The organism is Nonomuraea sp. NPDC048881 (genome assembly GCF_040649795.1).
Lineage (GTDB): Bacteria > Actinomycetota > Actinomycetes > Streptosporangiales > Streptosporangiaceae > Nonomuraea.
This window is the reverse complement of sequence record NZ_JBEZGC010000001.1, coordinates 166,349-277,445: the sequence shown is the minus strand read 5'-3', so window position 1 is coordinate 277,445 and position 111,097 is coordinate 166,349. Positions and strand designations below refer to the sequence as shown.

Below are 111,097 nucleotides of genomic sequence, written 5' to 3'. Positions count from 1 at the left end.
TGCGCTCGTTAACCTTCTTGAGGTGCTCGACGGCCCGCTTGTCCCCGCGGTACAGCCGGTAGAAGGGCACCCGTCCGGCCCAGTCCACGTCGCGGTCGGTGCGCGAGTCGTGGTCCATCGACTCGACCACGTTGGCCTGCGCCCAGTTCAGCGTCTCGCCGTACGCATGGACCGGGCGGCCCATCTCGCCGAGCTTCCTGGCCAGCTCGCGCACGCTGGCGTGCAGGGTCTGGAGCTGCTTCTGCGTCTCGACGGCGGCCGGGCCCGTGTAGTTCTTGGCCAGCTCGGCCGCCTTGGCCTTCAGTTCACCGGCGAAGCCGTTCAGCAGCGTCTCGGCCCGCGTGTAGTAGAGGCCGGCGAGCTTGATCGACTCCGGGTCGGTGTCGTCGATCCACTTCATGACCTTTTCGAGCGTGTCGCTGAACATGCTCCCCATGAACGACACCTCCGGGGTGGAGGTGTCGACCGGGCCGGTGTTGTAGACGAGCTTGAACGTCTGCTTCTTGGGCTCGGCCATGGGTGTCAGGCCTCCCGCCGCGCGGCGGCTTCCTCGGTCGCCTGCTCGGCGCCGTCGGAGGCCTTGGAGATGTCGAGCAGCGCCTCCACCGTGCTGTCGCCCTGCCCGACCATGGCGGCGTACAGGCCGCTGGTGGAGCCCGGCTCGCCGATCAGCTGGGAGTAGGCCGAGTTGACCGCCAGCCCGAAGTGCATGGCGGCGGGCCACTCGCCCATCTGGTTCTGGCTGAGCGCGCAGTAGCGCTGGAGATCGGGCAGCGAGCCGGCGCCCTCGGGCAGCTTCGGCCCGGGGGCCTTCTGCCCCGGCGCGGTCAGGAACTGCGTCACCGGCGGGAGCGTGGGTGTCTTCAGCTTCTTGAGCAGCTCGCTCAGCTCGCCGGCGATGCGCTTGATCTCCGTGCGGTTGGTGTAGTTGTCCTTGTCCCCGTCGAGACCGGGCCAGTTGGGGTCCAGTTCGAGTGCCATGGCCGCCTCCTTAGCCGATCACCGGTGAGATGGAGCCCTCGTGGTGGCTCCACACGTCGTTGTCCTCCTTCAGGAGGGTCGAGGTCTCGACCTGTCCCTCCTCGGGGGCCGGTCCGCCGCTGCCGCCGAACGGCATGAACGGCATGCCGGCGCCGCCCATCGCGCCCGTCCTGGCCGCCGCCGCGGGCGCGCTCCCCTGGACGTACGACCCCGGGCCGCCGATCACCGCGGGCGTCCCCGCGGACGGCGAGGGGTAGGCGGGCTGGGTCACGAACGGCTGGTTCGGGGTGCCGGGGTACCCGGGGGTGGTGGTCGGGTGGTAACCGGCGGTCTCGGTGGCGCGCGGGTCGCGGACGTCCACGTCCTGCGACTGGGTGGCGCGGTCACCGGTGGTGTTGTTGTCGAGCACGGGAGGCGTGGTGCCGTCGCCGGTGGTGGCCGAGCCGCCGGTCCCTGATCCGGTGCCCTGGCCGCCCGGCTGGTCGGAGCCGGGGGTGTCCGTCCCGGGGGTGTCCGGCCGGTCGGTGCCCGGGTTGTCGCCGCCGGGGGTCTGGTCCCCGGGGCGGGGGTCGGTGCCGGTGCCGCCGTCGTGGCCGCCGGTGCCGCCGCCGCCCGAACCGCCCGAACCGCCCGATCCCCCGGAGCCGCCGTGCGTGCCGGAGCCGGTCGAGCCGCCCGTGCCGCCACTGTCATGGCCGCCGCCGGTCCAGTACGAGCCCTTCCCGTACGGCGAGTGGTCGGTGAGCGGCATGTCCCGTTCGGGAGCCGGCGCCTCGGCGGGCTTCACCTCGGGCAGCTCGACGACGACGCTCTCCGGGATCCGGAAGTCGTACAGGTCGACGATGTGGTTGTTGAGCTTCTCCAGCGCCCGCCGGGCCACGTCGGCCTGCATCTCCGTGGGCGACTTGGTGAGCCCCGGCTTGGGCTCCGGCACGTTGTGCGAGGTCACGGGCCCGAGCACCGGCGGCGTATACGACGGCGACGGCGTCGCGGACGGCGGCTTCGGCGGCGCGCCCGGCGAGGGCGCCGGGACCGCCGTCTTCTGGTTCTTGGCGGCCTCGACCTCCTCGATCGCCTTGGGCAGGTAGTCGCGCCCGTACAGGATCAGCGCCTCGGACATCTTGTCCATGGCCTCGGCGATCTCGCGCCCGGAGGCGTGGAGCAGCTGGAGCGCCCGCTGCGCCTGGGCGGAGGTGTCCGACCGCCAGGCGCCGGACAGATCCTTGCCGATCTGCGGCAGCGCGTCGGCCACCCCGCGGACGACCTTGGCCACCTGCTTGTAGGACAGGCCCCGGTCGTGCACCTCCATGGCGGAGGTGGCCTTGAGCCATCCCTCGATCTGCTCCCGCGACGCGGTGACCGGCTCGCTCTTCGGCCGCCGGGAATTGTCACGGATGTCGACCTTGCGCTCAGCCAACGCTGCTCACTCTCGGCCCGGGTTCGTCTTGGCGTAACTGTCGGCGCTGTCCCTGATGGCCTTGACCAGTTTCTGGCAGCACTCGACGTAGTCCTGGTACAGGGCGGTCAGCAGCGCTCCGCGGCCCTCCATCGACACCTGGCCGCCGGGGTCCGCGCCGGTGCTGCCCACGCTGTGCGCCAGGGCGCTGGCCGCCGGCCACCGCCCGATGTGCTCCTCGCCCAGCGCGAAGTACCTCGTGAGGGTCTCGACCGAGCCGGTGACGCCGTCCCTGTTGCCGCCGGCGCCCTGCGTGAGCGCCAGGGCGATCTCCAGGTCGTCGGCGATGGCCCGCATCTTGCCCACGTTGTAGTAGAGCTCGGCGTCGGTGTCGTCGAGCCCCGGCCACGGTTCGGGTTCGAGCCCGGCCATGATCCTCCCATCACCAGGCTCGGCCACCGCGCGGGTGGCCGAGCAGAAGACGTCAGCCGTCGTACCAGATGGACTTGTTGCGGTTCTCGGCCGCGCGGTAGTTCTCGTTCGCGATCTGGACGGCCTTCTGCAGCTCGTCCAGCTGCCCGCGCATCTGGGCGGCCGCGGCCTGCCACTTCTGCTCGTGCTGCCGGAAGAACGTCTCGGCGCCGTCCGGGCCCTCCCAATGGCCGGCCAGGTCGTTCTTCAGCCGGGCCATCAGGTCGTCGGTGGCCTTCTCGAAGGAGCCGAGGATCTTGATGAAGTCGCCCTGGGCGAGCTCCATGTGCCCAAAGTTGACTTTGGTGAAGTCGAGCTCAGCGGACACCGCGGTCCCCCTCCTACTTGATGTCGACGTTGATCAGGGACTCGACGCGGCCCATACCGGCCTGGACGTCCTGGTCGGCCGCGGAGTAGACGACCGCGTTGACGCCCATCTTGTCGGCGATCCCCTCCAGGTCGGTCCGTACGTTCCGCATGGAGTTGTCCCAGTTGGTCATGGCGTTCTTGAACCGGGCCGCCGCCGGGCCGAGCCAGCCGGTCGCGAGAAGACCGTTGGCTGTCGTCTCCACCGCCGTCCTCAGACCCTCGATGTACTGGGCGGTGTCCACCACGTGGCCAGAGGCCACCTTGATCTGGCTCGGGCTTGCCCCAAAGAATTCGGACACTCGTCACCTCCGTAACGATCATTTCGGTCGCTAAACCATATAAGCACCAAACTGCCCATGAGTAACAGCAGACCCAATGGCCAAGATGTAACAACTTCTCGACATGTCAGCAAACGCCCTGGTCAATCACAGGTCCAGTTCGCGGCGGATTCTGTCGAGTTCTCCCATTACGTCCTCAAACGCCCGCTCGTAGCTGGCCTCGGCCTTGCGGACCTCGCGCAGCGCCCGGTCGGGGTTCTCCAGCATGCGCATCGGGTTGCCGTGCACGCCGAAGATCTCGGTCAGCAGCTCGTCGGCCTGGCGTTGCAGGTCGGCGGTCGCCGCCGCGATGGCCTCCTTGATCCGCTCCGACAGCTCGGCCGCGCTCAGCCGCATCGCCTTCGGGTGGATGTCCAGGGTGCGCAGGCCCTCCTGGGCGTACTCGACGACGACCAAGTGCCCTTCGTCCTCTCCCCTGCCCACCAGGGCGGACATGGCCTTCTGCAGCTCCTCGGACTTGCTCAGCTGCTCGTCCATGCTGTTCAGGAGCCGGTCCATGTCGATGTTGCCGAAGTCCCCGAAATCCGTCACCGACACCATCCCTCCCATAGGGCACATCGGTGCGAGTTAACCACAATCAGGGCTTCGTGATGTTCACTTCGGGGACGAGCCGGCTAACCGGCCAGGCCGCGTACCCAGGCGTAGACCTCCAGCACCCCGAGCGCCAGCGGCACCAGCGCGACGATCAGCGCCCATTCGAGGATGTCGGCGGCCCTCCCCCAGAACGGCGAGGGCCTGCCGCCGGGCAGCCACACGCCCATGCCGACGACCACCATGGCCGCCCACAGCAGCCCGAGCACCACGGCCACCGAGGCCACGCCGCCCACGCCGACCCCGACGGACACGGCCACCGCGCCGAGCGCGGCCAGCCCGACCAGCAGCAGCCAGAGCCGCTGCCCGACGCCCTGGAACACCCGGGCCCGCATGATCTGCGTGAACGCCAGCACCACGGACATCGCCACCGAGATCCACCGGCCGTCCGCGACGAACAGCGCGTGCGCCCCGGCCCCGACCAGCGCGACGCCCACGACCATGCCGGTGGCGTACCGCCGCGCCGCGCCGGTGCGCTCCAGCACCGAGGCGCTGTCGAGCCGCTGGTTGTCGCCGCGCAGTTCCTCGGCGTTGGTGGGCATCACCGGCAGCGGCACGCGGGCCAGCCGGAACGACAACACGGGCACCAGCGGGCTGAGCGCCATCACGACGGCCGCGCCCACGGCCGCCACGCCCGCGGGTGACGCCCCCGTCACCATGACGACGGCCGCGCAGACCGCGCCGGTCATCGAGGCGATGGCCGTGCCGAGGAAGCCCGGCACGCCGTCCGCGATCGCGGTGCCGCCGAGCGTGGCCACCAGCGCGGTGCAGGCCAGGGCCCCGAGCAGTTGCGGCGAGCCGACGGTCATCAGCCCGCCGCCCGCCGCCGGGGCCAGCAGCCCGGCCAGGAACGCGTACGGGAGGGCGGCGTACCCGATCAGCGCGCCGGAGCCGGAGTCGCCGACCGCGCGCGAGATGGCCATCCCCACGCCGACGATCAGCAGCGCGAGCGCCGCGGCCACGATCGCGGTCACCATGGGGGTCAGGCCGCCGAAGGCCAGCGCCACGGCGCCGGCGACGAGCAGCCCGCAGGCCGCCCCGCCGCCGAGCCCGCGGGTCAGGTCGGGTGACCACTTGCCCTTGCCCTCGCGCACGCCGGTGGCGACCACGTCGGCGACGTCGTCGAACCTGGTCGGCGGCAGCGACACCGCGCGCGGGCGCAGGTAGAGGATCTCGCCGTCCAGCACGCCCAGCGCGCCGAGGCTCTGTCCCAGGTCGAAGGGCGGGCCGCCGAGCCGCTGAAGCGTCCAGCCGGGCGCGGTGGCGATGTCGCCGCCCAGCTCGCCCATGGCTCTGAGCAGCCCCGGCAGGACGTGCGGCAGCGGGATGTCGGCGGGCAGTGCCAGGTCGGCCTTCCTGCGCGGCCCTACCACCGTCACGTGGCACAGCGGCGGGAGCGGAGCGGGCACCTGGTGCAACGCGCCCTGCTGTGGAGGGGGGATTTCGGCCAGCGATGTCACAAACACAACATAGCGAGACAGAGTTAACTCAGACCTCAACTCGGACGTTAGGCACATCTGGTAAGAAGGTTCTTCCGAGCACCAGAAGGGCCTGTCACAAGGGTGAGCATCGTCGTAGTACGGCGCCCGGAGCGCCGCCCCAGCCCGAAGCCGCCGCGCGGTGAGATCCTGCTGGAGTCCCCACCGGAGATCCCAGAGGTCCAGTCGCAGGGCATGATGGCGGTGCTGACGTACCTGCCGATGGTGGCGGGCGCGGCGGCGATGGGCCTGATGTTCACCGCCGGGGGCACCAACGCCAACCCCATCATGTACGTCGCCAGCGGCCTGTTCGCGTTCTCGATGGTCGGCATGACGGTCGGCCAGATGGGCCGCCAGGCCGGCGAGCGCAAGGCCCGGCTCAACGGCGCCCGCCGCGACTACTTCCGCTACCTGGCGCAGATCCGCAAGAAGGTGCGCAAGGCGGCCATCCAGCAGCGCGAGGCCCTGGAGTGGAGCGGCCCGGCCCCCGACACCCTGTGGTGGACCGCGATGGGCCCGCGCCTGTGGGAGCGCCGCCCCCGCGACGAGGACTTCAGCACCGTACGCCTCGGCACCGGCATCCAGAAGCTGGCCGTCCAGCTCATCCCGCCGGACTCCAAGCCGGTCGAGGACCTGGACGCCCTGTCGGCCGGCGCGCTGCGCCGCTTCATCCGCACCCACTCGACCGTCGAACGCCTCCCGGTCGCCGTCGCGCTGCACTCCTTCTCCCGCATCAAGCTGGACGGCGACCCCGCCCTGGTCCGCGACCTGGTCCGGGCCATGATCGCGCAGATGGCCGTCTTCCACTCCCCCGACGACATGCGGATCATGGTGTGCGCGAGCAAGGAGTGGATGAGCCACTGGGACTGGGTCAAGTGGCTGCCGCACGCGCTGCACCCGGAGGAGACCGACGGCGCCGGCCAGGTCAGGCTCATGGCCGAGAACCTGGCCCAGCTCGACCGCCTGGTGGGCGCGGAGCTGAAGGAGCGGGCCCGCTTCAAGCCGGGCGCCTCGCCGGACGCGCTGCCGTACCACGTGCTCATCCTGGACGGCGGGCACGTGCCGCAGGACTCCCAGCTCGGCGCGGACGCCATCGACGGCGTCACCGTGATCGACCTGTCGAACTCGGCCGGGACCGTCGAGGAGCGCAGCACGCTGCGGCTGCGCATCGACGCCGCCGGCTTCCACATGGTCAAGCTGGACCACGCGGGCCGCGAGAACACCAACCGGCTCGGCGACCCCGACGCGCTGGACTACCTGCGCGCCGAGGGGCTGGCGCGCCAGCTCGCGCCGCTGCGCGCCTCCTCGGCCAAGGGCGGCGACGCCCAGGACGTGCTGGCGGTGAACACGACGCTGACCGAGCTGCTCGGCGTCGGCGACCCGACCCGGCTGGAGCCGTCGGTGACCTGGCGGCCCCGCGCCGGCCGGAACCGGCTGCGGGTGCCGATCGGCCTCGGCGCCGACGGCCGGCTGGTCGAGCTGGACATCAAGGAGTCCGCCCAGGGCGGCATGGGCCCGCACGGCCTGGTCATCGGCGCGACCGGCTCGGGCAAGAGCGAGCTGCTGCGCACGCTGGTGCTCGGCCTGGCGGTCACGCACTCCTCGGAGATCCTCAACTTCGTGCTCGTGGACTTCAAGGGCGGCGCGACCTTCCTCGGCCTGGACGGCCTCTCCCACGTCTCCGCGGTCATCACGAACCTGGAGGACGAGCTGCCGCTCGTGGACCGCATGCACGACGCCCTGCACGGCGAGATGGTGCGCCGCCAGGAGCTGCTGCGCGCGGCCGGCAACTACGCCTCCCTGCGCGACTACGAGAGGGCCCGCGAGCAGGGCGCCAACCTGCGTCCGCTGCCCACGCTGTTCGTCATCCTGGACGAGTTCAGCGAGCTGCTGACGGCCAAGCCGGAGTTCATCGACCTGTTCGTGATGATCGGCCGGCTCGGGCGCTCGCTCGGCGTGCACCTGCTGCTGGCCTCGCAGCGGCTGGAGGAGGGACGGCTGCGCGGGCTCGACACGCACCTTTCGTACCGGATCGGTCTGCGCACGTTCTCGGCCATGGAGAGCCGGGTCGTGCTGGGGGTGGCCGACGCCTACGAGCTGCCGTCCGCGCCGGGCAACGGGTACCTGAAGTTCGACACGTCCGGCATGACCCGGTTCAAGGCCGCGTACGTGTCCGGTCCCCACCAGGTCGACCCGCGGCACGTCGCCACCACCGACGGCTCGGTGACGGTCCGGGAGATCGTCGAGTACGGCCCCGACTTCGTGCCCGTCCCGATGGTCGAGGAGCCGCCCGAGGACCCCGCCGCGCAGGAGGAGAGCAACAAGGCGCAGCAGAGCCTCCTGGACATCGTCGTCGGCCGCCTGGTGGGCCAGGGGCCGCCCGCGCACCGCATTTGGCTGCCGCCGCTGGCCGAGCCGCCCACGCTGGCGCACCTGCTGCCCCCGCTGTCGGTCACGCCCGAGCTGGGGCTGTCCACGGCCGGGTGGACCGGCCGCGGGCGGTTGCAGGCCGTGGTGGGGATCATCGACCGGCCGTTCGAACAGCGGCGGGACCCGTACTGGCTGGACCTGTCCGGCGCGGCCGGGCACGTGGGCGTGGCCGGCGGCCCGCAGAGCGGCAAGAGCACGGTGCTGCGCACGCTGATCACCAGCATGGCGCTCACGCACACCCCCCGCGAGGTGCAGTTCTACTGCCTGGACTTCGGCGGCGGCGCGCTGGCCTCGCTGGAGGGGCTGCCGCACGTCGGCGGCGTGGCCTCCAGGCTGGACGCCGACCGGGTGCGCCGCACGGTGGCCGAGATCGCCTCGATCCTGCGCGACCGGGAGCGGGAGTTCACCGAGAACGGCGTCGACTCCATGAGCACCTACCGCAGGCGGGTCGCCGACGGCTCGCTCCAGGGCGACGGCTGGGGCGACATCTTCCTCGTCGTGGACGGCTGGCTGACGATCCGGCAGGATTTCGAGGCCCTGGAGCCGGTCATCACCGACCTGGCGGCGCGCGGCCTCGGCTACGGCATCCACGTGGTGGCGGCCACCGGCAAGTGGTCGGAGTTCCGGCCCGGCATCCGGGACCTGTTCGGCACGCGGGTGGAGCTCAAGCTCGGCGACGCGTACGAGTCCGAGATCAACAGGAAGAAGTCGCTGGCCGTGCCGGAAGGCGTGCCCGGACGCGGCCTGACCAAGGACGGCCTGCACTTCCTCGGCGCGCTGCCCAGGATCGACGGCGTGCAGGACTCCGACGACCTGGCCGCCGGCCTCCAGGGCCTGGTGCAGGCGATCGGGGACTCCTGGCAGGGCCCGCCCGCCAAGCAGGTCAGGCTGCTGCCGTCGGTGCTGCCCGCCGCGTCGCTGCCGGGCGTGGAGGAGACCGGCAAATCCCGGATCGCGATCGGCGTGGACGAGGCCGCGCTCGCGCCCGTGCTGATCGACTTCGACGCCGACCCGCACTTCGTCGTGGTCGGCGACACCGAGAGCGGCAAGTCCAACATGCTCAAGGTGATCGCCGAGAACGTCGTCGCCCGGCACACGCCGCGCGAGGCCATGATGATCGTGATCGACTACCGCCGGTCGCTGCTGGACACGGCGGTCAGCGAGAACCGCATCGGCTACGCCGCCTCCAGCGCCGCCGCGCTCGAACTGGTCAACGACGCCCGCAACGCCCTGCTCAAGCGCCTGCCGCCGGCCAACCTCACGCCCGAGCAGCTGCGCGCCCGCGACTGGTGGAAGGGCTCCGACCTGTACATCGTGGTCGACGACTACGACCTGGTGGCCACGTCCAACAACCCGCTGCTGCCGCTGGTCGAGCTGCTGCCGCAGGCCCGTGACATCGGACTGCACCTGATCATGTCGCGGGCCATGGGCGGCCTGGGCCGGGCCATGTTCGACCCGGTGATCCAGCGCATCAAGGACATGGCCAGCCCCGCGGTGATCCTGTCCGGCAGCAGGGACGAGGGCTTCCTGTTCGGCAACGTACGCGCCCAGCCGCAGCCTCCGGGACGCGGCTTCGTGGTGGACAGAAGGTTCGGCTCGCGGCTGGCGCAGACGGCGTTCTGGCCGCCGGCGGAGGAGGAGTGATGGCAGGACTGGACATCCACTTCGAGGCCCTGGACGACTGCCGCATCGCGGCCAAGACCGTGGCGGGCAAGTTCGGCGACCTGGCGGAGAGCTTCCCCGCCGGCGCCGCCGACTCCTCGATCTTCGGCAAGCTGGCCGACTCCGCGGCCCTCGCGACCGCCGTGGACCAGGTGGAGAGCGTCGCCGACCGCGAGTTCGGCAAGGCCAAGAGCCTCGTCCAGAGCGTCGAACGGGCCCTGGACCTGGTGGAGAGCAACGTGCGGAAGGCGAACTCCCCGGCATGAGCGCACCGGAGGCGATCAACGCCCTGCCCGGCGGCCCCACGCTGGCCGCGCTGGCCGGGCAGGTGAGCGGCGACCCGGGCGCGATCCGCGGCATCGCCAAGCGCTGGCGCACGGCCGCGGGCAAGGTGCTCGCCGACTCCGGCCAGCTCGGCAGCGCCGTCACCACCGTGGACCTGGCCTGGGAGGGCGACTCGGCGGACGCGTTCGTCCGTTACATGGGGGACTACGGCAGGGCCGGGCAGGGCCTGCACGACGCGCTCAACTCCTGCGCCGACGCGCTCGACGCCGCCGCCGGCGTGCTGGAGAGCTCCCAGCGGCAGGTGGACGGCATCTGCGACCGCCTGCTCACCCGCGTCCAGAACCACCGGACGGCCAACCCCGACGCCAAGCAGGAGGACCTGGACGCCGAGATCGGCCGCCTGGTCCGCGAGGAGACCGAGAACGCCAGGAAACCGGTCAAGGACGCCAAGGACGCCGTCACCGACGCCAAGAACGCCATCGGCACGGCGCTGGGCGAGCGCACGACGACCTTCGCCAAGATCAAGGCGGCCGGCGACCAGGAGTTCGTGCCGGACGCCGGGCACCGGTTCGACTGGCGGCGTACCCAGAGCTATACCTCGCCCTATTCGGGCACCGGCGGCAGCCCCATCATCGGCGGCTACGGCTCCAGCGGCCCGCCCCCTCCCGCGGGCGGCGGACCGGCGCCCACGGGCAAGGTGAAGCAGTGGATCGAGGAGGCCGTCGCCATCCTCAAGGAGCACGGCTACCCGGTCGGGAAGATGAACGTCGACGACATCTGGATGATCATCCAGCACGAGTCCGGCGGGAACCCGCACGCGATCAACCTGTGGGACTCCAACGCCGCCGCCGGGCACCCCTCCAAGGGGCTCATGCAGACGATCGACCCGACCTTCAACGCCCACGCCCTGGACGGCCACCGGGACATCTACAACCCGGTGGACAACATCATCGCGGGCGTGCGCTACTCGATCGAGCGCTACGGCAGTGTGTCCGCGGTGCCGGGGGTCGTCGGCATGAAGACCGGGTCCGGCTACCGCGGATACTGAGACCTGGCGCCTGTGCGGAGTTCGGGTCTCCCGGCCGCCGGAGGCTTCGGATCCATGAGGCGTCCGGCAGGTCACGCCATGCCCGATGGCCCACCAGGGCCACCGGGCATGTAGCAGGAGATCCTTCCGGCCTCGACTCGGTATCGGGCCTAGCCGCAGTTCCCCCAGTCCGCACTGGTGTTGCCGGAGCCCGCGCTGCCCGCGTAACGCACGCACTTGCCCTTGGCGGGGAGCTTGACCGGGCCGGCGTAGTACTCGTAGTTGCCGCTGTCGGTGCTGCTCGGGCCGCCCTGCACCTCCAAGGTCGCGCTCATCGGGGTCGCCTTGCCGACGTCGGGGCCGGACTTGAGGGTGACCACGCAGTTCTGACCCGTGCTGCTGCTGTAGAGCTGGTACGTCGTGCCGCCGGCGAACGGGGTCGACCGCTGGACCACGAAGCCGGATCCGCACACCTGCGTCGGCGTGTAGGGGTTCGGCGTCGGCCTGGTCGCCGGCGGTGCGGTGGTCTTGGCAGGCTCCGGCGCCTGGGTGGGCCTCTGGGGGTTGGGCTCCGGCGCCTTCGTGGGCGTCTGGGTCGGCGCAGCCTGGATGGGCTTCTCGGTCGGCTTCTCCGTGGGCTTCTGCGTCGGCTCCCCGGTCGGCTTCTCGGTCGGCTTCTCGGTCGGCTTCTCGGTCGGCTTCTCGGTCGGCTTCTCGGTCGGCTTCTCGGTCGGCTTCTCGGTCGGCTTCTCCGTGGGCTTCTGCGTCGGCTCCCCGGTCGGCTTCTGGGTGGGCGTCTCGGTCGGCTGCTGCGTCTGCGTCTGCGTCGCGGAGGGAGTCGGGGTGACCGTCCTGGTGACCGTGGCCGTCGGCTCCGGCTCCTTGGTGGTCTTCCGCTCCTGCACGGTCGGCTGGATCGTCGGGACCGTCAGCTGCTGGGTCGCCGTCGGCGTCGGCACCGTGGTCAGCACCGGCACCTGCGGGGTGTCGGCGGAGGTGTCGTCGTCCGGCAGCACCAGCGGGCCCACGCCGTCGTCGTCAGGGGACGGCGTGGTCGCCCAGGGGGCGGTGACCTCGGGCTGGGGCTGCGTGGGCACGGTGGTGACCGCCTTCTGGGCCGCCGCCGCCGCGCCCGAGCTGGGCGACGCGGAGCCCGCCGCGGCGGCGGGCTCGAAGGTGACGCTGGAGGAGTAGCGGCTCGCGCCCCACAGGCCGATCGCCGACAGCAGCATGACCGCGACCACACCGGCGACCAGGCCGATGGGGAACGGCTTGCGCGCCGGTCCGGTGCTGCCCGCACCGGCCATCGCGGGCTGCGCCGGCTCAACGGGCGGGTTCTGCGGTCCGGACGGCGGCCCCCAGGCGGCCTGCACGGGCACCGGCGGGTACTGCACCGGGACGCCCTGCACCGGCTCATCGTTCACGGGAAGGTGCTGCATCGGGCCGGGCTGCATGGGGCCGGGCTGCATGGGGCCGGGCTGCATGGGGCCGGGCTGCATGGGGCCGGGCTGCATGGGGCCGGGCTGCATGGGCTCATGCCCCATCGGGCCCTGCGGCGGCACACCGGGCACGAACGGGCCGGGCTGCATCGGGTCGTGCGCCATCGGACCGTTCGGGATGGGGCCGTTCAGCATCGGGCCGTTGGGGATCGGGCCGTTCGCCATCGGGCCCGGCTGCATCGGGCCGTTGGGGATCGGGGCGCCCTCGATGGCCAGGGGCAGCACCGGGGGCTGGCCCGGGACCGGAGGCTGGCCCGGCACGGGCGGCTGGCCGTCGATCAGGGTGACGAGCTCCGCCGGGTCGGACGGCGCCATCGGCGACGGCGGCATCTGCACCGCCACGCCGTCGATCGGCGCCTGGACCGGCACGCCCTCGATCGGCGCCGCCGGCATGGGGGCCTTGTCGTCCCCCAGCAGGCGCAGCAGCGCCGTGTACGTCGTGGGCCGCCCGGACACGTCCTTGGACAGCGCCGCGAGGACCGTCTGGCGCAGCGGATCGGGCAGCCCGTCCACCTTGGGCTCGTCCGTGAGCACGGCGTGCGCGTCCTGGCCGAACGGCGCGGAGCCGGTGGCGGCGAACACCACGGTCGCCGCCCAGGCGAAGACGTCGGCGTAGGGCCCGTACTGCAGGCCGTTGAGCTGCTCGGGGGCGCGGTAGCCGACCTCGCCGGCCGGGTCGCCGATCTCGATGTCGGTGACGCGCAGCCCCTCACCGGTGAGGATCACGTTGTCGGGGGTGAGCCCACGGTGCGCGAATCCGGCCAGGTGCACCGCGGTCAGCGCGGTGAGCATGCCGACCGCCACGCGTTCGAGCGCGTCGCCGGTCAGCGGGCCGTCGGCGGCGACGGTCTCGGCCAGCGAACGTCCCTCGACGTGCTCACGTACGACGTAGAGCAGGCCGTCCTGGACGCCGGCGTCGAGCGTGCGGGCCACGTACGAGCTGGACACCCGGCTGACGTCCTTGAGCCGGGTCACGAAGTCCGGGTCGGCCGCGGGGTCCACGGTCAGCGTCTTGATGGCGACCGGATCGGCGTCCTCGGACTCCTTGCCCAGATGAACGGCGCCACGCGGGCCCTGTCCCAACAGGCTCACGATCTCGTGATCGCCGATCCGCTCCGGTACTGCTGCCTGGGGGGAGTCCTTCTCCACCATGACCGTCCTTTCAGGAGTCCGTCATGATCAGAGACATTTAACCAAATAAGCCCCATAAGCATCAGCAGTTTCGGGCGGCCACTCTTACAGTTAACCGTCAATTCTCCCGATATCCGGCGGCGAGCCGGGCCGCCAGCGCCGTCTGCGTCCCATGGGCACGAACACCCAGGCCGCCAACGCCACCCCGACCAGCGAGAACCCGCCCGCCGCGACCATCGTCGCGACCTCCATCGACCGCTGGTCCGGCGGCACGGCCTTGCGCACGACGGTCGCGGGCAGCGGCGGCGGCACCGGCGGCGCCACGGCCACCTGCTCCGACGGCAGCACCGCGGTCACCGCGAGCAGCGGGTTCACCATCCCGGCGCCGGTGCCCGTCCCGGACGCGCCGTCGGCGGTCAGCGTGATGCGCCTGCGCACCTGGAGCTGCGTCAGCCCGGGATGCCGCGCGCGGACGAGCGCGACCACGCCCGTCACGTACGGGGCGGCGTAACTGGTGCCCTTCAGGGCGGACTGGTACCCCTTGAGCGGCCAGGTCGAGCTGACGCCCTCCCCCGGGCCGAGCACGGCGACCGCGTTGGGGTTGGAGAACGTCGAGCGCCCGCCGTCCGGGGTCGCCGAGCCCACCGACAGCACCCCGTCGTACGCGGCGGGGTAGGAAGGGGTCGAGGTGCCGTCGTCGTTCGACAGGTTGCCGGCGGCGGCGACGATCACCACGTCCCGCTCCAGCGCGTAGTCGACGGCCGCCTTCAGGTCGGGGGTGTTGGAGGCCTCGACGGAGACGTTGATCACGTCGGCGTGCTCGTCCACGGCCGTCTTGATGGCCTTGGACAGCAGGCCCACGTCGCCCCTGTCGCCGGTGACGTACTTGATCGACAGCAGGCTCACGCCGGGGGCGACGCCGTGGAAGGGGATGTCCTTGCGCGGCTGGCCGGCGATGAGCCCGGCGACCGCCGTGCCGTGGCCGACGCAGTCGCGAAAGCCGGTGTTGGTGAGGTCGGCCTTGCCGCCCAGCCGGATCTGGGGGTGGGTCTCGTCCACGCCGCTGTCGATGACGGCGACCGTGACGCCCCGGCCCGTGGTCAGCGGCCACACCTTCTCCGCGTTGACCCGCCGCTGCGCCCAGGTCTCGGCGATCGCCATGGTGGCCTTCTTGGGCGTGCACCGCACGGGCGCGGCCTGCGCCGGCGCCGCCGCGAACTGCAGGGCGAGCACGCTCGCCGCCAAGGCGCGACCAATCATGGAGAAAGAGCGTAGCCTGCCCGATCCGGGAGGAAAGCTCCCCTCACGACGGAAGAAGCCCCGGCGGCGGGCCAGGGCCCCTGTCCGTGCTCACTGCGTGGCGGACTCGATGTTCCGCTGGTACGTGCCGATGACCCGGGAAGCCTCCTGCAACTCCTCGGTCATGCGCTGGAAGGCCGTGCGGTAGTTCTGCCAGGCCTGATTGAAACGCTGGGCTCCGGGGCCCGTCCACGCGGTGCCGACCTTGGCCGCCTCGCGGTCGAGCGCGGTCATGATGGTGCGGAGCGCCTCTGACTGCTGCGTGAACTGGCTGGCCATCTGCTGCATTTCCGCGGGGTTGCCGCCGAGCATACTCTGGCTCATGCATACCTCCTGGAACTGGTGAAAGCGCCCTCACCATAAAGCGGGCCACCGCCCGTCGCCCCCGTTATGCCGAGCGGCTATGGTCGTCCAGAGGATTATTCGGATCTAAAGGAGTGATCCACTCATGCGCGAGGTCGTGGTGACGGGTGGCGGCACCGGCATCGGTTACGCGATCGCCGAGGCGTTCGCCGCCCTCGGCGACCGCGTCACGATCACCGGCCGGCGCGAGCACGTGCTGAAGGAGGCCGCCGCGCGGCTGGGGGCGGCGTACGTGCCGTTCGACGCCGCGAGCCCGGCCGCCGTCCAGGGCGCGCTCGACAGCCTGCCCGCCCACGTGGACGTCCTGGTCAACAACGCCGGGGGCAACACGAACCTGGACCGCGACCAGTCCGGCGACCTGGCGGACGTCGCCGGGGCGTGGTGGGCCAACCTCAACGCCAACCTGCTGTCCGCCGTGCTGGTCACGACCGCGCTCGCGCCGCGCATGGGCGAGGGCGGCCGGATCGTCTCCATCGGCTCGATCGCCGCGCGCGGCACCGGGTCCGGCTCGTACGGCGCCGCCAAGGCCGCCGTCGAGTCCTGGACCGCCGACCTGGCCGCCGAGCTGGGCCCCCGGGGCATCACCGCCAACGTCGTGGCTCCCGGCCTGGTGATGGAGACCGAGTTCTTCCGCGGCAGGCTCACGGAGGAGGGCATCAGGGCCCGCGTGCGGAACACGCGTAACGGCCGCCCTGGCACCCCCTCCGACGTGGCCGATACCGTTCTCTTCCTGGCATCCGCGGGAGCCGGGCACATGACGGGGCAGGTGCTGCATCTGAACGGCGGCGCGTACCTCGGCCGCTGAGCACTCACGAGGACCACGAGGACCACGAGGAAGGGACGAAGGTCGGTGCGGAAGGTTCTGATCGCCAATCGCGGCGAGATCGCCGTACGGGTGGCCCGCGCGTGCACGGACGCGGGGATCGGCAGCGTGGCCGTCTACGCCGACCAAGACATCGACGCCCTGCACGTCAGGGTGGCCGACGAGGCGTACGCGCTGGGCGGGCAGTCCCCCGCCGAGACCTACCTCGACATCGCCAAGCTGCTCGACGTCGCCGCGCGCTCCGGCGCCGACGCCGTCCATCCCGGCTACGGCTTCCTGGCCGAGAACGCCTCGTTCGCCGAGGCCGTCATCGAGGCCGGCCTCACCTGGATCGGGCCGCCCCCGGCCGCCATCGCCGCGCTGGGCGACAAGGTGCAGGCCAGGCACATCGCGCAGAAGGTCGGCGCGCCGCTGGTGGCCGGCACCAAGGACCCGGTCTCCGGCGCCGAGGAGGTCGTGGCCTTCGCCGAGAAGCACGGGCTGCCGATCGCGATCAAGGCCGCGTACGGCGGCGGCGGCCGCGGCATCAAGGTCGCGCGCAGGCTGGAGGAGGTCGCCGAGCTGTACGAGTCGGCCGTGCGCGAGGCCGTGGCCGCCTTCGGCAGGGGCGAGTGCTTCGTCGAGCGTTACCTCGACCGTCCCCGGCACGTCGAGACCCAGTGCCTGGCCGACCACGCGGGCAACGTGGTCGTGGTCAGCACCCGCGACTGCTCGCTCCAGCGCCGCCACCAGAAGCTGGTGGAGGAGGCGCCCGCGCCGTTCCTGTCGCCGGAGCAGATCGACATCCTCTACACCAGCTCCAAGGCCATCCTGAAGGAGGCCGGCTACGTCGGCGCCGGCACCTGCGAGTTCCTCGTCGGCCAGGACGGCACGATCTCCTTCCTGGAGGTCAACACCCGCCTGCAGGTCGAGCACCCGGTGAGCGAGGAGGTCGCGGGCGTCGACCTGGTGCGCGAGATGTTCCGGATCGCCGACGGCGAGCTCCTGGGCTACGACGACCCGGCCCTGCGCGGCCACTCGATCGAGTTCCGGATCAACGCCGAGGACGCCGGCCGCAACTTCCTGCCCGCCCCCGGCACGCTGACCGCCATGCGCGCCCCGGCCGGGCCCGGCGTCCGCCTCGACTCGGGCTACGAGGCCGGGATGACGGTGCCGCAGACGTTCGACTCGCTGGTGGCCAAGCTGATCGTGACCGGGCGCACCCGTCACGAGGCCCTCGACCGGGCCCGGCGGGCGCTGGCCGAGTTCGAGATCGACGGCATGCCGACCGTGCTGCCCTTCCACCGGGCGGTCGTGACGGACCCGGCGTTCACGTCCGAGCCGTTCGCCGTGCACACGCGGTGGATCGAGACCGAATGGGACAACCCGGTCGAACCGTACGCGGGCGAGGTGGCCGCGGCTCCGGCCGCCCCGGCGGTGCGCGAGACGGTGACGGTCGAGGTCGGCGGCAAGCGCCTTGAGGTGGTGCTCCCGGCCGGGCTCGGCATGGCCGGGCCCGCGCCCGCCGCGGCCAAGGCGCCGCGCCGCGCCGGCGGCGCGCGGAAGCACGCGACGGCCGGCGGCGACGCGCTGGTCAGCCCGATGCAGGGCACGATCGTCAAGGTCGTCGCGAACGACGGCGACGTGGTGAGCGAGGGCGACACGGTCGTGGTGCTGGAGGCCATGAAGATGGAGCAGCCGCTGACGGCCCACAAGTCGGGCACCGTCACGGGCCTGTCGGCCGCCGTCGGCCAGACCGTCACGTCGGGCGCCACGATCTGCGAGATCAAGGACGCCTGAGCCCGCTCCCCTGTGCCTGCGCGCCGTCGCGGGCAGGTAACGTGCCCAGTGAGGAACTTTGCCGACCGCCCGTTCGTCCTCATGGGCGAAGGAGGCTTGCTGCCAATGACCCATTCGCTGCGCCGAGCAGGGGCCGCGATCGCGGCTCTGATCGCCGGGCTGTTCGTCGTTCTCACGCTGTCCCCTGCCGCCGACGCGGCGGCGGCGCCACCTGACGCACAGACTGTGGTGCAAAACTGGAAGAAGGCCCCGCTCTACGTGGTGTCGGGCTCCCCCTTGAGCTCCAGCCAGCAGAGTGACATCAACGACGCGCTGAAGGACGCCGACAGCAAGATCTACGCTGTCGCGCTGCCCGACGGCACCTTTGACAACTCCACCGTCGGGCCGTACCTGTCGTCGCTGGGCAAGGCGCTGGTCGAGGCCGGTCGCCCCCGGGTGACGGTGGTGGTGTTCGACGGCGAGACGATGTTCGCCGGGTCCAACGCCCTGCGGAACAACCTCGCCGGCCAGCTGGTCAAGCTCTCGGTGGACGCCAACTCGGGCGACATCGTGGCGGGCGTGAAGGACTTCGCGAACCGGGTCGACGCGGCGGGCAAGAACGACCGCAGCGGCGCCCTCAGCCCCAGCAGCCAGGCCAACCCCGGCGCCGGCGGCCAGTTCGCGCTGGTGGCCCTGCTCGGCCTGCTGGTGGTCGGCGGTGGCGGCTACTTCCTCTACTCCAAGAACAAGAAGAAGAAGCGCGCCATCCAGGAGGCCAAGGACCTCGCCGCGGTCAAGCAGACCGTGGAGGAGGACGTCACCAAGCTGGGTGAGGAGATCACCGAGCTCGACACCGACGTCACCCTCGCCGGCCAGGGCGGCGGGCACATCACCGAGTGGCAGCAGGCGCTCGACTCCTACGAGAAGGCCAAGGTCCAGCTCAACGCGGTCCAGCGGCCCGACCAGGTCCGCGAGGTCACCCAGACCCTTGAGGACGGCCGTTACGCACTGGCCGTGGTGAAGGCCAAGGTCAACAACCAGCCGATCCCCGAGCGGCGCGCCCCCTGCTTCTTCAACCCGCAGCACGGCCCGTCGGCCCGTGACGTGCGCTGGGCCCCGCCCGGCGGCGCGGTGCGCGACGTGCCGGCCTGCGCGATGGACGCCGAGGCCGTCGAGCGCGGCTTCGACCCGCAGATGCGCGAGGTCATGGTCGACGGTCACCGTCGCCCCTACTACGACGCGGGCCCGGCCTACCAGCCGTACGCCTACGGCTACTACGGCGGCTTCGGCGACATCATGACCGGCATGTTCATCGGCACGATGATGGGCAGCATGTTCCACGGCGGCTGGGGCGGCGGCGGCTACGGCGCCGGCTACGCCGAGGGCTACCAGGACGGCGGCGGCGGCGACCTCGGCGGCGGTGACTTCGGCGGCGGAGGCGACTTCGGCGGCGGAGGCGGCGGCTGGGGCGACTTCGGCGGCGGCGGCGACTTCGGCGGCGGTGACTTCGGCGGCGGCGACTGGTAAACCCCTGCGCCGACCCTGACGGGCGCGCCCTCCCTTTCCGGGGGGCGCGCCTTTTTCGCGTTCCGGTGTCAACCTTCCCGGCCCGCTTCCGCGTTGAGGCCATGTGAGTGATCCATCCGACGACGCCTCCTACGCCGCCTTCGTGGCGGCGGCCTGGGACAGGCACATGGCCGTCGCCGTCCTGCTCGCCGGCGACCGGCACCGGGGCGAGGAGCTGCTGCAGGACTGCCTGGTGCGGCTGTACGTCCATTGGCGACGGGTGCGGTCCGCCGACCCGCACGCCTACCTGCGGCGCATGCTCGCCAACGGCAACGTCAGCCGGTGGCGGCGGCGACGGCGGGAGGTGCCGACCGCCAGTCCGCCCGAGCACACCGATCCCCGCCAGCAGCTCCCCGAGCCGCACGAGGACCTGCGCCGCGCCCTGCTCTCCCTGTCGCCCAGGCAACGGGCGGTGGTGGTGCTGCGGCACTACGAGGACCTGACCGAGAAGGCGGTCGCGGCCGTCCTCGGCTGCTCGGTCGGCGCCGTCAAGAGCCAGCACTCCAGAGCGATGGCGCGCCTGCGCACGGCTCTGCGCGAAGATCAGGAGGCAGCACGATGAAGGACGACCAGGATCTCCTGGCGCGGGCACTGCGTGATCTCGCCCGACGCGAGGGGCCCGCGCCCACGCCCCCGCCGGTGCCCGCGCTGGTACGACGAGGGCGCCGGGCCAGGCGGATCCGCACCGCGACGCGGGCCGCCGCGGGCGCGCTGCTCGCCTCGGCGGCCGCCTTCGTGATCCTCGGCGGCACCGGGATCGGCACTGGGGTCGGCACTGGGATCGCCCCCGCGGGCGCGCCGCCGAGCGCCGCTCCGGCCGGTACGCCGGCGTCCTCGGAAGGAGCGCGCCGGGCGCTGGACGCGCGGTCCGTGCTGCTGGCCGCGGCCGAGTCCGCCGGGCACGGGCCCGCCGCCGCCGGCCGGTACTGGCACGTCCGCGCGCGCACCACCCAGCCGGTACGCCACAATCCGACGTTCTCGGCCAGGGTGGCGCACACCCAGGACACCTGGTACGCGGCCCGCCGGGGTGCGCCCAGCCGGACCGTGACCGGCCAGGACCCGAAGATCACCTTCGCCTCCCCCCAGGACGAGGCTCGATGGAGGCGGCTCGGCTCCCCCGACCTGAGCGGCGGAAAGCCGTCGAGCAATGACTACGCCATGCAACTCCGCTTCCTGATCGGCAACCACCGCTACACGCTCCGCCAGCTGCTGGCCCTCCCGGCCGACGAGGAGAGGCTGGCGGGCCTGCTGCGGCGGCTGTTCGACGAGGAGAAGCCCGGCGACTGGTGGCCCGGCAAGCCCACGTTCACCTCCTATGTGTGGACGACGGCGCAGGACCTGCTCGCCGGTCCCCTCAGTCCGGGAACCCGGTCCGCCCTGTATCGGCTGCTCGCCGGGCAGCCCGCGATCAGGTCGCTGGGCGAGGTCACCGACCCGCTGGGCCGCACCGGCGTCGCCCTGACGCTGACCACGCCGGGCAGCGGTGCGGGGGCGGGCGAGTCGCGCCTGGTCGTGGACGTCGCGACGGGGCGCCTGCTCGCCTACGAGTTGCGCCCGCCGGGACGGTCCGAGCCGCTGATCCAGACCACGTACGAGGAGATGGGCTGGGTGGACCGCCTGGGCGCGCGTCCGTAACGGCCTGTTGTCAGGGGGTCCGGCCTGGTTCGTCCACCACGCCCGCCGCCAGGTCGGCGCTCGCGTAGAACGTGCCCTTGCGGGCCAGCACCTCGCCACCGACCACCTCGTCCTGGAGGGTGTCCACGCGCCTGCCGAGGAAGCGGTAGGTCGCGGAGTCCAGCACCAGGTACGACCGCGAGACGATCCGGCCCTGCGCGTCCCGCGTCGACCCGCCGGGGACGGAGCCGGGGGGCTCGTAGGCGATGCCGATCCCCGCCCGGCCCGCCGCGTCCCGTACGCCGAGGTCCACCCGCACCCCGGGCAGCTCGGCCAGCGCACGGAAGATGGCGGCCTCGACCTTCGGCGGCATGGGGACGCCCGCGTCGAGGTAGACCGACAGCACGCGGAACGCCCGCGCGTCCGGATGTTCGGGCTCCGCGCCCTTCGGCAGGGTCGACCAGTGCCGGTCTCCCCTGACGTGATCCAGCAGCGCGGCGGGGTCGGTGGGGAGGTCGGCGAGCTTGGCCGCGTACTGCCGGGGTGTCAGGTCGTCGTCGCCCGGGTGGGGGGTGATGTCCTGGAATCCCAGGGGGCCGCCGTTCTGGCGGAGGGCCTGGCGGGTGCCGTCGTACCGGGTCCAGTATTCCTGGACCGTGCCTCGCTCCTCGCCGGGCTGCTTGACCAGGTCCTTCCGGTACAACCACTGGTCGGGGCGCGGCTCTTGGTGCTTGCGGCGTCCCTCGGCCACCAGGGCGGCTTGGCGCAGCACCGTCTCGGCGCGTACCGGCATGGTGGTCATGGCGTTCGGCGGGGGCGGGGCCGGGGTGCGGGAACCGTTCACCGCCACGAGCACGGCGGCGGCGGCCGTCGCGGCGGCCAGCAACGACGGCACCGCCCAGAACCGGCGCCTCTTCCGCGCCGGGACCGGAGCCGGGGTTGACGCCGAGGCGAGGGCTCGGGCGCGCACGGCGCGCAGGCGGTCGGCGTCGGGCGCGGGGGCGTCCGCGCGCAGCTCGCGCAGGAGCGTGAGGTCATCGTCCACAGCCGGGGTCCTCCTCGTCGGTGTCGTGGCTGGCTGAGCGCGCGGCGTCGCGGACGCCCGGAGGCGCGGCGTCACGGACGGCTGGGGGCACGGGGTCGTGGCGGGCTGGCGGGGCGGGGTCGTGGAGGGCTGACGGGTCGATGCCGCCCAGGGCCGCCCGGGTCTTCCTCCTGGCGCGGTGCAGGCGCGACCGCACGGTCCCGATCGGGACGCCGAGCGCGCGGGCGACCTCCTCGTAACTGAGGTCCGCCCAGGCGATCATCAGCAGCACTTCGCGGTCCGGCGGCGACAGCGTCGCGAGCGCCCCCGCCAGCTCGCGGTGCACCGCCCCGGCCGACACGCGGGCCGCCACCCGGTCGGCGTAGCTCTCGGCCACCGCGTCGAGGCCCGTCCTGGCCAGGGCGCGGTAGGCCCTGGTCTCGGTACGGCGGTGCTTGCCGATCAGGTTGGCGGCGATGCCGTACAGCCAGGGCCGGGCGTCGCGGTGGGCGGTGTCGTAGCGGGCGAGACGGCGGAAGGCGTCCAGGAACGTCTCGGCCACGATGTCGTCGGCCAGCGAATCGCCCAGGCGGCGGGTGACATATCTGTGGAGCGCGGGGGCGTGCCGGTCGTACAACGCCGAGAAGGCGGCGGGGTCGCTACGGGCACGTCTGATCACCTCCGCGTCGTCCACCTCGGTGTCCTGCGTCAAACTCTCGACTCCGTTCTTCGGACTGAACACCCCCTTTCACCCGACAGGACGGATCCGGTTCTCGTGCGGGCCTCGCAAGAGCTTTGCACCTCTCGGGGACACGATTCGCCTGCCGAGCCGAAGACGAAACGCAAGGCGAAGGTAGTGCGCTCGCTCATGTAACCCTCGCCCCAACATTGGGGATAAGTCCCTTGAACGAGGAGGCTGTGTGGACATCGTCACGGTGGCCAACCAGGTCATGCCCTACATCACGGCGGCCATCGGCGCGTACGGAGCCGCGGTACTCACCAAGACACAGGATCTCGCGGCCGATGAGTCGGTGAATCTGGGCCGCAGGCTGCTGCAACGTTTCCTGGGACGGGAGGAGAGCCGCGACCGCATCGAGGCCGCCGTACAAGAGGTCGTGGAAACGCCCGACGACGAGGACAGCCGCGCCGCCCTGCGGGGACAGCTCAAGAAGGCGCTCACCGCCGATCCGAGACTGGCCGAAGACGTGGTCGCGTTGCTGCGTGCCATCCCGGAGTCCGCGATCGCGGCGAACAACGGCAGTCAGATCGTCTCGGGCAGCTCGATCTCCGGCGACAACATCCAGATCGGTTCGGCACGGGACGTCGACATTCATCGGCGCTGAGAGGCGGTGCGAAACGATCAGCACCTCATGACGCCCCGGCAGCACGTCCGCAAGTCGTGGGCGTGGCACGCCCTGCTGTGTCTCGTCTGCCTGGTGGTTCTCGCGCCGTCGCCATCGAGGCCGGCGAGATCTCCGGAGGCGAACGCGGGGCCGCCCGTTCCCCCGGGTGTGCTTTCCGAGGCGTGGCGGCAGACCGACCACGGCGGTGCGGGCGTCCTCGTGCTCGACGACATGCTGATCATGACGCCTGGAGACAAGATCGAGGGCAGGGACGTCGCCACCGGGCGCGTGTCATGGACCTTCGACGCGTCGGACTTCAGGGACTACACCCCGCCGGAGGAGCAGTTGGGGGCTACTGGCGACTACGTCGTCGCGGCCGCCCCGAACAGCGACGCGGAAGGGGACGACCCTAGTGGCGACAGTCTGCTGATCTTCAACGGCCGTACGGGCACGGTCCTCTGGCAACTCGCCTCCGGGCCGTATGGTGCGGAGCTGCCGACGCCCTTCCTCCGATATCTGGGTGTGGGGCTTGGACGGGTGTTCATTCGCCTGCCCGCCGTCGGCGTGGTCCGAGCGCTCGACGTCCTGGACGGGCGTCAGAAGTGGGCAGTCGCCATGCCTGCGGGCTGCGCCTATGAGGCCGGCGACGCGGACGAGTGGGCGGTCGCGCTGCTGATGAGGTGTGGTCGCCACAGCCGCCTGCGTGTCCTGGAGCCTCTCACCGGGCGCCTGCTGTGGGATCGGGAGGTCTTCCCCCTGGGGAATGCGCTGATCAATCTCACCGGCGGTGCGATCGGCTTGGAAAGCGACAACGCTTTCACCGTCTACGACGTCAACGGTGAGCAACTCTACGCACGCACCGGTGACCTCATGTGCACGTGCATGCTCGCGGCCACAGGCATGGGGCTGCTGGTCGTGCGGCAGTCCAACCGCAGTGACACCGAGACCATGGTGACGGATGTGGTGAATCGCCGCACCGGCCGAATCATCGTCGTCAGCGGCCAGGCGGGCGACCTCGCGTCGGCTGAGGCGATCGAGGGGCGACTGTACGGGTGGCGACGGCTTGGCGAGGACCTCCGGGCCTTCATCGTCGTGATGATCGATCCGGCGACGGGGAGACAGACGCCTGTCGCCACGTATCCAGGCCAGCTGGGCCTGTTCCACCTCGGCCGACATGAACTGCTGTTCAACGCTCCCGCCCCGGACGAGGACACCAGCGTCATGGTCGTCCATCGGCTGACTCCGTCGCGCGACCTCGGTGCCGTCTCCCGAGGCGGCGTCGAGCGCGGCAGGTGGCCCGATGCGTGCGCCCTTCTTCCGCCGTCCGTGCTGGCCGCCGAGTTTCCCGGGGCCGGCTACACGTCACGCCCTCGCCCGGCGCCACCGGAGCTCGGACTGGACACACCCGCCGGTTGCGACCTGATGCCCGACGACGACGAGCACCCCGTTCTCACGCTTTCCATCCTGTGGGTCGGCAGGACCTCGAACGAGGCGGAGGCCGTGCTCGAAGCCGTGACGGGGAGTTTGGATGCGACGCCGGACCAGCTCATCCGTCACAAGCCCGACGTCCGACTGTACGTCGACAAGTACCTGGGCACAGTCGTGGCGCGTGCCGGTGACACAGTGATGCGCCTGGACGGCGTCGACGATCGGGAGGCCGCCGTGCGGCTCGCCCTCCGGATGGCCCGTTCTCGGGAGACGGCGGAATGACCAGCTTGCCAGATGCGGAGTCCCGCGAACCCGCCGCCGCGCAAGTGCTGAGCAACTCGATCGTGGGTGGCGACAACGTCCAGATCGGGTCAGCCCGGGATGTGATCATCAGCCCTCGGCCGTCCGCGAGAAGACATTCGCTGGTGCGGTGGCTCGCCGTCGGCGTCATCCTGGCCACCGCCGTGGCGGTGGCGCAATCATGGCCCGCCCTCGTGGACGCGCTCCGGGACGCTTCCGGCCCGCCCCCGCTGGTCGGCACGGCATCGGCGAGGATAAATGTGGGCGACTCTCTGGCGATGGCGGACGCGTTCTCCACTGACGAGCACGCCCAACTGTTACGCGACCCGACCAACGCGGATCTCATCAGAATTCTGACGCGGCACGGTGCGGCACGCGTGTCGACCATGAACGTGGTGCTGATTCTGGAGGGAGAGCGCAACAGCGCGATCAGGATCATTGACGTCCGGCCGCGGATCCTCAGGTCAGGACCCCCGCCGACGGGCACCTGCCTCACCCTTCCCGCGCAGGGCGGCGCGGAGGAGTACAAAATCGTGGCGGACCTCGACCGGCAAAGGCCCGAAGGCGGCGGCTCGCGCTTCCTGCCCAAGAGCATCGACCTGGCTTACGGCGAGCGGACCACGGTCGAGTTCACCGCGACGGCCAAGCGTCGCTGGTACGAATGGGACATCGAAGTGGTCTACTCCTACAAGGCCGACAGCAAACCTCAGAGCACCTTCTTCAGGGATCCAGATGGACAACCGTTCAGGGTCACCGCAGAGGCCCGGAGGTACTCCACCGTGTGGAACGACCCCAGCGCCTTGAGCCTGGGCTTCCGGGTGACAGGCAGGAACAAGTCGTGCAGAGGACGTTGAGGCTGCTGCTGCCGGCAGTCCTGCTCATGGCGATGCTCTCGGTGCCGGCGAGTGCACCGGCCATGGCCTGGCCGAGCACGCAACTGCGACTGCTCTGGCAGGCCGACGTGTCGATCCCCCTTGACGGCTACGAACACGCTCTCACCGCTCGCGACCTTCTCGTACGCACTTCTCAGGGTGTGCTGGCGCTCGGAACAGGCGACGGGCGCAGAAGCTGGCAGCACCGGCTCACCACGGCGTCCGCGACAGGCTGGGACGTCACCGCCGCTGCCGTCGTCATCGACTACCAGCAGCCGTCGGTGCGGTCGAGCGACCGGCATGAGCTCATCGCCGTGGCCAGTGCCACAGGAAGGCGGCTCTGGCGCAGGCCCGGGTGGTCCCTCCCTCCCGGGTGGCAACGATCTGCCGCCGTCCAGGGCCGGGCGCCGGTGTTCTTCGCATGGCATGCCCAGCGGAGCACCCTGGCAGGCGTTGCCGCCGAAACAGGCCGAGACCTGTGGTCCTTCCACGTACCTGCCGGATGCACGCTTTCCGGCACGGCGGCGCGTGCCGCGGACGCTGTGGTCCTCCTCGCCTGTGGACGATCTTCGCGCATCCTTCGACTGGACCCTGCCACGGGCCGCACACTTACCTCGATTCCCCTCACCGAAAGCGAAACTCGGACATTCCATGCGGCCGATGGTGTGATCGCGGTCCCCGACGGAGAGGGGATCAGCTATTACGACGACCAGGGCCGTGCGGTCGTCCGCCACCGGGAATGCTGGCTTCGGTGCGTCATGGCCCGGAACCGAAACCTGCTGCTGACGACGTACCACAGCGGCGAGGACGACGTCCTCGCCGCGACGTCCTGGCCGGACGGCGCGCCAGTGTGGCAGGTACGACCGGCGCCCAGGTACGCGAACCTGCTGGACGGCGGTGTCGCGGTCCGGGATCTCGGCCAGGGCGGTTTCCCCGTCATCGACATGATCGATCCCAGCGGCGGCGCGGTGACCTCGTACAGCATTCCCCTGCCCGCCGTGCCGTTGGTGGCGGACGGACAGCGGATATACGTGGGAGGCGTCATGTCCGGGGCCGGGCAGACGCGCAGCGTACGTTTCGCCGCCCTGCGCCGAGTCCCGGACGTCAGCGGTCCGCCATGGCTCGGGGGCGCCGATCCGGGACGCTGGCCAGACGCCTGTGGGCTTCGGCCGGACGCGTCGTTCACTCCTGCACCGGTCCAAACGGCACTGTCCGGCTACACGATGCCCAAGCCGATCGCCTGCCGCCATACCCGGCCCGACGGCACGGAACTGGTCGTGAGAGTGCTCTGGGTGGCCGACGACGACCCGGACGACGCCGCCCGCATGATCGACACGCTGGGTGACACGTACGCCTTCCGTCCGGTCGACGGCGTCGGAGACCAGGCTGTGGCCGACGCCGCCCTGCCCAGCACCGTCTACTTCCGGAGCGGTCCGGTGGTGGCGAGCATGACATCGGGCCATCTGCCGCTACGCCACCGACTACTGGAGCTCGCCGGATTCGTCGCCGCGCGGCTCCGGGGCGTGGACGACGACAGCCGGAGGGGAACCGCCCCACCCGGCGCCCCATCCCGGCGGCTGACGCTGGTTCACCTGCCCGGGACGCGCGTGACACTGGCCCAACCCGCTGTCGGCCCCTCTCCGGTTGCGGCGTACCTGCTCGACGGCCACCCGTACGTCCGAGAGCGGCAGACGTTCACCAGGCTCGATCCGACCATGGACGCCCTCTCACCCAACGGCGCCTGGGGAGCCCGGGTGACCGACGCCTACCCCTCGCACGGCCGTGACCCGGTCACGATCCTGGATACCGCGACCCGCTCCACCCGGAAGGTTCCCACCGTGGAAGCGCCCATGGGCGTGGATTACCCTGTCTGGTCTCCAGATGGACGAAACCTGCTGCTGACCGCCAAGGACGCCGGCACGATCACCGGCTTCGTCGTCATCGACCTGGCCGCCATGAGATCCCGGTTCGTCCGGATCCGGCACGGCGGGCGATACGCGGGCTCGTTCCGCTGGGGAGCGGATTCCAGCACTGTGGCTGTGCAGTCAGGGCAGGAGGACGACATCGAGGAGGACCAGCTCGACGTCACGTTCTTCACTCTCGGCGGCACCGTCGAACACCGTTACAAGGATGTGGGGAAACTCCTGGACCGGCAGAACTGGACCTCCCCTTCCGGCCGGATCTTCACCACCCGTTGTGTCAGGCCCGCGGGTCAGATCTGTGCCTGGCGTGTGGAGGACGGTGCCCTGCTCGCCCAGATCCCGGCCAACCCCGACAGCTTCGTCGCCTGGTACGACGAGAGCCATATTCTCGGCTGGACCTCGCTCTCCTCTCGGGACCAGGACGAGGCCATCACCATCCTGAGTTTCCTCGGTGCACCGGGTGGGACGCTGGCCCGAGCCCGTGGACACGATGGACTGCAACTAATCTTCGCCCGGCCGACCTGACTGTGAGCTTGTGCACGGACGTCGACGTCGGGCCCGTCCTCGCTGCCGCCGGGCGTGCGCGCAAAGCCTGCACTCGCCATCCCGTTCTCTTCAGCCTGAAGCTTCACCCTCAGCCCCCTTCAAGCAGGGCTTCGGCGGGATATCGGTCCCCGCACCCCTTATTGATCGCGACCTCGACACACTGGCCGTTGTCACCGCTGGCGCTGGATTACGCCATTCCGCTCCGCCGAGGTCTACTGGGTCCATTTTTTGATCGCATCCTCAATCGCCCGGGGTGTGACGTTCTTCGGCTGTGCGTCCGCTCTGATGGTGTCATACCGCTGCTTGAGGCTCATGACCGCTTCGTGATCTCCAGTGACCTGACCGGAGAGGACCGAGTCGGCGGAGACCACCTCCGAGCCGTCACGCAGCCGCGCCAGCGCGAACGCGCTCATGGTGCCGGCCACACAACCGGCGGCGACGGGCACCAGTTGAATGGTGATGTTCGGATGGCAGGTGAGTTCCAGCAGGTGGCGGAGCTGCTCCGCCAGGATCTCCGGCCCTCCGACCGGGCGGTGCAGCGCTCCTTCGTCGATGAGCGCGAGAAAGGCCGGAGGGCTGTCGCTGTCGAAGATCCTCATGCGCCGCATGCGGGCTTGGACCCGCTCTTCGACACGATCCCGCGGGACGGCGGTGGAGAAGATGGCGCGGGCGTAGCCGGCGGTCTGCAGGATGCCGGGGATCAACAGCGGATCCCAGGATTGCAGGATGACGGCTTGCGGTTCGATCTCCTCGACCCACCGCGCGAACCAGCCCAGAGCGGACAACCGGGAGATCCGCTCATGGAGGCCGGCGAAATGGCCGTCGGTTCCGAACGCCTTGTCCACCTCGCGCGCGAATTCCAGCGTGGGAACCCGCCGGCCTTTCTCGACATGACTGACGAGTGATTCGTGGCAGTGAATGCGTGAAGCAAGCGCGAACTGCGTCAGACGAGCCGCTTTACGGCGTTCCGCGAGGTCGCGAGCGAAACGCGCTCTGGGCGACAAATGGTCGCTGACATCGGAAGTCATAGCGTCTCCGCAGGTCAAGGGCATGGGATTGCCGTCCAGGTGCGCGCGCCGCGCTACCGTTCATGCCGGATCCGGGCGACAGCGCTTTGTCGCAGGAAACGCCCCGCCGCTTGACGGGAGTTCATGTCACTTCTCCATGCCGTCTCCCTTCGGAAAGGCATGACGCCGGGGCGCGGCGATCGAGCTCCCGGACAAAGCCGGCAGGCGATTCGGCGGGGGCTGTACGACGTGAGCCTGGTGGCCGCGCTGTCAGTCGGGAGCGACGCGCACCTTGCCGGACCGCACGGCCACCGTGTCGTATGAGCCGGCCTGGAAGTCTCGCTAGCGGACCACCCGGTACGTCAGGTGCGTGACCAAATCGGTGCCCGTGGGCGGGGCCGCGGGGCTGAGGGTGATGTCGCCGGCGTCGGCCAGGAGGCGTTCGCCGCGGCCGAGGATCACCGGCGCGACGTGCAGCCGGAGCTCGTCGATGAGGCCGGCGGCCAGGTACTGGTTGACGGTGGCGGCGCCGCCGGCGATGGCGATGTCGCGGTCCCCCGCCGCCTCCTGCGCCATGGCGAAGGCGGCCTCGATGCCGTCCGTGACGAAGTGGAACGTCGTGCCGCCCTTCATGGGCAGCGGCTCGCGCGGGTGGTGGGTGAGGACGAACACCGGCGCGTGGTACGGCGGCTCCTCCCCCCACCAGCCGGTCCAGTCCGGGTCGAAGGCGCCGCGGCCGGGGTCGAACATGTTGCGGCCCATGATGAACGCCCCGGCCGCCGTGATGGCCTCGATGACCTCGGCGTGCTTCTCGGGCTCCGCGAACATCCACTCGTGCAGCCGGTCGCCCACGCCGTCGCCGAACGGCTGCTCCAGGCTCTGGTTCGGCCCCGCCACGTAGCCGTCGACGGACATCCCCATGTCGCACGTGACCTTGCTCATCCTGGTTCGTCTCCTGTTGTCCGTGGCGCCCGTCCGGCGCCTTCACCAGGGAGTCGGAGCCGGCGCCGGGCTCTCTACACGGTGAGCGGAAATTTTCTGGAACGGGGTGGGAGGAGTCGAATCGGAGGAGGTCGGGTAGGTTCGGCGGTTAGGAAAGTTTCCTAATTGAGGAGTTGCCCATGAGACTCGCCGTGATCGGGGGCGGTTCGACCTACACCCCCGAGCTCATCGACGGCTTCGCCAGGCTGCGCGACGAGCTGCCGCTCACCGAGATCGCGCTGATCGACCCGGACGCCACGCGGCTCGACCTGGTGGCGGGCGTGTCCCGCAGGATGTTGCGCAGGGCCGGGCACCCGGCGAAGGTGATCGCCACCGCCGACGTGGCCGAGGGCGTCGCGGGCGCGGACGCCGTGCTCTTCCAGCTCAGGGTGGGCGGCCAGACCGCGCGGAACGTGGACGAGACGCTGCCGCTGGAGTGCGGCTGCGTCGGCCAGGAGACGACGGGCGCGGGCGGTCTCGCCAAGGCCCTGCGCACGGTCCCGGTCGTGCTGGAACTGGCCGAGCAGGTCCGCGCCCACGCCCCCGACGCCTGGATCGTCGACTTCACCAACCCGGTCGGCATCGTCACCAGGGCGCTGCTGGACGCCGGGCACCGCGCGATCGGCCTGTGCAACGTGGCCATCGGGTTCCAGCGCCGCTTCGCCCGGCACCTCGGCGTGCCGCCTGAGCGGGTCGCGCTCGGGCACGTCGGGCTCAACCACCTGACGTGGGAGCGGTCGGTCGTGGTCGACGGCGTGGACGTGCTGCCGCGGCTGCTCGCCGAGCACGGGCAGGAGCTGGCCGACGACATCGGTCTGCCGGTCGGGCTGCTGCGCAGGCTCCAGGTGGTCCCGTCCTACTACCTGCGCTACTTCTACGCCCACGACCTGGTGGTGAGCGAGCAGCGGGCCAAGCCGTCGCGCGCGGCCGAGGTCGCAGCGATGGAGCAGCAGCTGCTGGAGCTGTACGCGGACCCGGCCGTGGACACCAAGCCGGAGCTGCTGGACAAGCGGGGCGGCGCCTACTACTCCGAGGCCGCCGTCGCGCTGATCGCCTCGCTGCTCGGCGACCGGGGCGACGTCCAGGTGGTCAACACCCGCAACGACGGGACGCTGCCGTTCCTGCGCGACGAGACGGTCATCGAGGTCCCGGCCAGGGTCTCGGCGTCCGGGGCCGCGCCGCTGCCGGTCGATCCGGTGGAGCCGCTGTACGCGGGCCTGATCGCGAACGTCTCCGCGTACGAGGAGCTGGCGCTCGACGCGGCGCTGCACGGCGGCGCGGACCGGGTGCGCAACGCCTTGCTGGCCCATCCGCTGATCGGCCAGGAGGCCGTCGCGGACGAGCTGACCGGCCTGCTGCTGGCGGCGAACGAGCGGTACCTGCCATGGTGATCATCGCCGTGGACGCGGGCAACAGCAAGACGCACGTCGTCGTGCTCTCGGGCGACGGCACGATCCTGGCCCAGGGCGACGGCGGGCCGTTCGAGCCGCAGACCGTCGGCGTGCCGGCGGCCGTGGACGTCGTGGAGGAGGCCGTGCGGCGGGCGCTCGGACCGGCGGCCGCTCCCCCGTACGCCGACCAGCTCTACGCCTACCTGGCCGGGGCCGACCTGCCGGTGGAGGAGGAGGCCCTGGCGGCCGAGTTCCGCGGCCGCGGGATGGCGGCCGACGTCGTCGTGGGCAACGACAGCTTCGCGCTGCTGCGGTCGGGGGCGTCCGGGCCGAGCGGCGTCGCGGTGGTGTGCGGCGCGGGCATCAACGCGGTCGGCGTCTCGCCCACGGGCGGGGTGGCCCGCTTCCCCGCGCTCGGCCGGATCAGCGGCGACTGGGGCGGTGGCGGCGGCCTGGCCGAGGAGGCGTTGTGGCACGCCATCCGCGCCGAGGACGGCAGGGGCGCGCCCACCGCGCTCGCCGGCCTGATCAAGGAGCACTTCGGCACGCGGACGGTCGAGGAGGTGGTGCTCGGGGTGCATTTCGGACAGATCGAGCGGCATCACCTGACCGCGCTCGCCCCCAAGGTGTTCGAGGCCGCCGCGTCGGCTGACGCGATCGCGCTGGAGCTGGTCACCCGGCTGGCCGACGAGATCGTGGTGATGGCCGAGGTGTGCCTGCGCCGCCTGGACCTGCTGGAGACGCCGACGGAGGTCGTGCTGGGCGGAGGCGTGCTGCACGCGCGCATCCCGCTGCTGGTCGCGATGCTGGAGGAGCGGTTCGCCGTACGGGCTCCGCTGGCCAAGCAGGTGATCCCGGACCAGCCGCCGATCGTCGGGGCCGCGCTGAACGGCCTGGACCGCATCGGGGCCTCCGAGGACGCCAAGGCTCGCCTTCGAGCCCAGTTCCAGAAGGTCCAGGCAGGGTCCTGAGAATCCGAGCGCTGTTCTAGAGAGGTATTGACGCACGTGGAGCGGTAAGTCTAGAGTCGGCCGCCAACCGTCTGGAAAGTATCCGGACGGTTGGCGGTCAAGGAGGCCACCCATGTCCACCAACCCCAGCCGACGTGAGGTTCTTCGACGTATCGGACTCACCGCCCTGACGGCGGGCCCGGGCGCAGGGCTGCTCGCCGCGTGCGCCACGGGCCGCTCCGCCGCTCCCGTCGCCTCCACCTCGGCCGCGCCCACCTCGGCCGCCAACCCCCTCGGCGTGGACGCCGCCAGGCAACTGGAAGTCGTGATCTTCAGCGGCGGCAACGGCGACGGCTACGCGACCGACCTGCACGAGGCCCTCTACAGCAAGGCGTACAAGACCGCCAAGATCAAGCACGTGCCCACCCAGAAGGTCGGCACGCAGCTGCGCCCCCGCTTCATCAGCGGCGACGCGCCCGACGTGGTCAACAACTCCGGCCCCGACGCCCTCGACCTGCAGTCGCTCGTCGCCGAAGGGCACCTCGCCGACCTGACGCCGCTGTTCGACGCCCCCTCCCTGGCCGACCCGGCCAAGAAGGTGCGCGACACCCTGGTCGGCGGCGTCTACGAGAACTCGCTGATCGACGGCGTGCCCCGGGTGCTGCAGTACACGGTCGCCCACCGCGCCCTGTGGTACAACGCCAAGCTGTTCGACCAGCGCGGCTGGCAGGCGCCGAAGACGTGGGCGGAGTTCAACGCCCTCGGCGAGGAGGCCAAGAAGGCGGGCATCGCGCTGTTCGCCTACCCGGGCCAGGTCGGCCCGTTCTACCAGCTCTGGAACCTGGTCTACAGCGCCGCCAAGATCGGCGGCAACAAGGTGATCGTCGACATCGACAACCTCGCCGACGGCGCCTGGCAGGCCGAGCCCGTACGGCAGGCCGTCGCGGCGTGGGCGCAGGTGCAGCGCGACTTCGGCGACAAGGCGTACTTCGGGCTCGACCACACCCAGACGCAGGTCAAGCACCTGCAGGACAAGGTGCTGTTCTACCCCTGCGGCTCCTGGCTGGAGAACGAGATGGCCAAGGACCGGCCGGCCTCGTTCGAGTACGCGATCGCCCCGGTGCCCAGCATCACCGCCGCCGACGCGATGCCGTACGAGGCGATCATGATCGGGGTGAGCGAGGCGTTCTTCGTGGCGGCCAAGGGCAAGAACCCGCAGGGCGGCCTGGAGTACCTGCGCCTGATGTTGTCGCGAGAGGGCGCGCGCGGCTACACCGAGCTGACCAAGAACCTCACCGTCGTCAACGGCGTGGTGGACGGCCTCGACCTGACCTCGGCCGTGCGCAGCGCGGCCAAGGCCCAGGAGGCGGCCGGGACGAACATCATCACCGACGCCCGCTTCGAGGGCTGGTACAAGGAGCTGTTCGACCACGGGCAGGTCCAGACCAACTCGGTGATGTCCGGACGCATCACGCCCGAGCAGTTCTGCGCGAACATGCAGAAGAAGGCCGACGAGCTCAAGGCGGACTCCGCGATCGCCAAGCAGACCAGGAGCGTCTGAGCGATGAGGCGGCACGGCTTCGTCGCGGGCTTCCTCGCCCTGCCCGTGGTCCTCTACGCGGTCTTCGTGATCAGCCCGTACGTCCAGGCGTTCCAGATCGCGCTGACCGACTGGCGCGGGGTGTCGGCGAACCTGAACTTCGTCGGCCTGGACAACTTCCGGCGGATGCTCGGCAACGACACGTTCTGGCAGGCGGTCCGCAACCACGCGGTCCTGCTGGTCACGCTGCCGTTGGCGACCATCGCGCTCGCGCTGGTCTTCGCGTACCTGCTCGGCGACTCGGCGGGCACGCCGGGGGCCCGCTTCTACCGGGTGATCTTCTTCCTGCCGCAGGTGCTGGCGGTCGCGGTGGTCGGGGTGCTGTTCAAGGCCGTCTACCGGCCGGACGCGAGCGGCGTGCTGAACGGCGCGCTGGCGAAGCTGGGCGTCGAGCCGGTCGGCTGGCTGACCGACCAGAACCTGGCGCTGTGGTCGATCATCGCGGTGATGGTGTGGCAGGCGGTCGGCTTCTACGTCGTGCTGTTCTCGGCCGGGATGGCGGCCATTCCGAAGGACGTGTTCGAGGCGGCCGCCCTCGACGGCGCCGGGCGGCTGCGCACGTTCTTCTCCATCACGCTGCCCCTGGTGTGGGACACCGTCCAGGTGGCCTGGGTCTATCTGGGGATCGCCGCGTTCGACGGGTTCGCGCTGGTCAACGTCCTGTCGGTGGAGCAGGGCGGGCCGGACGGCGCGACCACCGTGCTGGCCACGGAGATCTACAAGAACGCCTTCTCCTACTCCCGGTTCGGCTACGCCTCGGCCATGGGCGTGGCGCTGTTCTTCCTGACCCTCACCTTCGCCGCGCTGACGTTGCGCGTGACCCGCCGCCAGAAGGTCGTCTACTGAAATGTTCCGAAAAATCAGCATCCAGGCTGTTCTGGGCCTCTGGGCGTTGCTCATCATCGCCCCGCTGCTGTGGACCCTGCTGGCCTCGTTCAAGAGCAACGCCGAGATCTTCGGCGACGCCCTGCAACTGCCCGGCGAGCTGCGCTGGGACAACTGGGCGCGAGCCTGGGAGCGGGCCAACATCGGTCGCTACCTGCTCAACACGGTCATCGTGGTCTTCTTCGGCGTGGCCGGGACGATGCTGCTCAGCTCGATGGCAGCGTACGTGCTGGCCCGCTACCGCTTCCCGGGCAACCGGCTGGTCTACTTCCTGTTCGTCTCCGGCATGGCCTTCCCGGTCTTCCTGGCGCTCGTGCCGCTGTTCTTCGTGGTGGACGGGCTCGGGCTGCTCAACAGCCACGTCGGCCTGGTCCTGGTCTACGTCGCCTACTCGCTGCCGTTCACGGTGTTCTTCCTGACGTCCTTCTTCAGGGCGCTGCCGGACGCGGTGGCCGAGGCGGCGATGATCGACGGGGCCTCGCACACCCGCACGTTCTTCCAGGTCATGCTGCCCATGGCCCGCCCGGCGCTGGTCAGCCTGACCATCTTCAACGTGCTCGGCCAGTGGAACCAGTACCTCATCCCGCTGGTCCTGCTGCCCGGCGACAAGAGCCTGTGGGTCATCACCCAGGGCGTGGCCGACATCTCCACCATCGCCGGGTACGAGGCCGACTGGCCCGGACTGTTCGCCGCGCTCAGCATGACGGTGCTTCCCGTCGTGCTGATCTATATCGTCTTCCAGCGACATATCCAGTCCGGGCTGACCTCAGGAGCGCTGAAGTAGGAATGTCTTCAGGAAACCCCACCGTCTTCCGCACGCTCAACGAGCGCGCCGCGCTCACCCTGCTCCTTGAGCACGGCGGCCTCACCCGCGCCGAGCTGGAACTGCACACGGGCCTGTCCAAGGCGTCGGCGGCCGAGGTGCTGCGCAGGCTGGAGAACAGCGGGCTGGCCAGGAAGGCCGGCCTCAAGCCGGGCAACGCCGGGCCGGCCGCGCAGATGTGGCAGCTCGACGGCTCGGCCGCGCGCGTCGCGGGGGTCGATCTCACCACGAGCTCGATCGAGGTGTCGGTCGCCGACCTGACCGGCCGGGTGCTCGGCACCCATCGCACCGAGGCGACCGGCGACGCCCGGCGGCTGCTGGCCGAGACGGTCCGCGCGGCCGGCTTCGAGCTGGACGAGCTCGATCAGGTCGTGGTGGGCGTGCCGGGCGTGGTGGAGGCCGACGGGCGGCGGCTGCGGCAGGCCGTGCAGCTGGCGGGCTGGTCCGGCCTGGACGACCTGCCGGGCAACGTGCGCCTGGAGAACGACGTCAACCTGGTCGCCATCCGCGAGCTCCAGGAGCACGACGACAGCAGTTTCGTGCTGTTCTGGGTGGGCGGCGGGGTCGGCGCGGGGGTCGTGCTCGACGGCGCGCTCTGGCGGGGCGTCACCGGACGCGGCGGCGAGGTCGGCTCGGTCATCGTCCCCGACCCGGTGACCACCGGCCGCCGCTACGGGCAGGACGGCGGGCCGCTCGGCGCGCTGCTCGGCGCCGAGCCGCTGGCCGCGCTGGCGCAGGCGCACGGCCTGCCCGGCGACCCCACGCTCACCGCCGTGAGCCGCACGCTGGCCGAGGCTCCCCAGGGCTTCCTGGACGACGCCGCCGCGCGGGTGGCGCTCGGCGTGACGGCCGCGATCGGGGTGCTGGACCCGGGCCTGGTCGTGCTGGCCGGGCCGCTGTGCGTCGCGGGAGGCGAGCCGCTCAGGGCGCGGGTCGCCGACCGTCTGGCCTCGACGCCGCTGGTGCCGGTGACCGTCGCCCTCAGCGCCGTGTGCGGCAACGCCGTGCTCGGCGGCGCTCTCAGCTACGCCCTGGACCTGACCCGCGAGCGGGTCTTCCAAGCCGGTACGGCCGGTCGTACCGGTGAATCCAACCCCTAAGGACGCACATGTTGAGAACCCTCGTGATCGCCGCTCATCCCGACGAGCCCGAGATCTACGCGGGCGGCACGGCCGCGCTGCTGGCACAGGCCGGCCACGCGGTGAAGTTTTTGACCCTCACCAACGGCGACGCCGGGCACCACGAGCTGGAGCGCGGCCCGCTGACGCGCCGCCGCGCCGAGGAGGCGTGGCGCGCGGCCGACGCGCTGGGCGTGGTGGACTACGAGATCTTCGACGTGCACGACGGCATGCTGGAACCCACCGTCGAGCTGCGGTTGCGGGTGCTGGCGCAGATCCGCGCCTGGCGGCCCGACCTGGTGATCGCCCTGCACGCCGACGGCGGCGGCCACCCCGACAACCGGGCCGCCGGGCAACTGGCCGCGCACGCGGTCGAGTTCGCGATGACACGCAACCTGGAGGTGGGCAAGCCGGCCCTCCAGCGCATGCCGGTGTGCCTGCTCATGACGGACTACGCCTCCGCCCCCGTCCACCGGCCCGACGTGGTGGTGGACGTGTCCTCGGTGCTGACGGCCAAGCTGGACGCGTGCCTGGCCCACGCCTCCCAGTTCCTGGAGTTCGCGCCGTGGCAGCGAGGCTTCCTGGACCAGGCTCCCCCGCCCGGTGACGTGGCCGCCGGACGGGCGTTCGTGCTCGAACACTGGGCGGAGTTCCTGAAGGAGGAGACCTTCCAGTTCGCCGACTACGGCAGGAAGGCCGACCGGGAAGAGGTCGGCCGCCTGCTCGCCGGGACCGCCGTCCCGGTCGCGTAGCCGCCCGGCGTCAGCCGGTGTAGTTCTTGCCGGGGGGCCTGCCGGGGATCGGCTTGGCAATGACGGCGACGGGGATGAAGAAGCAGATCTGGCTGATCGCCAGGACGAGCGTCCACAGGGCCTTGTCGTCGTAGTGGGCCGCTGCCCTGGCGTACAGCTCGTCTGGGACGCGTTCCCCGGCCGGGTTCGCGGTGAGGACGGCCTCCACCAGCTCCAGCGCCACCCGTTCGGCGCCCGAGAAGTAGGGGGCGTCCCGCCACGACGCCACGGCGGCCAGGCGCTCGTCCGGCTCCCCCGCCCGGCGCAGCAGGTCGGCCTGCCGGACCGTGTGGTACGTGCTGCCGACGATCTGCCCGGCGCGCAGCTGCACCAGGCCGACGGTGCTCCCCGGGATCGCGCCGTTGCGGGTGGCCTTGGTCATGGCCACCGCGATCTCCCCCAACTCGGGGAAGAACCTGGAGGGATCGGGCAGACGCGACTGGAGGTTCCCCTGCTCGGTCGTCGTGGACATCGGCTTCCCTTCTTCTGCGAATCCTGTCTCGGCGGTCCGACGACGCAGCGTCCGGGAATGTGAGGGTCAGGCCGCCGTCCAGGGGTGCAGCTTGTCGGGGTTGCGCACCGCCCACAGCCGCTTGATCCGGCCCTCCGCCACGTCGAACGCCACGACCATCACGGTGACGCCGTCGCGCTGGGCCACCAGGCCGGGGCGACCGTTGACGGTGCGCTCCAGCAGCGTCATGGCCGGCGCCCTGGTGGCGATCTCGACGGCGTAGCGGGCCACCCGTCCGGCGCCCTCGATCGGCCGCAGCACGGCGTTGACCACGCCGCCGCCGTCGGCGACGCCGACCACGCCGGGGTCGAGCAGGGCGATGAGGGCGTCGATGTCCTTGGCCTCCCACGCCTGCTTGAACTCGCGGACGATGCCGGCCTGCCGGGCCGCCGGCGTCACCGAGGTCCGCGCGGCGTCGATGCGGTGCCGGGCGGAGGAGGCCAGCTTGCGGCAGGCGGCCGGGGTGCGGCCGACGATCGCCGCCACCTCGGCGAAGGGGTAGCGGAAGACGTCGTGCAGGACGAACGCGACCCGCTCGGCCGGCGTCATCGACTCCAGCACGACGAGGAAGGCCATGTTGACCGACTCGTCCAGGGTGACCCGGTCGGCGGGGTCGTCGCCGGCCCATTCCGTGCGGTCGGGCAGCGGCTCGGGGATCCATTCGCCCACGTAACGCTCGCGGCGGGCGCGGGCCGAGCCGAGCACGTCCAGGCAGATGCGGCCGGCGACCCTGGTCAGCCAGGCGCCCGGCGACTCGATGGCCTCCTGCTGCCCGGGTGACATGGCGTACCAGCGGGTGTAGGTCTCCTGGACGACGTCCTCGGCGTCGGCCAGCGAGCCGAGGAGGCGGTAGGCCAGGTTGATGAGCTGCCGGCGCTCGCTGATGATCGCGTCCAGACCGGGGTCGGGTGCGGTGGTCATGATGTGGACGACTCCCTTAGTCGCATTTGCCCTAGTGTGTCCGACGAGACGGCGCTCCCGGATGTGAGGTCACCGCGCCACCTCACATTTCCGGCGGCCACGTCGTCGGACTTTCGAAGGCAAGCCCCAGAAGCGGACCGCCGTCACCCGGCGGTCGAGGAGTACCCCATGTTGCTACGTGTCGCGATCATCCTGCAGACCCTGGCCCTGTTCGCCGCGCCGGTCACCGCCGGGCTGCTGTTGTCGGTGCCCAACGGGCAGCCGCTGCACAGCGCCGCCGCGTACACGGTGTTCGTCGTGGCGGTGCTGCACCTGGTGGCCGCGATCCTGGCGTGGCGGCCGGGCGGCGGCTCGCCGAAGCCGATCATGCACGCGGCCGGGTTCCTGGTGCTGGTCAGCGCCCAGGTCGCGCTGGGCATCGCGCACGTGACGGCCCTGCACGTGCCGCTGGGCGCGCTGCTGTTCGCCGGCAGCGTGCTTCAGCTCAGCCGGGTCTGGACGGCGCGGTCCAGCGACCGGGCCAGCCGCACGCTCTCCTCCGTGTAGCCGAGAGCGGCGTAGAACCGGCGGGCGGTGGTGTTGGCGGCGCCCGTCTCCAGGGTGAGGTGGCGCAGCCCCTGGTCACGGGCCCAGTCCTCGGCCGCCGCCATGAGCCGGCGGCCCAGGCCCGTGCGGACGGCGTCCGGGGCGACGGCCAGCTCGCCGACGTAGGCGTCCTCGTCGCCGGTGAAGTGCCGCTGCCGGTCCACCGAGACGACGCCGACCACCCGGGAGCCGCGCACGGCGACGAAGACCGCTCCCCGTCGTTCCCCCGCCGCGGCGACGGAGCCGGCGAGCCACCGCTCCGCCGCCCGTACGGCCGCGCCGGGGTCCCGCCAGGCCGCGACCCCCTCCGCCAGCCGGGGCGCCAGCGCCAGCACCCCCGGACGGTCCTCCTCGCGGTAGGGCCGGATGCGGACGTGCGCCTGAGCCATGTCCTCCATGCCGAGCAGCATGACAGGCCGGACCCGCGGGAAAAAAGGGCCACCGCGCCGCCCGGCGCCTCAGCGCAGGTCGCCGGTGAGGATCCACAGGTGGCCGTACGGGTCGCGGAGGCGGCCGGAGCGCAGGCCGTAGGGCCGGTTCTCGATCGGCACGAGCGTCCGCGCCCCCTGGACGGTCATGCGCTCGCCGACGGCGTCCGGGTCGGCGACGACGATCTCCAGGAGCACCGGCGAGCCGCCCAGGTCGTCCGGCGAGAGCCAGCCCCAGTCGGCGACGGCGGGCGAGACCCGGAACGCCGCGCCGCCGAGGCGGTGCTCGATGACGCTGGGCCGCCCGTCGTCGCCCGGCGCGGCGCGGAACACCTCCTCACTGCCCAGGGAGTCCCGGTAGAAGGCGGACGCCCGGTCGGGGTCGGGCACGATGAGGCGAGGAACGAAGTGCAGGTCCATGCGGCCATCGTGGCGGCGCGCGGCGGCCGGGGTCTTGAACAAACGGGCACGGACCACGGCGGGCGCCGGAGGCCCGCGTGTCAATGTGGAACGGGAGGAGGCGGGGCGGGCGGGCCTTCGGCGCGCAGCCATTCCGTGGGCGTGCAACCGGCCATCGCGCGCCACTCCCTGGTCAGGTGCGCCTGGTCGGCGAAGCCCGAGGCGGCGGCCACCTCCGCGAGCGCCGGCCGTCCGGAGCGCGCGGCGGCCACCAGCCGGCGCCGCGCGGCCTCGAAGCGGACGAGCCGCTGGTACTCCTTCGGCGTCACCCCGAACTCGCCGCGCACCGCCCCGCTCAGGTGCCGCCGCGAGCACCCGAGCAGCCGGGCGGCCTCCTCGACCCGGGCGGTCCCGGACAGGGCCGCGAGCGTGGCCCGCGAGGCGCGACGGGCGGCGCGGTCGCCGTGGCGGGCCAGCCCCGCGAGCAGACGGTGTTCGACCAGGGCGCGGCGCTGGGCCCAGGACCGGCAGCCCGCCAGCCGCTCCGGCAGGTCGGCCAGCGCCGGGACGACGTCGGCGAGGTCGGCCACCTCCCCGGCCAGCGCCGAGGCGGGGACCCCGAGCAGGGCGGCGGCGCCCGGCGGGGTGAGCGTCAGCCACACCCCGCGCGTGCCCGCCCGCTGCCGCAGCTCGGCCGCGTCGAGGTGCAGCCCGGCCACCGCGGCGCGCAGCCGCCGGCCCGGCCCCGGCCGCCCGAGCCAGGCGATGTCGACCGGGCCGTCCTCGGGGATCGTGACCGACAGCGTGGACGACGGCAGCCCGCGATGAACCCCGCCCGAACCGGGCCCGAGGTCGTAGGCGGCCAGCGTCGTCACGTACGGCGACAGCGCGGCGGACATTCCATCGGCGCTCACCCTGCCACGGTACGGCGCGCCGGCCGCGCGCCGGTTCCCAGGTCCCCCGCGCGGGTGACGGGCGGGCCGGTCGGGGTAGCGGCCAGGGCATGCACACACTCGTCAAGGGACTGATCGCGGGAGCGGCGGGCACCACGGCGCTCAACACCGTCTCCTACCTGGACATGCTCGTCCGGGCGCGGGCCGCCAGCAGCACGCCGCGGCAGGCCGTGGCGAAGTTGTCCGGCCTGACGCACACCGACCTCGGCGAGGGCGACCGGGCCGCCAACCGCACGGAGGCGCTGGGCTCGCTCATGGGGTACGCGACCGGCGTCGCCTCGGCCATCGCCTACGGGTTCCTGTCGGGGCGGCGCAGGTCGTGGCCGGTCGGGGTGCTGGCGCTCACCGCTCTGGCCATGTCCGGCTCGAACGTGCCCCTGACGTTGCTCGACGTCACGCATCCGAGCGAGTGGCCGGCGGGCGCGTGGGTCTCCGACGTCGTCCCGCACCTCGCGTACGGGATCACGGCGTACGCGGCGTACGAGCTGATGCGCTGACCTGGGCGCGTCCGGCGGATTCTGTCGGTGGCGGCGGGCATGATCGAGCCGTCCGACCGCGTCCGCACGGAAATGGAGATCGGGTTGTCCCCCACGCATCCGCAGGTGATCGGCCACGCCTTCCTCAAGGCCCTCTACGCCGACGGCTACTACCCCGACCACGTCGTCGACAAGGGCAGGGCCGTCCTGCTGCGGCTGTGCGAACGCGTCGAGACCGAGCGGCCCGGCGACCTGGCCGCCCTCTACGCGCTCACGCATGCCGCCACGGAGGAGTTCAACGCGCTCGACGAGGAGTTCCACGAGGCCGGCAGCGAGATCGAGACCGTCGCGCGGGAGGCGATCGCCGAGGAGTTCTGGTTCGTGGCCACCACCTACGGCTTCCCGGAAGCCGACGTCGAGGAGCTGATCGCCACCCGCGAATGGTGACGCGTCAGGCGTGGGCGTTGAGCCGGGCGTAGGCGGCGGGCGGCATGCCGACGGCGGCGGTGAAGTCGCGGGTCAGGTGGGCCTGGTCGGTGTAGCCCAGCTCGGCGGCGAGCGTGGCGAGGTCGAGGCCCTGCCGCACGCGTTCGGCGGCCTCGTGCAGCCGGAAGCGGCGGATCACCCATTTGGGGCCGATGCCGACATAGTCCCGGAAGAGCCGTTGCAGCGAGCGCACCGACCGGCCCGCCCGCGCGGCCAGCTCGTCGACCCTGGTCACGGTCACGTCGTCCTCGGCCAGCCCCACCAGGGCCGCGGCCTCCTCGGCCGGCGGGTCCGGCGCCGGCCCGAGCGCCAGCAGGAACGCCTCCACCAGCGCGATGGCGGCCCCCGGGTCCGGCTCGGCCAGCACGCCTTCGACCAGCGCCGGGCCGGTGGCCGGGAACATCTCGCCGATCTCCACGAACCGGCCGGTGAGCTCGGACACCGGGCCGCCGAGGAACGTCCGGAAACCGCCGGGGCGGAAGCGGGTGCCGAGCGCGCGGCCGGTGCCCCGCATCGTGTACGAGAAGCCGCCGTCGATCACCCCCGCGATCCGGTGGAAGTCCTGGACGATCGTCATGTTCACCGTCGGGTGCGACAGGATGCGCTGCTCGTACGGCTCGGCGAGGTCGGTCCAGGTGACGGCCCAGAAGTGGTCGACGTACGCCGCCAGCTCCGGCGACGGCGCCTGGCGCGCGAAGTCGAAGGCGGCCAGCCCCGCGTAGGGGTTGACCCAGCCGCGCTGTCGCGTTTCTACAAGCCGCGCCCGAGGCAGGCGGGACATCATGTCTGCCATGGAAGACATGATGCCGCTGATGACCCGGGCCACCCACCGGACCGCCGGCCTGGTGGCCGCCGTGCGGCCCGAGCAGTTCGGGTCCCCGACGCCGTGCGCGGAGTTCGACGTCAAGGCGCTGGTCAACCACCTGGAGTGGGTGGCGGAGATGTTCGCGTCGCTGGCGCACGGCGGGGAGCGCACCGAGCAGGGCCCGTACGCGGGCGACTTCCCCGAGCGGGCCGAGCGCATGCTGGCCGCCTGGTCGCGGCCGCAGGCGTGGGAGGGCACGTGCGCCGCGCTGGGCGGCCTGCCGATGACCATGGTGGCCCACCTGTGGCTGGTGGACATGGTCGTGCACGGCTGGGACCTGGCCAGGGCCACCGACCAGGCGTACGAGCCGGACGCCGAGGCCGTCGCCCGCGCACTGGGGTTCACGGAGCAGTCGGTGGAGATGGGCCGGCAGAGGGGGGCGTTCGGGCCGCCGGTGGCGGTGCCGGACGACGCCCCGGCGTTCGACCGGCTGCTCGGCCTGATCGGCCGCGACCCGGCCTGGAAGCCCTGACCGGCCCACCCGCATAGGAGACGACGGGTCAGCGGGCGGCGGGCACGGGCCGCACGCCCTCCCGGACGGCCACGGCCCGCCGCCAGGCGGCGAAGAGCGCCGCGGCGATGTACAGCACCTGCTCCGGGACGCGCTCCCACAGCGGCGTGGCCTCCCCGCCCGCGAACGGCACGTCGGAGACCGCCGCGTAGACGTTCGCCGGGAGCAGGCCGACGAACAGCAGGGCCAGGCAGATCCCGGCCGCCCGGCGGGTGGCGGGCAGCACCAGCCCGATCGCCCCGGCCAGCTCCAGCACGCCGGTCAGGTAGACCACGGCGGCCGGGAACGGCACGAAGGGCGGCACCATGCGCACCAGGTCGCCGTGGTTCGGCATGAAGGTCACCCCTTCAGGGACGAAGTGCGCGCTTCCCGTCATGACCACCATGACGGCCAGCCCGTGCGCCACCGACACCTGCCACGTGCCGAACCGCCGCACGCCGAGCGCGCCCAGCAGCCGGAAGCCCAGCGTGGCCACCAAAAGAACGATCACCGTCACCGGAACACCTCATTGGATAGTATCGTTATCCGACATTGGATAACAGTACTATCCAATGACTCTGGAAGCAAGCGCGGACAGCAAGAAGCCGTGCGGGTCAGGACGACCCGCACGGCTTCGCGCGTTGAGGAGGGACGGCTAGATGCCGATGGCGGCCTCGGGCTGCATGAGACGGCGGGCCGCCTCGGTGATCGAGCCCGACAGCGACGGGTAGACCGCGAACGAGTGGGCGACCTGGTCGACCGTCAGCCGCTGCTGCACGGCCAGCGACACCGCCAGGATCAGCTCCGAGGCGCGCGGTGCCACGACCACGCCGCCGAGCACGATGCCGGTGTGGGGGCGGCAGAACAGCTTGACGAAGCCGTCGTTGAAGCCCTGCATCTTGGCCCGCGCGTTGGTGGCCAGCGGCAGCTTGACCACGTTCGCGTCGATCTCGCCCGCCTCGATCGAGCGCTGCGCCACGCCGACGGCCGCGATCTCGGGGTCGGTGAAGATGTTGGAGGCCACCGTGGCCAGCCGCAGCGGCTGGACGGCCTCGCCCAGCGCGTGCCACACGGCGATGCGGCCCTGCATGGCGGCGACCGAGGCCAGCATCAGCACGCCGGTGCAGTCGCCGGCCGCGTAGACGCCGGGCGCGGACGTGCGCGAGACCTTGTCGACCTTGACGAAGCCGTTGCGGTCGAGCTGCACGCCGGCCTCCTCCAGGCCGATGCCGCCGGTGTTGGGGACCATGCCGACCGTCATCAGCGCGTGGGAGCCCTCGGCCGTGCGGCCGTCCTCCAGGGTCACCACCACGCCGTCGGCCGTGCGCTTGACGGAGGAGGCGCGCGAGCGGCCCATGACGTTCATGCCGCGCCGCCGGTAGACCTCCTCCAGGACCTCGGCGCCGTCGGCGTCCTCGTTGGGCATCATCCGGTCACGGCTGGAGACCAGCGTGACCTCAGCGCCGAGCGAGCGGTAGGCGCCGGCGAACTCCGCGCCGGTCACGCCGGAGCCGACCACGATCAGGTGCTCGGGCAGCTCCTCCAGGTCGTAGAGCTGCCGCCAGGTGAGGATGCGCTCGCCGTCGGGCTCGGCCCCCGGCAGCACGCGCGGCGTCGCGCCGGTGGCCACGAGCACCACGTCGGCCCTGATCGTACGGTCGCCCGCGCGCACGACCTGCGGATCGACCAGCCGCCCCCGCGCCTTGATGATCTCGACGCCCTCGGCCTCGACCCGGGTCGCGATGTCGGCCGACTGGGCCTGGGCCAGCTCCTTGACCCGCTTGTTGACCAGCGGCAGGTCGACCCCGACCACACCGGCGTCGCCGTCGGGGCCGCCCGAGAACGACACGCCGAGCGAGGGCGCGTCGAGCAGGGCCTGCTTACGGACGGAGGTGGCGATCAGCGTCTTGGACGGCACGCAGTCGGTGAGCACGCAGGCCCCGCCCGGCCCGTCCTGCTCGACCATCGTGACCTGTGCGCCTAGTTGGGCGGCCACCAGCGCCGCTTCGTAGCCGCCCGGCCCGCCACCAATGATCACGATCCTCGTCACGTGTCCCATTCTCCCGCACGTGCCCCCGGAAGCCGCAACCGGCCCATGACGGGATCACGCTCCGGCGGACATGGGGGACACATGGGCCTTCCGTGCCCGGCTTGATGGACCGACACGCCGGGTCAGCGTGGCAGGATGGCGCGGTAGCTGGATGACGAGCGGCACCCGGCGAGAGGGGTGGATCGTGGCGTGGCTTTCGGATCAATCAGGGAAGCCGAATGATCTACGGCTTTACGGCTCCTACGGGATGAACATGGACCCCGAGCAGATGGCCATGCGCGCCCCGCACTCCCCGATCTGGGGGGTGGGCTGGCTGACGGGGTGGCGGCTGACCTTCGGGCGTACCGACAGCAAGTGGGAGAGCTCGCTCGCCACCATCGTGGAGGACCCCGACGCGCACGTCTTCGTCGTGCTCTACGACGTGCCGGAGTGGGAGGAGACCTCGCTCGACCAGTGGGAGGGCGCGGTCCGCGGGGCCTACCACAAGGTGCGGCTGCGGGTGCAGACCCTCGACGGCGAGGTCGTCGCCTGGTTCTACGTGCTCGACGGCTACGAGGGCGGCCTGCCCTCGGCCCGCTACCTGTGCAACCTGGCCGACGCGGCCGAGCGCGCGGGCGCCCCCGACGACTACGTCAAGGAGCTTCGGGAGCGCCCCTGCACCTCGGCGCCCTAGCGGAGCGGCTCGTCCTTGGTCTCGCGCAGCACGAAGACGTACACGAGCGTGGAGATCAGCGCCAGGGCGGACATGTACCACGGGAACATCCCGGGGTTGCCGGCCTTCTGCAGCGCGGTGCCGATCAGCGGCGCGGTGCCGCCGAAGATCGCCACGGTCAGCGAGTACGGGAACCCGGCCCCCGCCGCCCGCACCCGGGTCGGGAACAGCTCCGAGTTCACCGCGGCCGAGACCGAGGTGAAGCAGCCCAGGAACACCATGCCGATCATCTGCACGACGAGCAGGCTGGCGAAGGAGTCGGTGAGCAGGCCCAGCAGCGGCACCGGCAGGATCAGGAAGCCGAGCCCGAAGGCGATCAGCATGGGCTTGCGCCCGATCTTGTCCGACAGCAGGCCGAGCAGCGGCTGCAGCAGCATGAAGAACACCAGCGAGATCGTGCCGACCTGGAGCGACTCGGCCTTGTCGAACGAGACCGTGATCTGCGCGTAGGTGGGCAGGAAGCTGGTCCAGGTGTAGTAGGCGACGGTGCCCGCGATCGTGATGCCGACGATGGTGAGCGCGGACCTGGGGTGGTGCTTGAGGAACTCGAACATGCCCGGCCGCTTGACCTCGCCCCGCTGGATCTCCTCCGCGACGGCCGAGGTCTCGTCGGCGCCCTTGCGGATCCACAGGCCGACCAGGCTGAGCAGCGCGCCCACCAGGAACGGGATGCGCCAGCCGTAGGAGCTCATGTCCTCCTTGACCAGCGTCGAGGTGAGCACCGCGGCCAGGCCGGAGGCGATGAGCTGGCCGATGGTGGTGCTGACGTACTGGAAGGAGGAGAACAGGCCACGGCGGCGCGGCGGGGCCGACTCGACGAGGAACGTGGTGGCGGCGGCGAACTCACCGCCCACGGACAGGCCCTGGATCAGCCGGGCCAGCGTCAGGATGACCGGCGACAGCAGGCCCACGGCCTCGTAGGTGGGGGTCAGGCCGAGCAGCAGCGAGCCGCCGCCCATCAGGATGATGGTGAAGGTCATCGCGGACTTGCGGCCGTACCGGTCGGCGAACGCGCCCACCAGCAGGCCGCCCAGGGGCCGCATGAAGAAGCCCACCGCGAACACCGCGAACGAGCTCAGCAGCGGCACCAGGCTGTTGCCGGAGCTGTCGGGGAAGATCTGCGCCGAGAAGACCGTGGCCAGGAACGTGTAGGCGTACCAGTCGTACCACTCGACCACGTTGCCGATGCTGGCCGCCATGAGCTGACGGACCCTGCTCTTCGGTATGCCGAGCGGCGATTGCACGACGGGGGAGGTCGACACGGCATGTGCTCCTTTTGCTGACACGTGGAGTGATGGCTTACTGTGCATTCGGAAGACCGAAACAGTCAAATGTCTGGGCAATTATTTACAAACCCGACACGGAAGCGGTTGCAGGTGGACGTTCTCGACCGGCGGCTCGTGGCCGCGCTGCAGGTGAGCCCGCGGGCCTCGTGGGGCGAGATCGGCAGGGCGGTCGGCGAGCACGAACGCACGGTCGCCCGCCGGCTCCAGCGGCTCATCGCCGACGGCGTCGTCCGCGTCACCGCGATCTACGACGACCTGCGCACCGGCCACGGCCGCCCCGCGCACCTGCACGTCCAGGTGCGGCCCGGCACGGCGGCCCAGGTGGCAAGATCGCTCACCGACCGGCGCGACACGCGGTCGGTCTACGCGCTGACCGGGGCCGCCGACCTGGCCTGCGAGCTGGTGCCGCCGTCCCGGCAGGACCTGCACACCATCCTGGCCCACGACATCAGCGAGATCGACGGCGTGCTCCAGACGCAGACCCAGGTCGTGCTGCACACGTTCACCACCGTGGCCGAGTGGCACGCGCCCTTCCTCACCGAGCGGGAGGTGGCCGAACTGCGCCCCGCGCCGCCGCCCCCCGACCTGCCCGACGAGGACGGCCTGTCGCCGCTGGAGAAGGAGATCGCCGAGCTGCTGGCGGCCGACGGCCGGGCCGCCTTCACCACGATCGCCGAACGGCTCGACCTGTCCGTGCCGACCGCGCGCCGGCGGGTCGGCTCGCTCATCGACCGCCGGTTACTGCTGCCCCGCGCCGAGGTCGAGCCCGCGCTGCTCGGGCTGGAGGTCGAGGCCATGCTCTGGCTGAAGGTGCGGCCGTACGGGCTGGGCGAGACCGGCCGGCGCCTGGCCGAGCACCCCAACGTGCGTTACTGCGCCGCCACCTCGGGCACCCACTCCCTCATCGTGCAGGTGGCGGTGGCCCACGAGGCGGACCTCTATCGTTTCATGACCGACGTGCTCGGCCGGCTCGACGAGATCACCGACAGCGATCTGACCCTCATCACCCGCGCGTACAAGCGCGGTCACCTCCACAAGTCCGGACTGCTCACCCTGGAGAAGACGCCATGACACCTGCCGAGAACGAAGTCGCCGACCTGTGCGTGGAGCTGATCCGCGTCGACAGCAGCAACTACGGGGACGGCAGCGGCCCCGGCGAGCGGGCCGCGGCCGAGGTCGTCATGGCCAGGCTGGACGAGGTCGGCATCGAGGCGACGTACGTCGAGAGCGAGCCGGGCCGCGGCAACGTGGTCACCCGCGTCGAGGGCACCGACCCGTCGCTGCCCGCGCTGCTCGTCCACGGCCACCTCGACGTGGTGCCCGCCAACGCCGCCGACTGGTCGGTCGACCCGTTCGCCGGCGAGGTCAAGGACGGCTACATCTGGGGCCGCGGCGCCGTGGACATGAAGGACATGGACGCGATGATGCTGGCCGTGCTGCGCCAGATGAAGCGCGAGGGACGCCGTCCGCGCCGCGACATCGTCTTCGCCTGGGTCGCCGACGAGGAGGCCGGCGGCGTGTACGGCGCCAAGTACCTCACGGCCAACAACCGCGAGCTGTTCGAGGGCGTGACCGAGTCCATCAGCGAGGTCGGCGGCTACTCGCTGGAGGTCGACCCGTCGCTGCGGCTGTACCTGATCGAGACCGCCCAGAAGGGCCTGGCCTGGATGAAGCTGGTCGCCGACGGCACCGCCGGGCACGGCTCGATGCTCAACTCCGACAACGCGGTCACCGAGGTCGCCAAGGCCGTGGCCCGGCTCGGCGGGCACGAGTGGCCGCTCACCTACACGCCGACCGTGCGCCAGTTCCTCACCGAGGTCGCCGACGCCTTCGGCCTGCCGTTCGACGAGGACGACCCGGCCCCGCTGCTGGACAAGCTCGGCCCGCTGGTGCGGTTCGTCGGCGCGACGCTGCGCCACACCACCAACCCGACCCAGCTCGACGCCGGCTACAAGTCGAACGTCATCCCCGGCCAGGCCACCGCCGTCGTGGACGGGCGTTTCCTGCCCGGCTTCGAGGAGGAGTTCTTCAAGACCGTCGACTCGCTCATCGGGCCGAACGTGCGCCGCGAGTTCGTGCACCACGACATCGCGCTGGAGACGACGTTCGACGGCGCGCTGGTCGAGTCGATGATCGCGGCGCTGAAGGCCGAGGACCCGACCGCGCGGGCGGTGCCGTACTGCATGTCGGGCGGCACCGACAACAAGACCTTCTTCGCCGACCTGGGCGTGCGCGGCTTCGGGTTCGTGCCGCTGCGGCTGCCCGGCGACATGGACTTCGCCTCGATGTTCCACGGCGTGGACGAGCGGGTGCCGGTGGACGCGCTGCAGTTCGGGGTGCGGGTTCTGGACAGGCTGCTCCTAAACTACTGAGATGTGAGCAACGACGCATACACCCTGGCCGCGGAGGCCGCCGCCGCCCTGACCGGCGCGGCCGGCCTCGACACCTTCGACGTGGCCCTCGTCATGGGGTCGGGGTGGGTCCCCGCCGCCGACGCGATCGGGCAGACCGTGGCCGAGATCCCGTTCACCGATCTGCCCGGCTTCCGCGCCCCCGCCGTGGCCGGGCACGGCGGCAAGATCCGCGTCGTGCGCACGCCGTCCGGGCGGCACGCGCTGGTCTTCCTCGGCCGCACGCACCTGTACGAGGGCCTCGGCGTCGACGCGGTCGTCCACGGCGTGCGCACGGCGGCCGCGGCGGGGGTGCGCACGGTCGTGCTGACCAACGCGGCGGGCGGCCTGCGGCCGGAGACCCAGAACGTCGGCGACCCGGTGCTGATCAGCGACCACATCAACCTGACCGGCGCCAACCCGATCACCGGCACCACCTTCATCGACCTCACCGAGGTCTACTCGCGCCGCCTGCGCGCCCTGGTCCGCGAGATCGACCCGACCCTGGCCGACGGCGTCTACGTGGCCTTCCGCGGCCCGACGTACGAGACGCCGGCGGAGATCCGGATGTTGCGCACGCTCGGCGGCGACCTGGTGGGCATGTCCACCGTGCTGGAGGCCATCGCCGCCCGCGAGGCGAACCTGGAGGTGCTCGGCGTCTCCCTGGTCACCAACCCGGGGGCGGGCCTGTCCGGCGAGCCGCTCAACCACGAGGAGGTCCTGGAGGTGGGCCGCGCCACGGCCGCCCGCATGGGCGTGCTGCTGGCCAAGGTGGTGGACCGCCTGTGACCGCCGGCATCCCGCCGGAGGCCGAGGGGGACGTCCCGCTCCCGCCCGTGGACGCCGACCTGCTGCGCCGCGCCCGCCAGTGGCTGGCCCAGGACCCCGACCCCGACACCCGGGCCGAGCTGTCCGATCTCCTGGAGGACGACGACCTGCCCGCCCTTCGCGAGCGGTTCCAGGCCAAGCTGGAGTTCGGCACCGCCGGCCTGCGCGGCGAGCTGGGCGCGGGCCCCAACCGGATGAACCGGGTCACCGTCATGCGCGCCGCCGCCGGTCTGGCCGGCGTGCTCGGCGCCGGCAAGCACGTCGTGATCGGCTACGACGCCCGGCACAAGTCCGACGTGTTCGCCAGGGACACCGCCGCCGTCCTGACCGGCGCGGGGCTGCACGTCTCGTTGCTGCCGCGCCCGCTGCCCACGCCGGTGCTGGCCTTCGCCGTCCGCCATCTGGGGGCCGACGCGGGCGTGACGGTCACCGCCAGCCACAACCCGCCCAGGGACAACGGCTACAAGGTCTACTGGGGTGACGGCTCGCAGATCGTGCCGCCGGTCGACCGGGAGATCTCGGCCGCCATCGACGCGGTGGGCCGGGTCGACCAGCTCCCCCTCGACGGTCCGGGCACGCTCACCGAGCTGGGCGAGGACATCGTCGACGACTACATCGACGCGGTGACCGCCCTGCCGCTGGGCCAGGCGCGCGAGCTGCGGGTGGCGTACACGCCGCTGCACGGGGTGGGCTCGGGGACGCTGACGGGGGCCTTCCTCGCGGCGGGCTTCGAGACGCCGATGGCCGTGGAGGAGCAGCGCAACCCCGATCCCGACTTCCCGACGGTGGCCTTCCCCAACCCGGAGGAGCCCGGCGCGATGGACCTGGCGGTCGCGCTGGCCGCCAAGCTCGGCTCCGACCTGGTGCTGGCCAACGACCCCGACGCCGACCGGTGCGCGGTCGGCGTGCCGCTGTCCGACGGCACGTGCCGCATGCTGACCGGCGACGAGGTCGGCGGCCTGCTGGCCGAGCACGTGATCACGCACACCACCGGCGACCGGCTGGTGGCCACCACGATCGTCTCCTCGACCCTGCTGAGCAAGATCGCGCAGGCCCACGGCGTGCGCTACGGCGAGACGCTGACCGGGTTCAAGTGGATCGTCAAGGCGGGCGAGGGCCTGGTCTTCGGCTACGAGGAGGCCATCGGCTACTGCGTCGGCTCCGACGCCGGCCTGCCGGTCCACGACAAGGACGGCATCGGCGCGGCCCTGACCGTGGCCGCCGTCGCCGCCGCCGCCAAGCGCGCCGGCCGCACGCTGCTCGACCTGCTCGACGACCAGGCCGTCCGGTACGGCCTGCACGCGACGTCCCAGCTCAGCTTCCGGGTCGCCGACCTGTCGCTGATCTCCGGCGCGATGGACCGCCTGCGCGCCGCCCCGCCCGCCACGCTGGGCGACCACACGGTCGAGGCCGTGGACGACCTGAGCCGCGGCGACGGTGGCCTGCCCCCGACCGAGGGCCTGCGCTTCCACCTGTCGGACGGCGGGCGCGTCGTGGTCCGCCCGTCGGGCACCGAGCCCAAGCTGAAGTGCTACCTGGAGGTCGTGGTGCCGGTGACCGGCGAGGTGGCGCAGGCGCGCGCGTCGGCCGCCCGCGACCTCGACGGCCTCAAGGCCGACCTGACCGCCTGCCTGGGCCTGTAGACCGGTGGGCCCGCGCCGCGGGCCCACCGCCCGGTCACATGTCGGCGCCCGCCGAGAACATGATCGGCCGGACCTCGATCGCCAGGCCCTCGATCTGGCTGTCGGGGATCATCCCGGCCAGCTCGATCGCCCGCTCGCGGCTCTCGCAGTCGACGATGTAGTAGCCGCCCATGTACTCCTTGGCCTCCAGGAAGGGGCCGTCGGTCACGGCCGGCAGGCCGTTGCGGGTGCGGACGACGGCGCTGGTGGACGGGTCGCCGAGCGCCTGCGTGCCGATCATCTCGCCGGACTCCTGGATCGTCTTCATGAACGCTCCGTGGCCGCTCATGATCAGCTCGCGCTGCTCCTCGCTCAGGGTGTCCATGACCTGCTGGTTCACCTGCATGATCAACAGAAACTTCATCGTCTCTCCTCGTGGTCGGGCGAGTTCCGTCGTGCCGTGGTCGGAGCCGGCGCGTCCCTCTCGACATGCCCCGCGAAACTTTTCCGGAAAGCACGTCGAGCGCGCGAGCCGGGCTCCGACCTCCTGGTGAAACGGACGACACCAGGAGGCTCCCGACATGCCGCATCTCACCGAGACCGCCGCCGAACCGAGGGCCGGGCGGCGCGAATGGGCCGGGCTGGCGGTGCTCGCCCTGCCCACCCTGCTCGTCGCGGTCGACATCAACGCGCTGTTCCTGGCGCTGCCCCGGCTGAGCGTGGAGCTGGGGGCGAGCGCCGTCCAGCAGTTGTGGATCATCGACATCTACGGGTTCATGGTCGCCGGGCTGGTGATCACGATGGGCGGCCTCGGCGACCGCATCGGCCGCCGCCGGCTCCTGCTGACCGGCGCGGCGGCCTTCGGCGTCGCCTCCCTCGTGGCGGCGTACGCGGCCAGCCCCGCCATGCTGATCGCCGCCCGTACGGTGCTGGGCGTCGCCGGCGCCACGCTCATGCCCTCCACGCTCGCGCTCATCACGAACATGTTCCGCGACGCCCGGCAGCGCGGCACGGCCATCGCCGTCTGGGCCACCTGCCAGTTCGCCGGGGCCGCGCTCGGGCCGGTGGTCGGCGGGCTGCTGCTGGAGCACTTCTGGTGGGGGTCGGTGTTCCTGATGGCCGTCCCCGTGATCGCGGTGCTGCTCGTGGGCGGCGTGCTGCTGCTGCCGGAGTTCCGCGACCCGGACGGCGGGCGCATGGACCTGGCCAGCGTCGCGCTGTCGATGCTGGCGATCCTGCCGGTGGTCTGGGGTGTCAAGGAGCTGGCCGCCTCGTCGGCGTCGGCCGGGCCCGGCGCGCCGCTCGCCGCGATCGCGGTCGGTCTCGCGTTCGGGGCGGCGTTCGTACGGCGGCAGCTCACGCTCGACGCTCCCCTGCTCAACCTGCGCCTGTTCGCCCAGCGTCCGCTCACCCTGATCCTGACCGCGCTCGTGCTGGCGGGCATCGCCATGGCGGGCACCGGGCTCCTGGTCACCCAGTACCTGCAGTCGGTGCTGGGGTACACCCCGGCGCAGTCGGCGCTGTGGTTCGCGCCCATGGGGCTCGGCGTCGCGCTGGGCACCACGCTGACCCCTGCCCTGACCCGCCGCGTCGCCCCCCGCGCCGCCGTCATGGGCGGCCTGACGCTGTCGGCCGCCGGGGCGGCGCTGCTCACGCAGGCCGAGGCCGGGCTGCCGGTGGTGATCACCGCCATCACCGTGCTGGCGCTGGGCACCGGCCCGCTGTTCGCCCTGGGCACGGGGATCGTGGTCGGTTCGGTGCCGCCCGAGAAGGCCGGGTCGGCGGCCTCGCTGGCCGAGTCGGGCAACTTCCTGGGCGGGACGCTCGGCCTGGCCCTGCTCGGCACGGTCGCCGCGGCCGTCTACCACCACGCCCTGCCCGCGCACGTGCCCGACGCGGCCAGGGAGACCCTGGCGGGCGCGGCGGCCGTGGCCGGAACGCTCGCCCCGGCGCGGGCCGCCGAGTTGCTGGCGGCCAGTCACGCCGCGTTCTTCAACGGGATCGTGGCGATCGGCCTGGCGGGCGCGGCCCTGTTCGTGCTGGCCGCGCTGCTGACCTCGCTGCTGCCCCGCGCGAACGCGGCGTGACGGCCGGCTCAGGCCAGGCGGAACTGCAGGTCGATGTCCCAGTTGTTCAGGTCGGGCTCGATCCGCGGGTCCGTCTGGTAGAGCTCCAGCCGGCAGCCCCAGTGCTCGGTGCCGTCCTTCTCGGTCATGTCCCAGGTCAGGCCCTGCTCGGCGGCCCACGTCAGCACCGACTCGATGACGCCGGAGAGCTGGTCGGGGTGGCCGTGGTGGGACTCGGTGACGAAACGGCCCGCGGGCAGCGTGCCCGCGTGGAACTCGCCCTCGCCCTCCACGGGCTCGGTGACGGGCACGCCCGCCTCCACCACCAGCCGGTCCTGCGGCATGTCGATGCTGTGGTACCGGAAGAACGGGGCTCCGGCCATCGTGTGCCCGCGCTCGGCGAGCCAGCCGATCATCTCCGCGATCCGGTCCCCGACGAGGCCGAAACTGGTCATCGTGATGGTCTTCGTGATCCCGAGGTAAGGACGCTCGGGAAGTTCGACGATCTGTGGCATGTGTCTGTCCTCCTTCACCTGTCAGTACGGAGCGGCCGGCCGATACTCATCGGCAGGCCGGAGAACGGCACGAGCCGGGGATCGAGAAAGGTGGTCACGCCGGTGACGACTCCGCCGCCGACCTCCAGGACTACCAGGGCGAACGCCTCCCCGTCCCGGTACTGGGCGAAGGCGGGCGCGCCGTTGGCCCCGACCGGCAGCAGGCGGGTGCCCTCGCAGGGCGCCCCGGCGGCCAGCAGGACCGCCCTGATCGCCTCCCGGCCGCGCAGCCACCACGCGAACGGCGGCATCGACATCGTCGCGTCCTCGTGCAGCAGCGAGACCAGCGCGGCCACGTCGTACCGCTCGAAGGCGGAGACGTAGCGGTCGAGCAGCCTGCCGTCGACCGCGGCGTCCTCCGGGGCGTCCTCAGGGGCGACCGCGGGGAGCCGGGCGCGGGCCCGCTGCAACGCGCTGTTCACGGACGCGACGCTCACCCCCAGCAGCCCCGCCACCTCGGCGGCCTGCCACTTCAGCACGTCGCGCAGGATGAGCACGGCCCGCTGCCGCGGCGGCAGCCGTTGCAGCGCGGCCACGAACGCCAGCCGCACGCTCTCCCTGGCCACCGCCAGCTCCGCCGGGTCGGCCGGCAACACGCGCCCGTCGGGCACCGGCCACACCCAGGCGTCCCCCGGCAGCGGATCGCCGAGCGGGTCGCCGGGACGCGCCGGCGGCCCGAGGTCCATCGCCCGCGCCCGCCGCTGCGGCCCGCGCAGCATGTCCAGGCAGACGGACGTGGCGAGCCGGAACAACCACGGGCGCAACGGCCCCCGCCCGGGCTCGTACGTGCGCCACGCCCTGACGAACGCCTCCTGCACCGCGTCCTCGGCCTCGAAGCCCGAGCCGAGCATCCGGTAGCAGTAGCCGGTCAGCTCGACCCGATGGTGTTCCAGCTCGCTCGCCTCCACTACGCCGCGGCCACCTCGATCTGCAGCTCGTGCACCCATTCCGCGCGGTCCTGCGGGCAGTGCAGCGACACCTCTCTCGCCAGGGCGAGCGAGCGGTAGCCGTTCTCCTCGATCCAGTGGGCCAGGGCCTGGAAGGTCGGTCCGACGGCCTCCATCGGGCCGTGGTGGATGATCGTGGCCGCCGTGCCGATCGCGGGCAGGTCCCTGATCTCGAAGTCGTGGCGGGGATCGGGGTCCACGTTGACCGGCAGGCAGGCGTGGACCATGACCGAGCCGTCGTCCTCCTGGCGGTAGTAGGCCAGGCCGGGGCCGGCCACCCGGACGTCCGCCCGCTCCACACGGGCGCAGACCTCCGCGAACAGCGGCCCGATCACCGGGCCGACGTCTTCGCCCTCGTAGCTGGCCGCCCTGGCGCTGAGCTGCGCGACCCGGACCGGGTCGATCTTCTTCAGCACGACTTCCGCGGTTCTCATGTGCCCCTCCGTCTCGATGCTGCGGAGTCTCGCCTCGACGCCGCGCAGCCTGGCCAGGTCGGCGTTGATCTGCGCCTCCAGCTGGGCTCGGCGCAGCCGTACCATGCCGTGCAGCTCCTCGGTGCTGACCTTCTCGTCCAGGATCGTTCGGACCTGTTCCAGCGTGAAGCCGAGGTCCTTGATGGCGACGATCCGGTTGAGTCTGGCCAGTTGCGCGGCCTGGTAGGACCGGTAACCGGTGAGCGGGTCCACGTGCGCGGGGCGCAGCAGGCCGATGGCGTCGTAGTGGCGGAGCATGCGTACGGACACGAGCCCCAGCCGAGCGAAATCTCCGATGCTGAACATGTCGGGTCCAGAAGTAGGGGCTCACACGGTGTCAGAGTCAACCTATGGCGATTTCTAGGGACATGGGGTAATTTCCCGCGTAAGAAGCAACCGAACGTTCGTTAGGTCGCCATGGACGTGGACCCACTGCTCCGGATCAGGACGGCCGCGGTGCGGCTCTTCGCCCAGCAGGGCTACGCCGCCACCGGCATCAGAGACCTGGCCAGGGCGGTGAACCTGACCAACGCCGGCGTCTACCACCACGTCCACAGCAAGGAAGCCCTGCTGGCCGACCTCATGCGGACCGGCCTGCAAGGACTGATCGACTCGACCGCCCGCGTCCTGGACGGGGCCACGCGTACCGCCGACCGCCTCGCCCTGCTGATCACCTCGCTCACCGCCCTGCACGCGCTCACCCCCCTGACCAGCCGCGTCATGGACGGCGAGCTCCGCTCCCTGACCCCCGGCTCGCCCGCGCACACCGAGGTCATCGCCCTGCGCGACGCCTACGAGAGCCACTGGACGAGCGCCTTGGCCGACGGCGTCGCCGAAGGCGTCTTCCACGTCGCCGACCAGAAGCTGACCCGCCTCGCCCTCATGTCCATGTGCACCGGCACCAGCGAGTGGTATCGCCCCGACGGGGACTCGACGCTGGAGCAGGTGTGCGCGGAGTTCGTCACGATCGGCCTGGCCGCCGTACGCGCCGCCGGCCCGGTCGTGGCGCCCCTCGATCGACGCCTGCTGCCCGTCTTCCCGTGGGAGCCGCCGGATGCACACCACGATCCCCGACCTGCTGAGGCACGCCGCTAGCACGTACGGCGAGCGCGAGTTCCTCCGTTTCCCCGCTTCCTCACCCGCCCTCCCGGCGGCCTCGCTGAGCTTCGCCGAGGCCGACGCCGTCTCCGACCGTCTGGCCCGCGCGCTGGCCGGCCAGGGGGTACGCCCCGGCGACCGGGTGGCCGTCATGCTGGACAACGAGCCGTGGTGGCCGTTGAGCTGGTTCGCCGTCCTGAAGGCGGGGGCGGTCACCGTCCCCGTGAACGTGCGGTACCAGGCCGCCGACCTGGAGCACGTCCTGCGCGACTCCGGCGCGGTCGCCACCCTGACCGGCGCGGAGCACGCCGCGCGCGTGCCGGGCGTGGTGCACCTCGTGGACGAGCTGACCGACGGCCCACCTCTCGACATATCCCTCAGCGCGGACAATGTCGCCAATTTTCAGTACACGTCGGGGACGACGGGGTTCCCCAAAGCCTGCCTGCTCACCCACGACTACTGGGTCAGGACCGCCCGCGTCGTCGCCGACCTCGTCCGCCTGCGCGACGACGACGTGCTGCTGATCGCCCAGGCGTACTCGTACATGGACCCTCAGTGGACCACCCTGCTCTGCCTGCTCGGCGGCATCCCGCAGGTGGTGCTCCCCCGATTCTCCGCCTCGGGCTTCTGGCCCGCCGTCCGGGAGCACGGCGCGACCCTCACGTACGTGCTGGGCACCATGCCGCTGCTGATGCACAAGCAGCCGCCGAGCCCCCTCGACCGCGACAACCGGATGCGGCTCGTGCTCTGCTCGGGCATCGCGCCCGGCCTGCACCGCGCGTTCGAGGAGCGCTGGGGCGCGCCCTGGCGCGAGCTGTACGGCTCCACCGAGAGCGGCTGCGACCTGATGGCCGACCCGGACGCCGACGACACCGTCGGCACCGGCGCGCTGGGCACGCCGCCGCCCGGCAAGGAGGTCCGGCTCGACGAGGAGACGGGCGAGATCCTGGTCCGCGGCACGCCCATGATGACCGGCTACTGGAACCACCCCGAGGCCACCGCGCACGCCTTCCGCGGCGGCTGGTACCACACCGGCGACCTCGGCGTCCGCGACGCGCGAGGCCGCATCCGGCACGCCGGGCGGCTGAAGGACATGGTCCGCAGGGGCGGTGAGAACATCTCGTGCGCCGAGGTCGAGAGCGTGCTCGCCGGGCACCCCGCGGTCCTGTCCGCGGCCCTGGTGCCCATCCCCGACGACCTCTTCGGCGAGTTGCCCAAGGCGTTCCTCCAGCTCCGCCCCGGTCACGCCGCCGACGCCGGCACGGCCGCCGCCGTCATCGCCCACGCCAGGGAACGCCTGGCCCGCTTCAAGGTCCCGGCGTACGTGGAGTTCGTGGAGTCGTTCACGCTCACCCCGTCCGCCCGCATCGAGAAGCGTCACCTGCTCCGCCCCGGCCGCGACCAGCGCGCCGCCCCCGCCATCCCCACGGAGGACCCGGCATGATCGACGTGACCGTACGCGACGAGGTGGCCCTGATCACCCTCGCCCGCCCCGAGAAGCTGAACGCCCTGACCGCCGGCATGCGCAAGGACCTGGCCGCGGCCGTCCGCGCGCACGGCCGCATCGCCAGGGGCATCGTGATCACCGGCGCCGGCCGGGCGTTTTCGGCGGGCGAGGACATCGCCGAGGCGGCGGGCAAGCCGCTGGAGGCGGAGGTCGAGCTGTTCCACGACATGACCAGGGCCGTGCTGGAGACCCGGGTGCCGGTGGTCGCCGCGGTCAACGGCCTGGCCGTCGGCGGCGCCGCCGAGTGGACGCTCTGCTTCGACAGCCGCATCGGTGCCCCCGCCGCCGAGTACTTCTTCCCCGAGAACCACCTCGGCCTGTCGATCTCGAACGCCGCAAGCCACCTGCTGCTCCGGCTGGCCGGCGGCCGGGCGCTGCGGCTGGTGCTGGACTCGGCCCGGCTGAACGCCGCCGACGCGCTGGCGGCCGGGCTGCTGGACGAGCTCGTGCCCGCCGAGGAGCTGGTGGAGACGGCGATCGCGCGGGTGCGCCACTGGACCCGGCCGGGCACCGCCACCGCCGTGCACCTGAGGCTGCTGCGCCCGCCGCTGGCCGAGGTCGAGCGCGCCTTCGAGGCCGAGACCGTGGCCGCCCGGCAGGTGGAGCAGTCGGGCCTCGCCCAGGCCGGCATGACCCGCTTCCTAACCCGCCGAACCCCCTGACCCGCCACCCCCTGCCCCACCGGGCCCTCGGCCCGCCGAACCCCCTGCCCCACCGGGCTTCTGACCCGCCGGGCCCCTGATCTGTCGAACCTCCCGACCCGACGGGCCCTCACCCGCCGGAGCCCTGCCCCTCCGGCCCTCGCCTTCGGGCCGGGGGCGGTCAGGCGATGACGATGGCGGCGATGATCAGGGCGACCGCGACCACGAGGACGGCGATCGAGTCGTAGGACCAGGTGACCTTGACCGGTGCCGCCGCGGCCGCCGGGTCCGCGCGGCGGTGGGCGGCCTCGGCGCGGTCGCGGATCTGGTCGCCCACGAAGTCGGCGTGGGTCTTGCCGGTGAACGCCTCGGCGGCGGCCTGCTCGGCCTTGCTGACCGTGGCCTCGACCCGGAACCGGCCGCCCCGCTGGGGCTTGGGCACGCCGCGCCGCTGCGCCTTGGACCGCTCTCTGGCGCTGCTCATGGGCGTCCACAACCGCAGCACCTGCTCGTCGGCGCCCTCGCCGCCGTAACGGACCGCGATGGAGTGGGTGACCGTCACCTCGCCCACGGACGCCCACGGCAGGAACGTCGTACGCAGCGGGTTTCGGGCCAGCAGCCCCTCCTCGCCGACCACGGTGGCGGGCCGGACCGCGATCGCGTAGACGAGCGCCGTCATCGCCCCGAGCACGGCCAGCGCCACCATGGACGGCTTGCCGTTGTAGTGGGCCGTCAGGTCCCACACGTTGAACGCCACGAAGACCAGCCAGGCGCAGCCCAGCACGAACCCGGTCTTGGACCGGTAGGTGTGTTTCACGGCTGCCACTTGATCTGCGCGAACCCCGGCTTGATCACGCCGTTGATCAACGCCAGCCGCTCGTCGAACGGCAGGAAGGCCGACTTCATCGCGTTGACCGTGAACCACTGCAGGTCGTCCCAGCCGTAGCCGAACGCCTCGACCAGCTTGGCGAACTCAAGGGACACGCTCGTCGAGCTCATCAGCCGGTTGTCGGTGTTGACGGTGACCCGGAAGTGCAGCCTGCGCAGCAGCCCGATGGGGTGCTCGGCGATCGAGTCGGCGGCCCCGGTCTGGAGGTTGGACGTGGGGCACATCTCCAGCGGGATGCGCTTGTCACGCACGTACGCCGCCAGCCGCCCCAGCTTGGCCGACCCGTCGCCGGCCACGGTGATGTCGTCGATGATCCGGACGCCGTGGCCCAGCCGGTCGGCGCCGCACCACTGGATGGCCTGCCAGATCGACGGCAGCCCGAACGCCTCGCCGGCGTGGATCGTGAAGTGCGCGTTCTCCCGCTGGAGGTATTCGAAGGCGTCGAGGTGCCGGGTGGGCGGGTAGCCGGCCTCGGCCCCGGCGATGTCGAACCCCACGACGCCGACGTCGCGGTAGCGGACGGCCAGCTCGGCGATCTCCATCGAGCGGGCCATGTGGCGCATCGCGGTCAGCAGCGTGCCGACCCGGATGCCGCGCCCCTGCGAGCCCAGCGTGAACCCTTCGAGCACCGCCTCCACCACCTGGTCGAGGCTCAGCCCCATGGTGGTGTGCTGCTCGGGGGCGAAGCGCACCTCGGCGTAGACCACGCCGTCGTCGGCGAGGTCGCGGGCGCACTCGGCGGCCACCTGGACCAGGGATTCGCGGGTCTGCATGACCGCGACCGTGTGGTCGAAGGTCTCCAGGTAGCGCTCCAGCGAGCCGGAGTCGGCGGCCTCCTCGAACCAGAGGCGCAGATTGTCGGGGTCGGTGGAGGGCAGCCGCCCGTAGTCGATCTCCCGTGCGAGCTCGACGATCGTCTCGGCGCGCAGCCCGCCGTCGAGGTGATCGTGCAACAACACCTTGGGAGCCTGCCGGATCTTGTCAAGCGTGGGGCTCATCTGGCCATGATATGAGCACACTCCTCCGCCGCCGCACACGTCGCGCCCGCCTGTGGACAACCCTCCCGGCACACCCGTGAGGCACGCCCGGCCGGTCGGTCGGTCGCGGGCGGTCAGTCGCGGCCGGCGCTCTCCGGCGTGAAGGCGGGCAGGCACACGGCGACGTACTCGGCGCCGTCGGGGCCCACGCTGTAGCGCACCTTCTCCCCCGGCGACGTCACCACCGACTGGCCCGCGCCGACCTCGACCGTGCCGCCGTCGTGCTCGACGAGCAGGCTGCCGCGCAGGACCACGGTGTACTCGGTGAACGACGGGGTCTGGGCGGGCTCGGCCCAGCCGGGCGGGGCGGTCATGTGAGCGATCGAGACCTGCTCGTCGCCGCTGTTGACGCGCCCCACGTGCTCGTCGATGATCTTGCCGCCGGGGACGGGGATGCGGGTCGGGCCCTCGATCTTTCTCACCACGGGCTTCAGTGTGCCACGTCGAGCACCAGCCGGCTCGGCGCGGACTGCTCCTTCACCCGGAAGCCGGCCCGGCGGGCGAGCGCCAGGCCGACGCCCACGCGTCCCTCGAAGTCGCCGGTCCTGACGACGTGGGAGACGTTCCTGAGGCCGGCCCGGTAGACGGGCCCGCCCTTCCAGGTGGGGTAGCCGTCGTCGTCGTGCGCGTTGGCGGGGAAGAGGGTGAGCTGCAGGTACGCGCCGCCCTGGACGCCCATGGGCTCGCCGGAACCGTCCTGGAGGAATTCGTCCACCCATTTCACCTTGTAGCCGGGGATGTCGCCCTTGAGGTCGATCACCACCCGGTCGTAGCCGTCGTGGGTCGCGTACCGGACGCCGGTCACCACGGCCGGGTCGAGACCGTCGCGCTCGACGTCCACCTCGGCGGTGCTGGTGGGGACGTCCGAGGGGGCGCTGCGGGGGGTGGCGGTGCCGGGACCGGTGTCCGCGGGGGTGTCCAGCCGGGCGGTCTGCGAGGAGCTGCCGCACGCGGTCAGGACGGCGAGGCAGGCGAGCGGGACGGCGAGGCGAAGGCGCGACGACCGCTCGCCGGCCGGGGATGACGGGCGCATGCCCGGTAGATGCCCAGCCCACGGGCCTGCAAGCGGCTTGGCGGCGGATCGGCCCGGGTTTCCCGGGCACTTCCGCGGAGCCGGGACTGCCTCTACGCTGATCAACCTCCAAGGAGTCATACAAGTGAGCAAATCCCACGACTTATCGGCTTTTCTGGCGTCTTATGGGCCCTCCTTCGCTCGCACGGCCTACCTGCTGACGGGCGACGCGGACAAGGCCCGCGAGCTGGCCACCGCGGCCCTCGTCGCGTCCTGCCGCCGGTGGTCCGCGATCCGCTACCACCGCCCGGCCGACGCGGTGCTGCGCGAGCTGTACGGACGGTTCCTGGGCGCGACGGGCGCCCCCTGGCCGGTCCCGGAGGGCCAGTTGCTCGCCGGACTCGCCCCGAGGACCCGCGCGGCCGTCGTCGTCACCTTCCACGACGGGCTGAGCCTGCCGCACGCGGCCCAGGTCACGGGCCTGTGGATCGGCGCACTGGACGACGAGCTGCGACGGGCCCGCACCCAGCTCCGCGCCACCCACCCGACCCTGTTCGAGAACCCCGCGGATCTGACCAAGGACCCCACGGACCCGCCCGAGGACCCCGCGAACCCGCCTGAGAAACGCGCGAACCCGTCCGAGGAACGCGCGGACATGGCCGAGGAACGCGCGGACATGGCCGAGGAACGCGCGGACATGGCCGAGGGTCGCCAGGGCGACCGGTCGAGGAACGGCGCGACGTCCGCCTCCCCCTGGACGCTCGCCCCCGCTCCTGAACCCACCGCCCCCTGGACGCTCGCCCCCGCTCCCGAACCCACCGCCTCCTGGACGCTCGGCCCCGCTCCCGAGCTCGCCGCCCCGGCGGCGGGCCCCCACGATGCCGCGCCCGGGGATCCGGCCCTGCGGGCCGCCCTGCTCGGCCTGGCCGCCGGGATGCCGCGCGCCGGCCTCGCCGACCTCGCCGAGACCGTGCTGCGCCGGGTCACGGCGCGGCGCAGGATCCGGGCGTCGGTGTGGACGTGCGCCTCCCTCGGCCTGGTCGCCGCGATGGTCGCGGCGGCCGCCGCGGGGCTGTCCGCGCTGGCCGCGCGCATGGACGAGGCGACGGCCCGCTCCCCCATCGGCCCCGGGACGCGGGCCCCCGCCCAGGAGATCCGCGACCCGCTGCCCGCCGCGCTCCCCGACCCGGTCCGCTTCGCCTACCCGGGCTACTGCCGCGACGCCGAGGCCGACGCCCGCGACCCGCAACCCTGCGGCCAGTGGGTGCTCACGACCCGCTCGGGCGCGGAGTGGCGGCTGCCGGACGCGCGGGCCGGCTACGACCCGGCCACCGGCGAGTACATGCCGCTGGCCCTCAGCCAGGACGGCCACCGGCTCCTCTACCAGAACCCGCAGGGCCGTTACCTGGTCCAAGACCTGCCCACGGGCGTGGTCAAGCGCATCGACGCCACGGCCGGGGACGGCGAGGCGCACATCAGCTCGTCCCCGGACGGCCGCTACTTCGCGCTGTCCTTCGGCGACGCGGACGACAGCGCGGTGCTCGACTTCCGCACGGGCACGACCCGCACGGTCCGCGGCGCGGACGTCGAGATCCTGGCCGTCCACGACGACGGCACGCGGGTGGTCGCCGAACGCCGGGACACCACCGCCGTCCCCGGCCACGCCTCCGTCAGCACACTCAGGCTGGACGGCGCGGGCGCCCGTACGAAGGGCTTCCGGATCGACCCCGCCCTCATCGAGCACGGCGCCGCGCTCGCTCCCGACGGCCGCTCCCTGGCCCTGGTGACGGCCGACGACCGGCTGGTCACCATGGACGCCCGCACCGGCCGCGTCACCGGCCCCCGCCCCCGCCTGGACGTCGACGACCTCGAAGTGATCAGGGTGGAGCGCTGGCTGAGCCGCGACAAGGTCCTCGTGCGCCTGTGGGACGAGGAGGACGTCCACCTGGTCCAGGTGGACGTCCGCACCGGCGAGAGCGCCGACCTCGGCGACTCGGCGACGGAGTGGATCGACTACTCCGACCCGCTCGGCGCCCTGGAGAGATGAGGAAGGCCCCGGAGAGATGAGGAAGGCCCCGGAGGAATGAGGAAGAGGGCCCCGCCCCCCGGCGGAACCCTCTTCCCGATCACAGGGAGGTCAGACGGCCTCGAAGACCTTCACGTCCTCCGCCTCGACTGCGGCGGCCTTGCGCGAGCGCAGCCCGGTGGCCGAGATCACCAGCCCGACCAGGGCCAGCACCAGCGCGACCACGATCGCCGAGCGCAGCGCGCCGATCGACAGCGTCTCGCCGCCCGAGGTCAGCACGGCGGTCACCACGGCCAGCACGATCGCGCCGCCGACCTGGCCGGAGGTGTTGAGCAGCCCGGAGGCCAGGCCCTGCTCGTCGTCGTCCACGCCGGTGGTGGCCTGGATGTTCAGGGAGGGGAAGGACAGGGCGAACGCCACGCCGATCAGGACCATGCCGGGGATCACCAGGCCCCCCAGGCTGGGCGTCTCGTCGATGCCCAGGAAGATCGCGTAACCGCCGGCCAGGGCCGCGGCGCCGATGACGATCAGCTTGGCGGTGCCGAACCTGTCGGCGAAGTCGCCCATCTTGGTCGAGGTGACCGCGACGAGCAGGCCCGCGGGCAGGAACGCCATGGCCGTGCCGAGCGCCGACCAGTGCAGCAGGTTCTGGAAGTACTGCATGGCCACGAACTGGAAGGCCACGTACGAACCCATCAGGATGAGCAGCCCCAGGTTGGCCCGGACGATGTGGCCCGAGCGCAGGATGCCGAGCCGCACCAGCGGGTGCTTCAACCGCAGCTCGGTGAGGACGAACAGGCCGAGCAGCACCGCCACGGCCACCAGCGAGCCGATCGTCCGGAACGAGACCCAGCCGACCTCGGGAGCCTGCACGACGGTGAAGACCAGCAGCAACATCGAGGCGGTGATCAGCACGGCGCCGACGAGGTCGTGGCCGCCCTCGGCCCGCTCCTCCTGGACCTTCGGCAGCACCTTCAGCGCGGCGATCAGCGCGATGACCGCGACCGGCACCGGCATGAGGAGCGTCCACTGCCAGCCGAGCCCGGTCAGCAGGCCGGAGAGCACGAGGCCGAGCGAGTAGCCGCTCGCGGCGCAGGCGGTGAAGATGCTCAGTGCCTTGTTGCGCTCCGGGCCCTCAGGAAACGTGGTGGTGATGATCGACAAAGCGGCGGGCGCGGTGAACGCGGCGGCCACACCCTTGACGAACCGGGCGGCGATCAGCAGGCCCCCGTCGTCCACGACGCCACCCAGCAACGACGCGACGGCGAAGACGCCCAGAGCGACCAGGAACACCCTGCGCCGCCCGAGCAGGTCGGCGGTCCTGCCCCCGAGCAACAGAAGACCGCCGTAGCCGAGCACGTAGCCGCTGACCACCCACTGCAGGGAAGACGTGCTGAGGCCCAGATCGTGCTGGATGGCCGGCAGGGCGACACCGACCATGGAGACATCAAGGGCGTCAAGGAAGATCACTGCACAGAGCACGGCGAGCGCGCCCCAACGGGATGAGGAAGAGGACATGAGTCAGAACAATACATGCAGCAGCATCTAATGCAAGCGCATTTAATGTCGTTGCATGAAACTTCCCGAGATGGTAACCTCCGCGACATGGACGAGGAGTTCGTGGTCGAGACCTGGCATTACGTCCTGGCCAAACACGCGAAGGCCATGTGCGCGCTGGAGCGGGAGCTGGGCGAGCGGCACGGGCTCGGGCCCAGCGAGTTCGAGGTGCTCGACCGGATCGTCCACCACGACAGGAAGCTGCGCATCCAGGAGCTCTGCGAAGAGGTCCACCTGAGCCAGAGCGCCCTGTCCAGGGTCGTGGCCAGGCTGGAGAAGAGCGGGTTCGTCACCCGCGGCACGTGCGACTCCGACCGCCGGGGCGTGTTCGTCTGCATCACCGACGAGGGGCGCGCCCGGTACACCGAGGCGCTGCCCACGCAGCGCGCCGTGCTCGCGGGCGTCTTCACCGACGTGCCCGAGGTCCCCGCCGTCACCACCTAGCAGGTACGCGGCCAGGGAAAAGCGGCGGCGGCCGTCCCCGGGCAGGGGTCCGGCCGCCGCGCACGCGTGCTTTCGATGGTCAGCCGATGCGGTCGATGACCAGGGGCAGCAGCTCGCGCCCCGACTCGGCGACCTCGTAGCCGCCGTCCAGCGCGTCCAGCGCCCGCTCGAACCTGGCCGTCTCGTCCGCGTGCAGCGTCAGCAGCGGCTGGCCCGCGCGCACCAGGTCGCCGGGCTTGGCGTGCAGCACGATCCCGGCCCCGAACGACACCGGGTCCTCCTTGCGCGCCCGTCCGGCGCCGAGCCGCCAGGCGGCCAGCCCCACGGCGTACGCGTCGAGGTGGGCCAGCACGCCGGACGACGGCGCCGCCACCGTCATGCTCTCGGCCGCCCGCGGCAGGACCGCGTCGGGGTTGCCGCCCTGGGCGGAGATCATCCGCCGCCACGCGTCCATGGCCGAGCCGTCGCGCAGCGCGTCGGCCGGGTCCTTGCCGGAGACCCCGGCCGCCGCCAGCATCTCGCGCGCCAGCCGTACGGTCAGCTCGACCACGTCGGACGGCCCGCCGCCGGCCAGCACCTCGATCGACTCCTCGACCTCCAGCGCGTTGCCCACCGCCCGGCCGAGCGGCCGGTCCATGGCCGTCAGCAGGGCGACCGTGCGCACGCCCGCGTCGCTCCCGAGCGCGACCATGGTCTCGGCCAGCTCGCGGGCGCTCTCGGTCGTCTTCATGAACGCCCCGGAGCCCACCTTCACGTCGAGGACCAGCGAGCCGGTGCCCTCGGCGATCTTCTTCGACATGATCGACGACGCGATCAGCGGGATCGACTCGACGGTGCCGGTGACGTCGCGCAGCGCGTAGAGCTTCTTGTCGGCCGGGGCCAGCCCGGAGCCCGCCGCGCAGACCACCGCGCCGGCCGTGCGCAGGACGTGCAGCATCTGGTCGTTGGAGAGCGAGGCCAGCCAGCCCGGGACGGACTCCAGCTTGTCCAGGGTGCCGCCGGTGTGCCCGAGCCCGCGCCCGGACAGCTGCGGCACGTACGCCCCGCACGCCGCCACCAGGGGCGCCAGCGGCAGCGTGATCTTGTCGCCGACGCCGCCCGTGGAGTGCTTGTCGGCCGTGGGCCGGTCGAGCATCGACCAGTCCATGCGCTCGCCCGACCGGATCATGGCCTGCGTCCAGTCGGCGATCTCGCGCCGGTTCATGCCGTTGAGCAGGATGGCCATGGCCAGGGCGGACATCTGCTCGTCGGCCACGTCACCGCGGGTGTAGGCGGCGATCACCCAGTCGATCTGGGCGGTGGTGAGCTCGCCGCCGTCGCGCTTGGCGCGGATGACCTCGATGGCGTCCATGGTCACGAGCTCCTGCTGAGGTCGTCGGGGCCGAACGCGTACGGCAGGATCTGCGCCATGCGCTTGGGGCCGTCGACGGTCTCGACCAGCAGGTTCTCACCGCCGAACTCGTACAGCAGCTGACGGCAGCGCCCGCACGGCATGAGCAGCTCGCCGTGGCCGTCCACGCAGGTGAAGGCCACCAGCCGGCCGCCGCCCGACATCTGCAGCGCCGACACCAGGCCGCACTCGGCGCACAGGCCGAGCCCGTACGAGGCGTTCTCGACGTTGCAGCCGGTGACGATCCGGCCGTCGTCGACGACCGCCGCCGCCCCCACCGGGAACTTGGAGTACGGCGCGTAGGCGTTGCGCATGGCCGTGGCGGCCTCGGCGCGCAGGCCGTCCCAATCGATGTTCAATGTTGATCCCCCCGACGGAAGCGTACGCCGTCGGCCTTGGGCATCCGCAGACGCTGCGAGGCGACCAGGAGCACGAGCAGCGTGAGCACGTGTGGCGTGATGAAGACGAACTCGCCCGGCAGCGTCTCCACGGTCCGCCAGAGCCAGAACAGCAGGAGCGCGCCGACCGCCGCGGCGGCGATCACGGTGTAGTCCTTGACGCCCCTGGCCACGATCTCGGCCGGCTGGCTCGGCACGACCAGCCTGCGGATCTGCAGCGCGAGGTAGACCACCAGCAGCAGCGCGCCGAACAGGAAGAACGTGGTGACCGCGTTGGCCTCGCCGGAGCTGCGCAGTTGCAGGCCGCTGGCGTAGCCGAACAGGGACGAGCCGGCCGCGAGCCCGCCGGGCCGCCAGTTGCCGAAGATCATGGCCGCCAGGCCGATGAAGCCGCGTCCCTGCGTCTGGCCCTCGACGTACTTGTTGGAGACGAAGACCAGGAACACGCCGCCGAGCCCGGCGAACGCGCCGGAGACGACGACCGCGAGGTACTTGATCCGGTAGACGTTCACGCCCAGCGACTCGGCCGCCCACGGGTTCTCCCCCGCCGACCGCAGCCGCAGCCCGAACGACGTGCGCCAGAGCACCAGGTACGTCACCGGCAGCAGCAGCACGGCCAGGATGATCAGCGCGTTCACGTCGTGGGTGAGCCCGCGCAGGATGCCGGCCAGGTCGGAGAGCAGGAACCAGTGGGTGCTCTCCAGCTTGCCGAGCAGGTCTGGGCCGTCGGACAGGACGGGCAGGCTCACCTCGGGCGCGCCCGAGCTGATCGCCGGCGAGGTGGTGATGCCGGCGCCCTTCGCGCTGGCCGAGGTGCCCTCGCCGTAGAGGACCTCGGACAGGAAGCGGGTGATGCCGGGGCCGAGCAGGTTGATGGCGACGCCGCTGATGATGTGGTCGACGCCGAACGTGACGGTCGCGATCGCGTGGATGAGCCCGCCGAGCGCGCCGCCGAGCAGCCCGGCGACCAGCGCGGCCACGGCGCCCCACTGGTATCCGGCCCAGCCGGCGAACCAGGTGCCGAGCACCATCATGCCTTCGAGGCCGATGTTGACCACGCCGGCCCGCTCGGCCCACAGGCCGCCGAGACCGGCCAGGCCGATCGGCACCGCGAGCAGCAGCGCCGCGTTGAACGTGCCGGAGGAGGTCAGGTCGTCCTGGCCGGAGATGATCCGCACCAGCGACAGCAGCAGGATGAGCGCGGCGACGCCGAGCAGCGCCAGATGGTATTTGCCGACCCTGCTCATGCTGCCACCTCAACCGGTCTGTTCGTGTCGAGCTGCCGGGCGGCCCGCTGCTCCTCAAGCCGCATGGCGATGCGGTTGGTCACCTCGTTCGCGATGACCACCAGCAGGACGATGACGCCCTGGATGATCGTGATGACCGACGACGGCACGTCCGCGATCTGCAGCGCGCCCTGCGCCCGGTCGAGGAAGGCGAACAGCAGCGCGGCGATCGCGATGCCGACGGGCTTGTTCCTGCCCAGCAGCGCCACCGCGATGCCGAGGAAGCCGAGGCCGGCGGTGAAGTTGGAGTTGAAGGCGCCCTTGTCGCCGAGGATCTCGGGCAGGCCGATGAGCCCCGCGATCGCGCCGGACAGCACCATGGCCGCGATGACCATCTTCTTCGGGTTGACGCCCGAGGCGAAGGCGGCCGGGCCGTTGAGCCCGCTGGCCTTGACGTTGAAGCCGAAGCGGGTGCGCTCCAGCACGACCCAGACCACCAGGCCGAGCACGACGGCCACGAGCAGGAAGCCCCACACGCCGCCGCCGCGGGTGGGCGCCAGCAGCCCGAACCAGTCGAAGACGAAGTTCAGGTTGGGGAACATGGCCGACTCGGGCAGCTGCGGCGTGGTCGTGGTGAGCTGGCCGGCCGCCCGCTGGCCCGCGAACGGGCCGCGGACCAGGTAGGAGGCCAGGGCGATGGCGATGTAGTTGAGCATGATCGTGGAGATCACCTCGTTCACACCGCGGGTCACCTTCATCACCGCGGGGATCAGCGCGTACGCGCCGCCCACGACGGCCGCGACCACGATGATCACGAGGATCTGGATCGGCTTCGGCGCGGTGAACGTCGAGCCGACGTAGGCCGCGCAGATGGCCGCGATGCGGTACTGGCCCTCGACGCCGATGTTGAACAGGTTCATGCGGAAGCCGACGGCCACCGCCAGACCCGCGATGAACAGCGGCACCGCCCGGTTGAGGAACGCCGCGATGCCGTTGGACACCGAGCGCGCGGTCTCGCCGAAGTCGAAGAAGGCGGCGAACGCGTCGATCGGGCTGGCGCCCGCCGCGATGATCGCCACGCTGGAGATCGCGATCGCCAGGATGATGGCGACGACGGCGCCTGCGACGGTGAGCAGCGCCCGGTTGAGCCCGGCGGGCATCACGTCTCCTCAGTGCCGGCGATGGCGCCGGTCATGTAACCGCCAAGCCGCTCGGGCGTGACGTCGGAAGGATCGAGTTCGGCCACGAGCCGGCCGCGCAGGATGACCCTGATCGTGTCGGACAGGCCGATCAGCTCGTCGAGATCGGCCGAGATCAGCAGCACGGCCAGGCCGGCGGCCCGCGCGTTGCGCAGGTGGTCCCAGATGGCGGCCTGGGCGCCGACGTCCACGCCGCGGGTGGGGTGGGCGGCGATGAGGAACGAGGGCTCGCCGCTCATCTCGCGTCCGACGATCAGCTTCTGCTGGTTGCCGCCGGACAGGGCCAGGGCCAGGGTCTCCACGCTGGGGGTGCGCACGTCGTACTCCTTGACGATGCGCTCGGTGTCGGCCTTGGAGGCGCGGCGGTCGACCCAGATGCCGCTGCGCGCCGGGGGCCTGGTCTGGTGGCCGAGCACCCGGTTCTCCCACAGGGACGCCTCCAGCAGCAGGCCCTGCCGGTGGCGGTCCTCGGGGATGTAGCCGATGCCGGCCTCCCTGCGCTTCAGCGTGGACCAGGCGCTGATGTCCACGCCGCCCAGGGTGATCGTGCCGTGGGCGGGACGCATGCCCATGATCGCCTCGATCAGCTCGGACTGCCCGTTGCCCTCGACGCCGGCGATGCCCAGGATCTGGCCCGCGTGGATGTCGAAGGAGACGTCGTCGAGGATCAGGCGCTTGCCCTCTTCGCGCAGCTTGTCGACGTACAGGTCGACGGAGGTGCCCCTGGGGACGGCACGGAAGCCGTCGGCCTCCATCGTCAGCCGCGACACGCTCAGCGTGACGCTCTCGCGCACGGTGGACTCGCGGGTCTCCGGCGTGGGCAGCTCGCTGCCGACCATCAGCTCGGCGAGCCGGCGGGCGGTCACCTCGGCGGGGTTGACGCTGGCGACGGTGGTGCCGCGGCGGATCACGGTGATCGCGTCGGCGATGTTCAGCACCTCGTCGAGCTTGTGCGAGATGAAGATGACGGTCAGGCCCTCGGCCTTGAGCTCGCGCAGGTTCTCGAACAGCTCCTCGACCTCCTGCGGCACGAGGACCGCCGTGGGCTCGTCGAGGATGAGGATGCGGGCGCCGCGGTAGAGGACCTTGAGGATCTCCACCCGCTGGCGGTCGCCGACGCCGAGGTCCTCCACCAGCGCGTCGGGGTCGACGCGCAGGCCGTGGCTGCTGGCCAGCTCGGCGATGCGGGCCCGCGCCCTGCCGGTGTCGAGCACGCCGGCCCTGGTGGGCTCGGCGCCGAGGACGATGTTCTCCAGCACGGTGAAGTTGTCGGCCAGCATGAAGTGCTGGTGGACCATGCCGATGCCGACGTCGATGGCGTCGCTGGGGGTGCGGAAGCTGACCTCCTGGCCGTTGACCCTGATCGTGCCCTCGTCCGGCTTCTGCATGCCGTAGAGGATCTTCATCAGGGTCGACTTGCCCGCGCCGTTCTCCCCGACGATCGCGTGGACCGTGCCGGGTTCGACGGTGATGCGGATGTCGTGGTTGGCGACGACGCCGGGGAAACGCTTGGTGATGCCCTCCAGCTCTACGGCGGGTTGCACCGCGGCGAGGGTGTCCGAGCTCATTTCGCCTCTCCTAGAGCATGGGGGGCGGACGGGGCGGATAGCCAGAAGGCCCGAAGTGGGGACTCCGGGCCCTCGGTCGTCCGTTCCTACCCAGATTACGGCTTGGACGGAACCGTGATTTTGCCGTCGACGATGTCCTTCTTGGCAGCGTCGAGCTTGTCCTTGATGTCGTCGATCTCGCCACCGGTGGTGGACAGGCCCACACCGTCGACCTTGAGGTCGTAGACGGTGTTGCTGCCGCCCTTGGCGCCGCCCTGGAAGGCCTTGACGAACTCGAAGACGCCGACGTCCACGCGCTTGAGCATCGAGGTCATGATGACCGACTGGAGGTCGGTCTCCTTGACCGTCTGGCGCTGGTCGGAGTCGACGCCGATGGCCTTCTTCTTGGCCGCGGCCGCCGCCTGGAACACGCCGAGGCCGGAGTCGCCGGCGGCGTGGTAGACGATGTCCGCGCCGTCCTGGTACATCTTCTCGGCCGCGACCTTGCCCTTGTCGGGGGCCTTGAAGCCGGAGAAGTCACCGTCGGGGGTGAGGTACTTGATGTCGATCTTGATGTCCGACTTGACGGACTTGGCGCCCATCACGAAGCCCGCCTGGAACTTCTTGATCAGGTCGTTCTCGACGCCGCCCACGAAGCCGACGTGGCCGGCCTCCGACTTGGTCGCCGCGGCGACGCCCGCCAGGTAGGAGCCCTGCTCCTCGGCGAACAGCAGGCCGGTCACATTCGGGCCGTTGGAGGCCGAGTCGACGACGGCAAACTGCACGTCGGGGTACTCGGCGGCGGTCTTCTTGATGTCGTCGCCGTAGGCGAAGCCGACACCGATGATGGGGTTGTAGCCCGCGTCCGCGAGCTGGCGCAGCAGGTCGCCGCGGTTGGAGCCGTCAGCGGCCGGGCTGAGCTCCTTGATGTCGGCGTTCAGCTCCGTCTTGGCCTTCTCCAGGCCGGCGTAGGCGGCGTCGTTGAACGACTTGTCGCCACGGCCGCCGACGTCGAACGCCAGGCCGACCTTCAGGCCGCCCTTGGGGGCCTCGCTGCTGGCGCCGGAGCTCGGCTGCGTGCTCGCCGAGGTGCCTCCGCCCTCGCCGCCACAGGCCGCGACTGCCATGAGCATGACGCCGGCTACCGAGCCGACGGCAATCCTGCTGAATCGCTTGCCGAGCAAGGCGACTCCCTTCCATTTCCTCGCCGTCGAACTTCATCGCAGGCGCGAAGAAACGTACGGCACCTGCACGGAAGATAGTTGCTTGACCAGGGCAGACCAAACCGGCACACAGGGTCGCAACCTCTCCGTTATCGACATCAAGCGCGTCCGTGACCTGAATCTGGGTTCAAGCACTTGGGACGGCCCCCGGAAGATTTTGCCCAAGTTTGGTATGGAAGGGGCCCTTGCCGAGCGGTCGATCATGGCAGAGATTCCGATCAACGGTGGAAATTTCGTATCGGAGCCCCGTATGCAGCCTTGGAAGACACTGGCCGTACCGCTGGTCGCGATCCTCGCCGTGACCTTGGGCGGGCCCGCCCCGGCGACGGCCGCCACCCCCACCCTCAAGATCGAGAACAACGCCACCCAGCCCGTCTTCTCCCGCGCCGACGCCGTCAAGCAGACGGTCTTCGTCGAGGTGGCCGGGACCGACAGCGACGACGACGGGCAGCCCGACCGCGTCGCCATGGACATCCTGCGCCCCAAGGAGACCGACCAGGGCCTGAAGGTCCCGGTGATCATGGAGGCCAGCCCCTACTACGCCCCCGGCAACGACGTGCCCAACCACCCGGTGGACGTCGACGCGAACGGCAACCCGCTGCCCACCCTGAAGTCCCTGTCGAACAAGCTCGCCGGCGAGCCCTTCGACGGCTACTACGACAACTACTTCGTGCCCCGCGGCTACGCCATCGCCCTGGTCGAGAACGTCGGCAGCGCCCGCGCCACCGGCTGCCCGTCCACCGGCGACCGGAACGAGACGGCCGGCCCGAAGGCCGCCATCGACTGGCTGAACGGCCGCGCCCGCGGCTTCGACGCCGACGGCAACGAGGTCAGCGCCACCTGGTCCACCGGCAAGATCGGCATGATCGGCGTCTCCTACAACGGCACCCTGCCCAACGCCGTCGCCTCGACCGGCGTCGAGGGCCTGAAGACGATCGTGCCGATCGCCGCCATCTCCAGCTGGTACGACTACTACCGGGCCAACGGCGGCGTCCTGGCCCCCGGCGGCTACCAGGGCGAGGACCTGGACGTCCTGGCCAAGTTCGTGCTGACCAGGGACCGAGGCTTCGAGGTCTGCGGCGCCAAGATGGACGCGCTGACCGCGAGCCAGGACCGGATCACCGGCGACTACGGCCCGCTCTGGGACGCCCGCAACTACCTCAACGACGTGGACAAGGTGAAGGCCAGCGTCTTCCTCGTGCACGGGCTCAACGACTGGAACGTCAAGACCAAGCAGTTCGCCCAATGGTGGTACGCCCTGGCCGAGCGGCACGTGCCGCGCAAGATCTGGCTGCACCAGGGCACCCACATGAACCCCTTCAACCTGCGCACCGCCGAGTGGCTGCGCCAGTTGCACGGCTGGTTCGACTACTGGCTGCAGGGCATCGACTCGGGCATCATGCGCGAACCGCAGGCCGACGTGGAGATCGGCGTCGGCGAGTGGCAGCAGCACGCCTCCTGGCCGCTGCCCGGGGCCACCACGGTCGCGCTGCACCCGGCCGCCGGCGAACGGCTCGGCCTGCTGCCCCGGCCGCTGTCGCCCGCGGAGTCCTTCGTGGACCAGAGCGCGCGGACGGCCGAGCAACTGGTGGAGGCGGCCGGGCCGGACCCGAACCGGCTGGCGTACCGGACCGGCGAGCTGCCCGCCGACGTGCGCATCTCCGGCACGCCGACGGTCTCGGTACGGGCCTCGTTCAAGGACGGCGCCTCGCCGTACCTGACGGCGTTGCTGGTGGACTACGGCACCGACGTGCGCCCGGACGGCACCCTGCTGTCGACCGGCCAGACCTACTGCTACGGCGAGGGCGTCCCGGGTGACACGGGCTGCACGACGCTCAGGCGGCTCGGCACGGCGACGACCGCGTACAAGATCGTCTCCAGAGGGTGGCTCGACGTGCGCAACCGCCACCGCGCCGACCGCACGGAACCGCTGCGCCCCGGCAAGGAGTACACCTTCACCTGGGACTTCCAGCCCAAGGACTACCTGTTCAAGAAGGGCCACCGGCTGGGCCTGGTGATCATCTCGACCGACCGCGACTACACCCTGCGTTATCCGGCGGGCACCCGGGTCACCGTGTCGCCGGGACACTCGTCCCTGCGGCTGCCGGTGGTGTTCGGCAGGCTCGGCTGACATGCCGACGGCCCGCCGCGCGACGCGGCGGGCCGTCGGAGCGGCGCTCAGGCCATGGCGTTGCTGATGGAGTCGATCGGGCCGACGTCCCACAGCGCGGTCAGCGCGGTGGCGGCCATCACCCGCACGCCCATCGCGATCGCCTTCTCGTCGACGTCGAAGGTGCCCTGGTGGATGTCGTACGTGACGCCGTCGGGCGAGCGCGTGCCGAGCCGGGCGAAGGCGCCGGGGATCGACTCCAGGTACCAGGCGAAGTCCTCGCCGCCGAGCGACTGCTGGGTGGGCACCACCGCGCCCGCGCCGAGGGCCCGCTCGGCCGCCTCGGCCAGCATCTCGACGCTGACCTCGTCGTTGACTACCGGCGGCACGCCGCGCGTGTAGTCCATGACGGCCTCGACGCCGTACGCGCCGGCGACGGACTCCAGCAGGGCCTTGATCAGGTCGGGGGCGGCGTGCCAGGCGTTCTCGTCGAGGCAGCGGATCGTGCCCTCGGCGATGCCGTCGTCGGGGATGGCGTTGGCCGCCGAGCCCGCCTCGACCCGGCCCCAGACGAGGCTGAGCGAGGAGCGCGGGTCGATCCGGCGGGAGAGCGCGGCGGGCAGCTCGGTGAGGATCTTGGCCAGGGCGAAGACCAGGTCGGCCGTCAGGTGGGGACGGGCGGTGTGGCCGCCGGGGCCGGAGACCCTGACCACGATCTTGTCGCAGGCCGAGGTGATCGGCCCGCTCCGGAGACCGAGCTGGCCGACGTCGACGCGCGGGTCGCAGTGGAGGCCGAAGATCCGGTCGACGCCGCTGATGCCGCCGTGGGCCATGACCTCAAGGGCGCCGCCGGGCAGCTCCTCGGCGGGCTGGAAGATCAGCCGGACCCGGCCGGGCAGCAGCCCGGCGGCGGCCTGCTGGGCCAGGAAGATCGAGGTGCCGAGCAGAACGGTGGTGTGCACGTCGTGCCCGCAGGCGTGGCACGCGCCGGGGACGGTGGAGCGGTAGGGCACGTCCTTCTCGTCCTGGAGCGGCAGCGCGTCGATGTCGGCCCGCAGCGCGATCGTCGGCCCGTCGCCGCTGCCCACGTCGCAGATGAGACCGGTGCCGCGCGGCAGCACCGACGGCGTCAGCCCCGCGGCGGTCAGCCGGTCGGCGATGCGCTGGGTCGTGCGGTATTCGGCGAAGGCGAGCTCAGGATGCATGTGAAGGTCGCGACGGAACGCCACCAGCTCCTGCTCGATCTCCGCCAGGAACGCGTCCAGCTCTCCCCGCAGCTCACGTCCCCGCATATGTCACCATCCATCCCGTCGAGGCCGCGCGTCCCACGCACGGACGTCGGCTCATAACGCTCTCGAAAAAGTCCATCCTGCGGCAGCCACCTGGTTGAGGCGGCCGTTCGGCGAATCAAAAGCCACACCCGTAGGTTTCGGTGCGAGATCGTCAGCACGGGCTTCGCGTTCATCGGTCGCAGCAGCCCGGGTGCACGGCGGTAAGCCGCGAGCCCGGTGGCGATGCTTCTGACTTTATCGCTCCCGTGCGCCTTCGCGCCGACAGATACACCAAAAGTTGGCCGACGGCATGCCCGTAACCGCAGGTGGTCACGTTCCGCACATGCCTACCTGATCCGGAAAATAGTCACAAGGGATCATTAGATGGTGACCCGATGTCGCCACTTCCAAACGTGCTCACCGATTTCGAATCCTGTCACCTTCTGTCATGGTCATGACACTTTGGCGCTTGCTGCATTTGTGAAGAATGCGTGTTTCACTCGCTATATGATCACTAATATCCCGTTCGGGGAGAAGTATGCCGGGTTGAGCATCTTCGAGCCGAGCGAGGGGACCCTGGTGGTCGTACCCTCGCTCTCCCTGCCGCAGGACGAGCTGCGCCGCATCACGGCAGCCCGATCGTACGAGGAGCGCCTGCTCTTCCTCCTCCTGACGCTCCGGGAACCCGGGGTCAAGGTGATCTACCTCTCCTCCGCGCCGATCGATCCCGACATCATCGACTACTACCTCGCCTTCCTCCCCGACCCGGACGACGCCGCCAAGCGCCTGGAGCTCATCAGTCTCGACGAGCCCTGGTCGCAACCCCTCACCCGGACGCTGCTGCGCCGACCCGACGTCCTCGACCGGTTACGGTCGGCGATCGACGCCGACACCTGGCTGGTGCCGTTCGTCCTCAGCGAGACCGAGGAGGAGCTGGCCGCGTCACTCAACGTCCCCATCTACGGCCCCGCCACCGCGCTGGCCTACTACGGCTCCAAGAGCGGCGCCCGCGAGGTCGGGCACGAGGCCGGCGTGCCCATGGCACGCGGTTTCGGCGACGTGCACAGCATCATCGCGATCGACGAGGCCATCGACTCGCTCCCCGGCGAACGGGTGATCGTCAAGCTCAACGACGGCTACTCGGGCCTCGGCAACGCCATCGTCGACAAGGCCGACCGCTCGCTGACCCGATTTTCGGCGGCCGGGGAGACCTGGACGAGCTTCACGACGAAGATCAGGGAACGCGGCGCGGTGGTGGAGGAGTTCATCGAACATCGCCCGCTCTACTACCCGAGCGCCCTGGCCCGAATCACGCCCGGCGGGCACGCGGCCGTGCTGGCCACGCACGACCAGGTGCTCGGCGGCCCCAACAACGACGTCTACCAGGGCTGCACGTTCCCCGCCGCCCCCGAGTACCGGCACGAGGTGGGCGAGTCGGCCGAGCGCATCGCCGCCATCCTGGCCGAGCGGGGCGTGGTGGGCCTGTTCGGCATGGACTTCTTCGCCCTCAAGGCCGACGCCGGCTACGCCGCGCTGCTGTGCGAGATCAACCTTCGGATCGGCGGCACGACGCACCCGTACGGCGCGGTGGTGCTGACGACCGGGGCCAGGTACGACCCGGCCACCGGCCTCCTCATGGCCGGGGACCAGCCGAAGTACTACACCGCGACCGACAACTGCTCCTCCTCCTGCCTGCGCGGCCGCACGCCGGGCGAGGTCATGCGGACCGCCCGGCGGCTCGGGATCGGCTTCGACGCCGACCGGCGCACGGGCAACGTCTTCCACCTGCTCGGCGCCATCCCCGAGTACGGCAAGCTGGGCTTCACCTCCATCGGCGACTCGCGCGAGGAGGCCGACGAGCTGCACGCGCTCACCCGCCGCCTTCTCTGCGACGCCTGATCCCCGCCTCCCGCAGTCCGCGCCACCCGATCACGGCCAGCACCGCACCGAGGATCACGTTGACCCCGATCAGGATCCCGTGCACGACGTAGAAGCCGGTGGGATGTCCGTCGGCCAAGTTAAACCCGAGGTTGATCCACTCGACGATCATGAACACGCCGAGGATGACGAGGAAACCGGCGATCTTTGGTGACATGGTCATCTCTCCAGTATCGAAGGCGGATCATCCGGGGAATGTGTCGCCACATGGGCATTCACACGGAGCTACGCTGAGACCGCCATGTGGACGAAATTTGTGCCGGTTACGGCACTTCTCGCCGCGGTCACGCTCACGAGCGGGACCGCATCCGCCGCCCCGGCGACACCCGTCGGCGGTGACGCGCTGGGAAGCCGTGGGCTGGTGCAACCCCAAGGCGTCAAGGCGCCCCCCGAGAGCAAGGCTACTTCCTACGTCATCGCGGACGTGGAGACGGGTCAGGTGCTCGCCGCGAAGGACGCGCACGGCCGCTACCTGCCGGCGAGCACGCTCAAGACGCTCACGGCGCTGACGCTGCTGCCGAAGCTCGACAAGAACCGCAGGGTCCGGCCCAGCCAGAACGCCTGCAACCAGGAGGGCACGGCGGTCGGGCTGACGCCCAAGATGACGTACAAGGTCGACGACCTGTTCCGGGCGCTGATGATGTCGTCCGGCAACGACGCGGCCATGGCCCTGGCCGAGACGAACGGCGGCGTGGCCCAGACCATGCGCGACATGAACGCCGAGGCCAGGCGGCTGCAGGCGTACGACACGGTGGCGAAGACCCCGAGCGGCCTGGACAAACCCGGGCAGAGCAGTTCGGCGTACGACTTGGCGCTCATCGCCCGCGCCGGCCTCGCAAACCCCGATTTTCGGCGATATATCAGTACAAAGGTTGCCAAGTTTCCGGCGCCCAAGGACTACTACGAGATCAGCAACCACAACAAGCTGCTCTGGCGCTACCAGGGCATGATCGGCGTCAAGAACGGCTGGACGTCCAAGGCGCAGGGCAGCTTCGTCGGCGCGGCCACCCGCGGCGGCCACACGATCCTCGTCACGATCATGCGGCACGAGGGCTACTTCTGGGACGAGGTGGCCAAGCTGCTCGACTGGGGCTTCACGGTCAGGGGGAAGGCGACCCCCGTCGGGCGGCTCGTCGAGCCGGTGCCCGAGCAGGTGCGGGCCGCGCCGCAGGCGTCGGCGCCGGTGTCGCGGGTGACGCCGGCCGCCCAGCCGCCGCTGCTGGACACGGCGGCCTCCAAGCAGACCGACTCCACCCGGACGGTCGGCTCGGCCGTCATCGGCGGCGGCCTGCTGTTCGGGCTCGTCTGGCTCGGCTTCGGCATCCGCCGCAAGCGCAACAGGTCCCGCCTCTGACGCCAGGGAGCGCGTCAGGGCCGGCTCAGGGCTCCGAGGTCGGGTGCGGGGTCGTGCCCCTGCACTCGGGGCCGGCCGCCTGGCCCGGGTCGGCCGCCGGCACCCCCAGCGGGTCGCCGATCGACGGGATCGGCGACGGGGACGGCGGCGGGCACAACCCCGTGGTGGACGTCCACGCGCCGGCCAGCAGCACGAGCCTGGCCGAGAAGTTCATCCACACCAGCAACCCCACGATGGCGGCGAACGCGCCGTAGACGGGGTTGCTGAGCGTGGTGCTGAGCAGCAGGCTCGCCACCTGCTTGAGCAGCCCGAACCCGATCGCGCCGAGCAGCGCGCCCCTGACGATGACCTTGAACGGCTCGGCCGGCTTGGCGACCCAGCCGAGCAGGATCACGAACAGCACCCAGTCGGCCACGACGCTCGCCACCACCACGAAGATCCGGAACGCCTCGGTGCTGAGCGGCGAGTTGTCGCCGAAGACGTGGTCGAGCACCTTGTCCGTGACCGTGGTCGCGGCCCCGGACACCAGCGTGGACACGACCAGCGTCGCCCCGAGCAGGATGACCGAGATCAGGTCGCGCAGTTTGCCCAGGAAGTAGTTCGGGGGCGGCACGGTGGTCATCGACATCTCGCGCAGCGCCGCGCGCAGCGCGTCCATCGCGCCGAGCCCCGCGTACAGGAGGCCGAGGAGGCCGATGATGCCCGCCGTCGTCCTGGCGCCGGCGATCTGCTCCAGGTTGAGGTCGGTCGCCATGCCGGGGAGCCGTTCGTTGATGGCGGTCTCCAGCGCCTCCCTGGTGGCGCTGCTGGCGTCGAGGGTGTAGCCGAGCACCGCGTACCCGAGCGCGAGCAGCGGGAAGAAGGACAGGAACGAGAAGTAGGTGACCGAGCCGGCCAGCCGGTCGCCTCCCTGGAGCTGGTAGCGGCGCACGGCTCTGACCAGGTGGTCGATCCACAGCCTGCGGACCCGCCAGTGGTCGAGCGTCGTCCGGCCCCAGGCGCGCAGCGACGCGATCCGCTCGTTCAGACTCGCCATCACGCCCTCACCCCCGCCCGCCCGAGGCGAACGATCACCTCGTCACGGCGTCGGCCGATTCTGTCAGTGACGCGAGGACCGCCGCCAGATCCTGGTGGAGCATCTGCCCATCTCGCTTGACGACACGCCCGCCGACCAGCACGGTTTCCACGACACCGGGGTCGGCGTTGAGCACGACGGCGCCGATCGGGTCGTGCGCCGCCGCCATGCCGAGGGTGTCCGTGCGCAGCAGTTGCAGGTCGGCCTGCTTGCCCGGTCGCAGCGAGCCGACGACGTCGCCCAGGCCCACCACCTCGGCCCCCTCGACGGTGGCCATGCGCAGCACGTCGCGGGTGGTGAAGCCCATGCCGCCGCCGTCCGGCCGGCCGCGCTCCAGCAGGTACGCCGCCCGCATCAGGCTGAACATGTCGCCCGGCGCGCAGCTCACCGTGTCGATGCCGAGGCCGGTCGGGGCGCCCGCCGCCCTGGCCCGCCCGCTGACCGGGTAGCCGAGGCCGAGCGTCATCTCGTCGACCGGCGAGACCGACACGTTGCCGCCACTGGCCGCGACGCGCTTGAGGTCGTCGTCGGTGTAGCTGTTGGCGTGCACGTACGTGGTCCGCGGCCCGAGCAGGCCGTTCGCCTCCATGAACGCCAGGCCGCGGGCGGCGCTGTCCGGGCCGCCGACGCCCATGTGCACGGTGACCGGCAGGTCGAGCTCGCGGGCCAGCCGCCATTCGGCCAGCGCGTGCTCCTCCGCCACGATCTCCGGCCCGAGCGCGGCGACGACCATGGTGACCAGGCCGCCGCCCGCGCCGAAGTGCTCCTCGTGCACCCGCAGCCCCTCGCGGACGAGCCCGCCCGGCTCGCCCCCGTGGCACCAGCCGAGCACGGCCCTGATCCCCGACTCGCGCAGCGCCCGCACGGTGGCCTCGGTGTGGGCGGGCGAGAGCTGGATGTGGGACCAGTCGAGCAGCGTGGTGATGCCGGTGTCGAGGCATTCCAGCGCGCCGGCGAGGTTGCCCGCGTAGACGTCGGCCGGGCGGTGGGCGGGGGCCAGCTCGCCGAGCACGCGGCTCAGGTAGCCGTCGAAGGCGACGTCGGGGGCGACCGCCCTGATGCCGGCCTGCCAGGTGTGCCGGTGGGTGTCGACGAACCCGGGCAGCACGATCCGCCCGGTCGCGTCGATCACCTCGGCGCCGGGGACGTCGGGCAGGCCGGGGCCCACCTCGGCGAGCACGCCGTCCTCGACGCGCACGTCGACCTGGCCGAGCACCACGGGCTCGGGCTCGGTGTCGATCACGGTGCCGTTCTTGATCAGCAGAGTGTTTCTCATACCTAAAAGCTTCTCATTAAGCTTTTCGAAAAGCAATCTGGCGATGGGTATTCTCGTTGGCGTGAAACCGGATGAGATCGACGCGATGGTGCCGCGCTGGGTGGAGTCCGGGCTGTCGTCGTCGCTGATCGCCGGTCTGGAGCTGAGCAAGCGCCTGTCCCGGCTGCACCTGGTCTTCGAGCAGGCGATCAAGGCGGAGCTGGCCGAGCTGGGGCTGACCTACGCCGAGTTCGACGTGCTGGCCGCGCTCGCCCGCACACCCGCGCCGCACCGGATGAAGCCGAGCGAGCTGTCCAAGGCGCTGCTGCTCACCTCGGGGGGCACCAGCAACGTGCTCCAGCGCCTGACGGCCGCGGGTTACGTCGAGCGGGAGGCCAACGCGGGCGACGCGCGCAGCCGGTGGGTGCAGCTCACGGCCGAGGGGCGCCGGGTGGCCCTGGCGGCCCTCGACGCCTCCTCGCGGGCGCACGAGGAGGTGCTGGCCGGGGTGCCGGAGCAGGACGTCAGAGCCGCCGCCGATGCCCTGCGCGAGGTGCTCGCCCTGGTCGGCCGCCGCCGCTTCCGCTAGCCCGCCGTTTCCGCTGGACGCGCCCGTCAGCTCGCACGCAGGGCGTGGCGGTCGGCCCAGGAGCCGATCGCCGCCGCGATGGCCTCCGGCTGGTCCTCCGGGGCGTGGTGACCCGCCGGGCCCAGGTGCTCGATCTTCAGGGCCGAGATGGTGCGGGCGCACCAGTCGAGCACCTCGCCCTGGATCAGCAGGGTCGGCGAGGAGTCGAAGGTGAGCAGCAGCTTGGGCACCTCGTCGCTGTCGGCCAGCCACTTGTCGTAGCGCTCGACGGCCTCGGCCACGTCGGCCGGGTCGCCGTCGAGCGGGATCGAGCGCGCCCACTGCAGCAGCGGCCGGCGGCTCTCCCTGGTCGCGTACGCCTCCAGGTACGGCCGCAGCTCCTCCTCGCCCAGCGGGTTCAGCACCCCGCCCGTGTACGCCGTCCGCACCAGGAAGTCGTCGTCGAGCACCAGGCGCTCCCCCGCCTCGCTCCTGATCAGCTCGCTGCGGGCGCGCGGCCCCTCGCCCAGCTCGCTCCAGCTCATCGGCCGCACGATGGTCTCGAAGAAGGCCACCCCGCGCACCCGGCCCGGATGCCGCGCCGCCCAGTCGAAGGCCAGCGCGCCGCCCCAGTCGTGGCCGACCAGCACGACCTCCTCCAGGCCGAGCTCGTCGAACCAGGCGTCGAGGTAGCGGGCGTGATCGGTGAAGCGGTAGGCGAGGTCGGGCCGCCCCGAGCGGCCCATGCCGATCAGGTCGGGCGCGAGCAACCGGCCGGAGCCCACCCCGGGCAGCACGTTGCGCCACAGGTGGGAGGAGTTGGGGTTGCCGTGCAGGAAGACGATCGGCACGCCCTCCCCCCGGTCCTCGTAGTACATGGTCGAGTCCAGCACCTCGGCAACAGGCATGACGCGCCTCTTTCGTTCGTTACACTAACGTTTATGGCACTAACGAATGTACATCGTTAGTGCGACTAACGCAAAGGGATTAGGATCGCCGGTATGAGCCACGACATGTCCGACGCCGCCGACCGGGCCGCCCCCGACCGCCTGCGCGGCCTGCCGAGCCGGCTGCTGGCCCACGTCGCGATGCAGGCCGACCGGCTGGTCAGCGACCGGCTCGCGGGCGCCGACGCGCGCAAGTGGCACTACGCGGTACTCGTCGCGCTGCGCGAGTCCGGCCCGGCCAGCCAGGCCGAGCTGAGCCGGCTCACCGGCATCTACCGCAGCGACATGGTCGCGCTGCTCAACGAGCTGGCCGAGCGCGGCCTCGTCGAGCGCGCGCCCGACCCCGCCGACCGCCGGCGCAACGTCATCTCCATGACCGAGCGCGGCCGCGACCGGCTCACCCGGCTCGACGGGCTGGTGGACGACGTCCAGGACGAGCTGCTGGCGCCCCTGACCGGCCCCGAGCGCGACCAGCTCGTCGGGCTGCTCGGACGGCTGCGCGACCACCACTCCCGATCAGCCCAATAGCGGGCAAACCCGGGTAGAAGCCGAGGCGTGGGAGCTTGCCGACATACCTCCTGACCAGGGGGAACGCATGGCAGGGCCGCTCCGGTGACCCTAGCCTGTGCTGTGTTGGGACCAAGCCAGGAGGCGTCACCCCCATGACCGACATCAGCACCGGGCAGATGGTGCGACTCCAGCGCGAACGAAGGGGCATGAGCACGACCGCGCTGGCCACCCAGTCCGGCTGCACCACCCGGCACATCGAACTGATCGAACACGGAAAACGCACCCCCTCGCTGCCCCTTCTCCGCGAGATCGCCAAGGTCCTCGGCGTACGGACCGCCGTGCTCCTGGGCGAGACCCCCCGCGACTCCCACGAGCCCAGCAGGCCGCAGATCCGCGACATCGAGCGGGCCCTGTTCGCCTGCCGCGCCGGCGAGCCCGACCTCGAACCGCCCGACGCCGAGCAGCTGACCGAACGCGTGGCGGCGGCGCGCAACGCCTGGTTCACCTCGGCCCGCCGGTACTCGATCCTGATGGCCGCGCTGCCCTCGCTGGTCTCCGACGCCGAGAGCCTGGCGGCCGAGCGCACCCCCGCGGCCTACCGGACCGCGACGGACGCGTACATGCTGGCCAGAGGGGTGCTCAAGCACCTGCAACGGGTGGACCTCGCGCACCTGGCCGCCGACCGGGCCATGCGTTACGCCGAGGAGTCGGCCGACCCGCTGATGCTCGCCTGGGCCCACTGGAACCTCGGCCAGTCGATGCTCTCCGACGACATGCACCAGATCGCCCACGACGTGGCCCGGCGCGGCATCGAGATCCTCGAACCCCACGTGGCCGACGGCGACGTGCGGCACATCAAGGCGCTCGGCGCGCTGCACCTGCTGGCCGCCATCAGCGCGGCCAGGGGCGGCGACGACGAGCAGGCCAGGCAGACCGTGCGCGGCGCCGCCGCCCGGCTCGCCGCCCGCGCCGACGACCACTCCGACGCCTACGACCTGGCCTTCTTCGGCCCCACCAACGTCGCCATCCACATGGCCAGCATCGAGCACGACACCGGCCGCCCCGAGGCCGTGCTGCGGCTGGCCGACGACATCGACATCCGCAGGACCCCGTCCATCGAGCGGCGCACCACGCATCTGTACCAGGTCGCCCGCGCCTGCGAAGACCTGGGCGACGACGCCGCGAGCCTGGTCTACCTGCTGCGGATCGAGCGCGAGAGCCCCGAGGAGCTCGACCACAAGCTGCTGCTGCGGGAGATGGTGCGCTCGCTGGTGCGCCGCGCGCGGCCGTCGTGGGCGCCGGAGGTGCGTTTCCTCGCCGAGCGCCACAACATCGACGTGTGAGGCCGTCCACCGAACTCTGAGTTCGCTCCGGCCGAACGGGGAGATCTGTCGCCGCGGTTCGTCACGGAGCGGGTCCGGGGTGGCACTGTGCGTCCATGACCACAACGCCGAGTGCTGACGTCGTCATGGAACGCCTGCTGGAGGAGGCCATGCGCGAGTTCCCCGGCTGGGCGTTCAGCCGGGGACGGTCGGGATGGACCGCCGTGTCGGGCGGTGTGCGGCTGACCGGCCGGAGCCTGGCCGCGCTCCGCGCCCGCCTGCGCGTACGCCCCCTCGACCAACGCGCACGCCTGTGACGACCGGAGGAAGGGCGGCAGGCCCGCCGCCCTTCCCGCGTCACACCTTGGGCAGGAAGCCCACCCGGTCGCGGACCTCGGCCATCGTCCGCCGGGCCACGGCGGCGGCGCGCTCGGCGCCGACGGCCAGCAGGCGGTCGAGCTCGACCTCGTCGGCCAGCAGCTTCTCCGTGCGCTCGCGGATCGGCGTGAACGTCTCCACGACCGCCTCGGCGACGTCCTTCTTGAACGTGCCGTAGCCCTGGCCCTCGTAGCGGGCGACCAGGTCGGGGATGGGCGTGCCGGTCAGCGCCGACTGGATGCGCAGCAGGTTGGAGATGCCCGGCTTGTTCTCCTCGTCGAACAGCACCTCCGAGCCCGTGTCGGTCACCGCGCGCATGACCTTCTTGCGCAGCGGCCCCGGCTGCTCCAGCACGTCGAGGATGCCCGCCGGGCTGGAGGACGACTTCGACATCTTCGCCGTCGGGTCCTGGAGGTCGGTGATCTTCTCGACCTCCTTGAGGATGTACGGGTCGGGCAGCGTGAAGGTGTCGCCGAAGCGGTGGTTGAAGCGCTGGCCCAGGTCGCGGGTGAGCTCCAGGTGCTGCTTCTGGTCGGCCCCCACCGGGACGGCGTTGGCCTGGTAGAGCAGGATGTCGGCGGCCTGCAGGATCGGGTAGGTGAACAGCCCGACGCTGGCCGCGCTCTCGCCGAACTTGGCCGACTTGTCCTTGAACTGCGTCATCCGGGCAGCCTCGCCCATGCCGGTGAGGCAGATCAGGATCCAGGCGAGCTCGGTGTGCTCGCGCACGTGCGACTGCACGAAGACGGTCGAGCGCTCGGCGTCGAGGCCGGCGGCGAAGAGCTGCGCGGCGGCCACCCGGCTGCGCCTGCGCAGAGCGGCGGGCTCGGTCGGCACGGTGATCGCGTGCAGATCGACCACGCAGTAGAAGGCGTCGTGGGTCTCCTGCATGGTGACCCACTGACGGACCGCACCCAGGTAGTTGCCCAGGTGGAATGAGTCCGCGGTGGGCTGGATGCCGGAGAGAACACGAGGTCTGGCCATAGCAGGCAATTGTGTCAGGAATCCTGGTCGGGCGGCGACTCGACGGCGGCCCGGCGTTTCACCCGCACCCGCGCGATCCGGCGCCCGTCCAGCTCGGTGACGGTCAGCTCGAAGCCCTGGATCTCCACCTGCTCGCCGGCGGCCGGCACGTGCCCCAGCATGGCCATCACGAACCCGCCCAGCGTCTCGTACGGGCCGTCGGGCAGCCGTACGCCGGTCTCGGTGGCGAAGTCGTTGAGGTTGGTCAGGCCGTCGATCTCGATCTCGCCGGCGGGCAGGACGACGACGTCCTCCTCGACGTCGTACTCGTCCCTGATGTCGCCGATCAGCTCCTCGACCAGGTCCTCCATGGTGACGATGCCGGCGGTGCCGCCGTACTCGTCGACCACGATGGCCAGGTGCTGGCCCTCGTCGCGCATCTCGTTCAGGGTGCTCAGCAGGCGCTTGGAGGCGGGCACGAACTTGGCGGGCCGGATCGGCACGACCGCGCTGATGGGCTCGGTCCGCCCGATCAGCTGGGGGTCGAGCAGGTCGCGCACGTGCACGAAACCGATGACCTCGTCGTATGAGTCGCGGTAGACGGGGAAGCGGGAGTGCGGGAGCGCGGCGGCCAGGTTCGCGGCCTCGGCCAGCGGCGTCTCGGCGTCCATGAACTCGACCTCGGTGCGGGGCAGCATGACCTCGCGGAGCTGGCGCTTGCCGGCGGCGAACACCTCGGCGATGAGCTTGCGCTCGTCGGCGGTGAGCTCGGCGTGCCCGACGACCATGTCGCGCAGCTCCTCGGTGGTGACCTCCTCCCGGTCGGCCTCCGGGTTGCCGCCGAGCAGCCGGACGACCAGGTCGGTCGACTTCGACAACATCCAGATGATCGGACGCGACAGGGCGGCGATCCGGTCGAGGAAGGGCGCGACGAACAGCGACAGCCCCTCGGTGCGCTGCAGGGCCAGCCGCTTGGGGGCCAGCTCGCCGAGCACCAGCGAGACGTACGAGATGGCCAGCGTCACCAGCACGAGCCCGAGCACGGGCGCGACCCCCTGCGGCACCCCCCAGCGTTCGAGCACCGGGACGAGCTCCATCCCGAGCCGGTCGGCGCCGAAGGCGGCCGAGAGCATCGTGGCGACGGTCACCCCGATCTGCACCGCCGACAGGAAACGGTTGGGGTCGCGGGCGAGCTTGGCCACCCGCTCGCCCCTCCGGCCGCGCTCGGCGAGCTTGCGGACCTGGCTCTCGCGCAGGGAGACCATCGCGATCTCCGCGCCCGCGAAGAACCCGCCGACCAGGATGAAGAGCAGGACCAGGGCGATGTTCGCCGCGAGGGTGTCAAACATGGTGGTTGGCAGCGTACTCGGCGGGTTTCCCGCGTATGCTGAACGGCAAGCCGTACAAAATCAAACATATCTAAACAGGAGTACACATGAGGCTGTTGGTCACCGGAGGCGCCGGGTACGTCGGCAGCGTCGTCGCCGCGCAGCTCGTCGAGGCGGGGCACGAGGTGACCGTGCTCGACGACCTGTCCACGGGCCACGAGGACGCGGTGCCCGAGGGCGCCCGGTTCGTGCGTGAGTCGATCACGAACGCCCACGACGCGCTCGACGGCATGGACGCCGTGCTGCACTTCGCGGCCAAGTCCCTGGTGGGCGAGTCGGTGGAGAAGCCCGGCCTTTACTGGGCCGGCAACCTCGGCGGCACGCTGGCCCTGCTCGACGCGATGCGCGACAAGGGCGTGCGCCGGATCGTCTTCTCCTCCACGGCGGCCACGTACGGCGAGCCCGAGCGCTCCCCCATCGAGGAGGACGACCCGACGCGCCCGACCAACCCCTACGGCGCCTCGAAGCTGGCCGTGGACACCGCCCTGAGCGCCTACGCGGGCATCCGCGGGCTCGGCGCGGTGAGCCTGCGCTACTTCAACGTGGCCGGCGCCTACGGCCGCTTCCGCGAGCGCCACACGGTCGAGACCCACCTCATCCCGAACGTGCTCAAGGTGGCCACCGGCGAGCGCGACTCGGTGAGCGTCTTCGGCACCGACTACCCCACCGCCGACGGCACCTGCGTGCGCGACTACGTCCACGTCGGCGACCTGGCGCGGGCGCACCTGCTGGCGCTGGAGGCGGTCGCCGAGGGCGAGCACAAGATCTACAACCTGGGCAGCGGCACCGGGTTCAGCGTGCAGGAGGTGATCTCGGTCTGCCGCGAGGTCACCGGCCACGAGATCCCGGTCGTCGTCGGCGACCGGCGGCCCGGCGACCCGGCCGTCCTGGTGGCCTCGTCCGCGCGGATCCAGCGCGACCTGGGATGGAAGGCGGAGCGGGCGGCGCTGCGCGACATCGTCTCCGACGCGTGGACGGCACTTTCCGGGAACGCCTGATCTGGGCGGCGTTTATATGCTGTGATACCGAAATGTGAGGAGCTTTTCACCAAGGGTCACGAAGCTGCTCTTTGGTGCCCTCATCCTGCTGGGCAGCCTCGCCGCGGCGGCCGGGGTGATCTACGCGACCTCCCAGCCCGCGCCGGCCGCCCAGCCCGTCCCCTCCTGTCCGGGGGCGGACGAGAAGGACGTTTCCCCGCACAAGTAACCTGTTCCGCCGTGTCACTCCTCCCCGAGAGCGGGCCCGTGCGCGCGCTCACGTACGCCACACTCCTGCGTGCCCTGGGCCGCGGCCTGTTCGTCACGGTGAGTGTGCTGTTCTTCAAGCTTTCGGTCGGCCTGTCGGACGGCGAGATCGGGCTGGGGATGACGATCGCCGCGGCCGTCGGGCTCGCCGCCGGGCTGCCCGCCGGGCGGCTGTCCGACCTGGTCGGGCCGCGCGGGGTGCAGATCGCCTTCTCCGCCGCAGGCGGGTTGCTGGTGCCGGTGTACGCGCTGGTGTCGGGGTTCGCCGGGTTCGTCGTGGTGGTCACCCTGGTGACGTTCGCCGAGGCCGGCGAGGGCACCGCGCGGGCGGCGCTGGTCGGTGGCGCGGTGCCGGCGGCCGACCGGGTGCGGGTGCGCGCGTACCTGCGGGCCGTGACCAACGTCGGCTGGTCGGTCGGCGGGCTCGGGGCGGGCGCGGCGCTGCACTTCGACAGCCGGCCCGTGTACCTGGGGATGATCTTCGGGTGCGCGCTCTGCTACCTCGGGAGCGCGCTGCTGGGGTTCCGGGTGCCGGCCGTCGCGCCCGTTCCGCGCAAGGCGGGCGAGCCGGTCTGGATCGTGCTGCGCGACCGGCCGTACGCGGTGCTGGCGCTGCTCAACGCGGTGCTGTTCATGCAGAACGGGCTGCTCACCATCGCGATCCCGCTCTGGGTGGCCGGCCGGACCTCGGCGCCCACGTGGACGGTGGCGGCCGTCGCCATGATCAACACCGTCACCGTCACGGTCCTGCAGGTGCGGCTCAGCCGCGGCACCGACGACGCGGCCGGCGCGGCCCGCGCCCAGCGCCGCTCGGGCGTGTTCCTCCTGCTGGCCTGCGTGCTGCTGGCCCTGGCCGCCGGACAGCCGGCCTGGGTGGCGGTGGTCGCCCTGTTCGGCGGCGCGCTGCTGCACGTCTTCGGGGAGCTGCTGCAGGCCGCGGGCTCGTGGGGGTTGTCGTACGAGCTGGCCCCGCCGCACGCCATCGGCCAGTACCAGGGCCTGTACGGCATGGGCCAGCAGGTGTCCAACATCGTCGTGCCCGCCGTCATGACCACGGTCATCGTGGGCTGGGGGCTGCCGGGCTGGCTGCTGTTCGGCGGGGTCTTCCTGGCCGCCGGGCTGGCCGTGCCGCCGGTGACGCGCTGGGCCGAGCGCACCCGCGGCGCCGCGCTCCCCCTCACGACGGCGGACGCGCGCCCCCGCTGAGCCGGGGACGCGCGTCCGAAGTGTCGCGCCGGGTTCAGATGAGGCCGAGCTCGCGGACGGCGTCGCGCTCCTCGGTCAGCTCGCGCACGCTGGCGTCGATGCGCTCGCGGGAGAAGGAGTCGATCTCCAGGCCCTGGATGATCTCGTACCGGCCGTTGACCGAACGCACCGGGAAGGACGAGATGAGCCCCTCGGGCACGCCGTACGAACCGTCGGAGACGACGGCGGCCGAGGTCCACTCGGTGCCGTTGACCCAGTCGTGGACGTGGTCGATCGCGGCGTTGGCGGCCGAGGCGGCCGAGGAGGCGCCACGGGCCTCGATGATGGCGGCGCCGCGCTTGGCGACCGTCGGGATGAACGTCTCGCGCAGCCACTCGCCCTCGACCTGCTCGGCCGCGATCTTGCCGCCGACCTCGGCGTGGAACAGGTCGGGATACTGGGTGGCGGAGTGGTTGCCCCAGATGGTCATCTTCTTGATCTCGGTGACCGGGACCTGGAGCTTGGCGGCGAGCTGGGACAGCGCGCGGTTGTGGTCGAGGCGGGTCATCGCGGTGAACCGCTCGGCCGGGACGTCGGGCGCGTGCTGCTGGGCGATGAGCGCGTTGGTGTTGGCCGGGTTGCCCACGACCAGGACGCGGATGTCGTCGGCGGCGTGCTCGTTGATCGCCTTGCCCTGGGGGCCGAAGATGCCGCCGTTGGCGCCGAGCAGGTCGCCGCGCTCCATGCCGGCCTTGCGCGGCATGGCGCCGACCAGCAGGGCGACGTTGGCGCCGGCGAAGGCCACGTTGGCGTCGTCGGTGATCTCGATGCCGGACAGCAGCGGGAACGCGCAGTCGTCGAGCTCCATGGCGGTGCCCTCGGCCGCCTTCACCGCCTGCGGGATCTCCAGCAGGCTCAGCTTGACCGGGACGTCAGCGCCGAGCAGCTGTCCCGACGCGATGCGGAACAGCAGTGCGTAGCCGATCTGACCGGCGGCCCCGGTGACGGTTACCTTGACGGGCGTGGCCATGGCCTTCCCCTAACTCACTGGATGAATTCGTTGGACTTTCGGATGTTACCGCTCGTCATCCGCAGGGCTCCATCGCGGGCACCTTCAGCTCGGGCCGGAAGTCGACCTTGTCGAAGTGGCTGCTCAGGAGCTTCTTGATGGTGCCCGTGCGGTAGAGGTCGGCGATGACGCCCTTGACCGCGGTGCAGGTCTTGGCGTCGCCGTCGCGGATGCCGACCGCGTACCGCTCGTTGTCGAGCTTGGCACCGATGATCTTGTAACGCATGTTCTCCCGGCTGGCGAACCCGGCCAGGATCAGGTCCTCGCCGGGCACCGCGTCGACCTTGCCGTTCCTGAGCAGATCCATGCAGGCCGCGTAGTCGCCGGCGGTCACGGGCTCGACCTTCACCCTGTCCTGCACCTCGCCGACCGTCGGAGTGTCGAGCGCGCAGATCTTCTTGCCCTTGAGGTCGTCCAGCGAGTCGATGCCGGTGCCGGCGCGGACCAGCACGTCGCGGTGGGCCACGTAGTACGGCCCGGCGAACCTGGTCTCGCTCTTGTCCACCGAGTACGTGGCGACGACCAGGTCGACCCTGCCTTCGGCCAGCGCGGCCGCCCGGTCGTTCCGGCCGACCCGGGTGAACACCGTCTCCTCGGCCCCGAGCGCGGCGGCCACGAGCTTGGCCACCTCGACGTCGAACCCGCTGAAGTCGTCGCCGTTCTGCAGGCCGACGCCCGGCAGGTCGCCCTTGACGCCGACGATGATCTTTCCGGTCTGGGCGACCTTGTCCACCACCGAGGCGAACGTGGGGGGCCGCGAGTTCTTCTTCCCCGTCGGCACGGGGGTCACGACCTCGCCCTTGAACGCCAGCGGCGACCAGCCGTTCGCCATCGCCGCGACGGCCACGACCGCCAGCATGACGAGCGCGGCGGCCAGCGCGAGCCACACCTTGAGCCGCCGCCGGCCTCCGGACGGCACGGGCTCGTCGAGGGGCCTCGCCGCCGGGCCCTGGCCCTGGCCTTGGCCCTGGCCCTGGCCCTGGCCCTGGCCGGACTGCACGGTCTCCACACGCCCGGAGACACCGGTCCCGGTGCCGGTCGTGTGCGGGGTGCCGGTCGTGTGCGGGGTGCCGGTGCCGGTCGGGTGTGCGGACCTGGCGCCGGTCGGGTGCGCGGAGCCGGTGCCGGTCGGGTGCGCGGAGCCGGTCCCGGTCGTGTTCGGGTGGGCGGGGGCGGTGCCGGCGGCCGTGCCGGACGGGGGGCCGGCGGGGTGGCCGGTGGCCTGCGTGGCGGGCCGGTCGGTGATGGACGTGGCCGACACCCGGGTGAACGGCGTCGTGTCGTCGCCGGCCACCTGCACGCCCCTGGTGAGCACCGCCGTCGAGGCCCCGGCCGCCGTGCCGGTCTGCCCGAGCAGGCGCAGCAGGAGCTGGTCGGCCGAGGGACGCTCGTCGGGCGACTTGGCCAGCGCCGAACGCACCACGCCCCGCAGCGGCTCGTGCATCATCTCCACGTCGACCTCGTGGTTCAGGATGCGGTTGAGCACCACGGCGATCGACTTGCCCTCGAAGGCCGCCTTCCCGGTGGCCGCGAAGGCCATGGTCGCGCCCCAGGCGAACACGTCCGTGAAGGGCCCGATGTCGTCGCCGGCGATCTGCTCGGGCGCCATGTAGGCGGGTGTGCCGATCGCGCGACTGGTGATCGTGCCGGTCGAGTCGATGATGCGGGCGATGCCGAAGTCGACCACGCGCGGCCCGTCGGCGGCGATGAGCACGTTGTCCGGCTTGAAGTCCCGGTGGACGATCGAGGCGTGGTGGATGGCGGTGAGCGCGGTGGCCGTGCCGATGGCCAGCCGGTCGAGCACCGTGCCGCTGAGCGGGCCGTCGGTCTCGACGATGTCGCGCAGCGCCCGCCCGTCGATGTACTCGCTGGCGATGTACGGCGTGTCGCCGTCGAGGTCGGCCTCCATCACCCGCGCGGTGCAGAAGGAGGCCACCCGCTGGGCCGCCTTCAGCTCCCTGGCGAAGCGCGACCTGGCGATCGTGTCACCGCTGAACTTCACGTGCAGCAGCTTGATCGCGGCCCGCTCGCCCTGCTCGTTGACGCCCAGGTAGACGATCCCCTGGCCGCCCTCGCCGATCCGTCCGGACAGCCGGAACGATCCCAGCAGCGCTGGATCGCCGGCCACCAGCGGCGCGATCTGCGGCATTCGTCTTTCCCCACGTTCACTGAACCCCAACCACGCAAACTTTACGACGCTCAGCAACTTCCCAGGGATCCGTTAACCGTTCGTGACTCACCGGTTTTTGCACAAAGCCCGTACACAGCGTCCATTCGGACCCTGTAACAGCGGTCTTGACTGGTTGGTCGCAGATCACGGATCGGGTCTTCGACGACCTCCTCGCACGCCGCGGACATCAGAGTGCAATCAGGAAATCCTCCTTCCAACCTGGCGTCCCAACTCCGCCGGTCGCTACGGTTGATCAACATGAGCCGGTCACCGGCAGTCCAGGTCCACCGCGTGGTACAGGTCGCCTCTGACCTCCGGCCGCACGGCGACGCGCCCCCACCAGCGATCGACCTCCAGCACCACACGGGAACCCGTGGAGGCGGCGGCCGCGCAGTCCGTGACGACCACGCCGAGGCTCAAGGACACGCCCTGCCCGGCGGGGATCGTCAGGGGCAGGGCGCGCCCGTCCTCGCCCCGCGCCGACGTCATCGTCAGCCCTGCTCCCTCCACACCCACCCCGGTGACCGTCACGGGGAAGTGGCCCTGGTTGTGGAGGTACCGGCTCACCGTGCCCTGGAGACCGGTCGGCCGGCCGAGCTCGTCCTGGGACCTCCTGACGGAGCTGTTGCCTCCCAGCTCCTCGACGCGCGGGAACAGGGCGCCGCTGAACCAGCCGGCCAGGACGAGGAGCGCCGTCGCCGCGCCGGCGGCGGCCGTCGCCCGCCAGCGCCACGCCTGCCGGCGGGTGAGCATGCCCGCCCGGTGGTCGAGCCGTTCCCAGATCTCCGGAGAAACCACGCCAGCCCCTTCCGTCCCGGAAAGGCGTATTGTGCCCCCTTCCTGGGTGGGCCGGAAGAGGCCTCTTCATGGTGATCGTGATCGTCGTCGCCGTCGCGGTGCTGTCGGCGGCGACAGCGGCGCTCGTCGCGAACAGGCCGATGAGCCGGGCCGCCGCGGACCGGTTCTCGGCCCGGCAGCAGGTGGCCTTCACCGCGTTCAACGGCCCGGCGATGCTGCGCCACATGCAGGTCACCCGGCGGTTCCGGTGGGCGGGGGCGAGTGCGGGAACGGTTCTCATGGCGCTGCCGCCGGTCTCGGGCGACCTCGGCCTCCGCCTCTTCCTGCCGGTGGGCGGCTGGACCCTCGGAGTGCTGGCCGGCGAGCTGTCCAGGGGCGGCGGGCCGAGACCACGGACGCTCCGCGCGCCGCGGCTGGGCCTCGGGTCACGACCGCTCGTCATCGTCTGGCGCATCTGCGCCGCCCTCTCCTGCGGCGTCGCGCTCCACGTGGTGGCACGTTCCTTCCTGGGTGACGTCGGATTCGCCGGACGCGCCGCCGCCGCGTGGACGCTCGCCGTCGTGGTGATCGTCCAGGCCGTGCTGCACGATCTGGGCCGCCCCCTCGCGCAGGGGCCCGCCGATCTGGTCGCCGCCGAGGCGGCCATGAGGTCGGACACGGCCCGGATGCTGATGGCGGGCGGGAGCGCGGCAGCGCTGTGGGCGGCGCCGCTCTCCGAGCTGCCCGGCCTCCACGACGACCTGCTTCTCCTCAGCCACGTTGCGGTTCGGGGACTGCCCCTGCTCGCCTGGATCCTCTCCGGACGTCCCCGGCCCGGTGTGCCGGGCCGGTGGCGGGTGCCCTGGCGCGCCGTGTCGGCGGCGCTGGTCACCGTCTGCCTGATCATGGCCTGGAACGGCCTCGTGGTCTGGCGTGGCGCCTCGCCGCCTGCTCCCGCGGCGCTCACCGGGCCGCTCCCCGCGCCGATCGGCTACGCCGACCAGAGCCACCACCGCTGGCGGTTGCACCTGAGACGCGCCGGCTCATGGCAGACGGTCGCCCTTCCCCAGGCCCGCGCGGTGATGCCGATCAGCAATCGGCGGGCGCCGCTCGTGATCAGCGGCGACGGCTACCGCCTGATCTACCTGGACGCGGCGACCGGCCGTCTCGTGCTGCACGACCTGTCCGCCGAGAACGCCCCGCGCCCGCTGACCCGGCCCGGCGAAGGCGTGCCCGACGCGGCCTTCGGCCAGGACGACCGGCACGTCATCCTGACCTGGCCCGACGGAGTGGACCTGGTGGACGCCGTCACCGGGGCCCGGAGGCGGCTGCCCGGCATCGGCCGCGTGATCGGCGTCGTGCCCGGCAAGGTGGTGGCCACCACCGGCCGGCGTGCCCTGGAGGGCGCCCCCGACACCGAGCTGGTCACGCTCGACGCGCGGGGGGCCGTACGCACCAGGACGCCCTTCGACCCGGCGTTGCAGGCGCTGCTCACGCCCGACGGCGACCGCCTGGTCCTCTTCTCGGAAAACGAGGTGCTGACCATGGATCCGCGCACCGGCGGCCGGGTGCGGGCGCGCGCGACGCTGGGCGGGCCGGGCGTCGAGGCCGAGCTGGTGCGGTGGACGGAGGACGGGCGCCTGCTCGTCATGCTCGGCTGGGACGATCCCGTCCTGTACCTCGTGGACCTGGAGACGGGGAAGAGCCGCCAGGTGAAGAACGTCCCCTCCCGCCTTGGCGAGGTCGTCGTCGGCAGGCTGGCGTGACGCGCCGCCGGAGGCTGCCCTGGCGGGCGGGGGCCGCCGCCCTGAGCGTGGTGCTGGCCGCCGCGTGGGTCGCCGCGCCCCTGACGGCGGAGCCCGGCGTGCGGTTCGTCCGCTCCCAGCCGGTCACTGCGACCAAGACGGCCGAGAAGCCGGTGAAGCCCGCGAAGCGCACGAAGTACGCCACCCCGATCCGCTACGCGTACGTCCCGAGCTGCGACGAGTGCGCGCACATGATCCTCGTCGGGGACGGCGCGGAGCGCGGCCGCCTGCCGTACAGCTTCGACGGGACGATGTTCGCCCTCAGCCGGGACGGCCGGCGTGCGGCCTTCCTGAGGGACAGCGACAACACCTACGTCGTGGCCGACCTGCGGACGGGAGCCGTCGAACGGCTCCCCGTCAGGCAGCCGCGCGGGACCGTCACGGCGTTGTTCGGCGCTCAGCCGCCGCTGTTCTCCCTGGACGGCCGGCACCTGCTCCTCCAGCCCGACCGTCTGACCAAGGACACCGACGTGGTGCTGGAGCCGCCCGTGATCGTGGACGTCGCGCGCGGCACCGCCACCCGCCTCCCGGACCGCGGGCAGGTCGCCGGATGGACGTCGGAAGGTCTCGTCATGAAGAGCGGCGAGCCCTCCCGCCGCTCCCCGGGCCACCTCAGGTCGGTGTGGTTCGCCGTCTACTCGCCCAAGGGCGAGCTGCTGCGCAGCTACACCATGCCGGGCAACGTGGAGTGGGCCATCGAACCGTCCCCCTCCGGCCGCCTGATCGCGTCACGGCACCGGGAGCTCACCCCCGGCGGCGTGCTCCAGCAGGGCGTCGCCCTGTTCGACACGAAGACCGGCGAACACGTGCGCACGGTCACGCCGCGGCTGGCCACCGGCTGGTGGCTCGCCGCCCTGCTGCGCTGGGAGGACGAGGACACCCTCACGGTCAGGGCGAACGGCCCGCTGGGCGAGACCGCCTACCTGGTGCTGGACCTGCGCACCGCGGCCGTCCGCCCGATCGACGTCACCGGCGAGGTGGCCGACTTCATGCTGCAACCCGCCGAGCTGAGCGTGGTGCTCGGGCGCGTCCGTCAGTAGGGCAGGCTCCAGGTGGTGAAGGACTTGCGCAGGTACGGGTTCTTGAACTTCGGGTACGCGACCGTGCTGACGTCACCGTCCGAGGTGTAGCGCATGTCCGGGTTGTTCTTGAGCCAGTCGAGCCAGGCCGCCGAGCAGAACTGCGCGCAGTCGCCCTTCTTCTCCATGACCCGGATCCGCGGGATGCCGCCCGGGTCGAACGCCTTGCTGAACGGCGACGGCGCGGGCGTGTATCCGGCCAGGAACGCGCCGGCGTGGTTGTAGAGCTTGCCGTGCAGCGCCCAGTTCTTGTTGCGCGGCTGGTTGCCGTACGGCAGGGCGATGGAGTTGGGCTTGACCTTGGTCAGGTCGTCGATCTGCTTGGCGATGCCGCCGATCTGGTCCTCCACCTCCTTCTCCGAGCGTCCGTGCAGGTTGACGTGGTCACGGGTGTGGTTGCCGATGTCGAAGCCGTTGTCCTTGAGCCAGCCCAGCGTCTGGGCCTGCTCCTCGCGCACGGTCTTGCCGAACATGTCGCGGGTGACGTAGAAGGTGGCGGCCGGCCGGAAACCCGGGTGCTTGGCGGCCACCTCGCGCAGGATCGCCACGGCGGTGTCCGGCTGCGGGACGCCCATCTCGTTCAGCGTGAGCTGCGAGGGCGAGGAGTCGTCGAACGTCAGGACCACGGGATGCTTGCCCGCCGGGACGTTGATCTTCCCGGTCACCATCTCCGACGCGCTGATCGGGACGTAGTCCTCCTTGACCAGCCGTTCGAGGTCCGAGCGGAACTGCTGCGGCGTCCTGTCGTCGGTGGTGGCCGGGTTCTTGATGACCCGGTGGAACATCAGCACCGGGATCTGGCCCAGTTCGTTCGCCTTCACCTTGCGCGCCAGCGCGATCTTGGCCGCTTTGCTCTGCTTCAGCCTGGCCGCGGCCTCGGCCTTGCTGTCGGTGATCTTGGCAGTGTCGGGCGGCGAGTCGCACCCGGTCAGGACGACGGCGGCCGCAAGGAGCCCCGCTCCTGTCAAAATACCCAGTCGCATCCGAACCCCCCGAGACGCGTACGACTGTTACAGGTTGGGCCTTACCCAGATGATCAACTGCGCCACGCCGCGACCTCGTCAAGGAAGGGTCAGGGATTGCGAAAACCGTCATCTCCTGCCGAGGCCGAGCCGGCGGGCGACCCGGGCCATCAGCTGCGACATCCGGGACGGGAACGCGTCCGGCTCCGGGACGGTGACCGGCCGGACCCGGCCGTTGTGGATCGCGCCGATGCGCCAGCCCTGGCCCGTCCGCACCGCGACGACGGTCTGCCGGGACAGCCGCCGCCTGGGCAGCGTGGACCGCCAGGGCATCAGGACGGAGGCCGTGCCGTGCACGAGCGCCACGTCGGGGGTGAGGAAGCGCACCGACTCCAGGTCGCCGACGAGCGCCGAGCCGGCCAGGACACCGCGGAAGAGCTTGTCGTGGTTGAGCTCGTGCGCGCGGCGGCCGCGGGCGATCGTGCCGTCGTAGGAGACGTAGTCGGAGTCGTCGGTGAACAGGGCGCCGAACGCGCGGGCGTCCCCGGCGGTCCAGGCCGCCATGAAGTCGGCGAACAGGCGCTGGATCTCGGCGGTGTCGGACGCGGCGAGGGTGGTCGAGCGCATGGCGGTGCCTCCGGAAGTGATATCGTCATTTCGACTGACGAAAAGTACGATAGCAGAAAGGTTCGAATGTCGAAACGTTCCGTCGTCGGAGAGATCGCCATGGAGCTCCGGCAGCTGCAGCAGAGCTTCGACGCCTTCGACGAGGCCGCCGCGGCCCGGCTCCGCCTCAACCGCACCGACCTGCGCTGCCTCGACGTCGTCCTGGCCGAGGGGCCGGTCGCCGCGGGCGCGCTCAGCCTCGCGCTGAAGCTCAGCCCGGCGGCCGTCACCACCGTCATCGACCGGCTGGAACGCGCGGGCATGGTGGCCCGCGCGCCCGATCCGGCCAACCGCCGCCGCGTCCTGGTCGCCGCCACCGACGCCGCCCGCGCCGCCGAGGCCGAGATCTTCGTCCCGGTCGGCCAGGCGGGCGCGCGGGCGCTGGAGGGCTATGGGCCGGACGAGCTGGCGGTGATCCTCGGCTTCCTCCGCACCGCCCGCAGGGTCCAGGAGGAACAGGCGGCCCGCGTCAGAGATTCGTCCTGAGTTCCGGAAAACACGACACAGGGTGTCGGGTTTCCGGTCGAGCATGGTCCCACCGGCCGGCGCCGACCGCGGGCCGGTACGTACGTACAGACAAGGACCTCAATGCGCGAAACCCCGCAGGAGCTCGAAGAGCTCCAGGCGCTCCTGGACGCCTCGCTCTCCCGCTCCACCTCGCACCTGCGCTCGATCGTCACCGAGCGCACCCTGACCGCCGAGCAGCTCACCGGGATCCTGACCGGCATGCGCGTCCTCGCCGTGTCCACCGTGACGGCGAAGGGCGAGCCGCGGATCAGCGGCGCCGACGGCCACTTCCTGCACGGCAAATGGCACTTCGGCACGGCCAGCGGCGCCGCCAAGGCGCGCCACCTCGCCGCCCGCCCGGCGGCCAGCGTCGCCCACATGCGCGGGGAGGACCTGGGCGTGTTCACCCACGGCAGGGTGGAGATCCTCAACCCGCGGGACGGCGAGCCGGCCGCCGACTGGCCGGCCATCCTGGACTACTTCAAGGACTTCTACGGCGCGGACGCCTTCGACTGGGAGAACGACGTGGTCTACTACCGGCTGCACCCGAGCTGGATGACCGCCTACGCCCCCGACCTGGCCAAGCTCACGCCCTGACCGGCCGGCGCGGCCCAGCCGCCGCGTCACAGGTAGAGCGGCCGCGTCACAGGTAGAGCCGCAGCAGGTCCTCCTCGCTCTCGCGGCGGACGATGACCCGCGCCTGCCCGTCGCGCACCGCGACGACCGGTGGCCTGGGCACGTGGTTGTAGTTGCCGGCCATCGAGCGCTGGTACGCGCCCGACACCGGGACGGCGAGCAGGTCGCCGGGCCGCACGTCGCCGGGCAGCGCGATGTCCCTGACCAGCACGTCCCCGCTCTCGCAGTGCTTGCCGACCACGGTGAACGCGCTCGTGGGGGCGTCGGAGGCGCGGTTGGCCAGGGCGGCGGTGTAGGCGGCGCCGTACATGCCGGGGCGGGGGTTGTCGCTCATGCCGCCGTTCACGCTCACGTACCGGCCCTTGATCGTGCCGATCTCGTACAGGGCGACCGTGGACGGCCCGGCGATCGACCTGCCGGGCTCGACGGCCAGATGCAGGCCCGCGGTCTCCTTCCTGAGGACGGCGAGCAGCTCTGCGGGCGTGGGCGGGGTGGGGTCGTCCGGCGTGTAGGCGATGCCGAGGCCGCCGCCCAGGTCGAGCCTGGTGACGCCGGTCTCGGCGGCGAAGGCGGCCATCCTGGCGGCGGCGGTGCCGAAGCCGTCCAGCTCGAAGATCTGCGAGCCGATGTGGGAGTGCAGGCCGTACAGCTCCAGCGCGGGCTCGGCGGTCACCTGCGCCACCGCGAGCGCGGCGGCGCCGGCGCTCAGCGAGAAGCCGAACTTGGAGTCCTCGCCGCCGGTGGCGATGAAGGCGTGGGTGTGCGGGTCCACGCCCGGCGTCACCCTGATCATCACCCGCTGCCGGACGCCCAGGGAGGCGGCGATCGCGGCGAGCCTTTCGATCTCGGCGAAGGAGTCGACGACCACGCAGCCGATGCCCCAGGCCACGGCCCTGCGCAGCTCGTCGGCCGACTTGTTGTTGCCGTGGAAGACGACCCGCTCCGGCGGCATCCCGCCGGCCATGGCCACGGCGAGCTCGCCGCCCGTGCAGACGTCCAGGGACAGGCCCAGCCGGTCCAGCCAGCGCACCACCTCGGGGCAGAGGAACGCCTTGCCGCCGTAGTGCACGTCGCCGTCGGGCAGCGCGTCCAGCCAGGCGCGGGCGCGGGCGGTGAAGTCGGCCTCGTCCAGCACGTACGCGGGCGTGCCGTGCTCCCGGGCCAGTTCGACCGCGCCGATCCCGCCGAGCCGCAGCTCCCCGTCGTGCCATGTGGTGGTCTGGGGCCAGATGTCCAAACTCATGAGGGGCGAGCGTAAACAACCGCGAGGGCATGAAGGGTCGAGCATCGACGGATTCGTTGCTCAGGGTCGCATGCCTTCACGAGGCTTGGTGCCGCCTGACTGCCTGGCCACGATGACATGCCATGCGAACACACCTGGTCATCGCCCTGGTGGCGGCCTGCGCGCTCGGCGCGGGATGCGGGAGGTCCACCTCGGGTACGGCGGCGGCCCCCACGCCGCCCTCCTCGACCGGCAAGAGCGCCAAGGACCTCGTCCCGGATTCCGTACGGAAGTCCGGCGAGCTCCGCATGGCGACCTCGGAAGGCTATCCCCCGATGGAGATGTACAAGCCGGGCACCCAGGAGATGACCGGCGTCGACGCCGACCTGGCCGTGGCGGTCGGCGAGCGGCTCGGGCTGAAGACCCGGATCATCAACGCCTCCTTCGACGGTCTCATCCCCGGCCTGCAGGGCGGCCGGTGGGACATCGCCATGGCCGCGCTCAGCGACCTCGAACAGCGCCGCAAGGCCGTCGACTTCGTCGACTACTTCAACGCCGGCGGCTCGATCATGGTCAAGAAGGGCAACCCCGAGGGCATCAAGACCCTTGAGGACCTGTGCGGCAAGAAGGTCGTCCTGGCCAAGGGCAGCTCCAACCTGGAGATCGGCAAGCGCCAGAACGAGAAGTGCGCCCAGAAGATGGAGATCATGCAGAGCGAGGACGCCCCCACCGGCCTGCTCACCATCGACTCCGGCCGTACCGTCGCCACGATCGTCGACTCCCCCGTGGCCGCCATGTACGCCAAGGAGACCGGCAAGTACGAGGTCCTGGCCGAGCAGTACGACGCCGGCCCCTGGGGCATCGCGATCGACAAGAAGCAGACCGGCCTGCGCGACGCCGTCGCCAAGGCGCTCCAGGAGCTGATCGACAGCGGCGAGTACGGCAAGATCCTGGAGAAGTACGGCACGACGGCCAACGCCGTGCCCAAGGTCACGATCAACACCGGCGCATGATGGAACTCCCGATCGAGGCGGTGAAGCCGCCCAGGCCCGGGCGGCTCGTCGCGGCGGTGGTCGCGGCGCTGGTGATGGCGTGGCTGGCCTACACCGTCATCGTCAACCCCAACCTCCACTGGGACGTCATCGCCGAGTTCCTGCTGGACGGCCGCGTGCTCGGCGGCCTGTGGATCACGATCGCGCTCACCGCGCTGTCCATGGTCATCGGCGTCGCCCTCGGCGTGGTCGCCGCCGTCATGCAGTTGTCGGACAGCCCGGTGCTGCGCGGCGCGGCCGGCCTCTACACCTGGTTCTTCCGGGGCACGCCGCTGCTGGTGCAGCTCATCTTCTGGTTCAACATCGGCCTGGTCTTCCCCGAGATCGGGCTCGGCGTGCCGTTCGGCGGCCCGATGTTCCTCCAGTGGCCGGCCAACGAGCTGATCACGCCGTTCACGGCGGCGCTGCTCGGGCTGACCATCAACGAGGGCGCGTACATGGCCGAGATCGTCCGCGCGGGCATCCGTTCGGTGGATCCCGGGCAGCGGGAGGCGGCCGAGTCGCTGGGCATGACGCACCGGCAGATCCTGCGCCGGGTCGTGCTGCCGCAGGCGATGCGGGTGATCATCCCGCCGACCGGCAACCAGTTCATCTCCATGCTGAAGACCACCTCGATGGTCTCGGTCATCTCCGGCGCGGAGCTGCTGACCGTCTCCCAGCGCATCTACCTGGACAACTTCGAGGTGATCGCGCTGCTGGTGGTCGCCTCCACCTGGTACCTGCTGCTCACCACCGTGGCCACCTTCGGCCAGCGTTCCCTGGAGAGGAGGTTCAGCCGTGGCCACTAGCATGGTGAAGATCGAATCGGTCCGGAAGCGCTTCGGCCAGCTGGAGGTGCTGAAGGGCGTCAGCCTCGACGTGCCGGCCGGCGCGGTGGTCTGCGTGGTGGGCCCGTCCGGGTCCGGCAAGTCGACGCTGTTGCGCTGCGTCAACCGGCTGGAGACGATCGACGCGGGCCGGGTGTGGGTCGACGGCGAGCTCATGGGCTTCAGCGAGCAGGGCGGCAAGCTGCACCTGCTGCGGCCCGGCGAGCTGTGCCGCCAGCGCCAGGAGATCGGCATGGTCTTCCAGCGCTTCCACCTGTTCCCGCACATGACCGCGCTGGAGAACGTCATGGAGGGCCCGTGCACGGTCAAGCGCCTGTCGAAGGCGAAGGCGGCCGAGCGCGCGAAGACGCTGCTCGACCGGGTGGGGCTGGCCGACCGGGCCGGCCACTACCCCAGGCAGCTGTCGGGCGGCCAGCAGCAGCGGGTCGCGATCGCGCGCAGCCTGGCCATGGACCCCAAGCTCATGCTGTTCGACGAGCCGACCAGCGCGCTCGACCCCGAGCTGGTGCAGGAGGTGCTGCAGGTCATGCGCGACCTGGCGGCCAGCGGGATGACGATGATCGTGGTGACCCACGAGATGGGCTTCGCCAGAGAGGCGGGCGACCACCTGGTGTTCATCGACGACGGCGTGATCGTGGAGGAGGGGCCGCCGCGCGAGGTGCTGTCCGCGCCGCGTCACGAGCGCACCCGCGCCTTCCTCGGGCAGGTGCTGTGAACGGCTCGCTTCTCAGGGAGGGTTCGGCCGCGTGAGCCTCGACATGCTGATCAGCGGTGGCCTCGTGGCCGACGGGACGGGCGCGCCGCTGCGCCGGGCCGACGTCGGCGTCCGCGGTGACCGCCTCGTCCTGCTGCCCGGGGGCGGCCCGTCCGACGGCGGCGGGGGGCGGGTGATCGACGCCGCCGGGCTGGTGGTCGCGCCCGGGTTCATCGACGTGCACACCCACTCCGACGCGGTCACCCTGCTCGGGGAGGCGGGCCGGGAGCTGGCCGCCGCGCCCGTGCTCATGGGCGTCACGGTGGAGATCTGCGGCAACTGCGGGTCGAGCCTGTTCCCGGCGCTGCCCGACCGGGTGCCGGCGCTGCGCCGGTCGAGCAGGGCCGGCTTCGGCGGCGACATCCCAATTTTTGAGGACTACGACGGGTTCGTCGCGGCGCACGAGCGGGCCCCCCGGTCGAACCACCTGACCTCCCTCGTCGGCCACGGCACCCTGCGGGCCGGCGTGCTCGGCTACGAGGACCGCCCGGCCACCCCCGCCGAGCTCGCCACCATGTGCGCGCTGCTCGACGAGGCGCTGGCCGCCGGCGCCGCCGGGCTGTCCACCGGCCTCATCTACACCCCCGGCACGTACGGCGACACCGCCGAGGTGGTCGCGCTGGCCCGCGTCGCGGCCCGGCACGGCAAGCCGTACGTCACCCACCTGCGGGACGAGATGTCGCGCGTGGAGGAGGCGCTGGAGGAGGCCGTCGAGATCGCCCGCAGCAGCGGGGCCGCGCTGCACGTCAGCCACCACAAGACGGCCGGCAAGCACGCCTGGGGCAAGACCCTGCGCACGCTCCCCCGCATCGCCGCGCTGCGCGCCCAGGGCATGGACCTGACCTGCGACGTCTACCCCTACACCGAGGGCAGCACGTCGCTGTCGGCGATGTTCCCCCCGTGGGCCAACGACGGCGGCACCGAGGCGCTGCTCGACCGGCTGCGCGACCCCGGCCAGCGCGACCGGATGCGCGCGGCCATCGAGGACGGCGTGCCGGGCTGGGAGAACACCGTCGGCAACGGCGGCTGGGACCGCATCTCGGTCGCCTGCGCCACCCGTCATCCCGAGGCCGAGGGCCGCACGATCGCCGAGCTGGGCGGTGACCCGGTGGACGCGGCGGCCGAGCTGCTGCTCGCCGAGGACGGCGAGGTGACGATCATCAGCCACTCCATGCGCGAGGACGACGTCCAGCGGGTCCTGGCGAGCGAGTACGTCATGATCGGCTCGGACGGCGTGCCCAAGCCGGGCCATCCGCACCCCCGGCTGGCCGGCACCTTCCCCAGGGTGCTCGGCCGCTACTCCCGCGACCAGGGGCTGTTCCCGGTGGAGACCGCCGTCCACAAGATGACCGGCATGGCGGCCGACCGGTTCGGGCTGGCGGACCGGGGCGTCGTGCGCGACGGAGCGCACGCCGACCTGGTGCTCTTCGACCCCGCGACGGTGGCCGACGGCGCGACCTACGCCGACCCGCTGCTGCCTCCCGTCGGCATCAGGGCCGTCGTGGTGGCCGGACGGCTCGCCGTGCAGGACAACAGGCTCACCGAGGACAGACCAGGAAGGATCATCGGGCGGTGAACGACATCACGCTCGCCGTCGCGACGAGGGATCTGGTGACGGGCGAGTTCCACGGCGTCAACGAGGACGCCGAGCTGCCGCTGGCCAGCGTCGGCAAGCTGCTGCTGCTGGCCGAGGTGGCCATGAGCGTCGAGGGCGGCATCCTGGCCCCCGACACGCCCGTGACGCTGCACGACGACGACTACTGCGGCGGCTCCGGGCTGCTCACGTCGCTGTCCGCGCGCGTCTGGACGATCGGCGACCTCGCCCTGCTGACCGCCGCCGTCAGCGACAACACCGCCACGAACGCGCTGCTGCGCACGATCGGCCTGGACCGGGTCAACGCCGCCGCCGCGGCCCTCGGGCTGTCGCGGACCAGGCTGCTCGACCGCATCAGGGAACCGCGCACCCCGCAGGACCCGCCGACGTTCGCGATCGGCACCGCGGCCGAGCTGTCCGGCCTGGCCGCGCTGCTCGCCGGTCCGGGCGGCTGGCAGGCGCTCATGCGCGGCTGGATGCGCCAGAACACCGACCACGGGCTCGTCCCCGCCCTGGTCAGGCACGATCCCGAGGGCGACTGGCTGGCCAACAAGACCGGCACCGACGAGGGCGTCCGGTCCGACGTCGGCATCATGGACGGCCGCGTCGCCTACGCCGTCCTGGCCCACGGCCCCGCGGGCAGCGAGCACGACCTGACCTCCGCCGTACGGCGGGCCGGCCTGGACGTCGCCGCCCGCCTCAGCGCAACGACGGCTCCAGCGAGTTCCTGAGCTGGGCCGAGGCCGTACGCAGATAGGCCAGGAACGACCGGGCGGCCGGGTTGGGATTGGTCGGCCGCCTGGCCACGCCGATCCTGCGGAACAGGTTCGGCGTGGTCAGCCGGCAGGTGTGCAGCCCGGTCGCGCCCTGCAGGCCGAGGCTCGGCACCAGCGCGACGCCGAGCCCGGCCCGCACCAGGCCGATCGTCACCTCGTAGTGGTCGCTGCGGCAGCGGATCCGCGGCGAGAAGCCCTCCAGCGTGCTGGCCCGTTCCAGGATCGACACCGGGTGCTCGGCGCCGAACGTGGTGATCCACGGCTCCTCGGCCAGGTCCGCCAGCCGCACCTTGGGCCGCTGGGCGGCGGCGTGGCCGGTCGGCAGGACCAGCAACTGCGGCTCGTCGAACAGGTGGACGACCTCCACCCCTTCCGGGCACTGCCACGGATCGAGCGCGTGCTCGAAGACCACCAGCACGTCGAGCGCGCCGCGCTCCAGATCGGGCAGCAGCTCGTACGGCTGGCCCTCCACCAGGTCGAGCGCCACCTTGGGATACCGGGAGGCGAACCGCGACAACGCCAGCGGCAGCAGCCGGTACCCGGCGGAGGCGAAGAAGCCGATGCGCAGCTCGCCGGCGTCCACCCTGGCCTGGGCGAGCAGGTCCTTCTCGGCCGCCTCGATGATGTCGACGACCTCCTGGGCCCGGATGGCCAGGCGGCGTCCCGCCTCGGTCAGCCGCAGGCTCTGGGCGTTGCGCTCGACCAGCCCGACCCCCGCCTCCTGCTCCAGCCGGGACAGCTGATGGGACACCGCGGACGGCGACAACTTCAGCACCCTGGCCGCACCGGCGATACTGCCCGTCCTGAACACCTCAAGCAGGACACGCAGCCGGTTACTACTCAACACGGGACCAAGAGTACGAGCTCCCCCACCTCGTCCCGCGCATAAGATGTGACCGGTGATCGACTCCACCCACCTGCCGCCGGTCGAGCTGCGTACCGAGCGCCTGCTGCTGCGGCCCTGGCGCCCCTCCGACCGCGAGCCCTTCGCGGAGCTCAACGCCGATCCCGAGGTCATGGAACACTTCCCCGCCACGCTCAGCCGCGAGCAGAGCGACGCGCTCGCCGACGCCGGCGACGACCTGATCACCCGGCAGGGCTGGGGACGCTGGGCGCTGGAACGGCTGGACACCGGCGAGTTCATCGGCTTCACCGGCCTGCACCGGCCGACGTTCGAGGCCCCCTTCATGCCCGCGACGGAGATCGCCTGGCGGCTCGACCGCAGGTCGTGGGGGCACGGCTACGCGAGCGAGGCGGCCACCGCCGCGCTCGGCTTCGCCTTCGACCGGCTCGGCCTGGCGGAGGTGGTCTCCTTCACGGCCACGGTCAACACCCGCTCCAGCGCCGTCATGCGGCGCCTCGGGATGGTCCACGACCCCGAGGGGGACTTCGACCATCCCGTCCTGCCGCCCGGCCACCGGCTGCGCCGCCACGTCCTGTACCGCCTCACCGCGAGCGACTGGCGCCTCCAGCGGGTCAGCGCTTGTTGACGCGGATGGAGATGATCGTGCCGGGCGGGATGGCGGCCGAGGAGACCTGGCCGGGAGAGACCCACGGGCCGACGTTGTAGACGTACCCGACGGCGGGGTTGACGTGCAGGACGGTGATCGCGATCTGGTGCTGGCCCGTGCCGCCGGTGCAGCGGCTCTCGGCCATGGAGCCGTTCACGCTGGAGGTGCAGCCGTCGGGGACGGCGTGGGCGGCCGGGGCGAAGCCCGCGAGCAGCGCGGTGGTGAGCAGGGTCGCGGCGGGCAGGCCGGTGGCCCACTTCCTGGACAGCACGAGGACGCCTCCTGATGCGTGAGAGGGACGGAAGCTTCTCTTAGGAAACTTTCCTAAACGGACCATAATCGCCCCTGCTCGCCCGTCAACCCCCCGGACCGACGCCCGCCGACAGAGACGGCCCGCAGACGGCCCCGGACATGCGAAACGGCCCCTACCGTGCGACGAAGCCGCAGGTAGAGGCCGCTTTCTCTCAAGCAGACATCTTCTTCTTGAGGTTCTCGTCCAGGGCGGCCAGGAAGTCCTGGGTGGTGAGCCACTTGGCGTCGCCGCCGACCAGCATGGCGAGGTCCTTGGTCATCTGACCGCTCTCGACGGTCTCGATGCAGACCTGCTCCAGCTTGTTGGCGAAGTCGGTCACGGCGGGGGTGTTGTCCAGCTTGCCGCGGTGGGCCAGGCCACGCGTCCACGCGAAGATCGAGGCGATCGGGTTCGTGGAGGTGGGGTTGCCCTTCTGGTGCTCGCGGTAGTGGCGGGTCACGGTGCCGTGGGCGGCCTCGGCCTCGACGGTCTGGCCGTCGGGGGTCATGAGGACGGAGGTCATCAGGCCGAGCGAGCCGAAGCCCTGGGCGACGGTGTCGGACTGCACGTCGCCGTCGTAGTTCTTGGCGGCCCAGACGTAGCCGCCCTCCCACTTGAGCGCCGCGGCGACCATGTCGTCGATGAGGCGGTGCTCGTAGGTGAGCCCGGCCTTGTCGAAGTCGGCCTTGAACTCGGTCTCGAAGACCTCGGCGAAGATGTCCTTGAAGCGGCCGTCGTACGCCTTGAGGATGGTGTTCTTCGTCGACAGGTAGACCGGGTAGTTGCGGGCCAGGCCGTAGCGCATGGAGGCGCGGGCGAAGTCGCGGATCGACTCGTCGAGGTTGTACATCGCCATGGCGACGCCGCTGCCCGGGAAGTCGTACACGTCGAGCTCGATCGGCTCGGAGCCGTCCTTCGGCGTGTACGTGAGGGTCAGGGTGCCCTCGCCGGGGATGACCAGGTCGGTGGCGCGGTACTGGTCGCCGAAGGCGTGACGGCCGACGACGATCGGCTTGGTCCAGCCGGGCACGAGCCGCGGCACGTTCGACATGATGATCGGCTCACGGAAGATCACGCCGCCGAGGATGTTGCGGATGGTCCCGTTGGGGGACTTCCACATCTTCTTGAGCCCGAACTCCTCGACCCGCGCCTCGTCGGGGGTGATGGTGGCGCACTTCACACCGACGCCGTACTTCTTGATGGCGTTGGCGGCGTCGATGGTGACCTGGTCGTCCGTCGAGTCCCGGTACTCGATCCCCAGGTCGTAGTACTTCAGGTCGACGTCGAGGTAGGGAAGGATCAGCTGGTCCTTGATGAACTGCCAGATGATCCTGGTCATCTCGTCGCCGTCGAGCTCGACGACCGGACCCTCCACCTTGATCTTGGGCATGCGAATGGTTCCCCTTCAATGAATGGATGCGTTGAGGCTATCGGACCGTCCCGTCAACCGGCCAAAAGGGACAGGAGCCAGGCCTTGAACCCGTTGTTGTACAGCGCGAGCGAGGTCAGGGCCATGAGGAAGCCGAACGCGATCAGCGTGATGACGTCCGTCTTCTTGTCGCGGACGGCCAGTTGCCCGTCGAACCCGGCGA

At 71.4% G+C, this 111,097-nt stretch carries 109 protein-coding genes (2 of these 109 cut by a window edge); 53 read left to right on the top strand and 56 right to left on the bottom strand.

Going from position 1 to position 111,097, the window contains the following annotated elements:
* From AB0C33_RS01385 to eccD, 8 genes are all read right to left on the bottom strand, one after another.
* Positions 1-517 carry the start of a hypothetical protein gene (locus AB0C33_RS01385; RefSeq protein ID WP_358282498.1) on the bottom strand. Its footprint begins 758 nt before the window's first position, so the window shows 517 of its 1,275 coding nt (coding positions 1-517); its start codon is at positions 515-517; its stop codon lies off the left edge, out of view.
* 5 nt (positions 518-522) lie between these two features.
* Positions 523-981, bottom strand: coding sequence for a hypothetical protein (locus AB0C33_RS01380; RefSeq protein WP_358282496.1), 459 nt, complete (start codon positions 979-981; stop codon positions 523-525).
* 10 nt (positions 982-991) lie between these two features.
* Positions 992-2,398 carry a hypothetical protein gene (locus AB0C33_RS01375; protein ID WP_358282494.1) on the bottom strand — a complete coding sequence of 469 codons (1,407 nt, stop codon included), beginning with the start codon at positions 2,396-2,398 and terminating at the stop codon, positions 992-994.
* Positions 2,399-2,404: 6 nt separating this feature from the next.
* A complete protein-coding gene (locus tag AB0C33_RS01370) occupies positions 2,405-2,809 on the bottom strand; it encodes a hypothetical protein (RefSeq protein ID WP_352361899.1) in 405 nt (134 codons plus the stop codon).
* A gap of 52 nt (positions 2,810-2,861) precedes the next feature.
* Entirely contained in the window at positions 2,862-3,176 is a 315-nt protein-coding gene (locus AB0C33_RS01365; RefSeq protein ID WP_357994585.1) for a WXG100 family type VII secretion target, read from the bottom strand.
* 13 nt (positions 3,177-3,189) lie between these two features.
* The gene (locus AB0C33_RS01360; protein ID WP_358282492.1) at positions 3,190-3,516 is read right to left on the bottom strand and encodes a WXG100 family type VII secretion target; all 327 of its coding nucleotides are present in this window, start codon (positions 3,514-3,516) and stop codon (positions 3,190-3,192) included.
* Between the two features lie 126 nt (positions 3,517-3,642).
* Complete coding sequence (locus AB0C33_RS01355) at positions 3,643-4,095, bottom strand: YbaB/EbfC family nucleoid-associated protein (protein ID WP_358282490.1); 453 nt, start codon at positions 4,093-4,095, stop codon at positions 3,643-3,645.
* 74 nt (positions 4,096-4,169) lie between these two features.
* Positions 4,170-5,525, bottom strand: coding sequence for a type VII secretion integral membrane protein EccD (eccD, locus tag AB0C33_RS01350; protein ID WP_358282488.1), 1,356 nt, complete (start codon positions 5,523-5,525; stop codon positions 4,170-4,172).
* A 183-nt stretch (positions 5,526-5,708) separates the two neighbouring features.
* Between eccD and eccCa the strand changes: the two genes are divergently transcribed.
* Genes eccCa through AB0C33_RS01335 form a run of 3 tightly spaced genes read left to right on the top strand, consistent with a single transcriptional unit; the run spans position 5,709 to position 11,049 of the window.
* On the top strand, positions 5,709-9,698 hold the full coding sequence (gene eccCa, locus AB0C33_RS01345) for a type VII secretion protein EccCa (RefSeq protein WP_358282486.1): 3,990 nt from the start codon (positions 5,709-5,711) through the stop codon (positions 9,696-9,698).
* Positions 9,698-9,982 carry a hypothetical protein gene (locus tag AB0C33_RS01340; RefSeq protein ID WP_358282484.1) on the top strand — a complete coding sequence of 95 codons (285 nt, stop codon included), beginning with the start codon at positions 9,698-9,700 and terminating at the stop codon, positions 9,980-9,982. The genes eccCa and AB0C33_RS01340 overlap by 1 nt, the downstream gene beginning before the upstream one ends.
* The gene (locus AB0C33_RS01335) at positions 9,979-11,049 is read left to right on the top strand and encodes a transglycosylase SLT domain-containing protein (protein WP_358282482.1); all 1,071 of its coding nucleotides are present in this window, start codon (positions 9,979-9,981) and stop codon (positions 11,047-11,049) included. The genes AB0C33_RS01340 and AB0C33_RS01335 overlap by 4 nt, the downstream gene beginning before the upstream one ends.
* A gap of 149 nt (positions 11,050-11,198) precedes the next feature.
* Here the strand turns inward: AB0C33_RS01335 and AB0C33_RS01330 are convergent, their stop codons facing one another.
* The 3 genes from AB0C33_RS01330 to AB0C33_RS01320 form a co-directional block, all read right to left on the bottom strand.
* Positions 11,199-13,619 (bottom strand): PT domain-containing protein, encoded by a 2,421-nt coding sequence (locus AB0C33_RS01330; RefSeq protein WP_358282480.1) that lies wholly within the window; start codon positions 13,617-13,619, stop codon positions 11,199-11,201.
* A gap of 150 nt (positions 13,620-13,769) precedes the next feature.
* Positions 13,770-14,918, bottom strand: a complete 1,149-nt coding sequence (locus AB0C33_RS01325) for a S8 family serine peptidase (protein WP_358282478.1) — start codon at positions 14,916-14,918, stop codon at positions 13,770-13,772.
* A gap of 90 nt (positions 14,919-15,008) precedes the next feature.
* Positions 15,009-15,281 (bottom strand): WXG100 family type VII secretion target, encoded by a 273-nt coding sequence (locus AB0C33_RS01320; RefSeq protein WP_358282476.1) that lies wholly within the window; start codon positions 15,279-15,281, stop codon positions 15,009-15,011.
* A gap of 124 nt (positions 15,282-15,405) precedes the next feature.
* On the opposite strand from AB0C33_RS01320, the gene AB0C33_RS01315 reads away from it, so the two are divergent.
* From AB0C33_RS01315 to AB0C33_RS01295, 5 genes are all read left to right on the top strand, one after another.
* Positions 15,406-16,125 (top strand): SDR family oxidoreductase, encoded by a 720-nt coding sequence (locus AB0C33_RS01315; protein WP_358282475.1) that lies wholly within the window; start codon positions 15,406-15,408, stop codon positions 16,123-16,125.
* Positions 16,126-16,170: 45 nt separating this feature from the next.
* The gene (locus AB0C33_RS01310) at positions 16,171-17,922 is read left to right on the top strand and encodes a biotin carboxylase N-terminal domain-containing protein (protein ID WP_358282473.1); all 1,752 of its coding nucleotides are present in this window, start codon (positions 16,171-16,173) and stop codon (positions 17,920-17,922) included.
* 105 nt (positions 17,923-18,027) lie between these two features.
* Positions 18,028-19,428, top strand: a complete 1,401-nt coding sequence (locus AB0C33_RS01305) for a hypothetical protein (protein WP_358282471.1) — start codon at positions 18,028-18,030, stop codon at positions 19,426-19,428.
* A 103-nt stretch (positions 19,429-19,531) separates the two neighbouring features.
* Positions 19,532-20,029: a SigE family RNA polymerase sigma factor gene (locus AB0C33_RS01300; RefSeq protein ID WP_358282469.1), complete on the top strand. Its 498-nt coding sequence runs from the start codon at positions 19,532-19,534 to the stop codon at positions 20,027-20,029.
* Positions 20,026-21,102, top strand: coding sequence for a CU044_5270 family protein (locus AB0C33_RS01295; RefSeq protein WP_358282467.1), 1,077 nt, complete (start codon positions 20,026-20,028; stop codon positions 21,100-21,102). Before AB0C33_RS01300 ends, AB0C33_RS01295 begins: the two co-directional genes overlap by 4 nt.
* A gap of 10 nt (positions 21,103-21,112) precedes the next feature.
* Here the strand turns inward: AB0C33_RS01295 and AB0C33_RS01290 are convergent, their stop codons facing one another.
* Together AB0C33_RS01290 and AB0C33_RS01285 are read right to left on the bottom strand one after the other, a co-directional pair.
* A complete protein-coding gene (locus tag AB0C33_RS01290; RefSeq protein WP_358282465.1) occupies positions 21,113-22,126 on the bottom strand; it encodes a CU044_5270 family protein in 1,014 nt (337 codons plus the stop codon).
* Positions 22,116-22,817, bottom strand: a complete 702-nt coding sequence (locus AB0C33_RS01285; protein WP_358282463.1) for an RNA polymerase sigma factor — start codon at positions 22,815-22,817, stop codon at positions 22,116-22,118. The genes AB0C33_RS01290 and AB0C33_RS01285 overlap by 11 nt, the downstream gene beginning before the upstream one ends.
* Before the next feature lie 208 nt (positions 22,818-23,025).
* Here AB0C33_RS01285 and AB0C33_RS01280 point away from each other — a divergent pair, with 208 nt between their 5' ends.
* From AB0C33_RS01280 to AB0C33_RS01265, 4 genes are all read left to right on the top strand, one after another.
* Entirely contained in the window at positions 23,026-23,448 is a 423-nt protein-coding gene (locus tag AB0C33_RS01280; RefSeq protein WP_358282461.1) for a hypothetical protein, read from the top strand.
* Positions 23,449-23,667: 219 nt separating this feature from the next.
* Positions 23,668-25,158 carry a PQQ-binding-like beta-propeller repeat protein gene (locus AB0C33_RS01275; protein ID WP_358282459.1) on the top strand — a complete coding sequence of 497 codons (1,491 nt, stop codon included), beginning with the start codon at positions 23,668-23,670 and terminating at the stop codon, positions 25,156-25,158.
* Entirely contained in the window at positions 25,155-26,030 is an 876-nt protein-coding gene (locus AB0C33_RS01270) for a hypothetical protein (protein WP_358282457.1), read from the top strand. The genes AB0C33_RS01275 and AB0C33_RS01270 overlap by 4 nt, the downstream gene beginning before the upstream one ends.
* A complete protein-coding gene (locus AB0C33_RS01265) occupies positions 26,027-28,495 on the top strand; it encodes a PQQ-binding-like beta-propeller repeat protein (protein ID WP_358282455.1) in 2,469 nt (822 codons plus the stop codon). Before AB0C33_RS01270 ends, AB0C33_RS01265 begins: the two co-directional genes overlap by 4 nt.
* 233 nt (positions 28,496-28,728) lie before the next feature.
* On the opposite strand, the gene AB0C33_RS01260 is transcribed toward AB0C33_RS01265, so the two are convergent.
* Both AB0C33_RS01260 and AB0C33_RS01255 read right to left on the bottom strand, forming a co-directional pair.
* Positions 28,729-29,544: a helix-turn-helix transcriptional regulator gene (locus AB0C33_RS01260; RefSeq protein ID WP_358282453.1), complete on the bottom strand. Its 816-nt coding sequence runs from the start codon at positions 29,542-29,544 to the stop codon at positions 28,729-28,731.
* Between the two features lie 321 nt (positions 29,545-29,865).
* A complete protein-coding gene (locus AB0C33_RS01255) occupies positions 29,866-30,465 on the bottom strand; it encodes a dihydrofolate reductase family protein (RefSeq protein WP_358282451.1) in 600 nt (199 codons plus the stop codon).
* Between the two features lie 179 nt (positions 30,466-30,644).
* Between AB0C33_RS01255 and AB0C33_RS01250 the strand changes: the two genes are divergently transcribed.
* The 7 genes from AB0C33_RS01250 (at position 30,645) to AB0C33_RS01220 (ending at position 38,023) form a co-directional block, all read left to right on the top strand.
* Entirely contained in the window at positions 30,645-31,895 is a 1,251-nt protein-coding gene (locus AB0C33_RS01250; RefSeq protein WP_358282449.1) for a 6-phospho-beta-glucosidase, read from the top strand.
* A complete protein-coding gene (locus AB0C33_RS01245) occupies positions 31,889-32,866 on the top strand; it encodes a BadF/BadG/BcrA/BcrD ATPase family protein (protein WP_358282447.1) in 978 nt (325 codons plus the stop codon). The genes AB0C33_RS01250 and AB0C33_RS01245 overlap by 7 nt, the downstream gene beginning before the upstream one ends.
* Before the next feature lie 112 nt (positions 32,867-32,978).
* Positions 32,979-34,406, top strand: coding sequence for an N-acetylglucosamine/diacetylchitobiose ABC transporter substrate-binding protein (gene ngcE / locus AB0C33_RS01240; protein ID WP_358282445.1), 1,428 nt, complete (start codon positions 32,979-32,981; stop codon positions 34,404-34,406).
* A gap of 3 nt (positions 34,407-34,409) precedes the next feature.
* Positions 34,410-35,291 (top strand): sugar ABC transporter permease, encoded by an 882-nt coding sequence (locus AB0C33_RS01235; protein ID WP_352325487.1) that lies wholly within the window; start codon positions 34,410-34,412, stop codon positions 35,289-35,291.
* Position 35,292: 1 nt separating this feature from the next.
* Positions 35,293-36,114 carry a carbohydrate ABC transporter permease gene (locus AB0C33_RS01230; protein WP_358282444.1) on the top strand — a complete coding sequence of 274 codons (822 nt, stop codon included), beginning with the start codon at positions 35,293-35,295 and terminating at the stop codon, positions 36,112-36,114.
* A 2-nt stretch (positions 36,115-36,116) separates the two neighbouring features.
* Positions 36,117-37,253: an ROK family protein gene (locus AB0C33_RS01225; protein WP_358282442.1), complete on the top strand. Its 1,137-nt coding sequence runs from the start codon at positions 36,117-36,119 to the stop codon at positions 37,251-37,253.
* 8 nt (positions 37,254-37,261) lie between these two features.
* Complete coding sequence (locus AB0C33_RS01220) at positions 37,262-38,023, top strand: PIG-L family deacetylase (protein WP_358282440.1); 762 nt, start codon at positions 37,262-37,264, stop codon at positions 38,021-38,023.
* Between the two features lie 10 nt (positions 38,024-38,033).
* On the opposite strand, the gene AB0C33_RS01215 is transcribed toward AB0C33_RS01220, so the two are convergent.
* Both AB0C33_RS01215 and sigJ read right to left on the bottom strand, forming a co-directional pair.
* Positions 38,034-38,534: a carboxymuconolactone decarboxylase family protein gene (locus AB0C33_RS01215; RefSeq protein ID WP_358282439.1), complete on the bottom strand. Its 501-nt coding sequence runs from the start codon at positions 38,532-38,534 to the stop codon at positions 38,034-38,036.
* Positions 38,535-38,600: 66 nt separating this feature from the next.
* Entirely contained in the window at positions 38,601-39,494 is an 894-nt protein-coding gene (gene sigJ, locus AB0C33_RS01210) for an RNA polymerase sigma factor SigJ (RefSeq protein WP_358282437.1), read from the bottom strand.
* A gap of 168 nt (positions 39,495-39,662) precedes the next feature.
* Here sigJ and AB0C33_RS01205 point away from each other — a divergent pair, with 168 nt between their 5' ends.
* Positions 39,663-40,040 carry a hypothetical protein gene (locus AB0C33_RS01205; RefSeq protein WP_358282435.1) on the top strand — a complete coding sequence of 126 codons (378 nt, stop codon included), beginning with the start codon at positions 39,663-39,665 and terminating at the stop codon, positions 40,038-40,040.
* Here AB0C33_RS01205 and AB0C33_RS01200 read toward each other — a convergent pair.
* The 3 genes from AB0C33_RS01200 to AB0C33_RS01190 form a co-directional block, all read right to left on the bottom strand.
* Complete coding sequence (locus tag AB0C33_RS01200) at positions 39,974-40,477, bottom strand: GNAT family N-acetyltransferase (RefSeq protein ID WP_358282433.1); 504 nt, start codon at positions 40,475-40,477, stop codon at positions 39,974-39,976. The two genes, AB0C33_RS01205 and AB0C33_RS01200, sit on opposite strands and share 67 nt — an antisense overlap.
* Before the next feature lie 60 nt (positions 40,478-40,537).
* Positions 40,538-40,927: a VOC family protein gene (locus tag AB0C33_RS01195; protein WP_358282431.1), complete on the bottom strand. Its 390-nt coding sequence runs from the start codon at positions 40,925-40,927 to the stop codon at positions 40,538-40,540.
* Between the two features lie 80 nt (positions 40,928-41,007).
* Positions 41,008-41,820: an AraC family transcriptional regulator gene (locus AB0C33_RS01190; protein ID WP_358282429.1), complete on the bottom strand. Its 813-nt coding sequence runs from the start codon at positions 41,818-41,820 to the stop codon at positions 41,008-41,010.
* A gap of 89 nt (positions 41,821-41,909) precedes the next feature.
* Between AB0C33_RS01190 and AB0C33_RS01185 the strand changes: the two genes are divergently transcribed.
* Entirely contained in the window at positions 41,910-42,356 is a 447-nt protein-coding gene (locus AB0C33_RS01185; protein ID WP_358282427.1) for a hypothetical protein, read from the top strand.
* Positions 42,357-42,395: 39 nt separating this feature from the next.
* Positions 42,396-42,782, top strand: coding sequence for a DUF5713 family protein (locus tag AB0C33_RS01180; RefSeq protein WP_358282426.1), 387 nt, complete (start codon positions 42,396-42,398; stop codon positions 42,780-42,782).
* A 4-nt stretch (positions 42,783-42,786) separates the two neighbouring features.
* On the opposite strand, the gene AB0C33_RS01175 is transcribed toward AB0C33_RS01180, so the two are convergent.
* Positions 42,787-43,614: a helix-turn-helix domain-containing protein gene (locus tag AB0C33_RS01175; RefSeq protein WP_358282424.1), complete on the bottom strand. Its 828-nt coding sequence runs from the start codon at positions 43,612-43,614 to the stop codon at positions 42,787-42,789.
* On the opposite strand from AB0C33_RS01175, the gene AB0C33_RS01170 reads away from it, so the two are divergent.
* Entirely contained in the window at positions 43,613-44,158 is a 546-nt protein-coding gene (locus AB0C33_RS01170; protein ID WP_358282422.1) for a TIGR03086 family metal-binding protein, read from the top strand. The genes AB0C33_RS01175 and AB0C33_RS01170 overlap by 2 nt on opposite strands.
* Positions 44,159-44,186: 28 nt before the next feature.
* Here AB0C33_RS01170 and AB0C33_RS01165 read toward each other — a convergent pair whose 3' ends face one another.
* Together AB0C33_RS01165 and AB0C33_RS01160 are read right to left on the bottom strand one after the other, a co-directional pair.
* A complete protein-coding gene (locus AB0C33_RS01165; protein WP_358282420.1) occupies positions 44,187-44,693 on the bottom strand; it encodes a hypothetical protein in 507 nt (168 codons plus the stop codon).
* A 138-nt stretch (positions 44,694-44,831) separates the two neighbouring features.
* Positions 44,832-46,226 carry an NAD(P)H-quinone dehydrogenase gene (locus tag AB0C33_RS01160; protein ID WP_352325471.1) on the bottom strand — a complete coding sequence of 465 codons (1,395 nt, stop codon included), beginning with the start codon at positions 46,224-46,226 and terminating at the stop codon, positions 44,832-44,834.
* Positions 46,227-46,479: 253 nt separating this feature from the next.
* Between AB0C33_RS01160 and AB0C33_RS01155 the strand changes: the two genes are divergently transcribed.
* Positions 46,480-46,899 carry a gamma-glutamylcyclotransferase gene (locus AB0C33_RS01155; protein WP_358282418.1) on the top strand — a complete coding sequence of 140 codons (420 nt, stop codon included), beginning with the start codon at positions 46,480-46,482 and terminating at the stop codon, positions 46,897-46,899.
* Here the strand turns inward: AB0C33_RS01155 and AB0C33_RS01150 are convergent.
* Complete coding sequence (locus AB0C33_RS01150; protein ID WP_358282416.1) at positions 46,896-48,200, bottom strand: MFS transporter; 1,305 nt, start codon at positions 48,198-48,200, stop codon at positions 46,896-46,898. The genes AB0C33_RS01155 and AB0C33_RS01150 overlap by 4 nt on opposite strands.
* Positions 48,201-48,314: 114 nt before the next feature.
* Here AB0C33_RS01150 and AB0C33_RS01145 point away from each other — a divergent pair, with 114 nt between their 5' ends.
* The 4 genes from AB0C33_RS01145 to AB0C33_RS01130 are packed head-to-tail and all read left to right on the top strand — an operon-like array spanning position 48,315 to position 53,085.
* Complete coding sequence (locus AB0C33_RS01145) at positions 48,315-49,295, top strand: Lrp/AsnC family transcriptional regulator (protein ID WP_352361981.1); 981 nt, start codon at positions 48,315-48,317, stop codon at positions 49,293-49,295.
* Positions 49,292-50,596 (top strand): M20/M25/M40 family metallo-hydrolase, encoded by a 1,305-nt coding sequence (locus AB0C33_RS01140; protein ID WP_358282414.1) that lies wholly within the window; start codon positions 49,292-49,294, stop codon positions 50,594-50,596. The genes AB0C33_RS01145 and AB0C33_RS01140 overlap by 4 nt, the downstream gene beginning before the upstream one ends.
* Positions 50,597-50,599: 3 nt before the next feature.
* Positions 50,600-51,403 carry a purine-nucleoside phosphorylase gene (locus AB0C33_RS01135; RefSeq protein ID WP_352361985.1) on the top strand — a complete coding sequence of 268 codons (804 nt, stop codon included), beginning with the start codon at positions 50,600-50,602 and terminating at the stop codon, positions 51,401-51,403.
* Positions 51,404-51,450: 47 nt separating this feature from the next.
* The gene (locus tag AB0C33_RS01130) at positions 51,451-53,085 is read left to right on the top strand and encodes a phospho-sugar mutase (protein WP_358283898.1); all 1,635 of its coding nucleotides are present in this window, start codon (positions 51,451-51,453) and stop codon (positions 53,083-53,085) included.
* A gap of 34 nt (positions 53,086-53,119) precedes the next feature.
* Here the strand turns inward: AB0C33_RS01130 and AB0C33_RS01125 are convergent, their stop codons facing one another.
* On the bottom strand, positions 53,120-53,488 hold the full coding sequence (locus tag AB0C33_RS01125; RefSeq protein ID WP_352324881.1) for a YciI family protein: 369 nt from the start codon (positions 53,486-53,488) through the stop codon (positions 53,120-53,122).
* A 157-nt stretch (positions 53,489-53,645) separates the two neighbouring features.
* On the opposite strand from AB0C33_RS01125, the gene AB0C33_RS01120 reads away from it, so the two are divergent.
* Positions 53,646-55,151, top strand: coding sequence for an MFS transporter (locus AB0C33_RS01120; protein ID WP_358282411.1), 1,506 nt, complete (start codon positions 53,646-53,648; stop codon positions 55,149-55,151).
* 8 nt (positions 55,152-55,159) lie between these two features.
* On the opposite strand, the gene AB0C33_RS01115 is transcribed toward AB0C33_RS01120, so the two are convergent.
* The 3 genes from AB0C33_RS01115 to AB0C33_RS01105 are packed head-to-tail and all read right to left on the bottom strand — an operon-like array spanning position 55,160 to position 57,410.
* Positions 55,160-55,645, bottom strand: a complete 486-nt coding sequence (locus tag AB0C33_RS01115) for a GyrI-like domain-containing protein (protein ID WP_358282409.1) — start codon at positions 55,643-55,645, stop codon at positions 55,160-55,162.
* A gap of 14 nt (positions 55,646-55,659) precedes the next feature.
* Complete coding sequence (locus AB0C33_RS01110) at positions 55,660-56,592, bottom strand: RNA polymerase subunit sigma-70 (RefSeq protein WP_358282408.1); 933 nt, start codon at positions 56,590-56,592, stop codon at positions 55,660-55,662.
* A complete protein-coding gene (locus AB0C33_RS01105) occupies positions 56,592-57,410 on the bottom strand; it encodes a MerR family transcriptional regulator (protein WP_358282406.1) in 819 nt (272 codons plus the stop codon). The genes AB0C33_RS01110 and AB0C33_RS01105 overlap by 1 nt, the downstream gene beginning before the upstream one ends.
* A 111-nt stretch (positions 57,411-57,521) precedes the next feature.
* Here AB0C33_RS01105 and AB0C33_RS01100 point away from each other — a divergent pair, with 111 nt between their 5' ends.
* From AB0C33_RS01100 to AB0C33_RS01090, 3 genes are read left to right on the top strand one after another with little or no spacing between them, the layout of a single operon-like run.
* On the top strand, positions 57,522-58,199 hold the full coding sequence (locus tag AB0C33_RS01100) for a TetR/AcrR family transcriptional regulator (RefSeq protein ID WP_358282404.1): 678 nt from the start codon (positions 57,522-57,524) through the stop codon (positions 58,197-58,199).
* Complete coding sequence (locus AB0C33_RS01095) at positions 58,159-59,646, top strand: AMP-binding protein (protein ID WP_358282403.1); 1,488 nt, start codon at positions 58,159-58,161, stop codon at positions 59,644-59,646. The genes AB0C33_RS01100 and AB0C33_RS01095 overlap by 41 nt, the downstream gene beginning before the upstream one ends.
* Positions 59,643-60,371: an enoyl-CoA hydratase/isomerase family protein gene (locus AB0C33_RS01090; protein WP_358282401.1), complete on the top strand. Its 729-nt coding sequence runs from the start codon at positions 59,643-59,645 to the stop codon at positions 60,369-60,371. The genes AB0C33_RS01095 and AB0C33_RS01090 overlap by 4 nt, the downstream gene beginning before the upstream one ends.
* Before the next feature lie 160 nt (positions 60,372-60,531).
* On the opposite strand, the gene AB0C33_RS01085 is transcribed toward AB0C33_RS01090, so the two are convergent.
* The 4 genes from AB0C33_RS01085 to AB0C33_RS01070 all read right to left on the bottom strand — a co-directional run bounded on the left by AB0C33_RS01085 (position 60,532) and on the right by AB0C33_RS01070 (position 63,309).
* Positions 60,532-61,167, bottom strand: a complete 636-nt coding sequence (locus AB0C33_RS01085) for a PH domain-containing protein (protein ID WP_358282399.1) — start codon at positions 61,165-61,167, stop codon at positions 60,532-60,534.
* Positions 61,164-62,237 (bottom strand): adenosine deaminase, encoded by a 1,074-nt coding sequence (locus AB0C33_RS01080; RefSeq protein WP_358282397.1) that lies wholly within the window; start codon positions 62,235-62,237, stop codon positions 61,164-61,166. The genes AB0C33_RS01085 and AB0C33_RS01080 overlap by 4 nt, the downstream gene beginning before the upstream one ends.
* A gap of 113 nt (positions 62,238-62,350) precedes the next feature.
* Entirely contained in the window at positions 62,351-62,701 is a 351-nt protein-coding gene (locus AB0C33_RS01075) for a cupin domain-containing protein (protein ID WP_352324870.1), read from the bottom strand.
* Positions 62,702-62,706: 5 nt separating this feature from the next.
* Entirely contained in the window at positions 62,707-63,309 is a 603-nt protein-coding gene (locus AB0C33_RS01070; protein WP_358282395.1) for a hypothetical protein, read from the bottom strand.
* A gap of 124 nt (positions 63,310-63,433) precedes the next feature.
* Between AB0C33_RS01070 and AB0C33_RS01065 the strand changes: the two genes are divergently transcribed.
* Entirely contained in the window at positions 63,434-65,335 is a 1,902-nt protein-coding gene (locus AB0C33_RS01065; protein WP_358282393.1) for a hypothetical protein, read from the top strand.
* 90 nt (positions 65,336-65,425) lie between these two features.
* Here the strand turns inward: AB0C33_RS01065 and AB0C33_RS01060 are convergent, their stop codons facing one another.
* Positions 65,426-66,832, bottom strand: coding sequence for an MFS transporter (locus tag AB0C33_RS01060; RefSeq protein ID WP_358282391.1), 1,407 nt, complete (start codon positions 66,830-66,832; stop codon positions 65,426-65,428).
* Between the two features lie 87 nt (positions 66,833-66,919).
* Between AB0C33_RS01060 and AB0C33_RS01055 the strand changes: the two genes are divergently transcribed.
* Positions 66,920-67,315 carry a MarR family transcriptional regulator gene (locus AB0C33_RS01055; protein ID WP_358282389.1) on the top strand — a complete coding sequence of 132 codons (396 nt, stop codon included), beginning with the start codon at positions 66,920-66,922 and terminating at the stop codon, positions 67,313-67,315.
* A gap of 79 nt (positions 67,316-67,394) precedes the next feature.
* Here AB0C33_RS01055 and AB0C33_RS01050 read toward each other — a convergent pair whose 3' ends face one another.
* The 6 genes from AB0C33_RS01050 to AB0C33_RS01025 form a co-directional block, all read right to left on the bottom strand.
* A complete protein-coding gene (locus tag AB0C33_RS01050; protein WP_358282387.1) occupies positions 67,395-68,666 on the bottom strand; it encodes a thymidine phosphorylase in 1,272 nt (423 codons plus the stop codon).
* A gap of 2 nt (positions 68,667-68,668) precedes the next feature.
* Positions 68,669-69,064 carry a cytidine deaminase gene (locus tag AB0C33_RS01045; protein WP_352324863.1) on the bottom strand — a complete coding sequence of 132 codons (396 nt, stop codon included), beginning with the start codon at positions 69,062-69,064 and terminating at the stop codon, positions 68,669-68,671.
* A complete protein-coding gene (locus AB0C33_RS01040; protein WP_358282385.1) occupies positions 69,061-70,350 on the bottom strand; it encodes an ABC transporter permease in 1,290 nt (429 codons plus the stop codon). Before AB0C33_RS01040 ends, AB0C33_RS01045 begins: the two co-directional genes overlap by 4 nt.
* Complete coding sequence (locus tag AB0C33_RS01035; protein WP_352362017.1) at positions 70,347-71,489, bottom strand: ABC transporter permease; 1,143 nt, start codon at positions 71,487-71,489, stop codon at positions 70,347-70,349. The genes AB0C33_RS01040 and AB0C33_RS01035 overlap by 4 nt, the downstream gene beginning before the upstream one ends.
* Positions 71,489-73,096, bottom strand: coding sequence for an ABC transporter ATP-binding protein (locus AB0C33_RS01030; RefSeq protein ID WP_358282382.1), 1,608 nt, complete (start codon positions 73,094-73,096; stop codon positions 71,489-71,491). Before AB0C33_RS01030 ends, AB0C33_RS01035 begins: the two co-directional genes overlap by 1 nt.
* A 95-nt stretch (positions 73,097-73,191) precedes the next feature.
* Entirely contained in the window at positions 73,192-74,259 is a 1,068-nt protein-coding gene (locus tag AB0C33_RS01025; protein ID WP_357702386.1) for a BMP family ABC transporter substrate-binding protein, read from the bottom strand.
* A 289-nt stretch (positions 74,260-74,548) separates the two neighbouring features.
* Here AB0C33_RS01025 and AB0C33_RS01020 point away from each other — a divergent pair, with 289 nt between their 5' ends.
* On the top strand, positions 74,549-76,429 hold the full coding sequence (locus tag AB0C33_RS01020) for a Xaa-Pro dipeptidyl-peptidase (RefSeq protein ID WP_358282381.1): 1,881 nt from the start codon (positions 74,549-74,551) through the stop codon (positions 76,427-76,429).
* A gap of 47 nt (positions 76,430-76,476) precedes the next feature.
* Here the strand turns inward: AB0C33_RS01020 and AB0C33_RS01015 are convergent, their stop codons facing one another.
* Positions 76,477-77,700, bottom strand: a complete 1,224-nt coding sequence (locus AB0C33_RS01015; protein WP_358282379.1) for a M20 family metallopeptidase — start codon at positions 77,698-77,700, stop codon at positions 76,477-76,479.
* Between the two features lie 486 nt (positions 77,701-78,186).
* Here AB0C33_RS01015 and AB0C33_RS01010 point away from each other — a divergent pair, with 486 nt between their 5' ends.
* Positions 78,187-79,578, top strand: a complete 1,392-nt coding sequence (locus AB0C33_RS01010; protein ID WP_358282377.1) for a peptide ligase PGM1-related protein — start codon at positions 78,187-78,189, stop codon at positions 79,576-79,578.
* Here AB0C33_RS01010 and AB0C33_RS01005 read toward each other — a convergent pair.
* Positions 79,550-79,780: an SCO4848 family membrane protein gene (locus AB0C33_RS01005; protein WP_352326812.1), complete on the bottom strand. Its 231-nt coding sequence runs from the start codon at positions 79,778-79,780 to the stop codon at positions 79,550-79,552. The genes AB0C33_RS01010 and AB0C33_RS01005 overlap by 29 nt on opposite strands.
* Positions 79,781-79,978: 198 nt before the next feature.
* Here AB0C33_RS01005 and AB0C33_RS01000 point away from each other — a divergent pair, with 198 nt between their 5' ends.
* Positions 79,979-80,971: a D-alanyl-D-alanine carboxypeptidase gene (locus tag AB0C33_RS01000; RefSeq protein ID WP_358282376.1), complete on the top strand. Its 993-nt coding sequence runs from the start codon at positions 79,979-79,981 to the stop codon at positions 80,969-80,971.
* A gap of 25 nt (positions 80,972-80,996) precedes the next feature.
* On the opposite strand, the gene AB0C33_RS00995 is transcribed toward AB0C33_RS01000, so the two are convergent.
* Both AB0C33_RS00995 and AB0C33_RS00990 read right to left on the bottom strand, forming a co-directional pair.
* Complete coding sequence (locus AB0C33_RS00995; protein ID WP_358282374.1) at positions 80,997-82,007, bottom strand: YihY/virulence factor BrkB family protein; 1,011 nt, start codon at positions 82,005-82,007, stop codon at positions 80,997-80,999.
* Between the two features lie 34 nt (positions 82,008-82,041).
* The gene (locus AB0C33_RS00990) at positions 82,042-83,322 is read right to left on the bottom strand and encodes an amidohydrolase family protein (protein ID WP_358282372.1); all 1,281 of its coding nucleotides are present in this window, start codon (positions 83,320-83,322) and stop codon (positions 82,042-82,044) included.
* Positions 83,323-83,383: 61 nt separating this feature from the next.
* On the opposite strand from AB0C33_RS00990, the gene AB0C33_RS00985 reads away from it, so the two are divergent.
* A complete protein-coding gene (locus AB0C33_RS00985) occupies positions 83,384-83,890 on the top strand; it encodes a MarR family transcriptional regulator (protein ID WP_352362035.1) in 507 nt (168 codons plus the stop codon).
* A 26-nt stretch (positions 83,891-83,916) separates the two neighbouring features.
* On the opposite strand, the gene AB0C33_RS00980 is transcribed toward AB0C33_RS00985, so the two are convergent.
* A complete protein-coding gene (locus AB0C33_RS00980) occupies positions 83,917-84,777 on the bottom strand; it encodes a haloalkane dehalogenase (protein ID WP_358282370.1) in 861 nt (286 codons plus the stop codon).
* Positions 84,778-84,870: 93 nt separating this feature from the next.
* On the opposite strand from AB0C33_RS00980, the gene AB0C33_RS00975 reads away from it, so the two are divergent.
* The 3 genes from AB0C33_RS00975 to AB0C33_RS00965 all read left to right on the top strand — a co-directional run bounded on the left by AB0C33_RS00975 (position 84,871) and on the right by AB0C33_RS00965 (position 86,965).
* Positions 84,871-85,344, top strand: a complete 474-nt coding sequence (locus AB0C33_RS00975) for a MarR family transcriptional regulator (RefSeq protein WP_358282368.1) — start codon at positions 84,871-84,873, stop codon at positions 85,342-85,344.
* A gap of 134 nt (positions 85,345-85,478) precedes the next feature.
* Entirely contained in the window at positions 85,479-86,669 is a 1,191-nt protein-coding gene (locus AB0C33_RS00970) for a helix-turn-helix domain-containing protein (protein WP_358282366.1), read from the top strand.
* A 95-nt stretch (positions 86,670-86,764) separates the two neighbouring features.
* The gene (locus AB0C33_RS00965) at positions 86,765-86,965 is read left to right on the top strand and encodes a hypothetical protein (protein WP_358282364.1); all 201 of its coding nucleotides are present in this window, start codon (positions 86,765-86,767) and stop codon (positions 86,963-86,965) included.
* 40 nt (positions 86,966-87,005) lie between these two features.
* On the opposite strand, the gene trpS is transcribed toward AB0C33_RS00965, so the two are convergent.
* Both trpS and AB0C33_RS00955 read right to left on the bottom strand, forming a co-directional pair.
* Entirely contained in the window at positions 87,006-88,010 is a 1,005-nt protein-coding gene (gene trpS, locus AB0C33_RS00960; protein ID WP_352362044.1) for a tryptophan--tRNA ligase, read from the bottom strand.
* A 14-nt stretch (positions 88,011-88,024) separates the two neighbouring features.
* Positions 88,025-89,338: a hemolysin family protein gene (locus AB0C33_RS00955; RefSeq protein ID WP_358282362.1), complete on the bottom strand. Its 1,314-nt coding sequence runs from the start codon at positions 89,336-89,338 to the stop codon at positions 88,025-88,027.
* 86 nt (positions 89,339-89,424) lie between these two features.
* Between AB0C33_RS00955 and galE the strand changes: the two genes are divergently transcribed.
* The gene (gene galE / locus AB0C33_RS00950; protein ID WP_358282360.1) at positions 89,425-90,375 is read left to right on the top strand and encodes a UDP-glucose 4-epimerase GalE; all 951 of its coding nucleotides are present in this window, start codon (positions 89,425-89,427) and stop codon (positions 90,373-90,375) included.
* Between the two features lie 219 nt (positions 90,376-90,594).
* Complete coding sequence (locus AB0C33_RS00945) at positions 90,595-91,827, top strand: MFS transporter (protein WP_358282358.1); 1,233 nt, start codon at positions 90,595-90,597, stop codon at positions 91,825-91,827.
* 34 nt (positions 91,828-91,861) lie between these two features.
* On the opposite strand, the gene AB0C33_RS00940 is transcribed toward AB0C33_RS00945, so the two are convergent.
* The 3 genes from AB0C33_RS00940 to AB0C33_RS00930 all read right to left on the bottom strand — a co-directional run bounded on the left by AB0C33_RS00940 (position 91,862) and on the right by AB0C33_RS00930 (position 95,843).
* Positions 91,862-92,836: a malate dehydrogenase gene (locus tag AB0C33_RS00940; protein WP_358282356.1), complete on the bottom strand. Its 975-nt coding sequence runs from the start codon at positions 92,834-92,836 to the stop codon at positions 91,862-91,864.
* A 55-nt stretch (positions 92,837-92,891) separates the two neighbouring features.
* Positions 92,892-95,024, bottom strand: a complete 2,133-nt coding sequence (locus AB0C33_RS00935; RefSeq protein WP_358282354.1) for a serine/threonine-protein kinase — start codon at positions 95,022-95,024, stop codon at positions 92,892-92,894.
* Between the two features lie 288 nt (positions 95,025-95,312).
* Entirely contained in the window at positions 95,313-95,843 is a 531-nt protein-coding gene (locus AB0C33_RS00930; protein ID WP_358282352.1) for a hypothetical protein, read from the bottom strand.
* 68 nt (positions 95,844-95,911) lie between these two features.
* Between AB0C33_RS00930 and AB0C33_RS00925 the strand changes: the two genes are divergently transcribed.
* Positions 95,912-97,588: a hypothetical protein gene (locus AB0C33_RS00925; protein ID WP_358282350.1), complete on the top strand. Its 1,677-nt coding sequence runs from the start codon at positions 95,912-95,914 to the stop codon at positions 97,586-97,588.
* Positions 97,585-98,667, top strand: a complete 1,083-nt coding sequence (locus AB0C33_RS00920) for a hypothetical protein (RefSeq protein WP_358282348.1) — start codon at positions 97,585-97,587, stop codon at positions 98,665-98,667. Before AB0C33_RS00925 ends, AB0C33_RS00920 begins: the two co-directional genes overlap by 4 nt.
* Here the strand turns inward: AB0C33_RS00920 and AB0C33_RS00915 are convergent.
* Both AB0C33_RS00915 and AB0C33_RS00910 read right to left on the bottom strand, forming a co-directional pair.
* Positions 98,661-99,689: a polysaccharide deacetylase family protein gene (locus tag AB0C33_RS00915; RefSeq protein WP_358282346.1), complete on the bottom strand. Its 1,029-nt coding sequence runs from the start codon at positions 99,687-99,689 to the stop codon at positions 98,661-98,663. The genes AB0C33_RS00920 and AB0C33_RS00915 overlap by 7 nt on opposite strands.
* Positions 99,690-99,797: 108 nt before the next feature.
* Entirely contained in the window at positions 99,798-100,295 is a 498-nt protein-coding gene (locus AB0C33_RS00910) for an SgcJ/EcaC family oxidoreductase (protein WP_358282344.1), read from the bottom strand.
* A gap of 66 nt (positions 100,296-100,361) precedes the next feature.
* On the opposite strand from AB0C33_RS00910, the gene AB0C33_RS00905 reads away from it, so the two are divergent.
* Positions 100,362-100,820, top strand: a complete 459-nt coding sequence (locus AB0C33_RS00905; protein ID WP_358282342.1) for a MarR family transcriptional regulator — start codon at positions 100,362-100,364, stop codon at positions 100,818-100,820.
* A 102-nt stretch (positions 100,821-100,922) separates the two neighbouring features.
* Entirely contained in the window at positions 100,923-101,438 is a 516-nt protein-coding gene (locus AB0C33_RS00900; protein WP_358282340.1) for a pyridoxamine 5'-phosphate oxidase family protein, read from the top strand.
* A gap of 46 nt (positions 101,439-101,484) precedes the next feature.
* Here AB0C33_RS00900 and lysA read toward each other — a convergent pair whose 3' ends face one another.
* Positions 101,485-102,720: a diaminopimelate decarboxylase gene (lysA, locus tag AB0C33_RS00895; protein ID WP_358282338.1), complete on the bottom strand. Its 1,236-nt coding sequence runs from the start codon at positions 102,718-102,720 to the stop codon at positions 101,485-101,487.
* A 122-nt stretch (positions 102,721-102,842) separates the two neighbouring features.
* On the opposite strand from lysA, the gene AB0C33_RS00890 reads away from it, so the two are divergent.
* The 5 genes from AB0C33_RS00890 to AB0C33_RS00870 are packed head-to-tail and all read left to right on the top strand — an operon-like array spanning position 102,843 to position 107,657.
* Positions 102,843-103,712 carry an ABC transporter substrate-binding protein gene (locus AB0C33_RS00890; protein ID WP_358282336.1) on the top strand — a complete coding sequence of 290 codons (870 nt, stop codon included), beginning with the start codon at positions 102,843-102,845 and terminating at the stop codon, positions 103,710-103,712.
* On the top strand, positions 103,709-104,539 hold the full coding sequence (locus tag AB0C33_RS00885; protein WP_358282334.1) for an amino acid ABC transporter permease: 831 nt from the start codon (positions 103,709-103,711) through the stop codon (positions 104,537-104,539). The genes AB0C33_RS00890 and AB0C33_RS00885 overlap by 4 nt, the downstream gene beginning before the upstream one ends.
* Position 104,540: 1 nt before the next feature.
* Positions 104,541-105,293 (top strand): amino acid ABC transporter ATP-binding protein, encoded by a 753-nt coding sequence (locus AB0C33_RS00880; protein WP_358283896.1) that lies wholly within the window; start codon positions 104,541-104,543, stop codon positions 105,291-105,293.
* Between the two features lie 31 nt (positions 105,294-105,324).
* Entirely contained in the window at positions 105,325-106,908 is a 1,584-nt protein-coding gene (locus AB0C33_RS00875; RefSeq protein WP_358282332.1) for a D-aminoacylase, read from the top strand.
* Positions 106,905-107,657 (top strand): serine hydrolase, encoded by a 753-nt coding sequence (locus AB0C33_RS00870; RefSeq protein WP_358282330.1) that lies wholly within the window; start codon positions 106,905-106,907, stop codon positions 107,655-107,657. The genes AB0C33_RS00875 and AB0C33_RS00870 overlap by 4 nt, the downstream gene beginning before the upstream one ends.
* Here AB0C33_RS00870 and AB0C33_RS00865 read toward each other — a convergent pair.
* Positions 107,626-108,549, bottom strand: a complete 924-nt coding sequence (locus tag AB0C33_RS00865) for a LysR substrate-binding domain-containing protein (RefSeq protein ID WP_357969738.1) — start codon at positions 108,547-108,549, stop codon at positions 107,626-107,628. The genes AB0C33_RS00870 and AB0C33_RS00865 overlap by 32 nt on opposite strands.
* Before the next feature lie 52 nt (positions 108,550-108,601).
* On the opposite strand from AB0C33_RS00865, the gene AB0C33_RS00860 reads away from it, so the two are divergent.
* Entirely contained in the window at positions 108,602-109,192 is a 591-nt protein-coding gene (locus AB0C33_RS00860; protein WP_358282328.1) for a GNAT family N-acetyltransferase, read from the top strand.
* Here AB0C33_RS00860 and AB0C33_RS00855 read toward each other — a convergent pair.
* The 3 genes from AB0C33_RS00855 to AB0C33_RS00845 all read right to left on the bottom strand — a co-directional run.
* On the bottom strand, positions 109,179-109,484 hold the full coding sequence (locus tag AB0C33_RS00855) for a hypothetical protein (RefSeq protein ID WP_358282326.1): 306 nt from the start codon (positions 109,482-109,484) through the stop codon (positions 109,179-109,181). The genes AB0C33_RS00860 and AB0C33_RS00855 overlap by 14 nt on opposite strands.
* Positions 109,485-109,677: 193 nt before the next feature.
* Positions 109,678-110,895, bottom strand: coding sequence for an NADP-dependent isocitrate dehydrogenase (locus AB0C33_RS00850; protein WP_358282324.1), 1,218 nt, complete (start codon positions 110,893-110,895; stop codon positions 109,678-109,680).
* Between the two features lie 53 nt (positions 110,896-110,948).
* Positions 110,949-111,097, bottom strand: the 3' end of a protein-coding gene (locus tag AB0C33_RS00845) for a DUF3017 domain-containing protein (protein ID WP_358282322.1). It continues 151 nt past the right edge of the window; 149 of the gene's 300 nt are visible here — the last part of the coding sequence; the start codon falls outside the window, past its right edge; it ends in the stop codon at positions 110,949-110,951.

Excerpts from the sequence above, each read along its gene's own strand:
- AB0C33_RS01260 (WP_358282453.1), bottom strand. The coding sequence starts at position 29,544 with ATGACTTCCGATGTCAGCGACCATTTGTCGCCCAGAGCGCGTTTCGCT.
- AB0C33_RS01235 (WP_352325487.1), top strand. The coding sequence starts at position 34,410 with ATGAGGCGGCACGGCTTCGTCGCGGGCTTCCTCGCCCTGCCCGTGGTC.
- AB0C33_RS01270 (WP_358282457.1), top strand. The coding sequence starts at position 25,155 with ATGACCAGCTTGCCAGATGCGGAGTCCCGCGAACCCGCCGCCGCGCAA.
- ngcE (WP_358282445.1), top strand. The coding sequence starts at position 32,979 with ATGTCCACCAACCCCAGCCGACGTGAGGTTCTTCGACGTATCGGACTC.
- AB0C33_RS01295 (WP_358282467.1), top strand. The coding sequence starts at position 20,026 with ATGAAGGACGACCAGGATCTCCTGGCGCGGGCACTGCGTGATCTCGCC.
- AB0C33_RS00965 (WP_358282364.1), top strand. The coding sequence starts at position 86,765 with ATGACCACAACGCCGAGTGCTGACGTCGTCATGGAACGCCTGCTGGAG.
- AB0C33_RS01230 (WP_358282444.1), top strand. The coding sequence starts at position 35,293 with ATGTTCCGAAAAATCAGCATCCAGGCTGTTCTGGGCCTCTGGGCGTTG.
- AB0C33_RS01315 (WP_358282475.1), top strand. The coding sequence starts at position 15,406 with ATGCGCGAGGTCGTGGTGACGGGTGGCGGCACCGGCATCGGTTACGCG.
- AB0C33_RS01245 (WP_358282447.1), top strand. The coding sequence starts at position 31,889 with ATGGTGATCATCGCCGTGGACGCGGGCAACAGCAAGACGCACGTCGTC.
- AB0C33_RS01215 (WP_358282439.1), bottom strand. The coding sequence starts at position 38,534 with ATGTCCACGACGACCGAGCAGGGGAACCTCCAGTCGCGTCTGCCCGAT.
- AB0C33_RS01180 (WP_358282426.1), top strand. The coding sequence starts at position 42,396 with ATGATCGAGCCGTCCGACCGCGTCCGCACGGAAATGGAGATCGGGTTG.
- AB0C33_RS00890 (WP_358282336.1), top strand. The coding sequence starts at position 102,843 with ATGCGAACACACCTGGTCATCGCCCTGGTGGCGGCCTGCGCGCTCGGC.
- AB0C33_RS01185 (WP_358282427.1), top strand. The coding sequence starts at position 41,910 with ATGCACACACTCGTCAAGGGACTGATCGCGGGAGCGGCGGGCACCACG.
- AB0C33_RS00940 (WP_358282356.1), bottom strand. The coding sequence starts at position 92,836 with ATGGCCACGCCCGTCAAGGTAACCGTCACCGGGGCCGCCGGTCAGATC.
- AB0C33_RS01320 (WP_358282476.1), bottom strand. The coding sequence starts at position 15,281 with ATGAGCCAGAGTATGCTCGGCGGCAACCCCGCGGAAATGCAGCAGATG.
- AB0C33_RS00905 (WP_358282342.1), top strand. The coding sequence starts at position 100,362 with ATGTCGAAACGTTCCGTCGTCGGAGAGATCGCCATGGAGCTCCGGCAG.
- AB0C33_RS00980 (WP_358282370.1), bottom strand. The coding sequence starts at position 84,777 with ATGCCTGTTGCCGAGGTGCTGGACTCGACCATGTACTACGAGGACCGG.
- AB0C33_RS01035 (WP_352362017.1), bottom strand. The coding sequence starts at position 71,489 with ATGCCCGCCGGGCTCAACCGGGCGCTGCTCACCGTCGCAGGCGCCGTC.
- AB0C33_RS01115 (WP_358282409.1), bottom strand. The coding sequence starts at position 55,645 with ATGCCACAGATCGTCGAACTTCCCGAGCGTCCTTACCTCGGGATCACG.
- AB0C33_RS01380 (WP_358282496.1), bottom strand. The coding sequence starts at position 981 with ATGGCACTCGAACTGGACCCCAACTGGCCCGGTCTCGACGGGGACAAG.
- AB0C33_RS01055 (WP_358282389.1), top strand. The coding sequence starts at position 66,920 with ATGGACGAGGAGTTCGTGGTCGAGACCTGGCATTACGTCCTGGCCAAA.
- sigJ (WP_358282437.1), bottom strand. The coding sequence starts at position 39,494 with ATGACCACCGCACCCGACCCCGGTCTGGACGCGATCATCAGCGAGCGC.
- AB0C33_RS01105 (WP_358282406.1), bottom strand. The coding sequence starts at position 57,410 with ATGTTCAGCATCGGAGATTTCGCTCGGCTGGGGCTCGTGTCCGTACGC.
- AB0C33_RS01060 (WP_358282391.1), bottom strand. The coding sequence starts at position 66,832 with ATGTCCTCTTCCTCATCCCGTTGGGGCGCGCTCGCCGTGCTCTGTGCA.
- AB0C33_RS01015 (WP_358282379.1), bottom strand. The coding sequence starts at position 77,700 with ATGCGGGGACGTGAGCTGCGGGGAGAGCTGGACGCGTTCCTGGCGGAG.
- AB0C33_RS01250 (WP_358282449.1), top strand. The coding sequence starts at position 30,645 with ATGAGACTCGCCGTGATCGGGGGCGGTTCGACCTACACCCCCGAGCTC.
- AB0C33_RS01010 (WP_358282377.1), top strand. The coding sequence starts at position 78,187 with ATGATCACTAATATCCCGTTCGGGGAGAAGTATGCCGGGTTGAGCATC.
- AB0C33_RS00915 (WP_358282346.1), bottom strand. The coding sequence starts at position 99,689 with ATGCGACTGGGTATTTTGACAGGAGCGGGGCTCCTTGCGGCCGCCGTC.
- AB0C33_RS01140 (WP_358282414.1), top strand. The coding sequence starts at position 49,292 with ATGACACCTGCCGAGAACGAAGTCGCCGACCTGTGCGTGGAGCTGATC.
- AB0C33_RS00935 (WP_358282354.1), bottom strand. The coding sequence starts at position 95,024 with ATGCCGCAGATCGCGCCGCTGGTGGCCGGCGATCCAGCGCTGCTGGGA.
- AB0C33_RS01125 (WP_352324881.1), bottom strand. The coding sequence starts at position 53,488 with ATGAAGTTTCTGTTGATCATGCAGGTGAACCAGCAGGTCATGGACACC.
- AB0C33_RS01220 (WP_358282440.1), top strand. The coding sequence starts at position 37,262 with ATGTTGAGAACCCTCGTGATCGCCGCTCATCCCGACGAGCCCGAGATC.
- galE (WP_358282360.1), top strand. The coding sequence starts at position 89,425 with ATGAGGCTGTTGGTCACCGGAGGCGCCGGGTACGTCGGCAGCGTCGTC.
- AB0C33_RS01205 (WP_358282435.1), top strand. The coding sequence starts at position 39,663 with ATGTTGCTACGTGTCGCGATCATCCTGCAGACCCTGGCCCTGTTCGCC.
- AB0C33_RS01090 (WP_358282401.1), top strand. The coding sequence starts at position 59,643 with ATGATCGACGTGACCGTACGCGACGAGGTGGCCCTGATCACCCTCGCC.
- AB0C33_RS00990 (WP_358282372.1), bottom strand. The coding sequence starts at position 83,322 with ATGAGAAACACTCTGCTGATCAAGAACGGCACCGTGATCGACACCGAG.
- AB0C33_RS00880 (WP_358283896.1), top strand. The coding sequence starts at position 104,541 with ATGGTGAAGATCGAATCGGTCCGGAAGCGCTTCGGCCAGCTGGAGGTG.
- AB0C33_RS01020 (WP_358282381.1), top strand. The coding sequence starts at position 74,549 with ATGCAGCCTTGGAAGACACTGGCCGTACCGCTGGTCGCGATCCTCGCC.
- AB0C33_RS01005 (WP_352326812.1), bottom strand. The coding sequence starts at position 79,780 with ATGACCATGTCACCAAAGATCGCCGGTTTCCTCGTCATCCTCGGCGTG.
- AB0C33_RS01155 (WP_358282418.1), top strand. The coding sequence starts at position 46,480 with ATGGACCCCGAGCAGATGGCCATGCGCGCCCCGCACTCCCCGATCTGG.
- AB0C33_RS01170 (WP_358282422.1), top strand. The coding sequence starts at position 43,613 with ATGGAAGACATGATGCCGCTGATGACCCGGGCCACCCACCGGACCGCC.
- AB0C33_RS00885 (WP_358282334.1), top strand. The coding sequence starts at position 103,709 with ATGATGGAACTCCCGATCGAGGCGGTGAAGCCGCCCAGGCCCGGGCGG.
- AB0C33_RS00900 (WP_358282340.1), top strand. The coding sequence starts at position 100,923 with ATGCGCGAAACCCCGCAGGAGCTCGAAGAGCTCCAGGCGCTCCTGGAC.
- AB0C33_RS01050 (WP_358282387.1), bottom strand. The coding sequence starts at position 68,666 with ATGGACGCCATCGAGGTCATCCGCGCCAAGCGCGACGGCGGCGAGCTC.
- AB0C33_RS00995 (WP_358282374.1), bottom strand. The coding sequence starts at position 82,007 with ATGGCGAGTCTGAACGAGCGGATCGCGTCGCTGCGCGCCTGGGGCCGG.
- trpS (WP_352362044.1), bottom strand. The coding sequence starts at position 88,010 with ATGGCCAGACCTCGTGTTCTCTCCGGCATCCAGCCCACCGCGGACTCA.
- AB0C33_RS00850 (WP_358282324.1), bottom strand. The coding sequence starts at position 110,895 with ATGCCCAAGATCAAGGTGGAGGGTCCGGTCGTCGAGCTCGACGGCGAC.
- AB0C33_RS01095 (WP_358282403.1), top strand. The coding sequence starts at position 58,159 with ATGCACACCACGATCCCCGACCTGCTGAGGCACGCCGCTAGCACGTAC.
- AB0C33_RS00970 (WP_358282366.1), top strand. The coding sequence starts at position 85,479 with ATGACCGACATCAGCACCGGGCAGATGGTGCGACTCCAGCGCGAACGA.
- AB0C33_RS00910 (WP_358282344.1), bottom strand. The coding sequence starts at position 100,295 with ATGCGCTCGACCACCCTCGCCGCGTCCGACACCGCCGAGATCCAGCGC.
- AB0C33_RS01175 (WP_358282424.1), bottom strand. The coding sequence starts at position 43,614 with ATGGCAGACATGATGTCCCGCCTGCCTCGGGCGCGGCTTGTAGAAACG.
- AB0C33_RS01080 (WP_358282397.1), bottom strand. The coding sequence starts at position 62,237 with ATGAGCCCCACGCTTGACAAGATCCGGCAGGCTCCCAAGGTGTTGTTG.
- AB0C33_RS01120 (WP_358282411.1), top strand. The coding sequence starts at position 53,646 with ATGCCGCATCTCACCGAGACCGCCGCCGAACCGAGGGCCGGGCGGCGC.
- AB0C33_RS01200 (WP_358282433.1), bottom strand. The coding sequence starts at position 40,477 with ATGGAGGACATGGCTCAGGCGCACGTCCGCATCCGGCCCTACCGCGAG.
- lysA (WP_358282338.1), bottom strand. The coding sequence starts at position 102,720 with ATGAGTTTGGACATCTGGCCCCAGACCACCACATGGCACGACGGGGAG.
- AB0C33_RS01355 (WP_358282490.1), bottom strand. The coding sequence starts at position 4,095 with ATGGTGTCGGTGACGGATTTCGGGGACTTCGGCAACATCGACATGGAC.
- AB0C33_RS01255 (WP_358282451.1), bottom strand. The coding sequence starts at position 30,465 with ATGAGCAAGGTCACGTGCGACATGGGGATGTCCGTCGACGGCTACGTG.
- AB0C33_RS00955 (WP_358282362.1), bottom strand. The coding sequence starts at position 89,338 with ATGTTTGACACCCTCGCGGCGAACATCGCCCTGGTCCTGCTCTTCATC.
- AB0C33_RS01305 (WP_358282471.1), top strand. The coding sequence starts at position 18,028 with ATGACCCATTCGCTGCGCCGAGCAGGGGCCGCGATCGCGGCTCTGATC.
- AB0C33_RS01340 (WP_358282484.1), top strand. The coding sequence starts at position 9,698 with ATGGCAGGACTGGACATCCACTTCGAGGCCCTGGACGACTGCCGCATC.
- AB0C33_RS01100 (WP_358282404.1), top strand. The coding sequence starts at position 57,522 with ATGGACGTGGACCCACTGCTCCGGATCAGGACGGCCGCGGTGCGGCTC.
- AB0C33_RS01030 (WP_358282382.1), bottom strand. The coding sequence starts at position 73,096 with ATGAGCTCGGACACCCTCGCCGCGGTGCAACCCGCCGTAGAGCTGGAG.
- AB0C33_RS01040 (WP_358282385.1), bottom strand. The coding sequence starts at position 70,350 with ATGAGCAGGGTCGGCAAATACCATCTGGCGCTGCTCGGCGTCGCCGCG.
- AB0C33_RS01195 (WP_358282431.1), bottom strand. The coding sequence starts at position 40,927 with ATGGACCTGCACTTCGTTCCTCGCCTCATCGTGCCCGACCCCGACCGG.
- AB0C33_RS01070 (WP_358282395.1), bottom strand. The coding sequence starts at position 63,309 with ATGCGCCCGTCATCCCCGGCCGGCGAGCGGTCGTCGCGCCTTCGCCTC.
- AB0C33_RS00925 (WP_358282350.1), top strand. The coding sequence starts at position 95,912 with ATGGTGATCGTGATCGTCGTCGCCGTCGCGGTGCTGTCGGCGGCGACA.
- AB0C33_RS01335 (WP_358282482.1), top strand. The coding sequence starts at position 9,979 with ATGAGCGCACCGGAGGCGATCAACGCCCTGCCCGGCGGCCCCACGCTG.
- AB0C33_RS01225 (WP_358282442.1), top strand. The coding sequence starts at position 36,117 with ATGTCTTCAGGAAACCCCACCGTCTTCCGCACGCTCAACGAGCGCGCC.
- AB0C33_RS00975 (WP_358282368.1), top strand. The coding sequence starts at position 84,871 with ATGAGCCACGACATGTCCGACGCCGCCGACCGGGCCGCCCCCGACCGC.
- AB0C33_RS01325 (WP_358282478.1), bottom strand. The coding sequence starts at position 14,918 with ATGATTGGTCGCGCCTTGGCGGCGAGCGTGCTCGCCCTGCAGTTCGCG.
- AB0C33_RS01370 (WP_352361899.1), bottom strand. The coding sequence starts at position 2,809 with ATGGCCGGGCTCGAACCCGAACCGTGGCCGGGGCTCGACGACACCGAC.